The 112,679-nt window shown below is 64.0% G+C and carries 106 protein-coding genes, 2 tRNA genes and 2 riboswitches (1 of these 110 running past the window's edge); of the genes, 55 read left to right on the forward strand and 53 right to left on the reverse strand.

The genetic code is table 11. The annotated features are described in order from the left end of the window. Positions 1–303 precede the first annotated feature (303 nt). Positions 304–379 (forward strand) — tRNA-Lys (locus NDO48_RS08670). 210 nt (positions 380–589) lie between these two features. Here the strand turns inward: NDO48_RS08670 and NDO48_RS08675 are convergent. Beyond that, positions 590–931: a hypothetical protein gene (locus tag NDO48_RS08675; protein WP_267321334.1), complete on the reverse strand. Its 342-nt coding sequence runs from the start codon at positions 929–931 to the stop codon at positions 590–592. A gap of 268 nt (positions 932–1,199) precedes the next feature. Between NDO48_RS08675 and NDO48_RS08680 the strand changes: the two genes are divergently transcribed. The 4 genes from NDO48_RS08680 to NDO48_RS08695 all read left to right on the forward strand — a co-directional run bounded on the left by NDO48_RS08680 (position 1,200) and on the right by NDO48_RS08695 (position 3,657). Then, positions 1,200–1,697 (forward strand): cytochrome b, encoded by a 498-nt coding sequence (locus NDO48_RS08680; protein ID WP_267321335.1) that lies wholly within the window; start codon positions 1,200–1,202, stop codon positions 1,695–1,697. A 184-nt stretch (positions 1,698–1,881) separates the two neighbouring features. Then, entirely contained in the window at positions 1,882–2,151 is a 270-nt protein-coding gene (locus NDO48_RS08685) for a glycine zipper domain-containing protein (RefSeq protein WP_018428486.1), read from the forward strand. A gap of 304 nt (positions 2,152–2,455) precedes the next feature. Further along, on the forward strand, positions 2,456–2,608 hold the full coding sequence (locus NDO48_RS08690) for a hypothetical protein (protein WP_267321336.1): 153 nt from the start codon (positions 2,456–2,458) through the stop codon (positions 2,606–2,608). A gap of 131 nt (positions 2,609–2,739) precedes the next feature. Then, on the forward strand, positions 2,740–3,657 hold the full coding sequence (locus tag NDO48_RS08695) for an LLM class flavin-dependent oxidoreductase (protein ID WP_267321337.1): 918 nt from the start codon (positions 2,740–2,742) through the stop codon (positions 3,655–3,657). Positions 3,658–3,674: 17 nt separating this feature from the next. Here NDO48_RS08695 and NDO48_RS08700 read toward each other — a convergent pair whose 3' ends face one another. From NDO48_RS08700 to cobA, 8 genes are all read right to left on the reverse strand, one after another. Next, positions 3,675–6,770 (reverse strand): efflux RND transporter permease subunit, encoded by a 3,096-nt coding sequence (locus NDO48_RS08700; protein WP_267321338.1) that lies wholly within the window; start codon positions 6,768–6,770, stop codon positions 3,675–3,677. Then, positions 6,767–7,939 carry an efflux RND transporter periplasmic adaptor subunit gene (locus NDO48_RS08705; RefSeq protein ID WP_267321339.1) on the reverse strand — a complete coding sequence of 391 codons (1,173 nt, stop codon included), beginning with the start codon at positions 7,937–7,939 and terminating at the stop codon, positions 6,767–6,769. The genes NDO48_RS08700 and NDO48_RS08705 overlap by 4 nt, the downstream gene beginning before the upstream one ends. 344 nt (positions 7,940–8,283) lie before the next feature. Beyond that, complete coding sequence (locus NDO48_RS08710; protein WP_018428481.1) at positions 8,284–8,733, reverse strand: RrF2 family transcriptional regulator; 450 nt, start codon at positions 8,731–8,733, stop codon at positions 8,284–8,286. 256 nt (positions 8,734–8,989) lie between these two features. Continuing rightward, positions 8,990–9,976 carry a sulfate ABC transporter substrate-binding protein gene (locus NDO48_RS08715; protein WP_267321340.1) on the reverse strand — a complete coding sequence of 329 codons (987 nt, stop codon included), beginning with the start codon at positions 9,974–9,976 and terminating at the stop codon, positions 8,990–8,992. Positions 9,977–10,165: 189 nt separating this feature from the next. Next, on the reverse strand, positions 10,166–11,176 hold the full coding sequence (gene cobT / locus NDO48_RS08720) for a nicotinate-nucleotide--dimethylbenzimidazole phosphoribosyltransferase (protein ID WP_267321341.1): 1,011 nt from the start codon (positions 11,174–11,176) through the stop codon (positions 10,166–10,168). A 24-nt stretch (positions 11,177–11,200) separates the two neighbouring features. Continuing rightward, positions 11,201–11,959 (reverse strand): adenosylcobinamide-GDP ribazoletransferase, encoded by a 759-nt coding sequence (locus NDO48_RS08725; RefSeq protein ID WP_267321342.1) that lies wholly within the window; start codon positions 11,957–11,959, stop codon positions 11,201–11,203. Continuing rightward, complete coding sequence (locus NDO48_RS08730; protein WP_018428477.1) at positions 11,959–13,272, reverse strand: cobyrinate a,c-diamide synthase; 1,314 nt, start codon at positions 13,270–13,272, stop codon at positions 11,959–11,961. Before NDO48_RS08730 ends, NDO48_RS08725 begins: the two co-directional genes overlap by 1 nt. Next, on the reverse strand, positions 13,269–14,054 hold the full coding sequence (gene cobA, locus NDO48_RS08735) for a uroporphyrinogen-III C-methyltransferase (protein ID WP_267321343.1): 786 nt from the start codon (positions 14,052–14,054) through the stop codon (positions 13,269–13,271). Before cobA ends, NDO48_RS08730 begins: the two co-directional genes overlap by 4 nt. 53 nt (positions 14,055–14,107) lie before the next feature. Here cobA and NDO48_RS08740 point away from each other — a divergent pair, with 53 nt between their 5' ends. Further along, positions 14,108–15,223, forward strand: a complete 1,116-nt coding sequence (locus NDO48_RS08740; protein WP_267321344.1) for a cobalt-precorrin-5B (C(1))-methyltransferase — start codon at positions 14,108–14,110, stop codon at positions 15,221–15,223. Here NDO48_RS08740 and cobM read toward each other — a convergent pair. Genes cobM through cbiE form a run of 3 tightly spaced genes read right to left on the reverse strand, consistent with a single transcriptional unit; the run spans position 15,190 to position 17,566 of the window. Further along, positions 15,190–15,954, reverse strand: coding sequence for a precorrin-4 C(11)-methyltransferase (cobM, locus tag NDO48_RS08745; protein WP_267321345.1), 765 nt, complete (start codon positions 15,952–15,954; stop codon positions 15,190–15,192). The two genes, NDO48_RS08740 and cobM, sit on opposite strands and share 34 nt — an antisense overlap. After that, positions 15,951–16,337, reverse strand: coding sequence for a cobalamin biosynthesis protein (locus NDO48_RS08750; protein ID WP_018428473.1), 387 nt, complete (start codon positions 16,335–16,337; stop codon positions 15,951–15,953). The genes cobM and NDO48_RS08750 overlap by 4 nt, the downstream gene beginning before the upstream one ends. Further along, positions 16,334–17,566, reverse strand: coding sequence for a precorrin-6y C5,15-methyltransferase (decarboxylating) subunit CbiE (cbiE, locus tag NDO48_RS08755; protein ID WP_267321346.1), 1,233 nt, complete (start codon positions 17,564–17,566; stop codon positions 16,334–16,336). Before cbiE ends, NDO48_RS08750 begins: the two co-directional genes overlap by 4 nt. Position 17,567: 1 nt before the next feature. Between cbiE and NDO48_RS08760 the strand changes: the two genes are divergently transcribed. Beyond that, on the forward strand, positions 17,568–18,335 hold the full coding sequence (locus NDO48_RS08760; RefSeq protein ID WP_267321347.1) for a cobalt-precorrin-6A reductase: 768 nt from the start codon (positions 17,568–17,570) through the stop codon (positions 18,333–18,335). On the opposite strand, the gene NDO48_RS08765 is transcribed toward NDO48_RS08760, so the two are convergent. Genes NDO48_RS08765 through NDO48_RS08795 form a run of 7 tightly spaced genes read right to left on the reverse strand, consistent with a single transcriptional unit; the run spans position 18,299 to position 27,064 of the window. Then, entirely contained in the window at positions 18,299–19,063 is a 765-nt protein-coding gene (locus tag NDO48_RS08765; RefSeq protein ID WP_267321348.1) for a precorrin-3B C(17)-methyltransferase, read from the reverse strand. The two genes, NDO48_RS08760 and NDO48_RS08765, sit on opposite strands and share 37 nt — an antisense overlap. Further along, positions 19,060–19,812, reverse strand: a complete 753-nt coding sequence (locus tag NDO48_RS08770; RefSeq protein ID WP_267321349.1) for a precorrin-2 C(20)-methyltransferase — start codon at positions 19,810–19,812, stop codon at positions 19,060–19,062. The genes NDO48_RS08765 and NDO48_RS08770 overlap by 4 nt, the downstream gene beginning before the upstream one ends. Beyond that, positions 19,809–20,441, reverse strand: coding sequence for a precorrin-8X methylmutase (locus NDO48_RS08775; protein ID WP_267321350.1), 633 nt, complete (start codon positions 20,439–20,441; stop codon positions 19,809–19,811). Before NDO48_RS08775 ends, NDO48_RS08770 begins: the two co-directional genes overlap by 4 nt. Positions 20,442–20,443: 2 nt before the next feature. Continuing rightward, entirely contained in the window at positions 20,444–21,973 is a 1,530-nt protein-coding gene (cobG, locus tag NDO48_RS08780) for a precorrin-3B synthase (protein ID WP_416377188.1), read from the reverse strand. Then, positions 21,970–25,581, reverse strand: coding sequence for a cobaltochelatase subunit CobN (locus tag NDO48_RS08785; protein WP_267321351.1), 3,612 nt, complete (start codon positions 25,579–25,581; stop codon positions 21,970–21,972). Before NDO48_RS08785 ends, cobG begins: the two co-directional genes overlap by 4 nt. A 14-nt stretch (positions 25,582–25,595) precedes the next feature. Continuing rightward, positions 25,596–26,633, reverse strand: a complete 1,038-nt coding sequence (gene cobW, locus NDO48_RS08790; RefSeq protein WP_267321352.1) for a cobalamin biosynthesis protein CobW — start codon at positions 26,631–26,633, stop codon at positions 25,596–25,598. Continuing rightward, entirely contained in the window at positions 26,630–27,064 is a 435-nt protein-coding gene (locus NDO48_RS08795) for a DUF1636 family protein (RefSeq protein WP_018428464.1), read from the reverse strand. The genes cobW and NDO48_RS08795 overlap by 4 nt, the downstream gene beginning before the upstream one ends. A 37-nt stretch (positions 27,065–27,101) precedes the next feature. Then, a riboswitch (cobalamin riboswitch) is annotated at positions 27,102–27,308 on the reverse strand. 115 nt (positions 27,309–27,423) lie between these two features. Here NDO48_RS08795 and NDO48_RS08800 point away from each other — a divergent pair. Continuing rightward, entirely contained in the window at positions 27,424–27,972 is a 549-nt protein-coding gene (locus NDO48_RS08800; RefSeq protein WP_267321353.1) for an NADAR family protein, read from the forward strand. Between the two features lie 21 nt (positions 27,973–27,993). On the opposite strand, the gene NDO48_RS08805 is transcribed toward NDO48_RS08800, so the two are convergent. Beyond that, positions 27,994–29,184, reverse strand: a complete 1,191-nt coding sequence (locus tag NDO48_RS08805) for a winged helix-turn-helix domain-containing protein (protein WP_267321354.1) — start codon at positions 29,182–29,184, stop codon at positions 27,994–27,996. A gap of 343 nt (positions 29,185–29,527) precedes the next feature. On the opposite strand from NDO48_RS08805, the gene NDO48_RS08810 reads away from it, so the two are divergent. The 23 genes from NDO48_RS08810 to NDO48_RS08920 all read left to right on the forward strand — a co-directional run bounded on the left by NDO48_RS08810 (position 29,528) and on the right by NDO48_RS08920 (position 53,853). Continuing rightward, positions 29,528–29,893 carry an NADH-quinone oxidoreductase subunit A gene (locus NDO48_RS08810; protein ID WP_018428461.1) on the forward strand — a complete coding sequence of 122 codons (366 nt, stop codon included), beginning with the start codon at positions 29,528–29,530 and terminating at the stop codon, positions 29,891–29,893. Beyond that, entirely contained in the window at positions 29,884–30,465 is a 582-nt protein-coding gene (locus NDO48_RS08815) for a NuoB/complex I 20 kDa subunit family protein (RefSeq protein WP_018428460.1), read from the forward strand. The genes NDO48_RS08810 and NDO48_RS08815 overlap by 10 nt, the downstream gene beginning before the upstream one ends. Before the next feature lie 6 nt (positions 30,466–30,471). Further along, positions 30,472–31,077, forward strand: a complete 606-nt coding sequence (locus tag NDO48_RS08820) for an NADH-quinone oxidoreductase subunit C (RefSeq protein ID WP_267321355.1) — start codon at positions 30,472–30,474, stop codon at positions 31,075–31,077. Between the two features lie 9 nt (positions 31,078–31,086). Then, positions 31,087–32,277, forward strand: coding sequence for an NADH-quinone oxidoreductase subunit D (locus tag NDO48_RS08825; protein ID WP_018428458.1), 1,191 nt, complete (start codon positions 31,087–31,089; stop codon positions 32,275–32,277). Next, positions 32,278–33,357: an NADH-quinone oxidoreductase subunit NuoE gene (nuoE, locus tag NDO48_RS08830; protein WP_267321356.1), complete on the forward strand. Its 1,080-nt coding sequence runs from the start codon at positions 32,278–32,280 to the stop codon at positions 33,355–33,357. Between the two features lie 11 nt (positions 33,358–33,368). Then, complete coding sequence (gene nuoF, locus NDO48_RS08835) at positions 33,369–34,673, forward strand: NADH-quinone oxidoreductase subunit NuoF (RefSeq protein WP_018428456.1); 1,305 nt, start codon at positions 33,369–33,371, stop codon at positions 34,671–34,673. 91 nt (positions 34,674–34,764) lie between these two features. After that, on the forward strand, positions 34,765–35,454 hold the full coding sequence (locus NDO48_RS08840; RefSeq protein WP_267321357.1) for an NADH-ubiquinone dehydrogenase: 690 nt from the start codon (positions 34,765–34,767) through the stop codon (positions 35,452–35,454). An 86-nt stretch (positions 35,455–35,540) separates the two neighbouring features. Next, the gene (gene nuoG / locus NDO48_RS08845) at positions 35,541–37,622 is read left to right on the forward strand and encodes an NADH-quinone oxidoreductase subunit NuoG (protein ID WP_267321358.1); all 2,082 of its coding nucleotides are present in this window, start codon (positions 35,541–35,543) and stop codon (positions 37,620–37,622) included. An 8-nt stretch (positions 37,623–37,630) separates the two neighbouring features. Continuing rightward, positions 37,631–38,674 (forward strand): NADH-quinone oxidoreductase subunit NuoH, encoded by a 1,044-nt coding sequence (gene nuoH, locus NDO48_RS08850; RefSeq protein ID WP_018428453.1) that lies wholly within the window; start codon positions 37,631–37,633, stop codon positions 38,672–38,674. After that, entirely contained in the window at positions 38,674–39,165 is a 492-nt protein-coding gene (gene nuoI / locus NDO48_RS08855) for an NADH-quinone oxidoreductase subunit NuoI (RefSeq protein ID WP_018428452.1), read from the forward strand. Before nuoH ends, nuoI begins: the two co-directional genes overlap by 1 nt. A gap of 128 nt (positions 39,166–39,293) precedes the next feature. Next, entirely contained in the window at positions 39,294–39,914 is a 621-nt protein-coding gene (locus NDO48_RS08860) for an NADH-quinone oxidoreductase subunit J (RefSeq protein WP_018428451.1), read from the forward strand. A 2-nt stretch (positions 39,915–39,916) separates the two neighbouring features. Continuing rightward, entirely contained in the window at positions 39,917–40,225 is a 309-nt protein-coding gene (gene nuoK, locus NDO48_RS08865; RefSeq protein ID WP_018428450.1) for an NADH-quinone oxidoreductase subunit NuoK, read from the forward strand. Between the two features lie 10 nt (positions 40,226–40,235). Further along, a complete protein-coding gene (gene nuoL, locus NDO48_RS08870) occupies positions 40,236–42,221 on the forward strand; it encodes an NADH-quinone oxidoreductase subunit L (RefSeq protein WP_267321359.1) in 1,986 nt (661 codons plus the stop codon). Continuing rightward, a complete protein-coding gene (locus tag NDO48_RS08875; RefSeq protein ID WP_018428448.1) occupies positions 42,221–43,726 on the forward strand; it encodes an NADH-quinone oxidoreductase subunit M in 1,506 nt (501 codons plus the stop codon). Before nuoL ends, NDO48_RS08875 begins: the two co-directional genes overlap by 1 nt. A gap of 17 nt (positions 43,727–43,743) precedes the next feature. Beyond that, positions 43,744–45,180, forward strand: coding sequence for an NADH-quinone oxidoreductase subunit NuoN (nuoN, locus tag NDO48_RS08880; RefSeq protein ID WP_018428447.1), 1,437 nt, complete (start codon positions 43,744–43,746; stop codon positions 45,178–45,180). Positions 45,181–45,184: 4 nt separating this feature from the next. Then, positions 45,185–46,012, forward strand: coding sequence for a biotin--[acetyl-CoA-carboxylase] ligase (locus NDO48_RS08885; RefSeq protein ID WP_018428446.1), 828 nt, complete (start codon positions 45,185–45,187; stop codon positions 46,010–46,012). A gap of 22 nt (positions 46,013–46,034) precedes the next feature. Next, positions 46,035–47,705 (forward strand): ribonuclease J, encoded by a 1,671-nt coding sequence (locus NDO48_RS08890; protein ID WP_018428445.1) that lies wholly within the window; start codon positions 46,035–46,037, stop codon positions 47,703–47,705. A gap of 107 nt (positions 47,706–47,812) precedes the next feature. Next, on the forward strand, positions 47,813–48,217 hold the full coding sequence (gene mce / locus NDO48_RS08895) for a methylmalonyl-CoA epimerase (protein ID WP_267321360.1): 405 nt from the start codon (positions 47,813–47,815) through the stop codon (positions 48,215–48,217). Then, on the forward strand, positions 48,214–48,483 hold the full coding sequence (locus NDO48_RS08900) for a DUF1467 family protein (RefSeq protein ID WP_018428443.1): 270 nt from the start codon (positions 48,214–48,216) through the stop codon (positions 48,481–48,483). The genes mce and NDO48_RS08900 overlap by 4 nt, the downstream gene beginning before the upstream one ends. A 477-nt stretch (positions 48,484–48,960) precedes the next feature. Then, complete coding sequence (proS, locus tag NDO48_RS08905) at positions 48,961–50,289, forward strand: proline--tRNA ligase (RefSeq protein ID WP_267321361.1); 1,329 nt, start codon at positions 48,961–48,963, stop codon at positions 50,287–50,289. Continuing rightward, positions 50,286–51,575 carry a lipoprotein-releasing ABC transporter permease subunit gene (locus tag NDO48_RS08910; RefSeq protein ID WP_267321362.1) on the forward strand — a complete coding sequence of 430 codons (1,290 nt, stop codon included), beginning with the start codon at positions 50,286–50,288 and terminating at the stop codon, positions 51,573–51,575. The genes proS and NDO48_RS08910 overlap by 4 nt, the downstream gene beginning before the upstream one ends. Next, positions 51,575–52,258: an ABC transporter ATP-binding protein gene (locus NDO48_RS08915; protein WP_018428440.1), complete on the forward strand. Its 684-nt coding sequence runs from the start codon at positions 51,575–51,577 to the stop codon at positions 52,256–52,258. The genes NDO48_RS08910 and NDO48_RS08915 overlap by 1 nt, the downstream gene beginning before the upstream one ends. A gap of 308 nt (positions 52,259–52,566) precedes the next feature. Continuing rightward, positions 52,567–53,853 (forward strand): lipoprotein-releasing ABC transporter permease subunit, encoded by a 1,287-nt coding sequence (locus tag NDO48_RS08920; RefSeq protein ID WP_267321363.1) that lies wholly within the window; start codon positions 52,567–52,569, stop codon positions 53,851–53,853. Positions 53,854–54,600: 747 nt separating this feature from the next. Here NDO48_RS08920 and lipB read toward each other — a convergent pair. Further along, positions 54,601–55,341 (reverse strand): lipoyl(octanoyl) transferase LipB, encoded by a 741-nt coding sequence (lipB, locus tag NDO48_RS08925; RefSeq protein WP_267321364.1) that lies wholly within the window; start codon positions 55,339–55,341, stop codon positions 54,601–54,603. Positions 55,342–55,550: 209 nt separating this feature from the next. Between lipB and NDO48_RS08930 the strand changes: the two genes are divergently transcribed. Beyond that, a tRNA-Leu gene (locus tag NDO48_RS08930) sits at positions 55,551–55,635 on the forward strand. Between the two features lie 251 nt (positions 55,636–55,886). On the opposite strand, the gene NDO48_RS08935 is transcribed toward NDO48_RS08930, so the two are convergent. Continuing rightward, positions 55,887–58,214: a heavy metal translocating P-type ATPase gene (locus NDO48_RS08935; protein ID WP_267321365.1), complete on the reverse strand. Its 2,328-nt coding sequence runs from the start codon at positions 58,212–58,214 to the stop codon at positions 55,887–55,889. Between the two features lie 73 nt (positions 58,215–58,287). Between NDO48_RS08935 and NDO48_RS08940 the strand changes: the two genes are divergently transcribed. The 3 genes from NDO48_RS08940 to NDO48_RS08950 all read left to right on the forward strand — a co-directional run bounded on the left by NDO48_RS08940 (position 58,288) and on the right by NDO48_RS08950 (position 60,814). Beyond that, on the forward strand, positions 58,288–58,710 hold the full coding sequence (locus NDO48_RS08940; RefSeq protein ID WP_026227288.1) for a MerR family transcriptional regulator: 423 nt from the start codon (positions 58,288–58,290) through the stop codon (positions 58,708–58,710). Between the two features lie 127 nt (positions 58,711–58,837). Beyond that, positions 58,838–60,265, forward strand: coding sequence for a magnesium transporter (gene mgtE, locus NDO48_RS08945; protein ID WP_267321366.1), 1,428 nt, complete (start codon positions 58,838–58,840; stop codon positions 60,263–60,265). A gap of 162 nt (positions 60,266–60,427) precedes the next feature. Beyond that, positions 60,428–60,814, forward strand: coding sequence for a MerR family transcriptional regulator (locus NDO48_RS08950; protein WP_018428434.1), 387 nt, complete (start codon positions 60,428–60,430; stop codon positions 60,812–60,814). Positions 60,815–60,910: 96 nt separating this feature from the next. On the opposite strand, the gene NDO48_RS08955 is transcribed toward NDO48_RS08950, so the two are convergent. Next, complete coding sequence (locus NDO48_RS08955) at positions 60,911–61,387, reverse strand: methyltransferase family protein (RefSeq protein ID WP_267321367.1); 477 nt, start codon at positions 61,385–61,387, stop codon at positions 60,911–60,913. Next, positions 61,384–62,382, reverse strand: a complete 999-nt coding sequence (locus NDO48_RS08960; RefSeq protein ID WP_267321368.1) for a DUF1624 domain-containing protein — start codon at positions 62,380–62,382, stop codon at positions 61,384–61,386. The genes NDO48_RS08955 and NDO48_RS08960 overlap by 4 nt, the downstream gene beginning before the upstream one ends. Positions 62,383–62,495: 113 nt before the next feature. On the opposite strand from NDO48_RS08960, the gene NDO48_RS08965 reads away from it, so the two are divergent. From NDO48_RS08965 to cobO, 5 genes are all read left to right on the forward strand, one after another. After that, positions 62,496–63,185 (forward strand): gamma-glutamylcyclotransferase, encoded by a 690-nt coding sequence (locus NDO48_RS08965; RefSeq protein WP_018428431.1) that lies wholly within the window; start codon positions 62,496–62,498, stop codon positions 63,183–63,185. A gap of 68 nt (positions 63,186–63,253) precedes the next feature. Further along, positions 63,254–63,450, forward strand: a riboswitch (cobalamin riboswitch). Between the two features lie 35 nt (positions 63,451–63,485). Continuing rightward, entirely contained in the window at positions 63,486–63,665 is a 180-nt protein-coding gene (locus NDO48_RS08970; RefSeq protein ID WP_018428430.1) for a CbtB domain-containing protein, read from the forward strand. A gap of 16 nt (positions 63,666–63,681) precedes the next feature. Then, positions 63,682–64,461, forward strand: coding sequence for a CbtA family protein (locus NDO48_RS08975; RefSeq protein WP_267321369.1), 780 nt, complete (start codon positions 63,682–63,684; stop codon positions 64,459–64,461). Beyond that, positions 64,454–64,963 carry a bifunctional adenosylcobinamide kinase/adenosylcobinamide-phosphate guanylyltransferase gene (gene cobU, locus NDO48_RS08980; RefSeq protein ID WP_018428428.1) on the forward strand — a complete coding sequence of 170 codons (510 nt, stop codon included), beginning with the start codon at positions 64,454–64,456 and terminating at the stop codon, positions 64,961–64,963. Before NDO48_RS08975 ends, cobU begins: the two co-directional genes overlap by 8 nt. After that, on the forward strand, positions 64,963–65,580 hold the full coding sequence (cobO, locus tag NDO48_RS08985; protein WP_267321428.1) for a cob(I)yrinic acid a,c-diamide adenosyltransferase: 618 nt from the start codon (positions 64,963–64,965) through the stop codon (positions 65,578–65,580). Before cobU ends, cobO begins: the two co-directional genes overlap by 1 nt. 11 nt (positions 65,581–65,591) lie before the next feature. Here the strand turns inward: cobO and cbiB are convergent, their stop codons facing one another. After that, positions 65,592–66,557 (reverse strand): adenosylcobinamide-phosphate synthase CbiB, encoded by a 966-nt coding sequence (gene cbiB, locus NDO48_RS08990; RefSeq protein ID WP_267321370.1) that lies wholly within the window; start codon positions 66,555–66,557, stop codon positions 65,592–65,594. Here cbiB and cobD point away from each other — a divergent pair. Both cobD and NDO48_RS09000 read left to right on the forward strand, forming a co-directional pair. Then, a complete protein-coding gene (gene cobD / locus NDO48_RS08995) occupies positions 66,556–67,614 on the forward strand; it encodes a threonine-phosphate decarboxylase CobD (RefSeq protein WP_267321371.1) in 1,059 nt (352 codons plus the stop codon). The genes cbiB and cobD overlap by 2 nt on opposite strands. Further along, positions 67,611–68,114 carry a tyrosine phosphatase family protein gene (locus NDO48_RS09000; protein ID WP_018428424.1) on the forward strand — a complete coding sequence of 168 codons (504 nt, stop codon included), beginning with the start codon at positions 67,611–67,613 and terminating at the stop codon, positions 68,112–68,114. Before cobD ends, NDO48_RS09000 begins: the two co-directional genes overlap by 4 nt. Positions 68,115–68,232: 118 nt before the next feature. Here NDO48_RS09000 and NDO48_RS09005 read toward each other — a convergent pair whose 3' ends face one another. The 6 genes from NDO48_RS09005 to NDO48_RS09030 all read right to left on the reverse strand — a co-directional run bounded on the left by NDO48_RS09005 (position 68,233) and on the right by NDO48_RS09030 (position 76,482). Beyond that, a complete protein-coding gene (locus NDO48_RS09005; RefSeq protein WP_267321372.1) occupies positions 68,233–69,036 on the reverse strand; it encodes a creatininase family protein in 804 nt (267 codons plus the stop codon). A 69-nt stretch (positions 69,037–69,105) separates the two neighbouring features. Beyond that, on the reverse strand, positions 69,106–71,550 hold the full coding sequence (locus NDO48_RS09010; protein ID WP_267321373.1) for a GcvT family protein: 2,445 nt from the start codon (positions 71,548–71,550) through the stop codon (positions 69,106–69,108). Beyond that, positions 71,547–72,728, reverse strand: a complete 1,182-nt coding sequence (locus NDO48_RS09015) for a pyridoxal phosphate-dependent aminotransferase (protein ID WP_018428420.1) — start codon at positions 72,726–72,728, stop codon at positions 71,547–71,549. The genes NDO48_RS09010 and NDO48_RS09015 overlap by 4 nt, the downstream gene beginning before the upstream one ends. A gap of 1 nt (position 72,729) precedes the next feature. Then, a complete protein-coding gene (locus NDO48_RS09020) occupies positions 72,730–73,419 on the reverse strand; it encodes an HAD-IA family hydrolase (RefSeq protein ID WP_416377192.1) in 690 nt (229 codons plus the stop codon). Then, positions 73,416–75,869, reverse strand: a complete 2,454-nt coding sequence (locus NDO48_RS09025; protein ID WP_267321374.1) for a GcvT family protein — start codon at positions 75,867–75,869, stop codon at positions 73,416–73,418. Before NDO48_RS09025 ends, NDO48_RS09020 begins: the two co-directional genes overlap by 4 nt. A 22-nt stretch (positions 75,870–75,891) precedes the next feature. Continuing rightward, on the reverse strand, positions 75,892–76,482 hold the full coding sequence (locus NDO48_RS09030) for a helix-turn-helix domain-containing protein (RefSeq protein WP_018428417.1): 591 nt from the start codon (positions 76,480–76,482) through the stop codon (positions 75,892–75,894). Between the two features lie 176 nt (positions 76,483–76,658). Between NDO48_RS09030 and NDO48_RS09035 the strand changes: the two genes are divergently transcribed. Further along, a complete protein-coding gene (locus tag NDO48_RS09035) occupies positions 76,659–77,369 on the forward strand; it encodes a nitroreductase (RefSeq protein WP_018428415.1) in 711 nt (236 codons plus the stop codon). 1 nt (position 77,370) lies between these two features. Here NDO48_RS09035 and NDO48_RS09040 read toward each other — a convergent pair whose 3' ends face one another. Then, positions 77,371–77,763, reverse strand: a complete 393-nt coding sequence (locus tag NDO48_RS09040; RefSeq protein WP_018428414.1) for a RidA family protein — start codon at positions 77,761–77,763, stop codon at positions 77,371–77,373. Between the two features lie 46 nt (positions 77,764–77,809). Then, on the reverse strand, positions 77,810–78,346 hold the full coding sequence (locus NDO48_RS09045; protein ID WP_245262178.1) for an SRPBCC family protein: 537 nt from the start codon (positions 78,344–78,346) through the stop codon (positions 77,810–77,812). A gap of 66 nt (positions 78,347–78,412) precedes the next feature. Here NDO48_RS09045 and NDO48_RS09050 point away from each other — a divergent pair, with 66 nt between their 5' ends. Then, positions 78,413–78,835 carry a VOC family protein gene (locus tag NDO48_RS09050; protein WP_018428412.1) on the forward strand — a complete coding sequence of 141 codons (423 nt, stop codon included), beginning with the start codon at positions 78,413–78,415 and terminating at the stop codon, positions 78,833–78,835. Here the strand turns inward: NDO48_RS09050 and soxG are convergent. From soxG to NDO48_RS09070, 4 genes are read right to left on the reverse strand one after another with little or no spacing between them, the layout of a single operon-like run. Beyond that, positions 78,820–79,407, reverse strand: a complete 588-nt coding sequence (gene soxG, locus NDO48_RS09055; protein WP_018428411.1) for a sarcosine oxidase subunit gamma family protein — start codon at positions 79,405–79,407, stop codon at positions 78,820–78,822. The two genes, NDO48_RS09050 and soxG, sit on opposite strands and share 16 nt — an antisense overlap. Next, the gene (locus NDO48_RS09060; protein WP_018428410.1) at positions 79,400–82,396 is read right to left on the reverse strand and encodes a sarcosine oxidase subunit alpha family protein; all 2,997 of its coding nucleotides are present in this window, start codon (positions 82,394–82,396) and stop codon (positions 79,400–79,402) included. The genes soxG and NDO48_RS09060 overlap by 8 nt, the downstream gene beginning before the upstream one ends. Further along, on the reverse strand, positions 82,393–82,692 hold the full coding sequence (locus tag NDO48_RS09065) for a sarcosine oxidase subunit delta (RefSeq protein WP_018428409.1): 300 nt from the start codon (positions 82,690–82,692) through the stop codon (positions 82,393–82,395). The genes NDO48_RS09060 and NDO48_RS09065 overlap by 4 nt, the downstream gene beginning before the upstream one ends. Before the next feature lie 9 nt (positions 82,693–82,701). Beyond that, positions 82,702–83,961 (reverse strand): sarcosine oxidase subunit beta family protein, encoded by a 1,260-nt coding sequence (locus NDO48_RS09070; RefSeq protein ID WP_018428408.1) that lies wholly within the window; start codon positions 83,959–83,961, stop codon positions 82,702–82,704. A gap of 196 nt (positions 83,962–84,157) precedes the next feature. Here NDO48_RS09070 and NDO48_RS09075 point away from each other — a divergent pair, with 196 nt between their 5' ends. The 7 genes from NDO48_RS09075 (at position 84,158) to NDO48_RS09105 (ending at position 93,052) form a co-directional block, all read left to right on the forward strand. Next, positions 84,158–86,635, forward strand: coding sequence for a mechanosensitive ion channel family protein (locus tag NDO48_RS09075; protein ID WP_018428407.1), 2,478 nt, complete (start codon positions 84,158–84,160; stop codon positions 86,633–86,635). A gap of 140 nt (positions 86,636–86,775) precedes the next feature. Then, entirely contained in the window at positions 86,776–87,042 is a 267-nt protein-coding gene (locus NDO48_RS09080; RefSeq protein WP_018428406.1) for a hypothetical protein, read from the forward strand. A 215-nt stretch (positions 87,043–87,257) separates the two neighbouring features. After that, complete coding sequence (locus NDO48_RS09085; protein ID WP_026227284.1) at positions 87,258–88,697, forward strand: UbiA family prenyltransferase; 1,440 nt, start codon at positions 87,258–87,260, stop codon at positions 88,695–88,697. Beyond that, positions 88,694–90,040: an FAD-binding oxidoreductase gene (locus NDO48_RS09090; RefSeq protein ID WP_416377189.1), complete on the forward strand. Its 1,347-nt coding sequence runs from the start codon at positions 88,694–88,696 to the stop codon at positions 90,038–90,040. The genes NDO48_RS09085 and NDO48_RS09090 overlap by 4 nt, the downstream gene beginning before the upstream one ends. A gap of 95 nt (positions 90,041–90,135) precedes the next feature. Further along, positions 90,136–90,567, forward strand: a complete 432-nt coding sequence (locus NDO48_RS09095; protein ID WP_018428403.1) for an EamA family transporter — start codon at positions 90,136–90,138, stop codon at positions 90,565–90,567. Then, positions 90,564–91,568 carry an NAD-dependent epimerase/dehydratase family protein gene (locus tag NDO48_RS09100; protein ID WP_018428402.1) on the forward strand — a complete coding sequence of 335 codons (1,005 nt, stop codon included), beginning with the start codon at positions 90,564–90,566 and terminating at the stop codon, positions 91,566–91,568. The genes NDO48_RS09095 and NDO48_RS09100 overlap by 4 nt, the downstream gene beginning before the upstream one ends. Positions 91,569–91,639: 71 nt before the next feature. Beyond that, positions 91,640–93,052: an aspartate aminotransferase family protein gene (locus tag NDO48_RS09105; protein ID WP_245262325.1), complete on the forward strand. Its 1,413-nt coding sequence runs from the start codon at positions 91,640–91,642 to the stop codon at positions 93,050–93,052. Between the two features lie 64 nt (positions 93,053–93,116). Here the strand turns inward: NDO48_RS09105 and NDO48_RS09110 are convergent, their stop codons facing one another. The 3 genes from NDO48_RS09110 to NDO48_RS09120 form a co-directional block, all read right to left on the reverse strand. Further along, positions 93,117–94,859 (reverse strand): hypothetical protein, encoded by a 1,743-nt coding sequence (locus NDO48_RS09110; protein ID WP_026227281.1) that lies wholly within the window; start codon positions 94,857–94,859, stop codon positions 93,117–93,119. 86 nt (positions 94,860–94,945) lie between these two features. Beyond that, positions 94,946–95,830 carry a hypothetical protein gene (locus NDO48_RS09115; protein WP_018428399.1) on the reverse strand — a complete coding sequence of 295 codons (885 nt, stop codon included), beginning with the start codon at positions 95,828–95,830 and terminating at the stop codon, positions 94,946–94,948. A gap of 19 nt (positions 95,831–95,849) precedes the next feature. Further along, entirely contained in the window at positions 95,850–96,968 is a 1,119-nt protein-coding gene (locus tag NDO48_RS09120; protein ID WP_157632741.1) for a GNAT family N-acetyltransferase, read from the reverse strand. 210 nt (positions 96,969–97,178) lie between these two features. On the opposite strand from NDO48_RS09120, the gene NDO48_RS09125 reads away from it, so the two are divergent. Together NDO48_RS09125 and NDO48_RS09130 are read left to right on the forward strand one after the other, a co-directional pair. Next, the gene (locus tag NDO48_RS09125; protein ID WP_018428397.1) at positions 97,179–99,740 is read left to right on the forward strand and encodes a GcvT family protein; all 2,562 of its coding nucleotides are present in this window, start codon (positions 97,179–97,181) and stop codon (positions 99,738–99,740) included. A gap of 109 nt (positions 99,741–99,849) precedes the next feature. Continuing rightward, positions 99,850–100,710 (forward strand): DUF1194 domain-containing protein, encoded by an 861-nt coding sequence (locus tag NDO48_RS09130; RefSeq protein WP_018428396.1) that lies wholly within the window; start codon positions 99,850–99,852, stop codon positions 100,708–100,710. Positions 100,711–100,735: 25 nt separating this feature from the next. Here NDO48_RS09130 and NDO48_RS09135 read toward each other — a convergent pair whose 3' ends face one another. From NDO48_RS09135 to NDO48_RS09145, 3 genes are all read right to left on the reverse strand, one after another. Beyond that, a complete protein-coding gene (locus NDO48_RS09135) occupies positions 100,736–101,674 on the reverse strand; it encodes a GlxA family transcriptional regulator (RefSeq protein WP_416377193.1) in 939 nt (312 codons plus the stop codon). 331 nt (positions 101,675–102,005) lie between these two features. Beyond that, complete coding sequence (locus NDO48_RS09140; RefSeq protein WP_018428394.1) at positions 102,006–102,146, reverse strand: hypothetical protein; 141 nt, start codon at positions 102,144–102,146, stop codon at positions 102,006–102,008. Positions 102,147–102,346: 200 nt separating this feature from the next. Next, the gene (locus tag NDO48_RS09145) at positions 102,347–102,526 is read right to left on the reverse strand and encodes a hypothetical protein (RefSeq protein ID WP_018428393.1); all 180 of its coding nucleotides are present in this window, start codon (positions 102,524–102,526) and stop codon (positions 102,347–102,349) included. Positions 102,527–102,763: 237 nt separating this feature from the next. On the opposite strand from NDO48_RS09145, the gene NDO48_RS09150 reads away from it, so the two are divergent. Next, positions 102,764–103,663, forward strand: coding sequence for a LysR substrate-binding domain-containing protein (locus tag NDO48_RS09150; RefSeq protein WP_018428392.1), 900 nt, complete (start codon positions 102,764–102,766; stop codon positions 103,661–103,663). 117 nt (positions 103,664–103,780) lie between these two features. Further along, complete coding sequence (locus tag NDO48_RS09155) at positions 103,781–104,107, forward strand: Dabb family protein (RefSeq protein ID WP_018428391.1); 327 nt, start codon at positions 103,781–103,783, stop codon at positions 104,105–104,107. 6 nt (positions 104,108–104,113) lie between these two features. On the opposite strand, the gene NDO48_RS09160 is transcribed toward NDO48_RS09155, so the two are convergent. The 10 genes from NDO48_RS09160 to NDO48_RS09205 all read right to left on the reverse strand — a co-directional run. Continuing rightward, positions 104,114–104,296, reverse strand: coding sequence for a hypothetical protein (locus NDO48_RS09160; protein WP_018428390.1), 183 nt, complete (start codon positions 104,294–104,296; stop codon positions 104,114–104,116). A gap of 155 nt (positions 104,297–104,451) precedes the next feature. Further along, positions 104,452–104,754: a hypothetical protein gene (locus NDO48_RS09165; RefSeq protein WP_157632740.1), complete on the reverse strand. Its 303-nt coding sequence runs from the start codon at positions 104,752–104,754 to the stop codon at positions 104,452–104,454. 574 nt (positions 104,755–105,328) lie between these two features. Continuing rightward, complete coding sequence (locus NDO48_RS09170; protein WP_026227279.1) at positions 105,329–107,434, reverse strand: ASKHA domain-containing protein; 2,106 nt, start codon at positions 107,432–107,434, stop codon at positions 105,329–105,331. Positions 107,435–107,608: 174 nt separating this feature from the next. Beyond that, positions 107,609–108,577 (reverse strand): methyltetrahydrofolate cobalamin methyltransferase, encoded by a 969-nt coding sequence (locus tag NDO48_RS09175; protein WP_018428386.1) that lies wholly within the window; start codon positions 108,575–108,577, stop codon positions 107,609–107,611. 75 nt (positions 108,578–108,652) lie between these two features. Beyond that, on the reverse strand, positions 108,653–109,753 hold the full coding sequence (locus NDO48_RS09180; RefSeq protein ID WP_018428385.1) for a methylenetetrahydrofolate reductase: 1,101 nt from the start codon (positions 109,751–109,753) through the stop codon (positions 108,653–108,655). Continuing rightward, complete coding sequence (locus NDO48_RS09185; protein ID WP_018428384.1) at positions 109,750–110,358, reverse strand: methylenetetrahydrofolate reductase C-terminal domain-containing protein; 609 nt, start codon at positions 110,356–110,358, stop codon at positions 109,750–109,752. The genes NDO48_RS09180 and NDO48_RS09185 overlap by 4 nt, the downstream gene beginning before the upstream one ends. After that, the gene (locus tag NDO48_RS09190; protein WP_018428383.1) at positions 110,351–110,653 is read right to left on the reverse strand and encodes a virulence factor; all 303 of its coding nucleotides are present in this window, start codon (positions 110,651–110,653) and stop codon (positions 110,351–110,353) included. The genes NDO48_RS09185 and NDO48_RS09190 overlap by 8 nt, the downstream gene beginning before the upstream one ends. Before the next feature lie 134 nt (positions 110,654–110,787). After that, the gene (locus NDO48_RS09195; protein ID WP_018428382.1) at positions 110,788–111,555 is read right to left on the reverse strand and encodes a formyl transferase; all 768 of its coding nucleotides are present in this window, start codon (positions 111,553–111,555) and stop codon (positions 110,788–110,790) included. A gap of 5 nt (positions 111,556–111,560) precedes the next feature. Beyond that, on the reverse strand, positions 111,561–112,208 hold the full coding sequence (locus NDO48_RS09200) for an exopolysaccharide biosynthesis protein (protein ID WP_040456767.1): 648 nt from the start codon (positions 112,206–112,208) through the stop codon (positions 111,561–111,563). 153 nt (positions 112,209–112,361) lie between these two features. Then, positions 112,362–112,679, reverse strand: partial view of a DUF4893 domain-containing protein gene (locus NDO48_RS09205; RefSeq protein WP_018428380.1) — the 3' portion only. It continues 258 nt past the right edge of the window; the window shows 318 of its 576 coding nt (coding positions 259–576); its start codon lies beyond the right edge, outside the window; it ends in the stop codon at positions 112,362–112,364.

Consider the following 112,679-nt stretch of genomic DNA (forward strand, 5'->3'; position numbering starts at 1 on the left):
GTAGCTCAGTTGGTAGAGCAGCTGACTCTTAATCAGCGGGTCACAGGTTCGATCCCTGTCGCACCCACCACTTCTTCTCCAAACAATCAAATACTTCCGCTGATCTTTCGGCTCCGGTCATCCGGAGCGCGGAATGCGGTTTTCAGGCATTGTGCCTCATGTCGGCGATGCTGAGCCTGCGTATCCAGGCCGTGGCATCGATGATGCCGCCCCAGCCGAGCAGAGGCCTTGCCGGCATTTGAGGGGTGGACAGGCGAAAGTGTGTTGGCTATATGCCGGCCACGGTCGCTGAAACGACGGTGTGGGTGCGTAGCTCAGTTGGTAGAGCAGCTGACTCTTAATCAGCGGGTCACAGGTTCGATCCCTGTCGCACCCACCACTTCTTCCCCAAATAAATCAAATATTTCTGCTGATCTTCTGGTTCTTCATCTGCAGAACGCGAAGTGCGGTTTTCGTGCCTTAGGCACTATGTGAGGCGACGCGGACTTTGCGGAGCCGCGCAACCAGGCGGCGTCATCGACGCCGGCCGGCAGAGCGGGGGCTTTGCGGTTCGATCAGCCGCGCGTCTTTTGGCTTGCTGAGAGAGCTCCTACCGGCACTGGCGCCTTCTGGCCGCGTCGATTGCCGCCTGCTGCTGGCGAAGGCGCTCGATCCGCGCGCTCTGGCGTTCCTCGATGAGCCCAACGGCCTTGGCGCCGCCGGGCGCCCAGACGGGCACGTTCCAATGGGCGACCTTGCCCCTGCTGATGGCGGTTGTCGAAATACCCTTTGCGGCATCGCCCATCGCCACATTGAGATCGGCGCAGGACATCGTGTCGTATCGGGACGCATCGATCCGGGTGGAAGAGCCTGCCTGCGACGCGCAGCCCGCCGCCGAAAGCAGAACAAGGGACAGGATGGTTCCGAGGAAGCCTTGTGCCATCGCCTTCATGGCCCAAGCCTAACAAGGCTGGGCGGCAATTGGAACCGCCCGGCGGATTGGCACCTGCACCGCAACTGCCAGCGTGCCCGATGGTCGCGGATTTGGCGCTGCAGCGACGCTTGACCTGGATCAAGGATGCTGTGCCTTGATCGGTCATCCTATCATTGTCGCATGTGGCATGCTTACAGTTCGGGCCAGCCTGAATTTTTGCGATCAGGATTGAACCATTCGCCTCGTGGCAGGTTTCGGGGAACCGTCAGTGAAATTGGAGAACGATATGGTCGACGCCCCCAGTGCCTTCAGCCTGCCGCAGCGCTTCATTCATTGGGGCATGGTCCTGCTCATCGGCTTCAACCTCCTGTTTGCTGACGGCATGAGCAGGTGGGGGCACCTGGTGCGGCGAGGGGAGACGCCGACAGCCGATCAGGTGGCGTCGGCGAACATCCACGCCTATGTCGGCATCGCTATCCTCGGGCTTGCCGCGCTGCGACTGATGTTGCGGCTGGTCCAGGGGGCGCCTGAGGAGCCGCCGGGCGAGCCGCCACTGCTCAAGCTTGCCTCAAAAGTCAGCCATGTCGCGTTCTACGCGTTGTTCTTCGCCATGCCGCTGTCGGGCATCGCCGCCTATTACTTCGGCGCGCAAGCGGTCGGGTCCATTCACTCAGGGCCGCTGAAGATGCTGATGTGGGTGCTGATCGGCATTCACGTTGCCGCGGCATTGCTGCACCAGTTCTACTGGCGGACCGACGTCATGAAGCGGATGACCACCGGGTGACCCGACAGATCAGGCCAGGGCCCGATTGCAGTCGCATGGCTGCCTGATTCATGCCGGATTGCCGATGCATGAAGTCAGTCGAAGGGACTCAACGATTCCACGTATTTAGGATGCGATGGATCGTTTTTGCCTGCCGCGCATTTTTACTCCGGTGGGCAATTCAATCTGTTTCGGAGTGACGGTGATGAAGAAATTGGTTTTGAGTCTTGCTCTTCTGGTGCCGCTTGCCGCCTGTTCCCAGACCGAGCAGGGGGCCGCCATCGGTGGCCTCGGCGGCGCTGCGATCGGCAGTGCTGTTGCTGCACCTGGTAACCGCGCCGAAGGCGCACTTGTCGGCGGTGCCGTGGGCGCCGTTGCCGGCGCGCTGATCGGCCGTGCCAACGAGCCAAACCAGTGCCGCTATCGCGATCGTTATGGCCAGATCTACCTTGCGGCGTGCCCGCGCGGCTATTGATCCCAGAGCAATCCGCTATCTGAACGTGTCCCGAAGGTGCCGATGCATCTTCGGGATTTTTTTGTCTCCCAGGTGCGAGATGAAAAGCGGCTGATTTATCTCTCTGTTTTTGAACGGTTTTGTAGTTCTGGTGAAGCTCCGGAGCGTGGTCGGCCCTGCCCACTGCGCCGGTTTTCCATAGCGGGTCGAGGGACAATTTGCTCATGGCAGCGCACCGGTGAGCAAGGCGTTTCACAATTTTGCCAAAATTAGCAATCGACAAAGTCTATTAATTTTATAGACTAACGGCATGATGGAGATTGCGATGGCACAGACCCAGTATCTCTCGAGCGGCCGTTCCGCCCAGGTGGCGGTCGCCGCCGGCAAGCCGGTCAGCCTTGCACGGCTCGCTTCCTATCTCGTTTTCACGGTGTCGTTCTGCTTCACCGTGGCAATCGTGGTCGGCCTGGTCCACTAGAGCGGCCGTCATTTGCGCCCGCAGGTGGGTGCCAATGCTCTCAACCCAACCGATGAAGGCTTTTTTCGAGTAACGCGTGAACCGGCGCGGGCGGCGCCTCAACGATTCCAGACAAGATGAAGGAGTTTGCGATGCAGATCGACTTCACCCATTGCCCGGGCGGCGTTGCCGACAGCGAAGAACTTCACCCATCCTTCTTTTCGGACACAGCACTTGCGGTGCAGCGCCTCCGGCAGATCGAGGACGCCGGTTTCAGCCGCGTCCTGGTCGACGACATGGCTGGGTTGCTGGCCAACATGGATCTGGCGCTGCTCGCCTTGCGCGCCACTGGCTCGCTCGGGGTGCTGGTTTCGCACTGGCCGGGCATCGTAGCCCCGGTCGTTGCTGCCCGGCAGTTCGCCGCACTCGAACAATTGGGAGCGGGGAGGCTGTCGTTGCGCGTGCCCTCGCACCGCAACTGGCGTGAGGTACACGAGGACGACGATCTCGTCGGCAATCTCGGCCGCACCGACGAATATCTCACGCTGCTCAAGCGGCTGTGGGCCAATGCAGCCCCATTCGATCATGAGGGCGCATTCTATCGCGTGCATGCCGGCTTCGTGCCGCTCAAGCCGGTTTCTGGCATTGAACTGCCGCTCCAGCTAGGCGGGCTGTCGGGCATCGCGCTCAAGGTCGCCGGCAGGCATGCAGACCGGTTCGAGCTTCCGGCGGACAGCCTGCAAGAGACCGTCCGCCTGATCGGTCGCGTGAAGGTCGCGGCGGAACCTTTTGGCCGCGCCGGCCGGATCCGTTTCTCGCTGCCTGTCCAGGCCGACGAGGGACGTGACGACTGGCATCTCGGACGATCGCCGGAAGCCTGGATTGGACGGCTAGCCGCCTTCGTAGAGGCGGGAGTGACGGATTTCATCGTCCACGGCCTCGACGACGCCGATGCCATCGGCGCCTTCGGTCGCAAGGTCATCCCGCAGCTGCGCAAGACCTTCAAGCGGCACGAGCACCGCCCACCGGCCTATCGCGGCCACCCGGTGCAGCTGCGCCGGGTCGTCTAGGCCGCGGGGGCGGCCGGTCATGATGAAACGTGATCCCGGGCCGCATCAGCGGGCACCGCACCTTCGGCCTTGTCCGCTTCGGTCACCGATGTCAGCCGCTTGAGGCAGCGGCCGGCCCAGCTGTTGAAGTCGTCCATGAAGGTGAACACCACCGGCACCACCACCAGGCTGAGCAGGGTCGAGGTGATCAGCCCGCCGATGACGGCGACAGCCATCGGCGCGCGGAAGCCGGCATCGGCACCGAAACCGATGGCCGCGGGCATCATGCCCGCGACCATGGCGATGGTCGTCATGACGATCGGCCGGGCGCGGGTGGCGCCCGCCTTGATCAGCGCTGCATGACGATCCAGCCCCTCGGCCTGGTTGTCGATGACGTTGTCGACGATCAGGATCGAGTTCTTGCAGACGATGCCCATCAGCATCAGGATGCCGATGGTCGACGACAGGTCGATTGCCGCGCCATAGAGCATCAGCGCGATCGCCGCGCCGCCCAGCGACAGCGGCAGGGCGACCAGAATGGTGACGGGCTGTAGGAAATTCCGGAACAGCAGGACGAGCACCGCTATCACCATGGCGATGCCGGCCAGCAGCGCCATGGCGAAGCCCCTGAACATCTCGTACATTTCCTGGGAGGCGCCATATTTGACGTTGGTGACCGAGATCGGAAGGTTCTTCAGGGCCGGCAGGTTCTGGACCGCCGCCATGGCATCGCCGAGCGTGACGCCGTTGAGATTGGCCTCGACCGACAGCAGGCGCTTGCCGTTGAGGCGCTCGACATTGCCTTCCTCCGCACCGAAATGGATGTCAGCAACGGCCACGAGCGGAATGGTCTTGCCGCCAGTGGTCGCAATCGGCAATTGGCGCAGCACATCGAGATCGCCGCGCGCCGACCTGTCCAGCCGGACCCGGATCGGCACCAGCCGGTCGCCCAGATTGAACTGGGCCGAGTTGGCATCGGTCTCACCGAGCGTGGCGATACGCGCCACGGTGCCGACCGAACTCACCGACACGCCAAGACGCGCCGCCTCCTCGGTACGCGGCTGGATCAGGAGTTCGGGCGCCATGGGCGCGCGGTTGGTCATGACATTTGCCAGCTGCGGCAGGCCACGCATTTCGGTTTCCAGCCGGCCGGCGGCACGATCGAGCTCTTCGGGGTTGTTGCCGGCGAGATTGATGGAGACCTCCTTGCCGCCCTGGTCCGAACTGAAGACGTACTGGATGTCGGGGATTGCCGCGAATATCGGCAGGGTGGCGAGTTCGAACGACTTGCGGTCGAGTTCGCGCTCGGCGCGCGGCTTCAGCTTGATGAACAGCGACACCTTGTTGACGTCGTCGGTCACCACCAGCACGTTTTCGACGTCGGGGCGCTGCATCAGCCGCTTGACGATGCCGTCGGAAACGCGCGCCGTCTCGTCGAGCTTCGAGCCGGGCGGCAGCGTGACCTGGGCCGTCGAGACGTTGCCGTCGGAGGCGGGCAGGAAGCCGGTCGGCAATTGCGTCAGCAGCAGGACCGATCCGGCGAAGAACAGCCCGGCAAGCGCGACCGTGGTCTTGCGGTGACCGAGCGTCCATTCGAGCAGGCTGAGATAGCCGCGCGACATGCGCGACAGTTCGACGGCGTGGCCGCCGCCGGATTTGGGCTGTAGCAGATATGCCGCCATCAAAGGGGTCAGCAGGCGGGCGACAAGCAGCGAAAACATCACCGCAATCGCAACCGTCACGCCGAACTGGCGGAAGTACTGGCCGACGGCGCCGCCGATGAAACTGACGGGCGCAAACACCGCCACGATCGTCAGGGTCGTCGCCACCACGGCAAGGCCGATGGCGTCGGCAGCCTCGATCGAGGCGACGTAGGGCCGCCGGCCCATGTCGATATGGCGCTCGATGTTTTCGATCTCGACGATGGCGTCGTCGACAAGGATGCCGATGACGAGGGTCAACGCCAGCAGGCTGACGCTGTTCAGGGTGAAACCCAGAAGGTCCATCACCGCGAAGGTGGGCAGGATCGACAGCGGCATGGCAACGGCGGCGATCAGGGTCGCGCGCCAGTTGCGCAGGAACAGGAAGACGACCAGGACCGTCAGGAGCGCGCCTTCGACAAGGGCGGTCACTGCCGCGTCATAGCTCGCCACCGTGTATTCGACATTGTTGATGACGAGATCGAAGGTCACATCGGGATTGGCCTTGCGGATCTCCTGCAGGCGGGCCTCGACGGCTGCGGCGACGACAGTGTCGCTGTGGCCCTTCGCGCGCGTGATCGAGAAGCCGACCACCGCGTCGCCATTGAAGCGGGCAAAGCCGCGCGCCTCAGCCGGGCCGTCCTCGATGGTGGCGATGTCGCGCAGCTGGACCCAGCGATAGCCGGGCAGGGCGATCGACAGGGCGGCAAGCTGTTCGAGGGAACGCACGCTGCCCAAAGTCCGGATCGACTGCTCGCGGTCGCCGATCTCGCCGCGGCCGCTGGGCACATTGATGTTTGCTTCGCGCAGGGCCGTGTTGATCTGGTCGACAGGGACGCCATAGGCTTGCAGCTTGACGGGATCGAGCGAGACCGAGATTTTGCGGTTGATGCCACCGAAGCGCGCTGCCTTCTGCACGCCCGGCAGGGTCAGGAGCTCGCGATTGACGGTGTCCTCGACGAACCAGGAGAGGTCGAGGTTCGACATTCCAGGCGAACGCGCGACGTAATAGAGGATCGCGCCGCCTTCGACGTCGACGCGCGAGACGATCGGCTCCTGGATCGATTGCGGCAGGTCGCCCCGGACTTGCCCCACCGCCTCGCGCACATCGCTGGCGGCCCGGTCGGAATCGGTGCCGATCCTGAACTCGACGGTTGTGGTCGACACACCGTCCTTGATCGTCGAGCGCATGTTCTGCACGCCGGCAAGGCCCGATACCGCGGCCTCGATGCGGCGGGTGACCTGGTTTTCCATTTCCGCCGGCGCAGCGCTCGGCTGGGTTACCGCGACGGTGACGATCGGAAACGACAGGCTCGGATTGGCATTGACCGGCAGGCGCAGGTAAGACGCCATGCCAAGCAAGGTCAGCACGATGAAAAGGACGACAACAGGTACCGGCTTGCGGATCGCCCAGGCGGAGATGTTCTTGGTCACGGGCGGATGTTTCCGGTGGTGTTGTTGATTTCGACCGGGGCGACGGCGTCGCCCTCGCGCAGGGTCGGGCCTGCCTTGGCGACAACGACATCGCCTTCCTCGAGGCCGCCGACGATCTCAACGCGGCTGCTGTCGGCCAGGCCGGTTTCGACCGGCTGCAGCGCCACCTTGCCGTCCTCGACCACGAACACGGCCTTGTCCTTGCCACGACCCTGGTAGAGCAGGGCGGAATGGTCGACGACGATCGCCTGGCGCTTGGCGACGACGATCCTGACATGGCCGAACGCGCCGGCAAAAAGCCTGGCATTGCCGTCGATGGCGATGCGCGCCACGCCGAGGCGGCTGTCGCGGTCGATCTTCGGCATGACCACCCTGACCTTACCGGTCAGGGCGTCGCTCGTGCCGGCGAGCTCGATGCTGGCGGGCTGGCCCACGGCCAGAAGCGGCAACTGGCGCTCGGGTATGTCGGCTGCCATCTCGATGGCCCCGCCGCGGATGAGGCGGAGCAACGGTTCCGATCCCGTCAATGCGCCGGCGTTGGCCTGGCGCTCCGAGACGATGCCGTCGACCGGCGCCACGATGACGTTGCGGTCGCGCTGGCGGCGCGATTCCGCGAGCTGCGCCTCGGCCTGGCTGACCTCGGCACGCGCCAGTGTCACGCCCTCGCGCTCGACCGCCTCGTTGGAGAGCTTTTCAGCATATGCCTGGCTGGAGATAATGCCTGCCGATTTCAAAGGTTCGGAGCGCTTCAGCGCCGCCGTCGCCTGCTCCGCCTTGGCCTTTTGCTGCGCCAGCGCTGCCGCCGCTCGCGCCAGGCGCCCTTCGGCCTCGCGCAACTGGTTGTCACGCATTTCCGGGTCGAGCCGGACCAGAACCTGGCCGGCGGTCACGCGGTCGCCGACCTCGACTTCAACCTCGGCGATACGCTGTTCGCCTGCCGGTGCACCGACGGCGACCTCTTCGCGGGCGACAAGCACACCGCTGAATGTCTGGGTCCATTCGGTCATGGCGCGCGATACGGTCAAGGTCGACACGGTGCGCTTCGCTGCGTCCGAGCTTGCTGCAATCGAACCGGCGGCTTCGTTGCCGTGCGTCTTGCCGGGGCCGGCCATCAGGGCGAATGCGAGGCCGGCGGCAAGGCAGGCCGTGTAACGGAGGGGGCGGGTCATGCTTGCCTTTCCAAGGTCACGTGTCTCACTGGAAACTGCAGTGGCGTCCTGTCTTCCCCCCGGCAGGTTGCCGCGCAATCGCTCCATGGCCGTCATGCGGCCGATTGCGAGCCACATCGCAGGTGTCCATTGCAGGAGTCTGGCGGATTCGTTTGCCGGGCACGCTTTGCCGCCGATAGTGGGGCTTGTGCCATCAAGAGGCTCGAGCCGGATGGCTGCGACCTCATCACCCGCGTGGGAGCGGATAAGCAGTCAACGGCACGCTGCCGCCGAGCTTCAAGATCGGGAGGAGGTGTCAGGCCCGGCGCGCGTTTTGACGGAGAGGGACAGCCAGACCAGGCAGATCAGGCGTGGTGCATGGCCTCTGCAACGACGTCGTCATTGGCGGCGTCGCGAACCTGAGCCAGGCTGCGGTTGTCCAGCACTCCGGCGATGGCCTGGCGGACCTCGAGCATCATGTGTCTGATCTGGCAGGTGGCCTCGTCGCAATCGTCGCAAGGCTGGTACTGGGTGCGGCTGGCGCAGGGTATGGGTGCCAGCGGCCCGTCGAGCACGCGCACGACATGGCCGATCTTGATCTCGGCGGCAGGCTTGGCGAGGCGGTAGCCGCCGTCCTTGCCTTTGCGGCTCTGCACGAAGCCGGCATTGCGCAGCTCGCCCAGGATCGCGTCGAGGAATTTCTTCGGGATGTTGTTGGCGGTGGCGATGTCGCCGACGAAAGCCAACTGGCCGGCAGGCAGTTGCGACAGATGCACGAGGGCCTTGAGGCCGTATTTGCCTTTTTTAGTCAGCATTGCCTGAACGCGTCATCGACTTCGGCTGCCAGTCGCAGCGAGTTGCACAGGGCCAAGGATGACGATTCGTCCCCATCGCATTCCGGCTTCCACCAGAGATAAATTCCACGGACTTGATATACAAGCCGAAAGGCGTTGAAACTCCGTAAGTTTTGCGGCTTTGGCGGGCAATCTGGCCCGGATTTGGCTTCAGGCACCGCTCAATGAGAAAAAGCCGGCGCTGGGCCGGCTTTTCCAGATGTCAGACAGGCAGATCTCAGCGCGAGCCGTAGATCTGCTCCAGCACTCCGCCCTTGGCGAAATGCTCCTTCTGCACTTTGTCCCAGCCGCCGAAAACGTCCTCGACGGTGACCAGGCGAACCTCGGGGAACTGGTCCTTGAACTCGGCAGCGACAGCAGCATCATGGACGCGGTTGCCGTGCTGGGCGGCGATGCGCTGGCCTTCCGTGGTGTAGAGGAAGTCGAGATAGGACTTTGCGAGGTCGCGCGAGCCGCGGTCATCAACCACCTTGTCGACGATGGCGACCGGGAATTCGGCCAGCAGGCTGACGGAGGGGATGACGCTCTGGAACTTGTCGGTGCCGTATTCCTTGGCGATGCCGCGGGTCTCGGCCTCGAAGGTGATCAAGACGTCGCCGATTTCACGCTCGACGAAGGTGGTGGTGGCGGCGCGGCCGCCGGTGTCGAACACCGGCACGTTGTCGAACAGCTTGGTCACGAATTCCTTGATCTTGGCTTCGTCGCCCTTGAACGCCTCCTTGGCGTAGGCGGTGGCGGCCAGATAGGTGTAGCGCGCATTGCCCGAGGTTCTGGGGTTCGGGAAGATGACCTTCACGTCGTCGCGGACGAGATCGGACCAGTCCTTGATGTTCTTGGGGTTGCCGGCACGGACGAGGAAGGACGGCAGCGAATAGAAGGGCGAGGCCTGGTTTGGGAAATCCTTCTGCCAGTCTTTCGACACCAGTCCATTCTGCACCAGGAAGTCGACGTCGATGACCTGGTTGAAGGTGACGACGTCGGCCTGAAGACCCTCAACGATCGAGCGCGCCTGCTTGGAGGTGCCGGCATGCGACTGGTCGATGGTAACGCCAGGATGAGCGGCGACGAAGGCCTTGTTCTCATCGGCGAAGAGTTCACGCGCAACGTCATAGGAGGCGTTGAGGATCTTGTCGGCGGCCTGTGCGTGCAGCGGGCCACTGAGCATGGCGGCAATGGCCGCACCGACGAGCAGAAGGCGTTTCATGGGGCAATCTCCTGAGACTTTGCGCAACTTCTAGAGTTGGCGGCAAAGTATCCGGGAGTGCTTGAGGCGGGGAGGCAGAGGCCGGTTGCCTCCGCCAAGCTATGTGGAATGCAATTCCAATTCTTTGGTCTCGGCAGAAATCAAGTTCTGCGAGGATGTAAATCGGGCAGCCTGGGCAGAAGTCGCCGACTATTTGTCGGTTACGCCTGCCTCAGCGAAGCTTGCCATGCGGGTGTGGCATTCCAGCGCCGAGCGTACCAGATTGACGGCGAGGCAGGCCCCGGAACCTTCACCCAGCCGCATGCCCATGTCGAGCAGCGGTGCGAGCTGCAAAGCTTCCAGCAATTGGCGATGGCCGGCCTCTGCGGACACATGAGCCGAGAGCGTGTGGGCGAGTCCATCGGCGTGAAGTTTTGCAAGTGGTGCTGCCGCCGCGGTGACGACAAAGCCATCGAGCAGCACGGGCACGTTGTGGTGGCGCGCGGCGAGCGTGGCGCCGAGGATGGCGGCGAGCTCGCGGCCGCCGAGATTGGCTGCGACGGCCAGCGGGTCGGCAAGGGATGCCGCGTGACGGGCGAGACCCGCATCGATGGCGGCGAACTTGCGGGAGAGGCCCTGGTCATCGACACCGGTGCCGCGGCCGGCCCAGTCGCGGCCGGTGCCGCCGAACAGGCCGGCGGCGATGGCTGCGGCCGGGGTGGTGTTGCCGATGCCCATCTCGCCGAAGCACACGAGGTCGAGATCGGGTGTCACCGCATCATAGCCGGTCGAGACGGCGCCAAGGAAATCGGCCTCGTTCATTGCCGATGTCTGGGTGAAGTCGCCGGTGGGGCGCTCGAGCTCGAGCGGGATGACAGCGAGCTCGGCTCCGGCGAGACGGGCAAGCTGGTTGATGGCAGCACCGCCGGCGGCGAAATTGGCGACCATCTGCACCGTCACTTCGGAGGGGTAAGCCGACACGCCCTGTGCGGTTACGCCATGATTGCCGGCGAAGACGACGACCTTGACCTTGTCGAGCCTCGGCATCTCGCGGCCCTGCCAACGGCCGAGCCAGCCGGCGATCTCCTCCAGCTTGCCAAGGCTGCCGCGCGGCTTGGTCAGCGTGTCCTGGCGGCGGGCGACGGCGTCTGCGGCGGCATCGTTGCCTGCAGGCAGGTCGAGGCAGGCTGCGCGCAATTCATCGAGCGATTTGAAGGCCATGGCAGTGATTACTCCAAAACTGAATCAGGCGAGGATGGCGGATGCGGCGAAAAGCAAGGCGATCTCGGCCAACTGCTGCAGAGCGCCGATGGTGTCGCCGCTCTGGCCGCCGATCTGGGCGAGGCAGAGTTTTCTGAAGGCGAAGAAAAGGATGGCGAGGCACAAAGCTGCGACGACCGCGCCCTTGAGCCCGAGGAACAACAGGCCGACTGCGCCGAGGGCGAGTGCGGCAATGACGGCCCCGTCTGCAACCGCGCCGACGCCGGCGGCAAGGCCGTCAACGCGCGCCTGCGGCAGATGGCGCATGAAGGCGGGGATCAGCGCACGCGAGCCGACATGGGCGGCGACGAGGGCCACAAAGACCGGTGCCGGATCTTCGATTTCAACGATCGCGCTCCAGCGCGCCAGGACGGAAAGCATGAGTGCTGCCGCGCCATAGCTGCCGATGCGGCTGTCGCGCATGATCTCGAGCTTGCGTTCGCGCGTGCGCCCGCCGCCGAAACCGTCTGCGGTATCCGACAGGCCGTCCTCGTGCAGGCAGCCGGTGACAAGCATGGCGGCGGCGATTGCGAGTGCCGCGGCCGGTCCTTCGGCGAGGCCAAGGCCATGGCCTGCGGCGAAGACGAGCCAGGCCAGGAGCGCCACAACGAAGCCGACGAGCGGCGCCGTCCAGATGGCGTCGGCGAGCGAGCGATCCCTGACTTCGAAATGCGGCAGCGGCAGGCGCGTGAAAAAGACGAGGCCAAGGCGGATGTCGTCGAAGATCGTCGCCGGTGTCATCATCAGCCTCGCGCGATCGCGTGGAAGAAGGTGCCGGTGACATGGCCGCGCCGCCCGCCGAAGCCGCCGAGCGGATTGCCCTGGCCGTCGGCCAGTTGCCCGAGCGGCGTGTCGTCGCCACGCTCGACTGTCTGGGCGTAGTGAAACTCGTGCCCCCTGACGACGCTGCCTGTGTCCCCGAGCGGACAGGGGGCGGAGAGGGTGGCCTGGCGGTAGCCGAGATTCATCTTGCGCCTGGCGAAGCTGGTGGCGTGACCGAGCAACCCCAGCATTGCGTGGGTGATGCCGTCGGCATCCTCGATGGAGCGGCCGAGCACCATGAAGCCGCCGCACTCGCCATGGACGGGCTTTTTCTCCGCGAAGCGGCGTGTGCCTGACAGGAAGTTGCCGGCGGCGGCGAGGCGGCCGGCATGGAGCTCGGGATAGCCGCCTGGCAGCCAGCAGACGTCGCAGGAGGTGTCGGGCGCCTGGTCGGCCAGCGGGGAGAACGGCACCAGCTCCGCGCCCATGGCGCGCCAATGGGCGGCGAGATGCGGGTAGAGGAAGGTGAAGGCAGCGTCCTGGGCGAGCGCTATGCGCTGGCCGGGCGGCGGCAGGGCGAAGGATTGGTCGCCTGCGGCGGGCACAAGCGGCGTCGCCAGTGCGATGATCGCGTCGAGATCGAGCGAGCGCTCGACCATGTCGGCAAGCTTTTCGATGTGGGCGAAGAGGTCGGCATGCTCTTCGGCCTGGACGAGGCCGAGATGGCGTTCCGGTATCGACAAGGTCGGGTCGCGCAGGATCGCGCCGACGACGGGCAGGCCGAGCGCTTCGATGGCGTCGCCGGCAAGCTTGCGGTGACGGTCGCTGCCGAGCCTGTTGAGCACCACGCCTGCGATGCGGACGTCGGGATCGTAAGTGGCAAAACCCTTGGCGATGGCGGCGGAGGTTTGCGACTGGCCTGAGACGTCGAGCACGAGCAGCACCGGCAGGCCATAGAGCCGGGCGAGGTCGGCGGCCGCACCCGAGCGGCCCTTCTCAGAGGGGATGCCGTCGAACAGGCCCATGGCGCTTTCGAGGATCACCATTTCCGCGTCCGACGATGCATCTGCGGCGAGCGCGTTGAGCAGCGACGGCGCCATGGCCCAGCTGTCGAGATTGACGCCGGGCAAGCCGGTGGCAGCCGCGTGGAAGCCGGGATCGATGTAGTCGGGGCCGGATTTTGCGCCGCGGACCTTGATGCCGCGGCGGGCAAGCGCCCGTAACAGCCCGATGGTGACGCTGGTCTTGCCCGAACCCGAGCGCGGCGCGCCGATGATGAGCCCGCGCGCCGTCATTTCTGCCCGATCAGCTCGGCGCGCAGCGAGACGATGCCGCCGACGACGATCAGGGAAGGCGAGACGACCTTTTCGCGCTCGGCGGTGGCAACCAAGGTGCCGAGTGTGGCGGTGACCGTGCGCTCCTCAGGCGTCGAGGCGTTCTCGACAAAGGCTGCGGGCGTGTCGACCGAAAGGCCGCCGCGCATAAGCTCGCTCACCGTCTCGGCCATGTGGGTCAGGCCCATATAGATGACGATGGGCTGTCCGGTGCGGGCAAGGGCTGCCCAGTCGGGCCGGTCGTCGCTGACCGCCGCAAAGCCGGTGGCGAGGATGATGGCGCCGTTGACGCCGCGCATGGTGGCGGGGATACCGGCCGAGGACAGGCCGCCAAAGGCCGAGGTTATGCCCGACAGCACGCGCCAGGGGATGTTTTCGCGAGTCAGCACCAGCGCTTCCTCGGCGCCGCGGCCGAACACGAAGGGATGGCCGCCCTTGAGCCGCACGACCTTGCGGCCTTCGCGCGCCAGCTTGACCAGCAGCGCGTTGATGTCGCCCTGCGGGATCGACAACCTGCCGCCGCGCTTGCCGACGAAGAATTTTTCCGCCTGCTCGGCAACCGCGACGATTTCGGGCGCCACGAGCGCGTCATGCACCAGCGCATCGGCCTGGGCGAGGGCCGACAGAACGTCGAGCGTGAGCAGGCCGGGATCGCCGGGGCCTGCGCCGGCAAGCCAGACATGGCCGGGTTCGAGCACCTGCTGCCTGTAGTTCAAACGCGCGATAGCGTTTTCAAGTGTCATGCGTGTCGCTTTCGCCGATGACGCGCCGATCCGGCAAGCCTATAGATCGCGTCATGAATGAAGAAGATCGTCCGCTCAAGCGCGGCTGGACCACCGGCGCCTGCGCCACCGCCGCCACCAAGGCGGCGTGCCTGGCGTTGAAGACGGGTGCGTTTCCCGACCCGGTGGAGATCGTGCTGCCGGGCGGCCAGAACGTGGCCTTTGCGCTGGCCAGGAATGAGCGCGGCGACGGCTGGGCCATGGCCGGTATCGTCAAGGACGCCGGCGACGATCCCGATGTCACGCATGGCGCGCTTGTCATGAGCACGGTGCGACCCGGGCAGCCGGGCAGCGGTGTTGTGTTCAAAGCCGGCAAGGGTGTCGGCACGGTGACGCGGCCGGGCCTGCCGATTTCGCCGGGCGAAGCCTCGATCAACCCGGTGCCGCGAAAGATGATTGCGGGTGTCGTGGCCGAGGTCTTTGGCGAAGGCGCCGATGTCGAGGTTACGATTTCCGTCGCCGGCGGCGAGGAGATGGCGCTCAAGACGCTCAATCCGCGCTTGGGCATTTTGGGCGGCATCTCGATCCTGGGAACGACGGGCATCGTCATTCCCTATTCCTGTTCGGCGTGGATCCACTCCATCCATCGCGGCGTCGACGTGGCGCGCGCCATGGGATTTGACCATGTCGCCGGCTCGACCGGCAACGCTTCCGAGATGGCGGTGCAGAAATTCCACGGTTTGCACGAGGTGCAGCTGATAGACATGGGCGACTTCGTCGGCGGCATGGCGAAATACATCCGCGCCCATCCGGTGTCCAAGGTGACGATTGCCGGCGGCGTTGCCAAGATGACCAAGCTGTCGCAAGGCCTGCTCGACGTGCATTCGAACCGCGGTTCGGCCGATCTCGACGGCCTGGCGGCGGTGGCTGTCGAGGCCGGGGCGGATGCCGCGCTCGAAGCGCGCATCAAGGGCGCCAACACGGTCGCCGAAGCCTTCATCGAGGCACGCAAGGCTGGCATTGCTATCGGCGACGCGGTTGCGGCTGCGGCCTGGCGCACGGCGGCCGGCGCGCTCAACAATCCCGATATCGCGCTCGAAATCCTCGTCTTCAACCGTGACGGCGAGCTGATGGGGCATGCGCCCTTCGCCGCCTCTCATAGCCCGTCGCGGCCCCTGAATCGACGCTGATAATAGGCGTCGTAGAGCGAGCTTTCGCGGAAATCCTCCGCCGCCAGTGACTGGCCAACGAAGATGATGGCCGTGCGCTCGATCGGGTCTTTTGCCAGTTCAGCCGCAATCGTCGACAGCGTGGCCCTGACGATGCGCTCGTCCGGCCAGGAAGCGCGGAAGATCACCGCGACGGGGCAATCCGGGCCGTAATGCGGGCTAAGCTCGGCCACGACCTGATCGATGGCGTGGATCGAGAGATGCACGGCGAGCGTCGCACCCGTGCGGCCGAAGCCGGCAAGCGTTTCGCCTGGCGGCATCTTGGAGGCGCGGCCGGAGGTTCGGGTCAGCACCAGGCTCTGGGCGACCTCGGGGATGGTGAGTTCGCGCTTCAGCGCTGCTGCCGCTGCCGCAAAGGACGGCACGCCCGGCGTCAGCGTGTAGGGGATGCCGTTCTTTTCCAGCCTCCTGATCTGCTCGGCGACCGCACTCCAGACCGAGAGATCGCCCGAATGAAGGCGCGCGACATCGTGGCCGGCCTTATGGGCGGCGACATACTCGGCCTCGATCTCGTCGAGCGACATGGGCGCGGTGTCGACCAGCCGCGCGCCATCAGGGCAATAGGTCAGAAGCTCCGGCGAGACGATGGAACCGGCATAGAGGCAGACCGAACAAGCGCCGAGCAGGCGGCTGCCGCGCACGGTGATGAGGTCTGCCGCGCCCGGGCCGGCGCCGATGAAATGAACGGTCAAGCTGTGGCTCCAGAGGTGGCGATGGCACAGGTGGCGGGGCCGACTGATATGCGGGGGCCAAGCAGTGCTGCATCCGCGCCGGCGGCGGCGAGGGCGGCGGCCTCCGATACGGACGGCGTGCCGGCGGCCTCCAGCGAGGCTTGCGACTGGCTGAGCGTGCGGGATGCGGCGGCGGCGAGTGCCGCGTCGTCCATGACGAGCAGCGGCAGGTCGAGCCGGCGTGCGGCAGCAAGAATACCGGGCTCGTCACGTTTCAGGCTGGCGGTGGCCAGCGCCGAAAGTGCTGTGACGACAAGGCCGTGCGCTTCGAGCGCGGTTTCGATTGCCGAGAGAATATCTTCGTGTGCCGCGCCTTTGCGGCAGCCTATGCCTGCGATCATCATGGCTTCACCCAGCTCCACTGCGTGACCGGCATTGCCGGCCGCCAGCCGGTCATCGAGCCAACGGGGGCGGCGCGGGAGATTTGCAGGCGCAGCAGGTCGCCGCCGTGGGAGGCGTGGCGGGCGAGCAGCAGCGCTTCCATTTCGAGGGTGACGGCGTTGGCGACGAGGCGGCCGCCGGGACGAAGTGCTGATATGGCCGCATCGAAGACACCATCCTCCGAGCCGCCGCCGCCGATGAAGATCACGTCGGGGGTGGGCAGATCGGCGAGCGCCTCGGGTGCCGCTCCCCTGACGACCTTCAGGCCCGGCACGCCGCAATTGGTCGCGTTGCGCGCGATGCGGTCGGCGCGGTCGGCATTGTGTTCGATGGCGATGGCGCGCAGCGAGGAGTGACAGAGCAGCCATTCGATGGAGATCGAGCCGGAACCGCCGCCGATGTCCCACAGAAGTTCGCCACGACGCGGGGCGAGGGCGGACAGCGTCACCGCGCGGATCTCGCGCTTGGTGATCTGGCCGTCATGCTCGAACAGGTCGTCGGGCAAGCCCGAGGCCAAGGGCAGGATGCGCGCTTGCGGCGTCGATTCAAGCTCAAGCGCCAGCACGTTGAGCGGATTGATGTTTTCGAGATCGAAGGACGCCGCGACGGTGGTGCGGATCCGCTCATTCTCGCCCCCCAGCGCTTCGAGCACGGTCAGCCGCGACAAGCCGAAGCCGCTGTCGGCGAGCAGCGCTGCGATCTTGGTTGGCGCATCGCCATCCGAGGTGAGCGCGACGATGCGCGCGCCCTGATGCAGATGCGGACGGATCAGGTCGATGGCGTGGCCATGCAGCGATATCGTCTCGACGTCCTGCAGCGCCCAACCGAGCCTGGATGCCGCCAGCGAGAAGGCGGAAGGGGCCGGTAGGACATGCATTTCGGCCAAAGCAACGGCACGGGCCAAGGTGACGCCGACGCCATGAAGGAAGGGATCGCCGGACGCCAGCACGCAGACGTTTTCGCCGCGCAGGCCTATCACGTCGCCCATTTCGCTGTCGAAAGGCATCGGCCAGGGCCGCGACTGGCCGCGGATCAGTTCGGCGGCCAATGCCAGATGGCGTTTGCCGCCGAAGACGTGGCTTGCGGCAGAAATCGCGCGCTTGGCGTCGTCACCGAGACCCGCTACACCGTCTTCGCCGATGCCGACGACTGTCAGCCATTTTTGCGTCGGTGCGTTGAATTCAGCAGGCATGATGACCCACCGTATCCTGATCCTGGGCGGCACCACCGAAGCGCGACAGCTGGCGGCGAAGCTGGCCGCGCGGGGAGATCTCGACCTCACCCTGTCGATGGCGGGCCGGACCGAAAACCCGGTCGCGCAACCGGTGCCGGTACGAACAGGCGGCTTCGGCGGTGCACAGGGGCTGGCCGACTGGCTGGCGGAGCATGGCACCGACCTGTTGATCGACGCGACGCATCCCTATGCGGGGCGTATTTCGGCCAATGCTGCCGAGGCGGCGCGGATATCGGGCGTACCGATCCTCGCCTTGCGTCGTCCGGGCTGGGAGCAGGTCGACGGCGACCGCTGGACGCTGGTCGAAGACGGTGAACAGGCCGTCGCAGCGCTCGGCGAGACGCCCCGCCGCGTGTTCCTGGCGCTCGGCCGGCAGGAAGTGGCGGCGTTCGAGACCGCGCCGCAGCATGCCTATGTCATTCGCAGCGTCGACCCGATCGAGCCGCCGCTCGGTGTGCCCGATGCGACCTACATCCTTGCGCGCGGGCCGTTTGCCGAAACCGACGAACGGGCGCTGCTCGAGGCGCAAAGGATTGACGTCATCGTCGGCAAAAACAGCGGCGGGCAGGCGACCTACGGCAAGATCGCGGCGGCCAGGCAGCTCGGCGTCGAGGTGATCCTGTTCCGCCGGCCGCCTCTGCCCGAGGTGTTGTCGGCTCCAAGTGTCTCCGCGATGGCCGAGATGGTCGATCATTTCGTAGGCCCTGCGGAAAAGCGCGGAGTGTAGACCAGCGGTGGCTTGCCGACGCGTTCGATCAGGCGCGTTTCGCGCGAGCCGATGACGACGCAGGTCGCCATGTCGGCCTTTTCCGCTGCTGCTTCGCCAAGCGTGACGATCTCGATGCGCTCGTCGGGCCGGCCGGCGGCGCGGCCGAAGATGATGGGGGTCGTGGCGGGCAGGTGGCTGCGCAGCGTTTCGAACGCGCTGCCGAGCTGCCATGGGCGGGCCTTGCTGATCGGGTTGTAGAGCGAAATGACGAAACCTGCCTCGGCGACCGCGATCAGGCGGCGCTCGATCAGCTCCCATGGCTTCAGGTTGTCGGACAGGTTGATGGCACAGAAATCGTGGCCGAGCGGCGCGCCGACACGAGCGGCAACGGCCAGCATGGCGGTGACGCCGGGCACGACCGACAGCTCGATGTCGCGCCATTCTTTCGGGCCGGCTTCGATCGCTTCGCAGACTGCTGCGGCCATGGCGAAGACGCCGGGATCACCGCCGGAGACGACGGCGACGTTGTGGCCGGCCGCTGCCATCTCAAGTGCGGCATTGGAGCGCGAGATCTCCTCGCGGTTGTCGGAGGCGACGCGGGTCTGGTCGGGGCGCAGGTCGAGGCGGTCGAGATAGGGTTTGTAGCCGAAGAAATGGCTGGCTTCCACCACGGCCCGGCTGGCTTCCGGCGTGACCTGGTCCGGATTGCCGGGGCCGAGGCCGATGACGACGAGGCCGCCGCTCACAATTCCGCTCCCGGCTTGCCGGCCCAGCCGGGTACCAGGACGATGGCGAAATAGGGCGCCTTGTCGTCCGATTTGTCGACCAGCCGCATGTGCTGCGTGTTGGGCATGGTGCCGCGCTCGACATAAAGCGCGCGGCCGAGCTTGCCTGTCGCTTCCAGCGCCTTGCGGATTTTGGGCAGATTGCGGCCGACTTTCATGATGACAGCGGCGTCGGTATCGGCGAGGCGTCGGGTGAGTTCGAACTCGTTCATGGTACCCGGCAGCACCGACAGCACGTCGTCGCCCTGGACGATCGGCACGCTGGTCTGCGACCAGCAGCCTGACATGGCGGTGACGCCGGGGATGACCTCGGTCGGGTAGAGATGCGCCAGCCGCACATGCAGGTGCATGTAGGAGCCGTAGAACAGCGGGTCGCCCTCGGACAGGATGGCGACGGTGCGGCCCTGGTCGAGATGGGCGGCCACCGCTTGCGCCGAGTCCTCGTAGAAGCCTGATATGGCAGCACGATAGTCGTCGTGATCCTTGTCGATTTCCGTCGTCACGGGATAGACCAGCGGCAGCTCGATCACGCCGTCGCGGAAATGCGCATCGGTGATGGTGCGGGCATTGCCATTGGCGCCGCGCTTGGAAAAATGCGCGATCACGTCGGCCTCGGCCAGCGCGCGCACGGCCTTCACCGTCATCAGCTCGGGATCGCCGGGGCCGGTGCCGACGCCGATCAGGCGGCCCTTTGCAGCGGACACGCTCATACGCCGGGCCTCGCCAGCGAGTTGAGGGCAGCTGCCGTCATGGCGCTGCCGCCGAGGCGGCCGCGGACGATGGCATAGGGCACGCCATAGGAATTTTCGGCCAGCGCGTCCTTGGATTCGGCAGCGCCAACGAAGCCGACCGGCATGCCGATGATGGCGGCAGGCTTGGGAGCGCCGTCGCGAAGCTTTTCGAGCAGGTAGAAGAGAGCGGTCGGCGCGTTGCCGATGGCAACGACGGAGCCGGCAAGCCTGTCGATCCAGAGATCGATCGCTGCAGCCGAGCGGGTGTTGCCGATCGCCTTGGCGATCTCTGATGTACGCGCATCGCGCAGGGTACAAATGACCTCGTTGTCGGCGGGCAGGCGGGCGCGGGTGACGCCGCGCGCCACCATCTCGGCGTCGCAGAAGATCGGTGCACCGGCCTGCAGTGCTGCGCGCGCGGCCGAGACGAAGTTCTCCGAGAAGACGAAATGCTGGGCCGCTTCGACCAGGCCGCAGGCATGGATCATGCGCACCGCGACGTCCGACTCGTCTTCGGAGAAGCGTGCGAGATCGGCCTCCGCGCGGATGATGGCGAAGGAGCGTTCGTAGATGGCCGTGCCATCATGGATGTAATCGTAGGCGGCCATGTTCATTCCTGTGCCAGAGCTTGCGCGAGGCGCTTTGCGCCCAGCCTTGCGAGGCAGGCGGCGGCATTTTCGTCCGGCTTGCGCTCCTGGGCGAGCAATTTCGTGAGGCGGCCCATGCCGCGCGCGGCTTCATATCCTGCGGTGTAGGCGGCCGGAAGGCCCTTCGCCGTTCCGCCGACGACAAATACAGCACCCTTTTCGTCACCGACGATGGTGAGCGTCGCCGGTCCTGGATGGGCGCAGCCCTTGGCACAGCCGGAGACGTGCAAGGACAGCGTCGGATCGAGGTCTTCGCCGAGGTCGGCAGCGATATCGGCGGCAACGTCACGCGCTGATATCATGCCCGACGCGCAGGCCGGTGCGCCCGGGCAGGCGGCGATGCGGATGCGGGGGTCAGAGCGGGTGGTGACGAGGCCAATCGAGCTGGCCGTTGCGGCGAGGGCGTCGGCGGAGGGGCGGTCGAGGTCCATGACGAGCAGGGTTCGGCCGGGCGCTGGACGGATGCCGGTGGCGCCGGCGGCCGTTGCCGTTCGGCAGAAGGTGATCAGCGTCGAGGCGTCGATGCTGCCGAAGGGCAGGGCGATGCCGACAGCGATTCGGGAATCGGAGAGCGGGAGGATTCCGATGGGAGATGAATCGGTTGCGGCGGAGTGTTCAGGTGTCGAGCCATCTGAATCGGCGGAGAGGTCGTGATCCTTCGCACCCCTCTCTGTCCTGCCGGACATCTCCCTCCCAAGGGGGGAGATTGGCAGCTTCGGCGTTTCCGCTCGTCCTGCCATGTCCATTTTGAGCGCCGGCGTCGATGCAGGCCTGATCTCCCCCTTCGAGGGGGAGATGTCCGACAGGACAGAGGGGGGCGCGAAGGAATGAGAGGTCTCAAATCCTGCGATGGAAGCACGGATGACGCTCAGGTCGAGGTCACGGGCGCGTCCTTCGCGTCCGAGTACTGCGATCGCGTGGAGAATATCGAGCGTGGCTGTAAATGCATCGTCTGCATCGAATTCTCCGACGAACGTAGCAGCCTTCTCATCGCCCGCCACCGACAGGCGCCAACGCCCGGCACCCACCGCGACCAGCCTGACATCGCCCATGATCGCGCCAAGCCCGATCTCGCCGTGCCCATCGACCACGACCGATACCTTCGGCCCGAGTCGTGGCGCCAGCCCCGCCTGCTCGATCGCAGTGCGGATCGCGGCCGCTAGTGGCACGGGATCGGCAATCTCCGCCGGATCCATGCCGGCGAGCGGGCTGGTGTCGACGGGCACGCCGGTGCGCACCGCGATGCCGAGCGTGTCGACTTCCTCAGCCAGCAGACACGCACTCTCCGCCGTCAGCCCCCTGATCTGGATGCTGCCGCGCGCCGTGACCTCGACAATGCCGTTGCCATGGCGTGCAGCGGATTCGGCGAGTCCGATCAATATGTTGGGGGCGATTTCTCCAGCGAGCGGGTTGATCCGCACCAGGAGGCCGTCGCCTGTCGGCATCGGTGCTGAAAGTGCTGGACAGGCGCCACGGCGGGAGAAACTGGTCATGCCGCGACCCCGCGCGCCTCGGCCTCGGCGATGAGGCTGGCGAGGTCGTCGTCGATGGAGTTGCGCAGTGGGTGCCACAGGCCGCGCCGGCGGGCAGCGGCGAAACGCTCGGCAATGAACTTCGCTGCCGCCGGGTTCTCGCGCAGCATGAAGTCGCGCACCGCCTCATTGCCGACATAGGCGTCGTGAACGGCCTCGATCAGCGCGCCCGGAATGGCGTTTGTCGTTTCGGCAAAGCCGATCAGCCGGTCGACCGTCTCGGCGAATTCGGAGGCGCCGCGCGGGCCATGGCGCATCTGGCCGGCGATGAAGCGGGCGTTGGTGGCGCGCGCCCTGACGACGCGGCCGACGGCCTCGGTGACCGAACGCGGCCTCGGCTTTTGTGGATCGGAGGTGTCGAGCACGATGACGTCGGCGTTCTTGCCCAATGCTGCGACCGCTGCTGCAAATCCGCCGATGAAGGCGACGTCGGCCGAGCCTTCGAGGATGTCGCGGCCGGGGTCGTCGCCGGTATGTACCAACAGGTCTGCCCCGGCGATGCGGCCGGCAAAGGCGCCGGGCGCGGAAAAGCCTTCGCCTTCGTTGCCGCCATAGGCGTGGGAGGCAGCATCGAGATAGGCGCGGCCGAGCTCTTCGCGCGCCTGCCAATCGCCCGATGACAGAAGGTCCTCGAGGCCGGCGCCATAGGTGCCGGGGGAGGAGCCGAAGATGCGCGGCTCGACCTTGCCCGCGGCGCGGGTGCTGGCGGCGAGCGGGTTGTCGTGGTCGTCCTCGTCGCGGGTGGCGACGGCGCGGGCGGCGACGTCGATGAGAGCGATCTGGGTCGGGAACATGTCGCGGAACAGACCCGAGATGCGCCAGGTGACGTCGACGCGCGGGCGGCCGAGCGTCGCCGGTGGCAGCACCTCGATGCCGGTAACGCGGCCGGTGGCGGCGTCCCATTGCGGCCGGCAACCCATCAGCGCCAGCCCTTGCGCGATTTCCTCGCCGCCGGTGCGCAGCGAGGCGCTGCCCCAGAGGTCGATGACCAGCGCGCGCGGCCACTCGCCATGGCTCTGCAGGTAGCTGCGCATGATCTCGTCGCTGGCTGACTTGCCGAGGTCAAAGGCCGTGGGCGTCGGCATGGTGCGCGGATCTGAAGTGAACAGGTTGCGCCCGGTGGGCAGGACGTCGGTGCGGCCGCGCGCCGGGGCGCCTGAGGGGCCGGCCTTGACGTGGCGGCCGTCGAGGGCGGCGATGAGGTTTTGTCGCTCGGCTTCAGCACTGGCGCGGCGAGCTGCGTCGGGTTCATCGGCTTCAGCACGGCCATAGACATGCAGGCCGTCCTTGATGGCGAAATCCTTGAGGTCGCACAGCCAGGCGTCGATGCGGCGCAAAGCTTCGTCGGGCGCGTCCGTATTGGCAACGCCCGCTTCGGCCGCAAGGCCGGTCTGCGACGCCGTCTCGACGATGAGCTTGGCCAGCCGATCGCGGCGGCGGCGGTCGAGGCCATCGGCCTGGGCATATTCGTCGACCAGGCGTTCGAGTTTTTGCTGATGCTCGTCCAGGCCAGCCGACGCGAGTGGCGGCGGCAGGTGACCGAGCGTGACCGCGGCAATGCGGCGTTTGGCCTGGGCCGCTTCGCCGGGGTTGGAGACGATGAAGGGATAGACCACCGGCAGCGAGCCGGTGACGATCTCGGGGAAACAATCCCGGCTCAGCGCCACCGCCTTGCCCGGCAGCCATTCGAGCGTGCCGTGGGCGCCGACATGGATGATGGCGTGGATTGCGAGCGACTTCTGCAGCCAGAGGCCGAACGCGAGCAGCGCGTGGCGCGGGGGCAACGAAGGGTCGTGATAGTCGGCGCGGCGATCGGCCGATCGGCCGCGATCGGGAGCGAGGGCGACCGTGATGTTGCCGAAGGTGGCGGCGCGGAAGGGAAAGTGGCGCGTGCGGGTGGAAGCAGATGCGGTGCGCTCCACGTTGCCCCCCTCTGTCTTGCCGGACATCTCCCCAACACGGGGGGAGATTGGCAGCTTCGGCGTCGCCGATCGTTCTGCGAGTTCTGCTGGACGGACGTGACCTTCTGCCGGCGCCGGCGATTGGGCTGTACGCTGCTGACTGCTGATCTCCCCCCTCGTGGGGGAGATGTCCGGCAGGACAGAGGAGGGCAATGTCGAGCGTTGTCCTGTCCTGTCGATCGTATCAGCCTCTGCCTTGCCCCAGGCAGCGTCGACTGCGTTTCTTGCCTCCGCAGGCAGATCCTCGGCAAGCGCGAGATAGTCTTCGAGCGCCAAGCCGTGCCCGCCGGCCTCGATCAGATCGAGCAGAGCACGTGGCGATTCGGGAATCGATTCAACCGCATACCCCGCGTCCTTGAGGTCGTGCAGCATGGCGAGCACGCTCGATGGCACGTCGAGGCCGACGGCATAGCCGGTGCGGCCGGGGGCGCTGGGGTAGTCGGGGATGAGGATCGCGAGCTTGCGCTTTTCGGGCCGCGTCTCACGCAGCCTGAGGTGCGATGCGATGCGGCGGGCGACCTGGTCGACGCGGTCGGGTTCAGGCCGGTTGGCGAAGGCGCGGAAGCCGAGGGACGGGTCGACCTCGCTTTCGGCCTTGAAGGAGATGGCACCGGCGAGGATGCGGCCGTCGAGTTCGGGCATCACCACATGCATGGCGAGATCGGCCGGTGCCAGGCCGCGCGGGCTGCCTTCCCAGGCTTCGCGGCGGGTGGTGGCGACGATGACCTGGAACACCGGCACGCCGGCCCGGTCGAACAGCGTTTCCGCGCCCGGCTCGGCGCCGGCGGCGAAGGCGGTCGCGGTGATGATTGCGGCGGGGTGGAGTTCGGCCAAGGCCTGCTCGACGAAGGCGAGGGAAGCCTTGTCCTTGAGGCTGGAGACGAAGATGGGTGCGGGACGCAGGCCCTCTGCTCTCAAAGCTTCGACCAGTGCGTCGATGGGTGCGACGTCGGCGGCGAGCAGCATAGAGCGGTAGAAGAGGATGGGGATGAGAGGGATGGGCGAAGGATCGCTTTCATTGCCAGCCGAAAAGCCTTCGATGTCACTGAGGATGCCTCTCGCCGGATCATAAAACCCGGCCTTGGGTACAGAAACCGGCGCATCGGCTTTGGTTTCCGTGCCTGCCAGCCCGGCCAGCCTTGCGACCAGCGCCTTCATGTTCTCAGGTCCGCCCTCGCGGAAATAACCGAGCAGGGCGTCGAGTTCGGTCCGCGGCAGCGTCGACGCTTCGATCAGCCTGAGATCCTCGTCGTGGCTTTCGCCGGGCAGCAGCGCCAGCGCGATGCCTTTTGCGCGGGCAAGAGCCGCGAGCTGGTCGCAGCCGTAGCGCCACCAGTCGTGGCCGCCGAGGATGCGAACGAGGATGACCTTGGCGTGGCCAGCCACGCTGTCGATCCAGAGGTCCACCGACATCGGATGGCGGAGGTCACGCAGGCTGGCGAGCCGCATCGACGGCAGGTTTTCAGCATCCGCCTTCCAGGCGTTTGCCAGGCCGGCCAGGTCGCTGTCGGTGAAGGACAACGCCACCACATCCGCAGGCTTCTGCCTGAGGTCCACTGGCTCGATCAAATCGTCGAGCGAGGCGGATGTGGTGGTGAGGATGTGCATCCAGGCTGTCCGGTTCAGCCGACCAGGATGCGCTCGATGGCCGGGCGGTCGAGGCCCTTGAGGCCGATCACGACCAGGCGCGAGCGGCGGTCGTCCTCAGCGCTCCAGGCGCGGTCATAGTAGTGGTTGACGCGTGGGCCGACGGCCTGGACGAGCAGGCGCATCGGCTTGCCGCCGACATCGACGAAGCCCTTCACGCGCAGCACGTTCTCTTCTTCGGCGGCGGTGGCGACGCGCTTGGCCAGTTCGTCGGGGTTGGCGATCGAGGGGATCTCGATGACGAAGGTGTCGAAATCGTCGTGCTCGTGGTCGAAGGCGCCGTCGTGATGGGTCTTGCGGTTCTCGATGTCGTCCTCGACGGCGAGGCCGAGGCCGAGCAGCACCGACGGGTCGACCTTGCCATGCGCCGACGGCACGATCTTGACGGCGCGGGCGAGATGCTCGCCGACGATGGCGCTGGCGCGAGCGTGGCCGGCTTCGTCGAGCAGGTCGCTCTTGGACAGGATGATGAGGTCGGCGCAGGCGACCTGGTCCTCGAACACTTCCTCGACCGGGTCGTCATGGTCGAGCGAATCATCGGCAACGCGCTGGGCGGCGAGGGCCTCCATGTCGGAGGCGACCTTGCCTTCGGCGAGAGCCGGGCCGTCGACAACGGCGATGACGCCATCGACGGTGACGCGGCTCTTCACCGATGGCCACTGGAAGGCCTGGACCAGGGGCTTCGGCAGAGCGAGGCCCGAGGTCTCGATCAGGATGTGGTCGACCTTCGGCGTGCGCGACAGAATCTGGTCGAGGGCTGGGACAAAATCGTCGGCGACGGTGCAGCAGATGCAGCCATTGGCCAGTTCGACGATGTTTTCTTCGGGGCAGGCGTCGACGCCGCAGCCTTTCAGAATCTCGCCGTCGATGCCGACATCGCCGAACTCGTTGACGATGATGGCGAGGCGCTTGCCCTTGGAGTTCTCGAGGATGTTGCGCAAAAGCGTGGTCTTGCCGGCGCCGAGAAAGCCGGTGACGACGGTGCAGGGAACGCGTTCGACGGAGGCGGTCATGTGTCTTCCTTGATGAGAGCAAGTGGTGGGATGCGCGCGACGAGGCCGCGCTTGAGGCTGTCGGGACGGCCGCGCCATGGGATCAGGCCGTCGGTCGAGGTGGCGAAGAGCCTTGCGCCGGTGACGAGGTCTTCGCCCGACGTTGTTGCGAGATCGCCGAAGACATAGCTCCATGAACCGTCGCGGATCAGCGCCGCGCTGAGGCGGCGCTTGCAGTTGCCCAGGCACTCGACGGTACGGACGGCGATGGCGCCCTCGGCAGCGAGGCGGGCGTGTTCGGCAAGTTTGGCGCCGGCGCGCGGATGCGCGTCCGAGCCGGTTTCATCGCGACAGGAGGAGCAGACGAGAATCGTCACCTCGGAAACGCGCGTGTCGGCGTCACCGCCGGATGCGTCTCCAATTTCGACCGAGGAATTGTCGTCGAGTTTCAAATTCCAGGCTCCTTGCCTGGGACACCCGCCAGGCGATCGGATCAATGTTGCAGACGGCAGGTCTCCTGGCTCGCGAGTCGTCGCCTTCGCACCGCCTTCCCGGGAAAACATCCCAGTGGTTACCGGCCTTGGCTCGTCGCTTACAGTTGCGGGGACAGCCGCGGATTTGACGCCAGAGCGCCGCACCGCATTCCCTCTTAGCCTTCGCCTTTGCGGGTGAAGGACCGTCTGGAGGCGATTTAGGCGGTGGCGAGGGGTGGAGTCAACGCGGCAGAGCGACAGCTGCCGTCGCAGGTGTTCTCTTGCAGGCCTATGGGTGCAGCGATTGACAAGCGCGGGCTGCATTTTCAAATACGTGCATGTATCGAAATCGCGCTCAGGTTGAAGAGGCATATCTCGCTCAGGCGAATATGCAGTTCCTGTTTTTCTGGGGACACCAGCCGTCAAAGGACGGGACGATTACCTCGTCTTGCCTCAGTCAATGGTGGGCAGCCTCGTTTCTCGTCGATGGCGTCGGCTATCCAACTGCCGAACATTGGATGATGGCTGAAAAGGCGCGCCTGTTTGGAGATCATGAAATCGCGTCCAGGATACTGGGTGCTGGAAGTCCAAAACAGGTCAAGCAGTTCGGCAGAGAGGTGCGGGGGTTCGACGCCACTCTCTGGGACCGTGAGAAAGGTCGCATCGTAGCGGCAGGCAACAAGCACAAGTTCGGACAGAACCCGGCATTGCGCGACTTCCTGCTCTCGACCGGAGACGCCATTCTGGTCGAGGCAAGCCCTGTCGATGCCGTATGGGGCATTGGTCTTGCCGCCGACGACGAGCGTGCAGGCGATCCGCTCCGGTGGCGCGGAGAAAATCTCCTGGGGTTTGCACTCATGGAGGTGCGCGACGGACTGCGCGGCTGAGTTGCCGGCGCGCTCAAAGCGTCAGATTGATATTGCCGCCAATGCCGGTCCGAGGTCGCCGGCAGGCGTCACCTCGATGCGTTCGAGGCCGAGCCAGCCACGCATCTGCTTCAGCTCTTCGTGGAGTTCGGCTGCGGTTTCGGGCGGAGCGCAAGGCTCGCCATAGGCCGCATGGACGCGGAGAATGCCGGCCGGGCGGTCGGCCTTGAGGTCGATGCGGGCGACGATGCGTTCGCCGAGCAGGAAGGGCAGCACGTAGTAGCCGTACTGGCGCTTTTCGGCCGGCGTGTAGATCTCGATGCGATAGCGGAAATCGAACAGCTGTTCGGCGCGCGTGCGTTCGAACACCAGCGGATCGAAAGGCGCGAGCAATGCGCGTGCCTGCACCTTTCGCGGGATTCGGGCATCGGCATGCAGATAGGCCTGCCGGTCCCAGCCGTCGACGCGCACGGGAATCAGTTCGCCCGCCTCGACCAGTTCCTCGAGACGGCCTTTCATGTCGGCAGGGGACAGGCGGAAATAGTCGCGTAGGCAGATGGCCGTGGCGACGCCATGGGCGCGGGCCGAGATTCGCAGCAACTCGCGATGCGCATCCGATGCGTGCGGGGCAGGGCGGCTGTAGATGTCTGCGGGCAGGACGCGTTCGGGCAGGTCGTAGAGGCGCTCGAAGCCGCGGCGCGAATGGGTGGTGATGCGGCCGGCCCAGAACAGCCATTCGAAGGCGTGCTTTTCACGGCTCCAGCCCCACCAGCCGCCGGAGCCTTTTGCGCCTTCTATGTCGGAGGCGGCGATGGGGCCGCGATCGACCACCGTTCGGAATATCTCTTCGATATAGGTTTTGTTCTCGCGGCCGAATTTTGCCAGGCCGCCATACATGCCGTCCTCGGCCCGCGCCATGCGCCAGCGCATCAGCGGAAAGGTCTCCAGCGGCAGCAGCGAAGCCTCATGGGCCCAATATTCGAAGAGCATGCGCTTCCTGGGCTGCATTGCGTCGTCGAGCACGGCCATCGGGTAGGGGCCGAGTCGCGAATAGAGCGGCATGTAGTGGGCGCGGACCACCGCGCTGACCGAGTCGATCTGCAGCAGGCCGGTGCGGTCGAGAACGCGCTGGAGATGACGTCGGGTGATCGCGCCAGTGGGGCGCGGATCGGCAAAACCCTGGGCTGCCAGAGCGATGCGACGGGCGGTGGCGAGGGAGAGTTTCTCTTTCATTGCGGCAAGCTATCGCAGTCTCGGAACGGGTGACGCAAGGGCAGTGGAATCAGTTCTTGCTGCAGATGCTAGCAGGGCTGCGGGTTCGGACTTGTCAGGAGAGTAAAGTGGAGTAAAAGACGAAGGAAATCAAACAGGAGCCACATCGGCAGGATTTTGGTCCAGCGGTGGGCTTTGCCCCGTTTTGGACAAGGTTGGGCTTGCTTCGCCGAACCGCCTGCGCTAACCGTCGCCGCATTGCAGCACGACCGTTTCGTCAGGGCAGACGAGAATCCGTCGCGCTTCCGGAAACGGACCCCGTGCTGTAAGTCTGGGTGGATTGGCCACCAACGGAATTCGCAGCATGAACGCTCTCCTGAGTTCGTATCTGCCCATCGTCATCTTCATCGGTGTGGCGCTCGTAGTCGGCATAGCCCTTATTGTGGCGCCTTTCCTTGTCGCCTACCGCAGTCCCGATCCGGAGAAGCTGTCGGCCTACGAGTGCGGCTTCAACTCCTTCGACGATGCGCGCATGAAATTCGACATCCGGTTCTACCTGGTGTCCATCCTCTTCATCATCTTCGATCTCGAAGTGGCGTTCCTGTTCCCGTGGGCTGTGTCCTTCGGGCAGATCGGCATGCTCGGCTTCTGGTCGATGATGATCTTCCTGGCCGTGCTGACCATCGGCTTCATTTATGAGTGGAAAAAGGGAGCGCTGGAATGGGATTGAACGACGCCTCCGGCACCCTGATCGCGCCGAAGCCGAAAGGCATCATCGATCCGAACACCGGCAAGCTCATCGGCTCCGACGACGCCTTCTTCGGCGATCTCAACAACGAGCTGTCCGACAAGGGGTTCCTCGTCACCTCGTCCGAGGCGCTGATCACCTGGGCGCGCACCGGCTCGCTGATGTGGATGACCTTCGGCCTGGCCTGCTGTGCCGTCGAGATGATGCATATCTCGATGCCGCGCTATGACGCCGAGCGTTTCGGCATTGCGCCGCGCGCTTCTCCGCGCCAGTCGGACGTGATGATCGTCGCCGGCACGCTGACCAACAAGATGGCGCCCGCGCTCCGCAAGGTCTATGACCAGATGCCGGAGCCGCGTTACGTCATCTCGATGGGTTCGTGCGCCAATGGCGGCGGCTACTATCACTATTCCTATTCGGTGGTGCGCGGCTGCGATCGCGTCGTGCCTGTCGACATCTATGTGCCCGGCTGTCCTCCGACCGCCGAAGCGCTTCTCTACGGCATCCTTCTTCTCCAGAAGAAGATCCGCCGCACCGGCACCATCGAGCGGTGATCCCAAATGAGTGAAGCCCTCAAGGACCTTGCCGCCTATATCGCGGAAAAGCTCGATGCGGACATCGAGGAAAGCGTGCTCGCCTATGGCGAGCTGACGCTGACGGTGAAGGCCGCCGACATTGTCGACGTGATGACCTTCCTGCGCAACGACGTGCAGTGCCAGTTCGTCTCGTTCATCGATGCGGCCGGTGTCGACTATCCGCAGCGCCGCAAGCGCTTCGACGTCGTCTACCACCTGCTGTCGCCGCGCCAGAACCTGCGCATCCGCGTCAAGCTCAGCACGGACGAGGACACGCCTGTGCCGTCGATCACCGCGGTCTATCCGGGTGCCGACTGGTTCGAGCGCGAGGCCTACGACATGTATGGCATCCTGTTTTCGGGCCATCCCGACCTGCGCCGCCTTCTGACCGACTACGGCTTCGAAGGGCACCCGCTGCGCAAGGACTTCCCGCTAACCGGCTTCGTCGAAGTGCGTTACGACGACGAGCAGAAGCGCGTCGTCTACGAGCCGGTCGAGCTCAAGCAGGAATTCCGCAATTTCGACTTTTTGTCTCCCTGGGAAGGCACAGAATACGTGCTGCCGGGCGACGAAAAAGCCAAGACGAATTGAGGCGCCGAAATGGCTGAAACCTCCGTCCGCAATTTCAACATCAACTTCGGCCCGCAGCATCCGGCCGCGCACGGCGTTCTGCGCCTGGTGCTCGAGCTCGATGGCGAAGTCGTCGACCGCGTCGATCCGCATATCGGCCTTTTGCACCGCGGCACCGAAAAGCTGATCGAGCAGAAGACCTACCTGCAGGCCGTGCCTTATTTCGATCGTCTCGACTATGTCGCGCCGATGAACCAGGAGCATGCCTTTGCTCTCGCGGTCGAGCGCCTGCTCGGCATCGAGGTGCCGAAGCGCGGCCAGATCATCCGCGTGCTCTATTCTGAGATCGGCCGCATCCTGTCGCACCTGCTCAACGTCACGACGCAGGCGATGGACGTGGGCGCGCTGACCCCGCCGCTGTGGGGCTTCGAAGAGCGCGAGAAGCTGATGGTGTTTTATGAGCGTGCCTGCGGCGCGCGCATGCACGCAGCCTATTTCCGGCCTGGCGGCGTCCACCAGGACCTGCCGCAGAAGCTGGTCGAGGACATCGGCAAGTGGATCGATCCGTTCCTGCAGACGGTGCAGAACCTTGACGACCTGCTCACCCCCAACCGCATCTTCAAGCAGCGCAACGTCGACATCGGCGTGGTGTCGCTCGACGATGCCTGGGCCTGGGGTTTCTCGGGCGTGATGGTGCGCGGTTCGGGCGCTGCCTGGGACCTGCGCAAGAGCCAGCCCTACGAATGCTACCCGGAGATGGAATTCGACATCCCCGTGGGCAAGAACGGCGACTGCTACGACCGCTATCTCATCCGCATGGAAGAGATGCGCCAGTCGGCCAGGATCATGCGCCAGTGCGTCGATCTTTTGCTCGGCAAGGAGAGCACGGGCCCTGTGTCGAACATCGACGGCAAGGTTGTGCCGCCGAAGCGCCAGGCCATGAAGCGGTCGATGGAATCGCTGATCCATCACTTCAAGCTCTACACCGAAGGCTACCGCGTGCCTGCCGGCGAGGTTTATGCAGCCGTCGAGGCGCCGAAGGGCGAGTTCGGCGTCTTCCTGGTCTCCGACGGCACCAACAAGCCTTACCGCTGCAAGCTGCGCGCGCCGGGTTTCGCCCATCTCCAGGCGATGGACTTCCTGTGCCGCGGCCACATGCTTGCGGATATCTCGGCCGTTCTCGGCTCCCTCGACATCGTGTTTGGTGAGGTCGACCGCTAAATGTCAGTCCGCCGTCTCGCAGAAGCCAGCGTCCAGCCCGCGTCCTTCGCCTTCAACAAGGCGTTCACGTCGCAGGCCAAGACCTGGATCAAGAAGTACCCCAAGGGCCGCGAACAGTCGGCCGTCATTCCGCTGCTCATGCTCGCGCAGGAGCAGGACGGTTGGGTGACCAAGGCTGCCATCGAGCACGTCGCCGACATGCTCGGCATGCCCTATATCCGTGCGCTTGAAGTCGCGACCTTCTACACGCAGTTCCAGCTCAAGCCGGTGGGCACGCGCGCCCATATCCAGGTGTGCGGCACCACGCCCTGCATGCTGCGCGGCTCGGAAGAGCTGATGGATGTGTGCCGCTCGAAGATCCACCACGACCAGTTCCACACCAACGAGGCGGGCACGCTGTCGTGGGAAGAGGTCGAGTGCCTGGGCGCCTGCGTGAACGCGCCGATGGTCATGATCTTCAAGGACACCTATGAGGATCTGACGCCGGAGCGTCTGGCCGAGATCATCGACCTGTTCGAGGCCGGCAAGGGCGACAAGGTAGCCCCTGGGCCGCAGACGGGGCGCTTCCTGTCGGCGCCGCTGACCGGGTTCACCGCGCTCAAGGACGAGAAGTCGGTCCTCAAGACGACCCGCGACAAGGAAGCCAAGGCTTCTGCAAAGGCCGCCAAGGCTGCCGCAGCTGGCCCGGCAGCGACTGCACCTGCCGCAGCACCGCAGCCCGCACCTGTTGCCGCCGTCGCCGAGAAGCCCAAGGCAGCACCGGCCAAGAAGGCCGATGCCCCGGCAAAGCCGTCGCTCGAGGACAAGAACCGTCCCGCCGGCATCGCCAGGCCTGCAGCTGTCGACGACCTCAAGCTGATCTCGGGCGTCGGCCCGAAGATCGAGGGCACGTTGCACGAACTCGGCATCTTCACTTTCGCCCAGGTGGCGTCGTGGAAGAAGGCCGAGCGCGAGTGGGTCGACGGTTATCTGAGTTTTCATGGTCGCATCGAGCGTGACGACTGGGTCAAGCAGGCCAAGGCGCTCGCCAAGGGTGGTGTGGCCGAATACATCCGCGTCTTCGGCAAGAAGCCGGTCTGAGGAGCACAAATATGCTTGAGGACAAGGACCGCATTTTCACCAACATCTACGGCCGCTTCGACAAGACGCTGGCCGGCGCGATGTCGCGTGGCGCCTGGGACGGCACGGCCGGCATCATCGAGAAGGGTCGTGACTGGATCATCAACGAGATGAAGGCGTCGGGCCTGCGCGGTCGCGGCGGCGCCGGCTTCCCGACCGGTCTCAAGTGGTCGTTCATGCCCAAGGCCAGCGACGGCCGTCCGTCCTACCTGGTCGTCAATGCCGACGAATCCGAGCCGGGCACCTGCAAGGACCGCGACATCCTGCGTAACGATCCGCACACGCTGGTCGAAGGCTGCCTGCTGGCGGGCTTCGCCATGGGTGCGGTCGCTGCCTACATCTACGTCCGTGGCGAGTTCATCCGCGAGCGCGAAGCGCTGCAGCGGGCGATCGACGAGGCTTATGAAGCCAAGCTGATCGGCAAGAACAACAAGAACGGCTACGACTTCGAGATCTACGTCCATCACGGCGCCGGCGCCTATATCTGCGGCGAAGAGACGGCACTGCTCGAAAGCCTCGAGGGCAAGAAGGGCCAGCCGCGACTCAAGCCGCCGTTCCCTGCAAATGTCGGTCTCTATGGCTGCCCGACAACGGTCAACAACGTCGAATCGATTGCCGTTGCGCCGACCATCCTGCGTCGCGGCGCGGCCTGGTTCTCCGGCATCGGCCGTCCGAACAATGTCGGCACCAAGCTGTTCATGCTGGTCGGCCACGTCAACACGCCCTGCACGGTCGAAGAGGCCATGGGCATCACCTTCCGCGAGCTGGTCGAAAAGCACGGCGGCGGCATCCGCGGCGGCTGGGACAACCTTCTGGCGGTGATCCCCGGCGGCGCCTCGTGCCCGGTGGTGAAGGCCGAGGACATCATCGACTGCCCGATGGACTTTGATGGCCTGCGCGAAAAGAAGTCGTCCTTCGGTACGGCTGCCGTGATTGTCATGGACAAGTCGACCGACATCGTTAAGGCGATCGCGCGTCTGAGCTACTTCTTCAAGCACGAGAGCTGCGGCCAGTGCACGCCGTGCCGCGAAGGCACCGGCTGGATGTGGCGCGTGATGGAGCGTCTGGTGCGCGGCGAAGCGCACAAGCGCGAAATCGACATGCTGCTCGACGTCACCAAGCAGGTGGAAGGTCACACGATCTGCGCGCTCGGCGACGCGGCCGCATGGCCGATCCAGGGCCTGATCCGCAACTTCCGCCCGGAGATCGAGCGGCGCATCGACGAGTTCTCGCGCAATTCGCACCGCAGCGAGCCGGTGCTGGTGGCGGCCGAGTAACGGAAAATCAGAAAGTGCGGGCCTAAGGCCCGAGGCGAAACAGGAAACGACGAGGCAGAGGCGAACGGCGAAGGCGACAAGGAGCTTACCAATGTCGACATTTCCCATTCCCGAAGTTGCAGTGCCTGAGATGGAACGTTTGGAGCAGATGAACAGGGACTTCGTGGCGATGCTGCCGAAGGAGTTCGCCGGCACGGCGAATCTTTTGGTGCATCCTGCTGCGGGCGTCGCTGCTGCCTCTGCTCTTGGTGTCGGTTTGGCCAGCCATGCGCTCGGCGTGTGGATGGGGGCCATATCGGGCGCTTCCGAAGCCGCGCAGCGCATGTTCTCGCCGGATTTTGGCGATTTCGCCGGTGCTTCGCATGGTTCGGTGCGCGAGACGGCGGCGAAGAAGGCGGAGGCAACGACTGCCTCGCTGATTGCAGAAGTGAAGACGCTGGCCCTGAAGCTTGAAAAGGCCGGGCCGGCGAATGCCGAAACGCAAGCGGCGAATGCCGCTGATGTTGCGGTTGTCGAGGTGCCTGTTGCTCTGCAGCCTGAAGACTTCAGGCGGCCGGCGTCTATCGAACGGCCGGAGGCGCCTGACGATCTGAAGGCGATTGCCGGCATCGGGCCCAAGCTCGAGCAGGTGCTCAACGACCTCGGCGTCTGGACCTATGCCCAGGTTGCGGCCTGGACGGCGGAAGAGGTGGCCTGGACCGACGACTATCTCGGCTTCAAGGGCCGGATCGGCCGGGACGACTGGATAGGGCAGGCGGCAATGCTTGCGGGCGGCAAATAGGCTGCTTGAATTTTGGAATTCGGGGCGCAGCGCTTGCCGCGCCCCCAGCAGGACGAATGCGGATCATCCGCGGGATTTGAGGCGCTATGGCAAAGCTTAAGGTCGACGGGAAAGAGATTTCGGTACCCGACCACTATACGCTGCTGCAGGCGGCGGAAGAGGCGGGCGCGGAAGTGCCGCGCTTCTGCTTCCATGAGCGGCTGTCGATCGCCGGCAACTGCCGCATGTGCCTGGTCGAGGTGAAGGGCGGACCGCCCAAGCCGGCGGCATCCTGCGCCATGGGCGTGCGTGACCTGCGCCCCGGCCCGAATGGCGAGGCGCCGGAAATCTTCACCAACACGCCGATGGTCAAGAAGGCCCGCGAAGGCGTGATGGAGTTCCTGCTCATCAACCATCCGCTCGACTGCCCGATCTGCGATCAGGGCGGCGAGTGCGACCTGCAGGACCAGGCGATGGCCTTCGGCCTCGACGGTTCGCGCTACAAGGAAAACAAGCGCGCGGTCGAGGACAAGTATATCGGCCCGCTGGTCAAGACGATCATGACGCGCTGCATCCACTGCACGCGCTGCGTCCGTTTCACCACCGAGGTCGCCGGCATCTCCGAGCTCGGCCTGATCGGTCGCGGCGAGGACGCCGAGATCACCACCTATCTCGAACAGGCGATGACCTCCGAGCTGCAGGGCAACGTCATCGACCTGTGCCCGGTCGGCGCGCTGACCTCCAAGCCTTATGCTTTCCAGGCACGTCCGTGGGAGCTGACCAAGACCGAATCCATCGACGTGATGGACGCTGTCGGTTCGGCGATCCGCGTCGACAGCCGTGGCCGCGAAGTCATGCGCATCATGCCGCGCATCAACGAGGCGGTGAACGAGGAGTGGATCTCCGACAAGACCCGCTTCATCTGGGACGGTCTGCGCACCCAGCGCCTCGACCGCCCTTATGTGCGCCACAATGGCCGCCTTGCTCCGGCAACCTGGGCTGAAGCCTTCGCCGCCATCAAGGACGCCGTTTCGAAGACGTCGGCCGACCGCATCGGCGCCATCGCCGGCGATCTCGCCACCGTCGAAGAGATGTATGCGCTGAAGCAGCTGATCGCTTCGCTCGGCTCGAAGAACATCGACTGCCGCCAGGACGGTGCCGCGCTCGATCCGTCGCTCGGCCGCGCCAGCTACATCTTCAACCCGACCATCGAAGGCATCGAACAGGCCGACGCCATCCTGATCATCGGCTCCAACCCGCGCTTTGAGGCTTCGGTGCTCAATGCCCGCATCCGCAAGCGCTGGCGCGGCGGCGATGTGCCGGTTGCCGTGATCGGCGAGATCGGCGACACGCGCTATGCCTACGAACAGCTGGGCTCGGGCCCGGAGACGCTGAAGGATCTGGCCGACGGCAATGGCAAGTTCTTCTCGACGCTGAAAAAGGCCTCGCATCCGCTGATCATCATCGGCCAGGGCGCGCTCGCTCGCTCCGACGGTGCGGCCGTGCTCGGCCAGGCCGCCAAGCTGGCAGGCGCCGTCAAGGCTAGTCGGCCGGACTGGAACGGCTTTGCCGTTCTGCACACCGCCGCCGCCCGCGTCGGCGGCCTCGACGTCGGCTTCGTGCCGGGCGAGGGCGGCAAGAATGTTGCCGGCATGCTGGGCGAGACGGACGTGCTGTTCCTGCTCGGCGCCGACGAGATCGACATGTCCAAGGCGGGCGATGCCTTCGTGGTTTATGTCGGCACGCATGGCGATGCCGGCGCACACCGCGCCAACGTCATCCTGCCGGCTGCCGCCTACACGGAGAAGTCGGGCACCTATGTGAACACCGAAGGTCGTGTCCAGATGACCGGCCGCGCCGGTTTCGCGCCGGGCGAGGCCAAGGAAGATTGGGCGATCCTGCGCGCGCTGTCCGACGTGCTCGGCCACAAGCTGCCGTTCGATTCGCTGCAGCAGCTGCGCGCCAGGCTCTATCAGGAGCTCCCGCATCTGGCCCGCATCGACGAGATCGATGCCGGCGACAATGACGACATTGCCAGGGTCGCCAAGCTCGGCGGCCGGCTGAACAAGGGCGCCTTCACCTCAGCGGTGAAGGACTTCTATCTCACCAACCCGATCGCGCGCGCGTCGGCGGTGATGGCCGAATGTTCGGCATTGGCCAAAAACGGCTTCAAGCAGGCGGCGGAGTAAGGGCTGTCATGGATACCTTCTTCTCCTTCTACGTCCTGCCGGCGTTGATCATTCTCCTGAAGTCGGTCGTGCTGATCGTCGTTCTGCTGATCTTCGTCGCCTATATTCTCTACGCCGATCGCAAGATCTGGGCGGCGGTGCAGCTGCGCCGCGGTCCGAACGTCGTCGGCCCCTGGGGCCTGCTGCAGGCTTTCGCCGACCTTCTGAAGTTCGTCTTCAAGGAGCCGGTGATCCCGTCAGGCGCCAACAAGGGCGTGTTCCTGCTGGCGCCGGTGGTTTCGGCGGTGCTGGCAATCGCCGCCTGGGCAGTGATCCCGGTCAGCGAAGGCTGGGCCATCGCCAACATCAATGTCGGCATCCTCTATGTCTTCGCCATCTCCTCGCTCGAGGTCTATGGCGTGATCATGGGCGGCTGGGCCTCGAACTCGAAATATCCGTTCCTCGGCGCACTGCGCTCGGCGGCCCAGATGGTGTCTTACGAAGTCTCGATCGGCTTCGTCATCGTCTGCGTGCTGCTGACCGTCGGCTCGCTGAACCTGACCGACATCGTGCTGTCGCAGGGTGACGGCATCGGCACGCGCCTCGGCCTGCCGAACACCTTCCTCGACTGGAACTGGCTCGTGCTGTTCCCGATGTTCGTGATCTTCTTCATCTCGGCGCTTGCCGAGACGAACCGCCCGCCCTTCGACCTGGTCGAGGCCGAGTCGGAACTCGTCGCCGGTCACATGATCGAATATTCGTCGACGCCGTTCCTGCTGTTCTTCCTCGGCGAGTACGTGGCCATCGTCTTGATGTGCGCGCTGACGACGATCCTGTTCCTCGGCGGCTGGCTGCCACCCTTCGATTTCGCGCCCTTCACCTGGGTTCCCGGCGTGATCTGGTTCGTGCTCAAGGTCTGCATGGTGTTCTTCATGTTCGCCATGGTGAAGGCTTTCGTGCCGCGCTACCGGTACGACCAGTTGATGCGCCTGGGCTGGAAGGTGTTCCTGCCGATCTCGCTGGCGATGGTCGTGATCACCGCCGCCGTCCTCAAGCTTACCGGAGCCGCCTGATGTCAGCGCTCGCCCAAGCCGCCAAGTCGCTGCTCCTGAAGGAGTTCGTCGGCGCGTTCTTCCTGTCGATGCGCCAGTTCTTCGCGCCGAAGCCGACGCTGAACTACCCGCATGAGAAGGGTCCGGTCAGCCCGCGCTTCCGCGGCGAGCACGCTCTTCGCCGTTATCCCAACGGCGAAGAACGCTGCATCGCCTGCAAGCTGTGCGAGGCGATCTGCCCGGCGCAGGCCATCACCATCGAGGCCGGCCCGCGCCGCAACGACGGCACCCGCCGCACGGTGCGCTACGACATCGACATGGTGAAGTGCATCTATTGCGGCTTCTGCCAGGAAGCCTGCCCGGTCGACGCCATCGTCGAGGGGCCGAACTTCGAATTCGCGACGGAGACGCGCGAGGAGCTGTATTACGACAAGGACAAGCTGCTTGCGAACGGCGACCGGTGGGAGCGCGAGATCGCGCGCAACATCGCTATGGATTCGCCGTACCGCTAAGGCTTGAACAATGGACGGGCTCCGAAGGCTCGTCTAAGGAACGCGCGGCCAGCTCCGGAGGCGGAGCACGGACGTGAACAAGGGCAGGGCGCATGGCGCTGAGCCCGAAAGGAAACCCGGGGGAACCCATGCTCAACGGACTTGAAGCGGTATTTTTCTACCTCTTCGCCTTCATCGCGGTGGCGTCGGCCTTCATGGTCATCTCCGCCCGCAACCCGGTTCACTCGGTGCTCTACCTGATCCTGACGTTCTTCAACGCGGCGGGGCTGTTCCTTTTGACGGGTGCAGAGTTCCTGGCGATGATCCTGCTCGTCGTTTATGTCGGTGCGGTGGCGGTGCTGTTCCTGTTCGTCGTCATGATGCTCGACGTCGATTTTGCCGAGCTCAAGTCGGGCGCGCTGCAATATGCGCCGATCGGCGCGCTGGTCGGCCTGATCCTGGCTGCCGAGCTGATCGTGGTCACCGGCGGTTACGCGCTTGCGCCGAAGCTCGCGACTTCGGTCGCCCAGCCGACGCCCGACATCGCCACGCGCCACAACACGGCAGCGCTCGGCGACATCCTGTACACGGACTACATCTACTTCTTCCAGATCGCCGGCCTGGTGCTGCTGGTCGCGATGATCGGCGCGATCGTGCTGACGCTGCGCCACAAGCCGAACGTCAAGCGCCAGAGCATTCCGGCTCAGGTCGCCCGCACGCCGGCCACCGCGATCGAGGTCAAGAAGGTCGAGACGGGCAAGGGAATCTGACCATGGTTGTCGGTATCGCGCATTATCTGACGCTTTCGGCGGTCCTGTTCACGCTCGGCGTGTTCGGCATCTTCCTGAACCGCAAGAACGTCATCGTCATCCTGATGTCGGTCGAGCTCATCCTGCTTGCGGTCAATATCAACTTCGTGGCGTTCTCGGCCCATCTCGGCGACCTCGTCGGGCAGGTGTTTGCGCTCTTCGTGCTTACGGTTGCTGCTGCCGAGGCGGCGATCGGTCTTGCCATTCTGGTCGTATTCTTCCGCAACCGCGGCTCCATCGCGGTCGAAGACGTGAACATGATGAAGGGCTGACGGGACAAAAATGTATCAGGCAATCGTCTTCCTTCCGCTTCTCGGCTTCCTGATCGCCGGCCTGTTCGGCCGTTCGATCGGAGCGAAGGCATCCGAGTACATCACATCGGGCTTCCTGGTGGTGTCGGCCGTCCTGTCCTGGGTGGCCTTCATCACGGTCGGCCTCGGCGACGCCGAGCCGTTCACGGTTCCGGTTCTGCGCTTCCTCGACGTGGGTGCGCTGCAGGCCGACTGGGCATTGCGCATCGACACGCTGACCGTCGTCATGCTGGTGGTGGTCAATACCGTCTCGGCGCTGGTCCACATCTACTCGATCGGCTACATGCATCACGACCCGCATCGGCCTCGCTTCTTTGCCTATCTGTCGCTGTTCACCTTCGCCATGCTGATGCTGGTGACGTCGGACAATCTCGTCCAGATGTTCTTCGGCTGGGAAGGCGTGGGCCTGGCGTCCTATCTGCTGATCGGTTTCTGGTACAAGAAGCCGTCCGCCAATGCCGCCGCCATCAAGGCCTTCGTGGTCAACCGCGTCGGCGACTTCGGTTTCCTGCTCGGCATCTTCGGCATCTTCGTGCTGTTCGGCTCGGTCAATTTCAGCACCATCTTCGCCAATGCCGCATCCTACCTTCCGGCTGAAGGCGCCGAACAGGGCGCGGCCGTGCTCAACTTCCTCGGCTACTCGCTCGACAAGCACGGCGCACTGACGGTTGTCTGCCTGCTGCTGTTCATGGGCGCCATGGGCAAGTCGGCGCAGGTGCCGCTGCACACCTGGCTGCCGGACGCCATGGAAGGCCCGACGCCGGTGTCGGCCCTGATCCATGCCGCGACCATGGTCACCGCCGGCGTGTTCATGCTGGCCCGCCTGTCGCCTGTGTTCGAGCTGTCGCATTCGGCGCTGACTGTCGTCACCTTCATCGGTGCACTGACCGCCTTCTTCGCGGCAACCGTCGGCCTGGTGCAGAACGACATCAAGCGCGTCATCGCTTATTCGACCTGCTCGCAGCTGGGCTACATGTTCGTGGCTCTCGGCATGGGCTTCTACTCTGCCGCCATCTTCCACCTGTTCACGCACGCCTTCTTCAAGGCGCTGCTGTTCCTGGGATCCGGCTCGGTAATCCATGCGGTCTCCGACGAGCAGGACATGCGCAAGATGGGCGGCCTGCGCAAGCTGATCCCGACCACCTACTGGATGATGGTCATCGGCACGCTGGCGCTGACCGGCGTCGGCATTCCGGCGACGATCATCGGTACGGCCGGCTTCTTCTCCAAGGACGCCATCATCGAAGGTGCGTTCGTCGGCCACAATGCGGTCGCCGGCTTTGCCTTCGCCGCTCTGGTCGTCGCTGCCTGCTTCACCAGCTTCTACTCCTGGCGCCTGATTTTCATGACCTTCCACGGTCAGCCGCGCGCCACCGCCGACGTCATGCACCATGTGCATGAATCGCCGCCCGTCATGCTGGTGCCGCTGTTCATCCTGGCTGTCGGTGCGCTGCTCGCAGGCGTCGTCTTCCACGACTACTTCATCGGCGAGGCCTATGCCGAGTTCTGGAAGGGCGCGATCTTCACGCTCGACACCAACCACATCCTGCACGACTTCCACGGCGTGCCGATGTGGGTGAAGCTCGCACCGTTCGCGGCGATGATCGGCGGGTTCGCCATGGCCTACCTGTTCTACATCCGCTCGCCGGAGATGCCGAAGACGCTGGCCCAGCGTCATCGTGGGCTCTACGCCTTCCTGTTGAACAAGTGGTACTTCGACGAGCTGTACGACTTCCTCTTCGTGCGTCCCGCCAAGTGGCTCGGCCGCTTCCTGTGGAAGAAGGGTGACGGCTGGCTGATCGACGGCTTCGGTGCCGATGGCGTGTCGGCCCGCGTGGTCGACATCACCAACCGCGTCGTCAAGCTGCAGACCGGTTACCTCTACCATTACGCGTTCGCCATGCTGATCGGCGTGGCCGCGCTCGTGACCTGGATGATGCTCGGGAGCTCCTTCTAATGTCCGGTGTTCCCATTCTTTCGCTGGTCACCTTTCTGCCGCTGGTCGGTGCGTTCTTCATCCTTCTGATCAGGGATGACGGCGAGGCTGCACGCCGCAACATTCGCAACGTCGCGCTCTGGACGACGGTGTTCACCTTTGCGGTGTCGCTGCTGATCTGGATCAACTTCGACGCCACGGAAGCCGGCTTCCAGTTCGTCGAGAAGTTTGCCTGGCTCGACTCCGGCATTTCCTATCATATGGGCGTCGACGGCATTTCGATGCTGTTCGTCATCCTGACGACGTTCCTGATGCCGCTCTGCATCCTGGCCAGCTGGGAGTCTGTGGAGAAGCGCGTCAAGGAATACATGATCGCGTTCCTGATCCTGGAAACGCTGATGATCGGCGTGTTCTGCGCGCTTGATATCGTGCTGTTCTACGTCTTCTTCGAAGCCGGCCTGATCCCGATGTTCATCATCATCGGCGTCTGGGGCGGCAAGCGCCGCGTCTATGCCAGCTTCAAGTTCTTCCTCTACACGCTGCTCGGCTCGGTGCTGATGCTGCTCGCCATAATGGCGATGTTCTGGCAGGCTGGCACGACCGACATCCCGACGCTGTTGACGCACGAGTTCCCGGCCAACATGCAGACATGGCTATGGCTGGCCTTCTTCGCCTCGTTTGCGGTGAAGATGCCGATGTGGCCTGTGCATACCTGGTTGCCCGACGCGCACGTCGAGGCGCCGACGGCAGGCTCGGTCATCCTGGCAGGCATCCTCTTGAAGATGGGCGGTTACGGCTTCCTGCGCTTCTCGCTGCCGATGTTCCCGCTGGCGTCCGAGTTCTTCGCACCGCTGGTCTTTGCGCTGTCGGTCGTCGCCATCGTCTACACCTCCCTGGTGGCGCTGATGCAGGAGGACATGAAGAAGCTGATCGCCTATTCGTCGGTCGCCCATATGGGTTACGTGACCATGGGCATCTTTGCCATGAACGAGACCGGCGTGCAGGGCGCGATCTTCCAGATGCTCAGCCACGGCCTGGTTTCGGGCGCGCTGTTCCTCTGCGTCGGCGTGGTCTACGACCGCATGCATACCCGCGAGATCGCGGCTTATGGCGGCCTGGTCAACAACATGCCGAAATATGCCGTAGCCTTCCTGATCTTCACCATGGCCAATGTCGGTCTGCCCGGCACCTCCGGCTTCATCGGCGAGTTCCTGACGCTGTTCGGCATCTTCCAGGTCAACACCTGGGTGGCGCTGATCGCGGCGACCGGCGTGATCCTGTCGGCTGCCTACGCGCTTTGGCTCTATCGCCGTGTCGTGTTCGGCGCGCTGACCAAGGAAAGCCTCAAGGGCCTGTTCGACCTGTCAGGTCGTGAGAAGGCCGTGATCTATCCGTTGATCGTGCTGGTGATCTTCTATGGCGTGTACCCGACGCCGGTCTTCAATGTGACGACCGCATCGGTGAAGGCGCTGATCAACAACGTAACCGTATCGATCGACGCCGCGCAGACCGCGGCGGCGAACTGACAGGGGTTTTGCGAACCATGACGCCCGAACTCCTTTCGAGCCTTTCCCTGGTCATGCCGGAGCTGGTCGTGGCCGTCGGCGCGCTTGCGCTGCTGATGGTCGGTGTCTTCTCCGGAGAACGGGCCAACTCGACCGTGACCGGCCTGGCGGTTGCCCTGCTGATCGCCGCCGGCGCCTGGATGTTCGTGTTCGGTCACGACGGCCAGGGCTTCGGCACGGCCTTCGTGTCAGATCCGTTCGCCCGCTTCATGAAGCTTCTGACGCTGCTCGGCTCGGTCGTGACGCTGATCATGTCGGTCGGCTTTGCCAAGGCCGAGAAGTTCGACAAGTTCGAATATCCGGTGCTCGTCATGCTGGCGACGCTCGGCATGCTCTTGATGATCTCGGCCAACGACATGCTGGCGCTTTATCTCGGCCTCGAGCTGCAGTCGCTGGCGCTCTATGTCATCGCCGCGATCAATCGCGAAAACGTGCGCTCGACCGAAGCCGGCCTCAAGTACTTCGTGCTCGGCGCGCTGTCCTCGGGCATGCTGCTCTACGGCATCAGCCTGGTCTACGGCTACACCGGCCACACTTCGTTCGAGGCCATCGCCTCGGCGCTTTCGGGTGGCGAGCGCCAGCTCGGCCTCGTGTTCGGTCTGGTCTTCGTGCTGGCCGGCCTGTGTTTCAAGATTTCGGCCGTGCCGTTCCACATGTGGACGCCCGACGTCTATGAAGGCGCACCGACGCCGGTGACGGCGTTCTTCGCCGCTGCCCCCAAGATGGCGGCCATGGCGCTGATCGTCCGCGTCACCATGGGTGCTTTCGAGCCGATCGGTCTCGACTGGCAGCAGATTATCGTCTTCATCTCGATTGCCTCGATGGTGCTGGGCGCCTTCGCCGCGATCGGGCAGAAGAACATCAAGCGCCTGATGGCCTATTCGTCGATCGGCCACATGGGCTACGCGCTGGTCGGCCTTGCCGCCAACAGCGAAGCCGGCGTGCGCGGCGTGGTCATATACATGCTGATCTATCTGGTGATGACGCTCGGCACCTTCGCCTTCATCCTGGCCATGCGCCGCAAGGACGGCAATGTCGAACAGATCTCCGATCTCGCCGGCCTGTCCAACACAAACCCGATGATGGCAACCGTCCTCACCATCCTGATGTTCTCGCTGGCCGGCATTCCGCCGCTCGCGGGGTTCTGGGGAAAGTGGTACGTCTTCCTCGCTGCCATCAACGCCAATCTCTACGCGCTCGCCGTGATCGGCGTGCTGGCTTCCGTGGTCGGCGCCTACTACTACCTGCGCATCATCAAGATCATGTGGTTCGATGAGCCGGTCGGCGGCTTCCAGCCGATGGCAGGCGAGCTGCGCCTCGTGCTCGGTCTTTCCGGCGTGTTCGTGCTGTTCTACGTGCTGATCGGCGGCCCCGTGGGTGAGATGGCGTCGGCTGCGGCGAAGACCTTCTTCTGACGGCATGGGATTCCAGCTCGCACCGACAGCCACCGCCGACGGTTTCCGCCTCGAAGCCCATGAGACAGTGGGCTCGACAAATGCCTTGGCGCTGGAGCGGGCACTTGCCGGTGACCCGGGCAAGCTCTGGGTCGTCTCGAAGAAGCAGGAAAGCGGGCGTGGCCGCCGTGGCCGCGCCTGGTCGACGCCGGAAGGAAACCTGGCGGCGACGCTGCTCAAGGTTCTCGACCGCGACCTCCATCATGCCGCTACGCTCGGCTTCGTCGCCGGCCTTGCCCTTGCGGACGCGCTCGATGCCGTTGCACCCAATGCGCGCTTTTCCGTAGGGGTCGACGGCGGCAACGGCAAGGGCGTCAAGCGCTTCGAGCTGAAATGGCCTAACGACGTGCTGGCCGCTGGCGCCAAGATGGCCGGCATCCTGCTCGAATCGACGCTGTTGTCGCCGGGTCGCCTTGCGATCGCCATAGGCATCGGCGTCAATGTCGTGGCCCATCCTGATGACGTGCCTTATCCGGCAACCTCGCTGGCCAATCTTGGCGCCGACGCCGACGCCGAGACGTTGTTTCTGGCGCTGTCGGACGCATGGAGCGAGAACGAGCGCCTGTGGGCCGGCGGCCGCGGCCTGGCGGCCATCCGGGAAAAATGGCTGACACGTGCAGCCGGATTGGGCAGCGAAGTGGCTGTACGGGTCGAGGGAAATGTCGTGCGCGGCACTTTCGAGACCATCGACGAGGATTGCCGCTTCGTCATTCGTGACGCTAATGGTGAAACGGTGAAGATCGCCGCCGGCGACGTGCATTTCGGCGCGGTCGCTTCGGCTGGCTCGGCCTGACGGGCCCGAAAGGAAATCTGGTATGGCGAAAGCGGGAAACGCTGAACTCGTATTCGTGCCGCTCGGCGGTGTCGGCGAGATCGGCATGAACTTCGCTCTCTATGGCTTCGGACCGGCCGACGCGCGCGAGTGGATCGTGATCGATGTCGGCGTGACATTTCCCGATGCCAGCCTGCCGGGTGTGGATCTGGTGCTGCCCGACTCCCGCTTCATCGAGGAGGAGCTCAAGAACCTCCGCGGCATCGTCATCACGCATGCGCACGAAGACCACTATGGCGCGCTGCACGACATCTGGCCGCGCCTGAAGGCACCGGTGTGGATGACGCCGTTTGCCGCCGGCCTGCTGGAGGCCAAGCGTCAGTCGGAGCAGGGCGCGCCGAAAATCCCCGTCACCGTCTATCGCGGCGGCGAGAAATTCACCATCGGGCCGTTCGAGATCGAAGCGATTCCGGTCACCCACTCGATTCCCGAGCCGATGTCGCTGGCGATCACCACGCCCGCCGGCACCGTGATCCATACCGGCGACTGGAAGATCGATCCCGCGCCCGAGATCGGTCCGATGACCGACGAGGCACGCTTCCGCGCCTATGGCGACAAGGGCGTTCTGGCACTCGTCTGCGATTCGACCAATGCAATGCGCGAGGGCGATTCTCCGTCCGAGCAGCAGGTCGGGCAGGGGCTGCGGGAAGTGATCGAGCAGGCCAAGGGCCGCGTTGCGGTCACCACCTTCTCGTCCAATGTCGGACGTATCCGTTCGATCGCCGAGGCTGCGCGCGACGCCGGCCGCCAGGTGCTGGTCATGGGCCGTTCTCTGAAGCGCGTCATCGATGTGTCGACGGAACTCGGCTACATGGACGGGCTGCCTGACTTCGTCTCCGAAGACGACTACGGCTACATTCCGCGTGAAAATCTCGTGGTCATCTGCACCGGCAGCCAGGGCGAGCCGCGCGCCGCACTCGCCAAGCTTGCCCGCGACGAGATGAAAACGGTTGCACTTTCGCCAGGCGACACCGTCGTGTTCTCTTCGCGCACCATTCCCGGCAACGAGAAGGCGATCCTGGAGATCAAGAACCTGCTCATCGACCAGGGCATGAAGATCATCGAAGACGGCGATGCGCTGGTCCACGTCTCCGGCCACCCGCGCCGCAGCGAACTCAAGCGCATGTATGAGTGGGTGCGCCCGCGCATCGGCGTGCCTGTTCATGGCGAGGCGGCGCATCTGGTGGCGCAGGGGTCGCTGATGTCGATGTCGGGCATTCCCGAGGTGGCGCAGATTCGCGACGGCGACATGCTGAGGCTGTGGCCGGGCGCTGCCGAGATCATCGACCAGGTGCCGTTCGGCCGCGTCTTCAAGGATGGCAAGCTCGTCGGCTCCGACGAAGCCATGGGCATCCGCGAGCGCCGCAAGCTGTCCTTTGCCGGCCATGTCGCGGTCAATGTCGTTCTCGACGACAAATACGAGCTTTCGGGCGACCCCGACCTGGTGGCCATCGGCGTTGCCGAGGCTGATGCCAGCGGAGAAGCACTCGATGAATTGATGCTCGATGCGGCAATAGGCGCCGTGGACTCCATACCCCGTGCGCGCCGAAAAGACCTGGACCTGGTTCAGGAGGCGGTGCGTCGCGCGGTGCGTGGTGCTGCCAACGAAGCCTGGGGCAAGAAACCGCTGGTGACCGTGTTCGTCACCAGATGAGCGAATGGGAAGTCGCGAATAGCGAGTAGCGAATAGAGCGATTTTAGGATCGTCTCTTTCGGCGCTCTATTCGCTACCCACTATTCGCTATTGGCTAGGAAGAACAAATGCTCGGACGTCTCAATCACGTCGCCATCGCGGTGCCGGACCTGGCTGCGGCGAGTGCGGTCTATCGCGATACGCTCGGCGCCACGGTGACCGAGCCGCAGGCGCTGCCCGAGCATGGCGTGACCGTCGTCTTCATCGACGTCGGCAACACCAAGATCGAGCTGCTCGAGCCGTTGGGCGAGGGCTCGCCGATCGCGGCCTTCCTCGAGAAGAACGCATCGGGCGGCATGCACCATGTCTGCTACGAGGTCGACGACATCCTGGCTGCGCGCGACCATCTCAAGGCGTCGGGCGCCCGTGTGCTCGGCGACGGCAATCCGAAGATCGGTGCCCATGGCAAGCCGGTGCTGTTCCTGCATCCCAAGGACTTCCAGGGCACGCTCGTGGAGCTCGAACAGGCATGACCTGGATTTCAATCATTGCCATGTATTTCGTCTTCTGGTGGCTGACCTTGTTTGCCATCCTGCCTTTCGGCGTGAAGACGCAGGACGATGACAACAACGTCGTGCCGGGCACAGAGGCGAGTGCGCCGCGTGGCCCGCACATGCTGCGCGCGATGTTCTGGACGACGATCGTCACGGCCGTGCTGATGGGCGCCTTCTATGGCGTAACCCGTGGCCTCGGCTACAGCATCAACGACATTCCGCTGATGCTGCCGAAGATCGACTGATCTGAAGGGCCAGAGCTTCTCATCCGTTGGGTGAGAAGCCGATCAAAACACATTGATCGCGTGTGATTTTGAGTGAGCTTGGGCCAAAAAAAATGCAAGGCACGAAGCCTTGCAATTAAACGCGTCCGATCTGCTTTCCGTCATCCGGCGGCAGCGAGTTATCGCGCCTAGATCGCATCCTCCCAAGACTTTGACCGCGTAGGAGAGCGGATTTGTGCTCCGCCCTCTCGGTTATCAAGGCACATTAGACTAAGCCGAAATGAATTGTCACGCGGAATTTTGCTTCCAGATGAGCAATCCTGTGCTGCATTGCACAAAACATGGGCAGTCGTTGCTAGTCTAACAATCAGGGCATTCTGACGCTGCCGCCAAACAAGCGCGCGGGTTTCCAATTGGCCATGAAATGGCTATGAAGCGCGTTCAAGCAAGCCTCATCAATTTGCCGATTCCGGCATCATCGTTTTCATGGAACATTCGATGCGTCTGTCGCGCTATTTTCTGCCCATCCTGAAAGAAAATCCCCGCGAGGCGGAAATCGTTTCGCATCGGCTCATGCTGCGGGCCGGAATGATCAGGCAGCAGGGGCAGGGCAGCTTCTCGTGGCTGCCGCTGGGCAAGCGCGTGCTGGACAAGATCTGCCGCATCGTACGTGAAGAGCAGGACCGGGCAGGCGCGCTGGAAATCCTGATGCCGACCATTCAGTCGGCCGATCTGTGGCGAGAAAGCGGTCGCTATGACGACTACGGCAAGGAGATGCTGCGCATCAAGGACCGCAACGAGCGCGATATGCTGTTCGGCCCGACCAACGAAGAGATGGTGACGGAAATCTTCCGCTCCTACGTCAAGTCCTACAAGGACCTGCCCCTCAACCTCTACCATATCCAGTGGAAGTTCCGCGACGAGATGCGTCCGCGCTTCGGCGTCATGCGCAGCCGCGAATTCCTGATGAAGGACGCCTATTCGTTCGACCTCGACTACGAGGGCGCGAAGGCCGCCTACAACCGCATGTTCGTGTCGTATCTGCGCACCTTCACGCGCATGGGCCTGCAGGCGATCCCGATGCGCGCCGACACCGGTCCCATCGGCGGCGATCTCAGCCACGAATTCATTATCCTGGCTGAAACCGGCGAAAGCCAGGTGTTCTGCCATCGCGACTTCCTCGAACTGCCGGTGCCGGGCGCCGATACCGATTTCGGCAATGACGGCGAGATCGGCGGCATCGTCCAGCAGTGGACGACGCCATACGCTGCGACCGAAGAGATGCACGACGAGGCGGCCTGGGCCGCCGTGCCGGAAGCAGACAAGGTGTCGGCGCGCGGCATCGAGGTCGGCCATATCTTCCACTTCGGCGAAAAGTACTCCAAGCCGATGAACGCCAAGGTGACCGGTCCCGACGGCAAGGAGCATTTCGTGTCGATGGGCTCCTACGGCATCGGCCCGAGCCGCCTGATCGCTGCGATCATCGAGGCGAGCCATGACGAGAACGGCATCATCTGGCCGGAGGCGGTGGCGCCGTTCGACATCGGCCTGATTAACATGAAGGTCGGCGACGCCGATTGCGACCGCATCTGTGGCGAGCTCTACGCGGCCTTCGAGGCTGCCGGCAAGGACGTGCTTTACGACGACACCGACCAGCGCGCCGGCGGCAAGTTCGCCACCGCCGACCTGATCGGCCTGCCGTGGCAGGTGATCGTCGGTCCGCGCGGTGCTGCGGCGGGCGAAGTCGAGATCAAGAACCGCAAGACCGGCGAGCGCGTGACGCTGCCGGTGGCGGAGGCTCTGGCCAAACTGGGCTCCAAGGCATGAACCAAACGGCGGCGGCGGCAAAACCGGCCGGAGCAGGGCCGTTCTCCGTCTTCGAACGCATGGTGGCCTGGCGCTACCTGCGGGCGAAGCGCAAGGAAACGGTGATCTCGGTCATCGCCTCGATCTCCTTCCTCGGCATCATGCTGGGGGTTGCGACCCTGATCGTGGTCATGGCCGTGATGAACGGTTTCCGTGCCGAGCTTCTGACCCGCATTCTCGGCGTCAACGGCCATCTGATCGTGACGCCGATCGACACGCCGCTCGAGGACTATGCCGCCGTCGCCGACCGCATCAACGGCGTTGCCGGCGTCAAATATGCAATCCCGCTGGTCGAGGGCCAGGTGCTCGCGCAGGGCAATATCGGCTCGGGTACCGGTGCGCTGGTGCGCGGCATCAGGGGCAGCGATCTCGGCAAGGTCACGCTTGTCGCCAACAACATCAAGCAGGGCTCCATCGTCAATTTCGACACCACCGACGGCGTCGTCATCGGCCGGCGCATGGCCGAAAACATGGGGCTGGTTCTGGGCGACAGCATCCGGCTGATCTCACCTGACGGCGATGTCACGCCGATGGGCACGACGCCGCGGGCCAAAGCCTATCCGATCACCGGCATCTTCGAGGTCGGCATGTCGGAGTATGACAGCTCGATCGTGTTCATGCCGCTCAACGAGGCGCAGCTCTATTTCAATTCCGAGGGCAAGGTCGGCTCGATTGAGATCTATGTCGACAACCCTGACAATGTCGATGCGCTCAAGACCAAGGTGGAGGAGGCGGCGCAGCGGCCGATCTTCCTGACCGACTGGCGTCAGCGTAACCAGACCTTCTTCTCGGCCCTGCAGGTCGAGCGCAACGTCATGTTCATGATCCTGACGCTGATCGTGCTGGTGGCGGCCCTCAACATCATCTCCGGCCTGATCATGCTGGTGAAGGACAAGGGCCATGACATCGCGATCCTAAGGACCATGGGCGCGACACGCGGCGCCGTCATGCGCATCTTCCTGATGACGGGTGCCGCCATCGGCATGACCGGCACGCTGGCGGGTGTGCTGCTCGGCGTGGTGATCTGCCTCAATGTCGAGCGCATAAGGCAGTTCTTCTCGTGGCTGTCGGGTACGGTGCTGTTCAATCCCGAGCTCTATTTCCTCAGCCAGCTGCCGGCCAAGATGGACATGGGCGAGACGATATCGGTGGTGGCGATGGCGCTCGTGCTGTCGTTCCTGGCGACCCTGTTTCCAGCCTGGCGCGCTGCCAAGCTCGATCCGGTCGAAGCGTTGAGGTACGAGTGATGGCCACCGCCGTTATCGAGCTCAAGGGCGTCGAACGCCATTACGAGCAGGGATCGCGCAAGCTGACGATCCTCAACGACGCCAACTTTTCGCTGCAGGCAGGCGAGATGGTGGCACTGGTTGCGCCGTCGGGCACAGGCAAGTCCACCCTGCTGCACACGGCCGGCCTGCTGGAACGGCCTGATGTCGGCGAGGTCATCATCACCGGGCGCGCCTGCGGCCGCCTGTCGGACGACCAGCGCACGGCCATCCGCCGCAACGACATCGGCTTCGTTTACCAGTTCCACCACCTGCTGCCGGAGTTCTCGGCGCTGGAGAACGTGATGATGCCGCAGCTGGTGAAGGGGCTCAAACCTTCCGACGCCAGCGAGCGGGCCGGTCAGTTGCTCGACTACATGAAAATCGGCAAGCGGGCCCAGCACCGGCCTTCTGAACTGTCCGGCGGCGAACAGCAGCGCGTGGCAATCGCCCGGGCTGTCGCCAACGGACCGGCATTGCTGCTGGCCGACGAGCCGACAGGCAATCTCGACCCGGTCACGGCGGGCTATGTGTTCGACGCGCTGTCGGCGCTTGTACGGCAGTCGGGACTGGCGGCGCTGATTGCCACCCACAATCACGAACTGGCCTCGCGCATGGACCGTCGCGTGACCCTGTCTGACGGCAAGGTCGTGCCGCTGCGTTGATCTCTTATTGCGGGGGAGCGGTGCTGCATCGCGTCTCCTGCAATCCATCGCAGGGCACTGTCTGCAGCCCTTCGCACCGGGCGAGGGAACACGAGCTGCGGGTTAGCTGGGCAACCCTACGGGTCAGCGGCGCTTGCTCGGCCGCGCGGTTTCCATTCCGCCATGAAATGGCTATGAAGCCATTGGATTGAAGCCTGCTGTGCGCTGATTCCGGCGCAGCCTTCCTCATCTGTGGACCGGCCCATGCGTTTGTCGCGCTACTTCATGGTGTCGCTGGCCAGCGCCTTCGGGCGCCTGGGGGGCGCCGCATGAGCCGGACCAGCGCAGACAGGCAGGCAGGCGCCGGGCCGTTTTCGGGTTTCGAGCGCATGGTGGCGTGGCGCTATCTGCGTTCGAAGCGCAAGGAAACGGTGATCTCGGTCATCGCTTCGATCTCCTTCCTCGGCATCATGCTGGGCGTCGCTACGCTGATCGTCGTGATGGCGGTGATGAACGGTTTCCGAGCGGAGCTGCTGTCGCGGATACTTGGCATCAACGGCCATCTCATCGTCACGCCGACCGACATGCCGCTGGAGGACTATGCCGAGCTTGCCCGGCGGATCGATGGCGTTCCCGGCGTCAAATACGCAATTCCGCTGATCGAAGGCCAGGCCCTTGCGCAGGGCAATGTCGGTTCCGGCAAGGGTGCTCTCGTGCGTGGCATTCGCGGCGAGGATCTTGGCAAGATCGCGCTCGTTGCCAACAACATCAAGCAGGGTTCCCTTGACGGGTTCGACATGGCTGGCGGCGTCGCAATCGGCCGCCGCATGGCCGACAATCTCGGCATGGTGCTGGGTGACACCATCTCGCTGACATCGCCCGACGGCGACGTCACCTCGCTTGGCACGACGCCGCGCCAGCAAGGTTATCCGGTGACGGCGATCTTCGATGTCGGCATGTCCGAATACGACAGCTCGTTCATCTACATGCCGTTGTCTGAAGCGCAGACCTACTTCAATTCGGAAGGCAGGGCGCAGAGCCTCGAGGTCTATCTCGACAATCCCGACGATGTCGAAGCGATCAAGCCAAAGGTGGACGAGGCAGCGCAGAGGCCAATCTTCCTGATCGACTGGCGCGAGCGCAACCAGAGCTTCTTCTCGGCGCTGCAGGTTCAGCGCAACGTCATGTTCATGATCGTGACGCTGATCGTGCTCGTTGCCGCGCTCAACATCATCTCCGGGCTCATCATGCTGGTGAAGGACAAGGGGCACGACATCGCGATCCTGCGGACGATGGGCGCGACGCGCGGGGCGGTCATGCGAATCTTCCTGATGACGGGCGCTGCGATCGGCACTGCCGGTACTATCGCGGGTGTCCTGCTCGGCGTCGTCATCTGCCTCAATGTCGAGCACATCAGGCAGTTCTTCTCGTGGCTTTCGGGTACAGTTCTGTTCAATCCCGAGCTCTATTTCCTCAACCAGCTGCCTGCGAGGATGGACATGGGCGAGACCATTTCGGTGGCGGTGATGGCGCTGGTGCTGTCGTTCCTGGCGACACTGTTCCCGGCATGGCGGGCCGCCAATCTCGATCCGGTCGAAGCGTTGAGGTACGAGTGACGGGGCGAGCGGCAGCGCTTGGCCTGGTGCACCGGTCGGACTTGCGGGCCTGATCGCTATCGACAACCACGAGCTCGTCGCGCGTATAGAGCGGCTCGTCACGCTGGCCGACGGCAGAGGGGCATGCGCGCTGCGCCGATCCTTTTGCCTTCCGGGTGGTGGTCCGGTGTCGGCAATCGTCCGACACCGCGTTGGGTGCGGGCAGGGCCGCTCTCCCTTGGCCTTGCATCCTGGCCGTCTCATGCCTGACCGGAATGTATGGCTGGTAGCGCGCCTGCTGTTGAGTGATGCGTCGCTGTCGCGCCAATGCCCTTGATTCAACTCGGCATGTGGATCTGTGCCCCGGCGATACCAGCCGCGTGTTCGTTAACGAACGGACCGGGCCGTCAATCCTTCATTTACCGTCGATTCGCTTGCCGCCCCAACCGCCGGCCAGAGCGCAACCGGGCGCGTTGACATTTGAACAAAATTAGAACAAATTGAGAACATATTAAAAACAGGAGCGAGTTATGACCGATCTGATCCAGGATGTCGTCTCGATGGTGTGCATGAGCGCCTTCCTCGTCACCATGGCCATGTGGATCGGCGCGCTCTGAGGAGGCGTCGTTCCGGGCGGTCGATTGCCGCTCTCCAGTTTGCCGTTGAGGGTGTCGGGCCATGGCCCGGTACCGAAATGAAAGTGCCGGCACAAGCCGGTTGGGCCCGGACAGATAGAGCCGGGCAATCAGCTGACAATCAGACCTGAGATCAGGCTGTCTTGCGAACGGCGTCGGCGTCAGCTTCCGACGGACCGAAGATGTTCTCGAAAGCCGCTTTGAGCGCCACGTCGACGTCGGCCATGGTGACGGGCAGGCCGAGGTCGACCAGGCTGGTCACGCCATGGTCGGTGACGCCGCATGGGACGATGCCCGAGAAATGCCCGAGCTCCGGCTCGACGTTGATGGCGATGCCGTGGAAGCTGACCCAGCGCCGCAGCCTGATGCCGATGGCTGCGATCTTGTCCTCGGCGGGCGAGCCGTCGGGCAGGGGCGGGCGGTCCGGCCTGACGACCCAGACGCCGACGCGGTCCTCGCGGCGTTCGCCCTTGACGTTGAAGGCGGCGAGCGCCTCGATGATCCAGGCCTCGAGGGCTGCGACGAAGGCACGGACGTCTTCCCGGCGGCGCTTGAGGTCGAGCATGACATAGGCCACACGCTGACCTGGCCCATGATAGGTGTATTCGCCGCCGCGGCCCGTCTTGAACACCGGAAAACGATTCGGCTCGACCAGGTCTTCTTCCTGCGCGCTGGTGCCTGCCGTGTAGACCGGCGGATGTTCGACCAGCCAGACAATCTCACCTGCAGTGCCCAGGCGAATTGCGTCCGCGCGCTGTTCCATGAAGGCGAGCGCCTCATCGTAGGGCGTCAGGCCGGGTTCGATTCGCCATTCGACGGGCGTGGAGCCCGGCAGGGGAAGAAACGACGTGGCGATCAGGCTGCGTTCGGTCATTTTCGGGGTCCGATTCTCAGTCTGATATGGCTGTTCAGGCTGCTTGCGTCCAGTGCAAAGGACTTTCCGCGCCGCACGACACAGGCAGACGCCTTGGTTCCCCTGGGGCATGCAAGAATGATTGCAGAATATCGCTTGGGGCGCTTGTTTCCCCGGAAACGATTTGCTACATGCCGCGAGCCGGTTCGGACCGGCCCCTGTCGTGACGTGCGGTCGTGGCGGAATTGGTAGACGCGCAGCGTTGAGGTCGCTGTGGGGCAACCCGTGGAAGTTCGAGTCTTCTCGACCGCACCAACGAACTTGGTTCAAAAAGGCGCTGTAAGTATCCAATACTTCAGCGCCTTTTTTGTTGCCTGATTTTCCGTTCACCTCTCATATCGGCTGCGGATTGCTGGTTGCCTGGTCGGCCGGATCTGCATGCATGACGTCATGGCGCTCATAGATCTCCGACGCTGTTCGACGCCGAGAGTGCCCCGGGCCAAAATCAAAAAAGCCCGGAGCGATGGCTGTCGCTCCGGGCTTTTTGTTATCGGCTGACGTCAGCTTCAGCGCCCGCGCCAGGCAAGCAGCCTCATTGCATTGGCCGTGACAAGCACGGTTGCGCCGGTGTCGGCGAGGATTGCCGGCCACAGGCCGGTGATGCCGGCGATGGTCGTGACCAGGAACACCGCCTTCAGGCCGAGCGCGATGGTGATGTTCTGGGTGATGTTGCCCATCACCGACTTGGAGAGAGCGATCATGTCGGGGATGTCGCCGACACGGCCATGGAGGATGGCTGCATCTGCGGTCTCCAGCGCGACATCGGTGCCGCCGCCCATGGCGACGCCGAAATCGGCGGCGGCAAGTGCGGGCGCGTCGTTGATGCCGTCGCCGACCTTGGCAACGATCTGTCCCTGCTGCTGCAGTTCACGCACGATGCGCTGCTTGTCGTCGGGCAGCAGGCCGGCGCGTACCGAAATGCCCAAGCCTTTGCCGATGGCGCGTGCCGTGGCCTCGTTGTCTCCAGTCAACATCACCGTTGCGATGCCTTCTTCCTTGAGCCGGGCGAGGGCGGCGATTGCGTCGGGGCGCGGCTCGTCGCGCATGGCGAGCAGTCCGATCGTCCTGCCGTCGGCGAGCAGCACCGAGACCGTCTTGCCCTCGGCGTTGAAGGCAGCGATCTGGTCCTTGAGCTCGCCGGACAGAGTGGCCATCTCGTCAGCGGCCTTGGGGGAGGCCAGGAAGACTTCTTCGCCGCCGACCTTGCCGGTCACACCCTTGCCGGCGACTGCCTTGGCAGCTGCCGCAGGTGGGATCGGCACGCCATCGGCCTTGGCGCGGCCGAGAATGGCGAGTGCGAGGGGGTGGCTGGAGCCGGTCTCGAGCGCCGCCGCCAGCGACAGCACCTTGGCTTCAGGACGGCCTACTGCGACGATATCGGTCACCTTGGGCTTACCTTCGGTCAGCGTGCCGGTCTTGTCGAGCGCTACCGAGGTCACCCGGCGCATGCCTTCGAGCACAGCACCTCCCTTGAGCAGCAAGCCGCGGCGGGCGCCGGCGGACAGGCCGGCGGCGATTGCCGCGGGCGTCGAGATGACCAGAGCGCAGGGGCAACCGATCAGAAGGATGGCGAGGCCCTTGTAGATCCATTCCTGCCAGTCGCCGCCAGCAAACAGCGGCGGCATCACCGCTACCAGGGCGCCGACGACGAGCACTGCGGGAGTGTAGTAGCGCGAGAAGCGGTCGATGAAGCGCTCGGTCGGCGCCTTGCTCTCCTGGGCCTCCTCGACCAGCTGGATGACGCGGGCGATGGTGTTGTCGGCCGAGGTCGCGGTGACACGCACCTTGAGCACGGCATCGGTGTTGATGGTGCCAGCAAAGACCTGATCGCCGACGCTCTTCAGCTTGGGAACGCTTTCGCCCGTCACCGGCGCTTCGTCCAGCGTGCTCGATCCCTCGACCACGGTGCCGTCGGCGGCGACGCGATCGCCGGGGCGGATCAGGATCACCGAACCGAGCGCAAGCGATTCAGCCGGGACCTCGCGCGTCGTGCCGCCGTCCTCGACCAGCGCGGTCTTTGGGACCAGGTCGGCGAGGCCGCGGATGCTGGCGCGGGCGCGGCGAGCGGCGACACCTTCGAGCAGCTCGCCGATGAGGAACAGCAGCACCACCATGGCCGCTTCCTCGGTGGCGCCGATGAAGACCGCACCCACCGCGGCAATCGTCATCAGCGTCTCGATGGAAAACGGCGTGCCGGTGATGGCGCCTGCATAGGCGCGCCGGGCGACGGGAATCAAGCCGACGGCCAGCGCCACCAGAAACGCCCAATGGCCGAGCTGCGGCATCAACTGGCCGATGGCATAGGCAGCGATCAGTGCCGCGCCGCAGGCAATGGTCATCCTTGCCTTGCGGGTTTTCCACCAGGGGCCGTCGTCGAGGTCGAAATGGTTGTGGCCTGTGTCCGCCGACTCGGCCGCCGCAGGACCGTGATCGTGGCCTGAGTGGTCGTGTCCGGCGTGGTCGTCATGATCGTGCTTATGATCATGGCCGGCATGGTCGTCGTGAGCATGTCCGGAATGATCGTGCCCCGAATGATCGTGGTCGTGGCTGCAGTTCGGACCGTGTTCGTGTGCCTTTGCCTTTGCCTTGGGCTCGGCGGTTCGTGCCGCGCCGAGCGAGGCGACGGAATAGCCGAGCGCCTTGACCTGCCTGGAGATTTCGGCCGACGGTGCCGGGCCGCGGTGGGACACGGTCATGGTGCCTGCCGAGACAGAGATGCCGACCTCGGTGATCCCGGGAAGGCGGGTAACTGCGTTCTCGATCTTGGTGGCGCAGGAGGCGCAGTCCATGCCGCCGACGCGAAAACGCGTCTTGCCGATGCTGGCATCGTTCATTTCAGGTCCTTTCAATCCTATGTGTGCTGATGCTAGAATCTCTAGCCGCTAGAGGATCAAGAGGTTTTTCGAGATGAACATTCCGATTGGCGAATTGGCTCGACGCACCGGGGTAAAAGTGCCGACGATCCGCTTCTATGAGCAGATCGGGCTGATCGCAGAGCCGCCGCGGACCGAGGGCAACCAGCGCCGCTACGGCAAGACGGAGATCGACCGGCTGAACTTCATTCGCCATGCCCGCGAGCTGGGGTTCGAGGTTGACCACATCCGCGAATTGCTGGCCATGTCGCAGGAGCCCCAGGCCTCGTGCCACCAGGCCGACAGCATCGCCCAGTCCCATCTGCTGGAGGTCGACCGGCGCATCGAGAAGCTGAAGCGGCTGCGCGGCGAGCTTGCCCGCATGATCGACGAATGCGGCCATGGCCGCATCTGCGACTGCCGCATCATCGAGGTTCTGGCCGACCATGGCCACTGCGCAACCGAGCATGTGGCCTGATTGAGACAGGCGAAAAATGCCTGTGCCGCATGTTCGCCCCGGGGCGCATTTCATTTGATGTTTCGGCAGTTTGCGGGCTAGGGGTAAGGCGTTTCGAATCCCGAAAATCCGCTCGCGGGAAGCGCCGATGGAAGCCCAGCAAGATCATATGCACGGCGCCGCCGCCGCAGATGCCTCCGCCGAAATCTACGGCGAGGACGGGGTTATCCTTGCCTCGTTCCTGGCGCATATCGGCGCGGCGATCGCCGACCGTGACACGCTCACGCTGAAGCGTGACGTCGCCGGGCTTCACCAGTCCGAACTCGGCGACCTGCTCGAAGCCTTGCTGCCCGAACAGCGCCTGGCGCTGGTCGAGCTCATGGGGTCGGACTTCGACTTCTCGGCGCTGACCGAAGTCGACGAGGCGATCCGCCTCGACATCGTCGACAACCTGCCCAACGAGCAGATCGCCCAGGCGGTGCAGGAACTGGATTCCGACGACGCCGTCTACATTCTGGAAGATCTCGACGCCGAGGATCAGAACGAGATCCTGGCGCAACTGCCCTTCACCGAGCGCATCAGGCTTCGGCGCTCGCTGGATTACCCGGAAGAATCGGCCGGCCGGCGCATGCAGACGGAATTCGTCGCGGTGCCGCCGTTCTGGACCATCGGCCAGACCATCGACTATCTGCGCGACGACAAGGACCTGCCGGAGCGTTTCAGCCAGGTTTTCGTCATCGATCCGACCTTCAAGCTGCTTGGGGCGGTCGACCTGGACCAGATCCTGCGCACCAAGCGGGCGGTAAAGATCGACGAGATCATGCACGAGACCCGCCACGCGATCCCGGCGACAATGGACCAGGAGGAGGCGGCGCGCGAGTTCGAGCAGTACGATCTTCTGTCCGCCGCCGTCGTCGATGAGAACGAGCGATTGGTGGGCGTGCTGACCATCGACGACGTGGTCGACGTCATTCAGCAGGAGGCCGAAGAAGATCTTCTGCGCATGGGCGGCGTCGGCGACGAAGAGCTGTCGGACACGGTCGCATCCATTTCGAAGTCGCGCGTGCCGTGGCTGTTCGTCAATTTGTGCACGGCCTTCATTTCGGCTTCCGTCATCAGCATGTTCGGCGCGACGATCGAAGAGATGGTGGCGCTGGCGGCGCTGATGCCGATCGTCGCCTCGCTCGGCGGCAACGCCGGCACCCAGACGATGACGGTGACCGTGCGGGCGCTGGCGACGCGCGATCTCGACATCTACAATGCCGGCCGCGTCATTCGCCGCGAGGTCATGGTCGGACTGCTCAACGGCACCATCATCGCCACGCTTCTGGGGCTGGTCGCCGGCTTCTGGTTCCACAATCCCGACCTTGGCTTCGTCATCGCTGCTGCGATGATCGTCAACATGCTGGCGGCCGCGCTCGGCGGCATCCTGATCCCGCTGCTGCTTGACAAGCTCGGTGCCGACCCGGCGATCTCGTCGTCGATCTTCACGACGATGATCACCGACGTGATCGGCTTCCTTGCCTTCCTGAGCTTTGCCACATGGTGGCTACATCTTGGTGCAGGCGCCGGCTAAAGGCCGTTCCGAATTGACTTTTACGTAAGTCGCGTGCGAGACTCCTTGCGGACTTGTAGCAATTTCGGCTGCGCGGCCGCCTGGTCGCCCGGCATTACCGGCATGGCCGAAGCCCGGCAGTCCTTGAGGCGGCGCGACATCGCCCCGTCGGGTGGAGCACAGATGCGGGAATATTACTCGATCACCGAACTGACCCGCGAATTCGACATCTCGACGCGGACTTTGCGCTTTTACGAAGACGAGGGGCTGATCCAGCCGGTGAGGCGTGGCCGGACGCGCCTGTTCAAGCCGTCGGACCGGCACCTCATTCGCCAGATCATGCGTGGCAAGCGGCTCGGTTTTTCCATCAACGAGATCCGAGAGATCATCCAGATGTACCGGGAGCCCCCGGGGGAGGTCGGTCAGCTGAAGCTTATGATCAAGCGCATCGAGGAGAAGCGCGAGGACCTGCGCCAGAAGCGCCGCGATCTCGAGGAGACGCTGGCCGAACTGGACCAGGCAGAGGAGTCCTGCGTCGAGCGCCTGGTGGAACTCGGCGTCACGACCTGAGTCAGGATCGCCAATCGCCCTCTGCTCGCAAGCTGAATCTGAGTTCAGCCGTAATCCATTGCCTGCTCTTGCTTTTTGGAAAGCCGGCCGGCCTTGCTATATCCAGCGGCGAACGCGTTTGGTGTAGTCGATGTATTTCTTGCCGAAGCGGGACTGGAGGTGCTTCTCCTCGCGCTCGATGGCCAGTTTTTGCGTAGCGAAAGCGGCTATCAGCGCCAGGGCGATGAACCACAGGCTGCCGCTGACCATGCCGATGCCGATCAACAGCAACGTGTTGCCAAAGTAGATCGGGTTGCGGGTGAAGGAGAACGGGCCATCCATCACCAGGTGGTCCGAAGCCTTGTCCGGCCTGATGGTGGTGTTGCCGCGCCTCAAGGCGCGTATTGCCGAAACCTCGATGGCGACGACGCCCAGTATCACCAGCCAGCCGGCGGCGAAGAGCAGGTCCGAGATCGGCTCGGTGATCCAGGGCAAGGGATAGAGCAGGGTGAGCACGATGGCGATGGCAATCGCCAGCAGGTAGATGATCGGCGGCCACGGCACTCGGCTAGGGGCTGCCTTGATGTCGGTCATTGCGCTCCTCCCACGGGTGTCTGGCTGTCCGTACTGGCGGAGCACATGGCGGCGGTGTCGCCGACATGCGCCTTCAGTTCGGGGCTCTTGTCCGATGCATAGAGGCGATCGAGCGAATCGTCCTTCTGCAACTCGTCGAGCATGCACACACAGTAGCGCGAGCAGAATTCGGTGTCGCGGCTCTGTTGGCAAGAGACCTGACACGACTTGAGGAAGCCGACTTCGCGGGTTTCGACAGGGGCGGGGAAGAACTGCGCCCAGGCCCAGACCAGCGAGATCAGCACCGGCTGGTGGATGAGGTAGAAGGCAAGGCTGTGGCGGCCGAAGAAGCCGAGCGGCTTCGACCAGATGCCGGGCTTGAGCCGCGCCAGCCTTTCGAACAGGCCTGCTTTCAACGCCAGTCCAGCCAGGCCCATGCCTGCCAGCACCGCGCCAAACCATGGGAAGACAGGCACGAAGTCGTTGGAGCGGGGAGCGACGGTGTTGAGGCCGACCCAAAGCAGGGCAGGATGGTTGAAGACGTCGTTGCGCAGATAGCTGGGGGCAACGATCACCAAGGCTGCGGCGACGAGCGTCAGCAGCGGCGGCAGGCGTAGGAAAACAAGGCCGACGACGCTGGCAAAGGCGATCTGGTGCAGGATGCCGAAAAAGATGAAGGTATCCGGCATGGCATACCATGTCGCGCCGGTGATGACGGCGGCGGCGGCAACCACCATCGCAAGCCGTTTCCAGAAGCCGCGCCAGCGGATGCCCTTGGCGTGGGCGAGCACCAGGCTTACGCCAACGAGGAAGAGGAAGCTCGAGGCGATCGAGCGGGCGAACAGCTTCCAGCCGCCGAAGGCGGTCATGCCGGGATCGGCATAGCCGAAGAACTCGAGATCCCAGGCGAAATGGTAGATGGCCATGGCGATGAGCGCTGCACCACGGGCGATGTCGATCACCTGGACGCGTGGCGTTTGGGCTTGAACTTGGTCGGTGGTCGGTTGCATCGTCATGGCCATTCGCTTCGGCTTTCGGGTGTTTCGCCGCCCATGCAGCACTATCATGGTTGAAGCGCGGCAACAGAGGGACTAGCCAACGTCATGCACAGGGTTCGGGGATGTCGGCAATGAACGGTCGCGTGATGTCGTTGACCGAGGAGCTGGTGGCGCGCTGCCACCGCGAGGTGGCGGATGCCGGTCCCGATCCCGACGCCCAGCATCTCGACGACGCCGATTATGCGCGAATGATCGACGAGACGCTGGCGGCCAATCCCGAGGAGGGGCCGCTGTGGCTGTTCGCCTATGGCTCGCTGATCTGGAAACCCGAGGTCGAGCATGCCGAGGAGAGGGTGGCGCTGGCGCGTGGCTGGCATCGTTCGTTCTGCATCAACATGACCCGCTGGCGCGCGACAAAAGCCGAGCCCGGGCTGATGATGGGCATGGATCGCGGCGGCCAGTGCAAGGGTGTGGCGCTGCGGCTGATGGATGGCGACCGGCGCGAGCAACTCGACAAGCTCTTCCGTCGCGAGATGACGCTGAAACCCTCGACCTACAAGCCGCGCTGGCTGACGCTGGCCACCGATCAAGGTCCGCTGACCGCACTTGCCTTCGTCATCAACCGCGAAGGCCATGCCTATGCCGGGGCGCTCGGCGAAGACGAGGTTGTGAATCGGCTGGCCACGACGTGCGGTCATTGGGGCTCGGCGGCCGACTATCTCTACAATGTGGTCAAGAACCTGGAACAGCGTTCGATCCACGACCGGCATCTGTGGCGGCTGCAGCATCTGGTGGCGGAACGAATCGCTGCGCGTGCCTGATCGCAGGAACGCCGCATTCGAGCGCTGCGGCGTCGGAATTTGGTTTGCCGCCCCATGCTTTTGTTTCTATAGTCGCAGCCGTCGTCGGTTCCAGTTTTTGGAATCAAGAGGGAATGCGGTGAGGGAGTTTTTGCCCAAAGCCGCGGCTGCCCCCGCAACTGTGTGCGGTTAGCTCTCCCCAAAGGCCACTGAAGCTTGCTTCGGGAAGGCGGGGAAGGGTGTCGATCCGCAAGCCAGGAGACCTGCCGGCGACGAAGACTTTATTCTATGCCCTCGGGTGGAGGGTGAAAGGACATTGAAATGAACACGGTTACTTCCGCACTCGGCACTGGCGTTTCCTCCCAGTCGCGCGCAATGCAGCTGGCGATGGCCGCGCTGCTTGGCATCTTCGTTGTTGGCTTCCTCGGGTTCTCGCATATGGAAGTGGTGCACAACGCTGCCCACGACTATCGCCACTCGATGGCCTTCCCCTGCCACTAACGAAGGCAATCCAACCATGTCTGTCTTTCGCAACGTCGTGTTCATCGCGGCGATCAGCGGCCTATTGGCCGGCGTGATCCTGGCCGCGCTCCAGACCTATTCAACCGACCCGCTGATCTTCAAGGCGGAGACCTATGAGAACGCTGGCGGCCACGATCATGCCGCTACACCCGCTCAAGGCACCGAGGCGACAGCGCCTGCCACTACCGCGCAGTCGACTGCGCCTGCTGTCGTCGCACAGGCCCCGGCCGAGGAAGAAGCGTGGGCGCCTGCCGACGGCTTCGAGCGCTTTGCCTATTCGGCACTCGCCAACATCATCAGCGGTATCGCCTTCGGCCTGATCCTGGTCGCCGTTTCAGAGTTCGCCGGTGGCATCGCCAACTGGCGCCAGGGTGTCTTCTGGGGTTTTGCCGGCTTTGCCGTGTTCACCCTGGCACCCGGCCTCGGCCTGCCGCCAGAACTGCCGGCGATGCCCGCAGCCGATCTTGTCTCGCGCCAGATCTGGTGGATTTCCACGGTCGTCGCCACCGCTGCAGGCCTTGCACTGATCGCCTTCAGGAAATCGTTGCCGCTGGCGATCCTCGGCGTGGCGCTGATCGTTGCACCGCACGTCATCGGCGCACCGCAGCCCGAAAGCCACGACTCGCCGATCCCGGCCGATCTGCACCACAGCTTCGTCGTCGCCGTCACCATCTCCAACCTGGTGTTCTGGGTGGTTCTGGGCGCTGTCGCCGGCTTCGTGCGCAGCCGTTTCATGGGCGAGCAGCCGCAGGCGCTGAACGGTCGCCTTGCCTGAGACGCTGACATTCCTGCTCGGCGGCGCGCGCTCCGGCAAGAGCGCGCATGCCGAGCGGCTCATCACGCAGTTTCCTGCGCCGTGGACGTATATCGCCACGGCGCAGGCCTATGATGACGAGATGCGCGAGCGCATCTCCATTCATGTGGGGCGCCGTGGTGACGGCTGGCAAACGATCGACGCGCCGCTCGATCTGGTGGGCGCACTCGCCGGTCTGCCTGACGGCGCGCCTGTGCTCGTCGACTGCCTGACACTCTGGCTCACCAATCACATGCTGGCGGAGCACGATGTCGCTACCGAATGCGCGGCGCTTATCGAAACGTTGTCGCGTCCGCGCGGGCCGTGGTTTGTGGTGTCGAACGAGGTCGGGCTCGGCATCGTGCCCGACAATGCGCTGGCCCGCCGTTTCCGCGACGATGCCGGCAGGCTCAATCAGAAGGTGGCGGCTGTTGCCGACGAGGTGCTGTTTTTGGTCGCCGGCCTGCCGATGAAGGTGAAATGATGAAGACGATCGACGAGCAGGAAGCCGAGCGCCACAAGGCCAAGATGGCCAAGCGCAAAGCCGTGCAGGATGCCGAGGTCGCCGCCAAGACCATCGTCGAGAAGGGGCTGTTGATCGTCAACACCGGTCCCGGCAAGGGCAAGTCGACCGCCGCCTTCGGGCTGGCGCTGCGCATGTTGGGCTATGGCCACCGCGTCGGTGTGGTTCAGTTCATCAAGGGCGCCTGGCATTCGGGCGAGCAGGACGCGTTTGCCGCCTTCGGCGACCGCGTCGTCTGGCACACGATGGGTGAGGGCTTCACCTGGGAGACGCAGGACATCAAGCGCGACATTGCCGCCGCCGAAGCCGCCTGGGTGAAGGCGCAGGAGCTTTTGGCCGATCCAAGCATTTCGCTTGTCGTGCTCGACGAACTCAACATCGCGCTGCGCTACGATTATCTCGATCTGGAAACGGTTGTCGCGACTCTCAAGAACCGGCGCGAAGGCCTGCATGTGGTCGTGACTGGCCGTAACGCTAAGCCTGCGCTGGTCGAGGCTGCCGATCTCGTCACCGAGATGGGGGCGACCAAGCACCACTTCGCGGCCGGCGTGAAGGCGCAGAAGGGGATCGAGTTCTAGCTTTCGCCGCGTCAGAGCCAGATGGCGAAGCCGACCAGGCCGATGGTGCCGACGAGGATGGAATCAGCCGTCCAGTAGACGCGCAGCGCCGAGCGGATATCCTGGGCATTGGCCTCGCGACGACCGCCTGATCCCATGAAGGCGTCCTCGACCATCACGCCGCCATAGGCGCGCGGGCCGGCCAGCGCCAGGCCGAGCGCACCGGCCATGGCGGCCTCGGGCCAGCCGGCATTGGGCGAGCGATGTTTGTTTGCGTCGCGCCAGACGGCGTCCCATGCGGCCCTCGGATCGGCGCCCGGCACGAAGTAAGCGGCGAGCACGATGGCGAGCGCGGTGAGGCGTGAGGCTGGCAGGTTGATGAGGTCGTCGAAACGCGCCGCCGCCCAGCCGAAGGCCTCGTGGCGCTTGGTGCGGTGGCCGATCATCGAATCGGCGGTGTTGGCGGCCTTGTAGGCAGCGCCACCGGCGAAACCGCCGATGGCGAGCCAGAAGGCGGGTGCGGTGATGCCGTCGGAGAAATTTTCGGCGAGGCTCTCGATGGCCGCGCGGCTGACGCCGGCTTCGTCGAGGCGCTCGGGATCGCGGCCGACGATCTGCGACACGGCCTTGCGGCCGGCAACGATGCCGCCGCTGTCGAGTGCGTCGGCAACCGCCTTCACGTGGCTGCCGAGACTGCGCTGGGCGACGAGGCTGGAGGCGGCGATGGCCGTGAGTAGGATGCCTAGAGGTAACAGGCCGAACAGGCGTTCGAGCGCGAAAGCGATCGTGGCGGGCACGACGACAATGACGAAGAGGGCGACCACGCCCCAGATGCGGCGCACGGCGTCGGTATCGGTGGCTCGGTTGAGGCTAATGTCGAGAAAGGATATCAGCTTGCCGATCCAGATCACCGGATGGCCGATCTTGCGGACAAGCCGGTCCGGATAGCCCAGACCGAGTTCAACCAGAAGCGACAGGAAGGCGAGCGGAAAAGACATGACGCTTCTTGCAGGACGTAGGACAGGGACTGTGGACCACGGCGGCAGCCTGGAACGGGCGAGGGCGCTGTTTCCGGGAGCGCCCGAGCCGTTCGTCGACCTGTCGACCGGGATCAATCCGAACTCCTATCCGCTTTTCGAGCTGCCTGCCACCGCCTTGTCGCGGCTGCCCGAGCCGGGCCGGGCGCGCGACCTCGCAGTGGTCGCCGCCACCGCCTATGGCGCACCGTCGGCGGCCAATGTGGTTCCGGCGCCGGGCACGCAGATTCTTCTGCCGCGCATCGCTTCACTGGTGCGTCCGGGGCGCGCCTTCGTGCTCGGGCCGACCTATCAGGAACATGCGCGCGCCGCGGCTATCGCGGGACATCAAGTGGCCGAGGTCAAGGATTTCAGCCAGCTTTTCGACGCCGATCTCGCTGTGGTGGTCAATCCGAACAATCCGGACGGTCGAGTCGTCCAGCGCAAGGAGTTGCTGGAGCTGGCGGCCAGTCTGCGCGCCCGCGGCGGGCTTCTGGTCGTCGACGAGGCGTTCATGGATGTCGGCCCGCAGGCGCAGAGTCTCGCCGGCGACATCGATCTGGGCGGCCTCGTCGTGCTGCGCTCCTTCGGCAAATTCTACGGACTTGCAGGGGTTCGTCTTGGCTTTGCGCTGACGCATCCAGACATTGCCGGGCGACTGGAGGAGGAACTGGGACCGTGGTCGGTGGCGGTGCCGTCGCTCGAATATGGAATCAAGGCGCTTTCGGACATAGACTGGCAACGCGAGATGCGGACGACGCTGGCGCATGCCTCCCATCGCCTCGACCAGGTTTTCGCTCGCGCCGGCGTGATCGTCACCGGCGGCACGTCGTTGTTCCGTCATGTCGATATTCCCAACGCCGCAGGCCTGTTCACGGCGCTGGGCCGCGAGGGCATTCTGGTGCGCAGCTTTGCCGACAGGCCGACGCAATTGCGCTGCGGTTTGCCGGGCCATGAGGTCGAATGGCGCAGGCTTGACGTCGCGCTGGGCGACTGGGCGCAGGAGCGGGGCGAGGCGAAGAAGGAGGCGGCGCGTTGATTTATGTCTGCCCGCTGTCGAAGGTTGATGACACGGTCACCCGCATAGGTGCGGAGCGGCTGATCTCACTGCTGTCGGCCGGGACGGAGATGATCCGGCCAGTGTCGATCCGCGCTGAAAACCACCTGCTGATGAACATGCACGACATTGCGACCGAGCAGGACGGCATGACGCTGCCCGGCGAGGTCCACGTGCGGCAGTTGCTGGCCTTCGCCCGCGCCTGGGACCGCTCGCGCCCGCTGGCGATCAACTGCTGGGCCGGCGTCAGCCGCTCGACGGCTTCGGCCTACATCATCGCGGCGGCGTTCGATCCCAGCCGCGACGAGGCGGAGCTTGCTGCGCTGTTGCGGCAGCTTTCGCCGACGGCGACGCCCAATCCGCGCCTGATCGCGGTGGCAGACCAGATTTTGGGGCGCAACGGGCGAATGGTGTCAGCAATCGCCGCGATTGGGCGTGGCGCCGATTGTTTCGAGGGCGTGCCGTTCGGGTTGGAGGTCTAAGCCATCAAACCCCAAAGCCTATGGTGAGCCTGTCGAACCGCAGGTGCTGGGGCATGCTGAACTGGGCGCCCTCGTGCTTCGACAAGTTCACCATGTGAGGGCAACCGCGTGGCAGCCCTCAGGCGATCCACTCCGCCAGCTTTGCCTTGCGGATGTCCTGCAGCAGTTTGACGAAGCCAGCAGCCTGATGCGCGGCCGTCAGCCGGCCTTTTTCGGCAGTCGCAGCGAGCGCGTTGCCGACCACGCCATGCGGGTTGAGGTCGCTCGCAATCCACGAGAAGCCATGAGGTCCGTGTGAGCGCAGCAGGTCGAACGTGCCTTCGGCGCGCTCGAAGCTCGAGGCAAAGTCCTGGGCCTTGGCCATGTCGACCAGTTCTGGACGGAAATGCAGCATCAGCGAGGTCTCGACGTCGCCGCCATGGATGCCGAGCTGAATCTCGCGAGCCGGGTAGAGGCTGTCGGGGTGTCCGAACCTGCTCCAGCTCGAGCGCACCGAAAGTGCTGCGAAACGCAGGCGCAGCTCGCGCGAGACGATGCCCATCACCTCCTCGTTGCCGCCATGCGAGGTGACGAACACGAATTTGCGGATGCCCGTGCGGGCGACCGAGGCGCCGAGTTCGGTCCAGGCTTCGACCAGCATGTTGGCCGGCAGGCTGAGCGTTCCGGGCGCGTGGATGTGCTCATCGGATTTGCCGACCGCCTGGATAGGCAGGAAGCGGACGTCGAGGTCGTCGGGCAGATAGGCAAAGGTCTCGGCCAGCATGCCTTCCATGATGGACAGGTCGGTGGAGACGGGCAGATGTGGGCCATGCTGTTCGATGGCAGCGACGGGGATGACGGCGATCGTCGCCTCTGGGTCGAGACCGGTGAAATCGGCCGCCTTGAAGTCGCCCCACCAGACGCGTCGCTGCTTTTTCGTCACTGCCCGGCCTCGCCGCATGAATTCGCCTCCGCCTGAATATGTCAGCGCGGGCGATTTTGTAAGGGGCGGCTACATGCGCACGCGTTCGGCCTTGGGATCGTACATCGGCTTCAGCGATGTCTCGGCAGCAAAGCGCTCGCCGGCGATCTCGATCTCGTAGCGGGAACCAAGCACATCTGCCTCGGTCTCGCTGGCCGAGGGGACGTAGCCGAGCCCGATGGCGCCGCCGAGATGGTGGCCGTAATTGCCCGAGGTGATGGTGCCGACGATCCTGCCGTCGCGGACGATGGCCTCGTTGTGGAACAGCAGCGGTTCCGGGTTCGTCAGCCGGAACTGGACCAGCCGGCGGGCAAGGCCTGCCTCTTTCTTGCGCAGCACCGCGTCACGACCGATGAAGTCGCCCTTGCCGGTCTTCACAGCAAAGCCGAGCCCGGCTTCGAGCACATGGTCCTCGTCGGTGATATCGTGGCCGAAATGGCGAAATGCCTTTTCAATGCGGCAGGAATCGAGGGTGTGCAGGCCGCAGAGCTTGAGGCCCAGATCGACGCCGGCGTCCTCGATCGCCTCGAACACATGCGCTGCCTGGTCGGTCGAGACATAGAGCTCCCAGCCAAGTTCGCCGACATAGGTGACGCGATGGGCACGGGCGAGACCCATGCCGATCTCGATCTCCTGCCAGGTGCCGAACGGGTTCTTGTCATTGGAGAAGTCGTTGGGGCTGATTTTCTGGATCAGTTCGCGCGCCTTCGGCCCCATCAGGCAGAGGACGGACTCTGCGGCGGTAACATCGGTGACGACGACGAACTCGTCGCCCAAGTGCCTGCGCAACCAGGCGAGGTCGCGCTGGAGCGTGGCGCCGGGGACGACGGCGAGGAAGGCCGTCGGCGAAAGGCGCGTGACCGTCAGGTCGCTCTCGATGCCGCCGCGCTGGTTGAGCATCTGGGTGTAGACGATCTTGCCCGGTTCGACGTCCATGTCGTTGGCGCAGAGGCGTTGCAGATAGGCCAGCGCGTCACGGCCTTCGATCCTGATCTTGCCGAACGAGGTCATGTCGAACAGGCCGACGCCATTGCGAACGGCCAGGTGCTCCTCGCGCTGGTTGTCGAACCAGTTCTGACGCTTCCATGAGTATTTGTACTCGCGCTCCTGGCCTTCACGGGCAAACCAGTTGGCACGCTCCCAGCCGGCGACTTCGCCGAACACGGCACCGCGCGCCTTCAGGTGCTCGTGCAGGGGCGAGCGTCTGATGTTCCGCGAGGTCGCCATCTGGCGATAGGGGAAATGGTCGGCATAAAGCAGGCCGAGCGTCTCGGAGACGCGCTCCCTAAGATAGCGCCGGTTCTTCTGGAACGGCTGGGCGCGGCGGATGTCGACCTCCCAGAGATCGAAGGGGGCCTCGCCGTCGTGGATCCATTGCGCCAACGCCATGCCGGCTCCACCCGAGGAGACGATGCCGATGGAGTTGTAGCCGGCGGCGACCCAATAGCCGCCGAGTTCGGGCGCTTCGCCGAGATAATAGCGGTCGTCGGGGGTGAAGCTTTCAGGGCCGTTGAAGAAGGTATGGATGCCGGCCGTTTCCAGCATCGGCATGCGGTTGACGCCCATTTCGAGGATCGGCGCGAAATGGTCCATGTCTTCGGGCAACTGGTCGAAGCAGAAATCCTCGCGGATGCCGTCCATGCCCCAGGGTTTCGCGACCGGCTCGAAAGCCCCGAGCATCATCTTGCCGGCGTCTTCCTTGTAGTAGGCGCATTCGTCGGGCACGCGCAGCACCGGCAGGCGGCCAAGGCCTGTGATGGCTTCGGTGACGAGGTAGAAGTGCTCGCAGGCATGCAGCGGGATGGTGACGCCGTTCTGGGCGCCAAGCTCGCGCGCCCACATGCCGGCGCAGTTGACGACGATGTCGGTCTCGATGGTGCCCTGTTCGCCACCTTGAGCCCAGGACACGCCGGAGACGCGGCCGTCCTTGGTGTGGACCTTCGACACCTTGACGTTCTCGATGATTTTCGCCCCGCGCTGTCTGGCACCTTTTGCGAGCGCCATGGCGATGTTGGCTGGGTCGCACTGGCCGTCGAGCGGCAGATGCACGGCGCCGACAACGTCGGCGACATTGAGATGCGGGTACATCTCCTTGACTTCGTTGGGGGAAATCTCGCGCACGTCGACATTGAAGGCACGGGCGAGCGAGGCCTGGCGATAGATCTCGTGCTTGCGCTCCTCGGTCAGCGCCACCGTGATGGAGCCGACCTGGCGCATGCCGGTGGCGACGCCGGTTTCCTCCTCCAGCTTGACGTAGAGGTCGGCGGAATATTTCGCCAGCCGGGTCATGTTCTGCGAGGCGCGCAGCTGCCCGATCAACCCCGCCGCGTGCCATGTCGTGCCTGATGTGAGCTGCTTGCGCTCCAGAAGCACGATGTCGGTCCAGCCGAGCTTCGCCAGATGATAGGCGACGGAGCAGCCGGACACGCCGCCGCCGATGATGACGGCGCGGGCACGGGCGGGGATTTCGGTCATGCGGCTGATCTCTCATAGCTGTTGGCGAAGCGCCTCAGGCGGCCGGCGGCCTCCCTCAGCACGTCGTCGGGCTGGCACAGACTGATGCGGATGTGGCCCGAGGCGGCGTCGCCGAAGCTCTTGCCCGGCATGACGGCGAGTTTTTCGGCTTCGAGCAGATCCCAGGCGAATTTCTCGCAGTCAGGCTCGATGGCGCTGACGTCGAGCATGACATACATGCCGCCTTCCGAACCGCGCACGGTGACGTTGTTCAGGCCGCGCATCTGGTCGACGAACAGGGTGCGACGGCCGGCATAAGTGGCGGCGATCTGCTCGACGCCGAAGTCGTTCTCCAATGCCTCGATCGCCGCACGGCTGACGAAGTCGGTCAGGCCGTAGGTGGTGACGAGGTTGAGGTTGATGACCAGCGACACCAGATCGGCGGGTGCGGTGAGCCAGCCGATGCGCCAGCCGGTCATGCCGTGGCTCTTGGACATCGAGTTGATGACCAGCGTACGCTCGGCCATGCCGGGCAGGGCGCGCGGCGACACGTGCTCGCCGCCGCCGAGCGTCCAGTAGACCTCGTCCGACAAAAGCCAGAGGTCGCGGCGGGTGCAGAGCTCGGCGATGTCCTCCAGGCACTTCCTGCTATAGACGGCGCCGGTCGGATTGTTCGGCGTGTTGATCAGGATCGAGCGCGTGTTTGGCTTCAGCGCCTTCTCGATCTCATCCGCACGCGGCTGGAAGCCATCTGATGCGTGGGCCTCGACCACGGTGTAGCTGGCGCCGGCGGCGCGGAAGGTGCCGGGGTAGGTGGCGTAATAGGGAGCCACGACCACGGCGTGGTCGCCCGGATCATGCGTCGCCTGCACGGCGGCGTAGAGCGCGGCCTGACCGCCTGGCGTGGCGATGATTTCGGACAGTGCGGTATCGACGCCGGTGCAGCGGGTGGAGATTCTGGCCATGGCGGCGCGCAGGCGCGGCAGGCCGGGCAGCTGTGTGTAGTGGTGGTAGCCTGATCGTACCGCGTCGACGCAGGCTTCGACCGTCTCCGACGGCGTGTCGAAGTCATGGTCGCCGACCGACAGCATGATGATGTCCTCGCCGGCCTGCTTGCGCGTCATGGCGGCGAAATGCACTTCCCAGCCGTCCTTGCCTGACGGGACGATGCCGGAGATGCGGGAGGATGGTTTCGGCATGTCAGGCCTCCGCTTCCTGCAACGCCGCCAGGCGGGCGAGCGTCAGCCTGCTGGCGCTGTCGAGGCGGGGCGTAAGCGCGCCGTAGCCAGGAACCGAAGGATGCGGCGTGCCGCCGGCATGATTGTGTGTGGCGGTGATGACGAGCACCTGGGCGCCTGCGGCCTCCGCTGCACGAATGCCGGCCGGCGCGTCCTCGAACACCAGGCAATCCTCCGGCTTGTGGCCAAGCCGCTGAGCGCCGAGCAGGAAGCAGTCGGGAGCAGGCTTGCCGTTGGCGACGTCCTCGCCGGTGACCATGATCGGCGGGACAGGCAGGCGGGCGGCCTCGAGCCTGCGCAGCGCCAGCCGGCGCGGCGCCGACGTCACGATCGCCCAGCGGTCGACAGGCAGGGCGTTGAGAAAATGCGCTGCGCCATGGATCGATTCGATGCCGTCGACGTCGTCGAATTCCGCCTGCGTCAGCGCCTCGATCTCGGTCATCAGGTCGATGCCGGGCAGGTTCAGCCTGCTGATGGTCTCATAGGCGCGAACACCGTGAATGGTCGGCAGGAAGGTTTCGACATCGAGGCCATGTTTGACCGCCCATGCGCTCCAGACGCGTTCGGTGGAGGCGATCGAGCTCAGGATGGTGCCGTCCATGTCGAACATGAAGGCGCCGAAGGCGCGACCGGAATGGGGAAGGGACATTATGAGCGTAGCCTTTCGTTTTCGGGATCCCACAAGGGCTTGTCCTCCTGGACCGTGGCGCTGAAGCGCTCCCCGAAAATCTCGACTTCGATGGTAACGCCAGGCACGGCCAGATCGGCACGCAGCATGCCCAGCGCGATCGATTTGTCCACCCTGTGCCCCCAACCTCCTGACGTGGTCTCACCGACAATCGCGCCATTGTGCCAGAGCGTCGACATGTAGGGCGCGTCGCACTCGCCTGGCGTGTCGATGACAAGCGTGACGAAGCGCTTCTTCACGCCCTGCTGCTTCTCGCTGAGCAGCGCCGCCTTGCCGCGGAAGTCGGGCTTGTCCCATTTGACGAAGCGTTCGAGCCCGCCCTGCAGGATGGTGTAGTCGGTCGACAGATCAGCCTTCCAGGCGCGGTAGCCCTTTTCCAGGCGGAGCGCATCGAGCGCGAACATGCCGAACGGTTTTAGTCCGTGCTTCTGGCCGGCAGCCCACACAGCATCGAAGACATCGGCCGTATCGGCAACCTTGGTGTGGATTTCCCAGCCGAGTTCGCCGGCGAAGGAGACGCGCACCAGTTTGGCCCAACGCCCGGCTATGGTCGTCTCCTGATGCGTCAGCCAAGGTTTGGACAGGTCGGCCTCGCAGACTCCGACCAGGATTTTTCGCGAGTTCGGGCCAGCGAGGATCTGGGTCGAATATTCCTCGGTGCGGTCGATGAGCTTGAAGGGGGCGTCGGCAGGCATATGCGACTTCAGCCATTCGAAGTCGTGCCACTGCGCCACGGCAGCCGTGATCAGCGTCATCAGGTCCTCGGAATGCCTGACCACCGACATCTCGGTGACGATGCGGCCGTGATCGTCGGTGAAATAGCACAGCCCGATGCGGCCGACCTTGGGAACAGTGCCGGTGACCTGCGTCTCAAGCCATGCAGCCGCACCCGGGCCGTCGAGATTGAAGCGGCTGAAGCCGGGCAGGTCGAGGATGCCGGCGGCATCGCGCACGGCAAGGCACTCTTCGCGGATGCGTTTCTCCCAGGAGCCGGAGCGGGCGAAGGTCTGGGTCGATGCTTCCGAGGTGTCGTCCTCAGGCTTTGCGTACCAGGTGGCGCGTTCCCACCCATTGTAGGCGTTGAACTGCGCGCCAAGCGCCGCGATGCGGTCGTGGATGGGCGAGAGCTTGCGGTTACGCGCCGCCGGCCAGGCGTGGCGCGGGAAGTGGATGGCGTATTCGTGACCATACACTTCCATGCCCTTGGCGACCGCGTAGTCGGGTGCTGCGGCAAAAGAAGTGAAGCGGCGCGGGTCGCAGGACCACATGTCCCATTCGGTCTCGCCCCGGGTGACCCACTCGGCCAGCACTTTGCCGGCGCCACCCGCCTGGGCGATGCCGAAGGTGAAGACGCAGGCCTCGAAGGCGTTGGGCACGCCGGGCATGGGGCCGATCAGCGGGTTGCCGTCTGGCGCGTAGGGGATCGGTCCGTTGATGACCTTGGAGAGGCCGGCCGTGCCCAGGATCGGCACGCGGCGGACAGCGTCATCAAGATACCATTCCAGCCGCTCGAGATCGTCGGGGTAGAGCTGGAAGGAGAAATCCGCGGGCATCTGGTCGTCTGATGTTGCCCAATGGGCGCGGCAGTTGCGCTCATAGGGACCGAGATTCATTCCGTTCTTCTCCTGGCGGAGGTAGTAGGAGGTGTCGACGTCGCGCAGCAGCGGCAGCTTCTGGCCTGCCTCCCGCGACCATGCGGCGATTTCGGGGATCTCGTCGAACAGGATGTACTGGTGGCTCATCACCATCATCGGCACGTCGCGGCCGAACATTTTTCCCACTTCGGCGGCGCGATAACCGGCAGCATTCACCACCTTTTCGCAGCGGATCTCGCCCTTTTCCGTCGAAACGACCCATTCATCCTTATCGCGGCGCACTGAAATGACAGGGCAGAAGCGAATGATCTTCGCGCCCATGTCGCGCGCGCCCTTGGCCAGCGCCTGCGTCAGCTGGGCCGGGTCGATGTCGCCGTCGCTGGGATCATAAAGTGCACCCTCGAGGTCATGCGTCTCCAGGAAGGGATAGCGGCGCTTGATTTCGTCGAGGCCGATGACGTCGATGTCCATGCCCTGATAGCGGCCCATGCCCTTGGCGCGCTGGAATTCCTGCATGCGCTCCTTGCTGTGGGCGAGGCGGATCGAGCCGGTGACATGATAGTTCATCGGGTAGTCGACCTCGGCCGCCAGGCCGCGATAGAGCTCGGTCGAATAGCGCTGCATGTTCATCAGCGACCACGATGACGAGAAGGTCGGCACGTTGCCGGCGGCATGCCAGGTGGAGCCTGATGTCAGCTCGTTCTTTTCGAGGAGCACGCAATCGGTCCAGCCTGACTTGGCCAGGTGATAGAGCGAGGAGACGCCGACCGCGCCTCCGCCGATGATCACCACGCGCGCCGTGCTCGGCAACTCAGCCATGTCTTCCTCCCCAAAAGCGCAATCAATAGACCGGTGGCGATACGACCCAGATGACGACAGCCGGCGCGGAGCCCGGATTTCGCCACCGGAACGGCTTGTGGTCGAAGCGGAAACTGTCGCCTTCGCCCAAGCTGTGCCATGTGCCATCGATCTCGATGTCGAAGCCGCCGGAGACGACGTAGCCAGCCTCTTCGGTGGGGCGCGTCACCGGCTTGGCCATGCCGGCGCCCGGCGCAAAGATCGAGCGCAGCATCTCGAAGCTGCCGCCGAGGTCGGGTGACAGAAGTTCTTCGACCAGCCCCGATTCGCTGCTGCCCAGCGAGCGCCGTCGACCTGAACGGACAACGACGCCGCGCTCGATCTCGTTGGTGGCTTCGTGGGCGAAGAACAGGCTGATTGGCACGCCGAACAATTCTGCAAAGGCGCGGAGGTCGCCGATCGACGGCGTCGACAAGCCGCGCTCCACCTGGCTGACCCAGCCGACCGAACGGCCAAGTTTGAGCGCGATCTCGGCCAGCGTCAGCCCGCGCGACTTGCGCAACGCGCGCAGGTCGTTGGCGAGCAGGTCGCTCGCGACATCACCTTCCTTGCGTGCAGTGCCTGCCGGACCCACGGAAACCTCGTGAAAAAATACATTTGAATTTCATGAGACGTCATTGATGTGAAATTTTCAAGTGCTTTTTCATGGCTCAGCAAGTTTCGCTTGCGGGACTCTTGCCGACGGTGCAAAGGCTGGCCTCACGGGAGGCGGGGGCCGTTTCGACCATTTTCGAAGCCAAGGGACCGTAAATGCTGGCACCTGAGCAAAAGCCGCTCGAACTGACTGACACCGAAATCGTCGACGAAGCGATCGTCTCGCGGCGTTCGGTGCGCGCTTTCCTGCCGACGCCTGTCGAGGACGGCGTCATCAAGGACATTCTCGACGTTGCCGCGCGTGCGCCTTCGGGCACCAACATGCAGCCGTGGAAGGTCTATGTGACCTCCGGCGGCACCCTGCAGCGCATCGGCGAAGCCATCCTCAATTCGGGAGTGCGCGCTGAAAAGGCTGTCTGGGACGAATACAAATATTATCCCGACCAGTTCTTCGAACCCTATCTCGGCCGTCGTCGCGCCAACGGGTTCGGGCTTTACAGCGCGCTCGGCATCGGCCGGCGCGACGTCGACCGGATGCGGGCGCAGCACGACCGCAACTTCGTCTTCTTCGATGCGCCCGTCGGCATGATCTTCACCATCGACCGCCGGCTCAACCAGGGTTCGTGGATCGACTACGGCATGTTCCTGCAGAACATCATGATCGCGGCACGGGCGAGGGGACTGCACACCTGCCCGCAGGCGGCATTCGCGCCCTATCACCGCCAGATCCGGCCGGTGCTCGGCATTCCCGACGAGGAAGTGGTGGTTTGCGGCATGGCGCTGGGGCATGAAGACACCAGCAAGCCGGAAAGCACCTTCCGCACCGACCGCGCGCCGCAGGAAGAGTGGGTTCAGTTCCTGAAATAGCTCAGGGCTTTCGATTGCCTACATAGGCACAGCATTCCAGCTCGACCTGCGCGCCCAGCGCCAGGCCGTTAGCGCCGAATGCCGAGCGTGCCGGCAGGCGGTCCGGGTCGAAGTAGCCGACATAGACCTTGTTGAACTCCGGCCATCTCGACATGTCGGCCAGCATGACCGTGCATTTGAAGATGTCGGCCATGCCAAGGCCATTCTCCTCGAGCACCGCCTTGATGTTCTCCATCGTCTGCCGAGCCTCGGCCTCCATACCGCCGGGCACGAGTTCGAGCGTGCCTGGACGATTGCCCAAGGCACCGGAGAGATAAAGCACGTCGCCGACGCGAACGGCCTGGCTGAACGGCAGCTTGAGTGCCTTTGCTTTGGCTGAGTTGATGAATTCCATGGCTTCCCCCTCAAGGCGGCATATTGCCCGCAACGTGATCGGCTCGCTAGCCGGCTGAAGCGTGGCGGGCGGCAAGGAAGCGGCGCAGGCCGGCCTCGCCGCGCGGCGTGGTCCAGCGATGGTTCCAGGCGAAGGCCGGCCGCAGCAGCGGCGACAGCAAGCGCAGAATGGGGCGCTCGACCAGTACCTGCCAGGTGAGCGCGACATGCGTGCCTTGGCCGGATGGCGTCAGCACTGCCCGCCAGTGGCCGTCGAAGTCGCCTGATGTCTTTACCGCCACGACCCGTCCGGGCTTCAGTTCGACGGCTTCGAGGATGAAGTTCAATTCATAGGGCAGGAACCCACGGGCGCGTGCGCGTACCTTGCCGCCAATTGTCGGCTTGTCGAAGTCGGTGAGCTTTTCGACGTTCTTGTAGACATCGCCCCACCAGAGCGGCAGCAACGTCGCATCCGCGAGCACGTCCCAGACTTCCTGTGGCGGGGCCTCGGGGATTTCCCAGGCTTCGTCGAAGCGGAATGAATTGCTGGCCATGCCCGGCACCTTCTGGACACCGAGAGCGCCCGCCATTCGGGCAGACGCCATGTTAGTTCATCCGGGCGTTGCACGCCATCGCATCTGTTGGTTAGGCTCGGCGCTCTGGAGGCGTTCATGAAACAGCATGTCGTCCTGCGTGTTGCCCGACCGACCAACGACCTCGAGGCAATCGTCCGTTTCTATCGCGATGGCCTCGGCCTTGATGTGCTGGCGCGCTTCGAAAACCACGACGGTTTCGATGGCGTCATGCTCGGTAAGCGCGGCGAGGCGCATCATTTCGAGTTCACCCATGCGCATGGCCATGATGCGGGCAGGGCGCCCACGCCTGACAATCTGGTCGTCTTCTACCTGCCCGATCTGAGCGACTGGCAAGCGGCCGTCGAGCGGATGAAGGCGCATGGCTACCAGCCCGTGCCTTCCTTCAACCCCTACTGGGACCGGCGAGGCGTGACCTTCGAAGACACTGACGGCTATCGCGTCGTGCTGCAGAACGCTGCCTGGGGCGCGATCGAGGCCGCCGGTCAGGCGACCTCGTAGCCGACCTCGTCGGCGGCGTGGCAGAGCATCTTCCAGAACGAGCGGGCGAAGGAGCGGAAGACGTAGAGGTCGAAACGCTCCGCTCCGCTGCGCTGGATCTGGGTGAAGATGTCGTGGTGGGCAGTCGCGATGCCTGATCCGACCGGGAACGATGCCGGCTCGAAGTCGATGGCAAAGAGCTTGCCCAGCACCCACTCGGCCTTGGGCCCGTCGATGCGGATGGCGGTACGCCCATGGGACAGATCGGTGACCGTGCCGATGTCGATGCCGATCTTGGCCGAAAGTGCCGCCACCAATCCTTCATATGTATCGGTGACGAGGAACTTGCCCGGCGCGAAGCCGAAGACGGCGTGGCGCTCGGACACGGCACCGGTGCCTGCGCCATCGGCCAGCTTCAGGCCGGTGACCGTGGCAAGTGCGGTCATCACCTTCTTCTGCTCGCCCGGCCATGCGGCGACCTGGACGATCGAGCCCGGCGCAATTTCCGACAAGGTCACGCCTGTGCCATTGGCGAAGTTGCCATGGGAGCCGGGGCGAAAGGCCTGTCCGAGTGGTGAAAGCTGCTCAACCATGCATGCGCTTCCCTTCGGGGTCGAAGAAGTGGTTGCTGACGATCTCGACCGGGCCGAAGCGATTGCGCAGCGGGTCGGAGACCTGCGCGCGCTTGCCGTGCAGCGTCTTGCCGCCGGAGACAAGAGCCAGCGCGATATACTTGCCCAGCGCCGGCGAGAAGCAGGCGGCGGTGATGTGGCCGAGCGAACCGTGCGGGTTTTCCGGATCGGCTTCCATGACGATGTGGGCGCCGCCGTTGAGCGGGCGGTGGTCCAGCGAGATCAGCCCCACCAGTTCGAGGCGGTCTGATGCAATCAGGCCCTCGCGCTCCATCATCGCCGAACCGATGAACGGCTTCTTCTTGGACAGCATCCAACCGAGATGCAGGTCGCGCGCGGTGGTGCGGCCGTCGATCTCGGCGCCGGTGACATGGCCCTTCTCGATACGCATGGTGCCGAGCGCCTCGAGCCCGTAGGGCACCATGCCATGGGGCTTGCCGGCCTCGATCAAGGCCTCCCAGACGTGTATGCCGTGACCGGCGCCCGAATAGACTTCGAAAGCCATCTCGCCGGAGAAGGACAGGCGGCAGATCATGACAGGTGCACCTGCGATCTCGCCATGGACGATGCCCATGAAGGGCAGGGCCTCGTTGTCGACCTTGGTGCCGATGACGCAGGAGGCAAGGATTTCCCTGGCCTTCGGCCCGCCGATGGCAGCCCCTGCCCACTGGTCGGTGACCGAGGTCAGGTGCACCTTGAGGTCGGGCCAGACGACGTCGAGAAAATATTCGAGATGCTGCATGACCTTGCCGGCATTGGCGGTGGTCGTGGTCATCAGGAAGTCGTTTTCACCGAGCCGCCAGGTCGTGCCGTCGTCGAAGGCGATGCCGTCCTCGCGCAGCATCAGGCCATAGCGCGCTTTGCCGACCGGCAGCGTGGAGAAGATGTTGGTGTAGACGCGGTCGAGGAATTCGGCTGCGTCAGGCCCCTGCACGGCGATCTTGCCGAGCGTCGAGACGTCGACGATGCCGGCGGTCTCGCGCGTCGTGCCGGCCTCGCGGACATAGGCCTGCTCGACCGTCTCGCCAGGAGCGCCATAGATCATCGGACGGAACCACAGGCCGGCCGAATACATGGTCGCGTCGTTTTCGAGATGCCAGTCGTGCATCGGCGTCAGCCGTTCGGGCTTGAGGTCGCCGAAGCGTTCGGCGGCCAATGCGCCGACAGACACCGGCGCGAAGGGCGGACGGAAGCGCGTGGTGCCGACCTCGGGAATCGGCTTGCCCACCGCCTCGGCCATGATGGCGAGGCCCGGCACGTTGGAGCCCTTGCCCTGGTCGGTCGCCATGCCCAATGTGGTGTAGCGCTTGAGGTGCTCGACCGAAACGAAGCCTTCGAGATGGGCGAGACGCACGTCGTCTGAGGTGACGTCGTGCTGGAAATCGACGAAGGATTTTCCCTTGGCTCTGATCTCGAACACGGGCGCGGGGCGAGGATCGAGCGCTTCAGGTTCGACCTGTGGCAGCGTGCCGATCTCTATGGTCGGCAGATCGGCGGCCACCCGGCCTGCGGCAAAACCATCGGCGATGGCTTCCGCGGTCGAGAAGGCGCCGTTGAAAGCGCCGGCGCCGACCCAGCCCTTGCCGGCTTCGGGCGGCAGGAAGGCCTGCAGGTCGGCATCCCAGACGGGCCGCGCGCCTGCCTGGCTGGCGAGATGGATGGTCGGCGACCAACCGCCAGACATCAGCAGGCAATCGGCCTCGACATTGCGGCCGCCACCGGGCAATGCTCCCGCAGCCGCAGTGAACGGAGCAATCTTGATGCCGGTCAGCTTCTTGCCGCCTTCGGTGCCGACGACCGCGTGGCCAACCAGAAGCTCTGCGCCGCATTGGCGGGCGAGTGTGCGGCAATCCTCCGAGATGTCAGGGCGAACATCGACAATGGCGGCGATCGATGCGCCGGCCTTGCTGAGGGCTGCAGCCGCCCGATAGGCGCTGTCGTTGTTGGCGAAGACAGCGATCTTGTCGCCTGGTAGCACACCATACTGGTTGGCGTAGCGCTGAGCTGCGCTCGCCATCATCACGCCCGGCCTATCATTGCCGGGGAAAACCAGCGGCCGCTCGAAGGCGCCGGTGGCGAGCACTATCTTGCCGGCCCGGATCGTCCAGTTGCGGTGGCGCGGAGCGCCCTTGGCGGCCGAAGCCTTGTGGTCGGAAACACGCTCGAGAGCGGCAACAGTGTTGCCGTCATAATAGCCCCAGACGGTGGTGCGCTTGAGCAGGCGGACGTTCCTGTGTCCCTTTAGCTCGCCTATGATGTCGCCTGCCCAGGCCGAGGCCGGTTCGCCATCGATCGCCTCGCCCGACCAGTTGGTCGAGCCGCCGAACAAGGCGTCGAGTTCGGCAAGGATGACGCGATGGCCCGATGCCGCGGCCTCGCGGGCGGCCGCAAGACCCGCCGGCCCGGAACCGACCACAAGCACGTCGCAGAAGGCGTTCATCTTCTCATAGCGGGCGGTGTCAGGCTCGCGGCCGGCACGGCCGAGGCCGGCGGCACGACGAATGACGTGTTCGCACATCATCCAGAAGCGCGTGCCCTTGAGCGGGCCGACCACCGGGCCCATGAAGGTCTTGTAGTAGAAGCCGGCCGAGAGGAACTTGCCGCCGAGCTGGTTGATTGCGCTCACGTCATAGGCGAGCGAAGGGAAGCGGTTCTGGCTGACCGCAACGAGCCCGTCGTAAATCTCGACCATGGTTGCGGGCAGATTCGGCTCGCGTACCTCGCCGCGCAGCACCGTCACCAGTGCGTTGGGCTCGTCGATGCCTGCCGTGAGCACGCCGCGCGGACGGTGATATTTGAAAGAGCGGGCAAACAGCGAAACGCCATTGGCAAGCAGCGCCGAGGCGAGCGTGTCGCCCTGATGGCCGGTGTAGGCTATGCCGTCGAAGGTGAAGCGAATGGTGCGCAGCCGGTCGATGCGGCCGCCCGATGGTGTGCGGCGCGGGCTCATGCTTTGGCTCCCGGCTTGCGGCGTCCGTGCGGTGCGGCACCGTGCTCGCGGGCGAAGCGCACGCTTGCGATTTCGTGGGTGAGCGTATCGCGGACCACGGCCAGATGCGCCCGGCAGCCGCCGGCATGCAGCCAGATCTCGTTATGCGCTCCGGCCGGGTTCGGCCGTTCGTAGACATAGGCGTGCCATGCCTCGCTGTCGGTCGAGGCCGGGTCGGGTCGGGTGCGGTTGCCGTCGCCCTGGTAGGCGAATTCGGAGACATCGCGCGGGCCGCAATAAGGGCAGGTGATCAGCATGCGTTTGCTCTAGTGCATCCGTGGCGTCGGACCCTGGCCCTTGTCGTCGATGACAGTGCCACGGCTGAACCGGTCGAGCGTGAAGGGCGCGTTGAACTCGTGCGGCGCGTCCTTGGCGATGGTGTGGGCAAAACAGAAACCCGAAGCCGGCGTCGCCTTGAAGCCGCCGTAGCACCAGCCGCAATTGAGATACATGCCGGGCAGGGGGCCCGTCGTGATGATCGGCGAGCCGTCCATCGACATGTCGCAGACGCCGCCCCAGGAGCGCAGTACCCGCACAGTCGCGAGCGACGGAAACAGCGCCAGCATCTCGCTCATCACCTCCTCGACGATGGGCAGGCTGCCGCGCTGGGCGTAGCTGTTGTAGCCGTCGAGATCGCCGCCGTAGATCAGGCCGCCCTTGTCGGACTGGCCGACATAGAAGTGGCCCATGCCGAAGGTGACGACCGTGTCGAGGAAGGGTTTCAGCGATTCCGAAACGAAGGCCTGGAGCACGAAGCTCTCGATGGGCATGCGCTCGATGCCGGCCAGCTGCATGACCCGCCCGGTGCTGCCGGCGACCGCGACCGCCACCTTTTTTGCGCGAATCTCGCCGCGGTTGGTGGTGACGCCGACGATCCGGTCGCCGTCGCGCAGGAAGCCGGTCACCTCGCAATTCTCGACAATGTCGACGCCGCGCCGATCGGCGCCGCGGGCATAGCCCCAGGCGACCGCATCGTGACGGGCCGTGCCGGCGCTCTCCTGCATCAGGCCGCCCAGGATCGGAAAACGCGCCTGTTGCGACATGTCGAGGCCGGGCACGCGGCGGCCGATCTCTGACGGCGTCATCAGAACGGCATCGACGCCGAGATGGCGCATGGCGTTGCCGCGACGGGCATAATCGTCGAGCTGGGCCGGCGTGTGGGCGAGGTTCAGCACGCCGCGCTGGGAGAACATGACATTGTAGTTGAGTTCATGGGAGAGGTTCTCCCACATCTTCATCGAATGCTCGTAGAAGCGCGTGTTCTGCGGCAAAAGGTAGTTGGAGCGCACGGCGGTCGTGTTGCGGCCGACATTGCCCGAGCCGAGATAACCCTTTTCAAGCACCGCGACATTGGTGATGCCGTGCTCCTTGGCGAGATAGTAGGCGGTGGAAAGGCCATGTCCGCCGCCGCCGATGACGATCACGTCATAGGACGGCTTGGGATTGGGCTTGCGCCAGGCGGGCTTCCAGTCCTGATTTCCGGAGAGCGCATTCCTGAGCAGCGAAAAGACCGAATATTCCGCCATATAACATGTCATCCCTGGGGCTATGGGCAGACACTATTATCTGGTTCGATTGTTGAAGGCCAATATTCCGCCATCGCCTTTCGCTAGGCCGACTTTCCCACCCCAGCATTGAGGTCGGCTTGCCCGTCTGGATGCTCGTCTTTATCAATGGCGCGCCTTCGCGCAACGCATCCAGACCGTGAGTCGCAGACAAATCATGTTTCTACAGGCCTTCAGGCGTTTTGCCGTTTCGATATTCCTGATCGCTGCCGCGTCGCTGACGCAGGCTTCGGCGCAGGACGTTGGCAAAGCCTCGGCCGGCGTGATTGCCGATCAGCAGGAGGTCATCGCCAGCCTGACCACCAAGATCGACGCCCTGCAAAAGAAGATGGAGCAGAACTCCGAGGACGATGCAGGCCTTGTCGACATCCGCGTCCAGCTGGAGCAGCTGTCGCGCGATCTGCTGCAGAGCGGTGTCGCGTTCCGTCCGCGGCTGACCGAGATCAATGCGCGGCTGGAGCAACTGGGCAAGCCGCCGGCCGACGGCCAGGCACCGGAACCGCAGATCGTCACCAGCGAGCGCGAGAGCCTTGCGGCTGAAAAGGCCGAGATCAACGCCGTGCTCGGCGTGGCCGAGAACCTTTCTATCCGGATCAACAAGCTGGTCGCCCAGATCACCGAAATCAGGCGCGACCTGTTCCAGAACCTTCTGACCAAGCGCTACGACATCAATTTCGCCCTGGCCTCCGAGGTCATCAGCGCCTTCGAGACGGAGATGGGAGACTTCTTCCACACGATCTCGTCGTGGCTGCGCTTCGTGTCCAGCTTCAAGCTCAAATCGATTCTGGCAGCGACCTTCCTTGCGCTGGCGGCGGCGGCCGTGATGATGGTCGGCGGCCGACGCATGTTCGGCCGTATGTTCGTGCCGGACCCCCGGGTCACCGAGCCGTCCTATCTGAGCCGCATCTCGGTGGCCTTCTGGTCGACGCTGATGCAGACCATGGCGGTCGTCGTCTTCCTGGGCGTGACCTATTATCTGTACCAGTATTTCGAGGTGCTGCGCGGCGACATCGGCACGATGCTCGGCTCGCTGTTCTATGTCATCGCGATCGTGTTCTTCGTCTCTCGGCTGGCGACGGCGGCACTTTCGCCCTCGCTGCCCAACTGGCGCCTGATCCCGGTCGAAAGCGGCGCGGCCCGCTGGCTCGTGCTGCTCATCATCGCGACAGCCGTCTTCACCGGCATCGACTACTTCCTCAGCGCCGTCTACCAGGTGCTCGGCTCGCCGCTGGCCCTGACCGTCGGCGAAGCGCTCGTTTCGACCGTCATCATCGGCATGCTGGTCGTGCTGATCGCGCTGGTCAAACCTTTCATCGACGAGAATGGCAGGCCGAAACCGTGGCCGCCGGTGCTGCGCTACATCCTGTTCGCTCTCGGCGGGGTCACAATCGCGGCGGCGTTGCTCGGCTTTATCGGGCTCGCGCGCTTCGTATCGCAGCAGATCGTCGTCACCGGCGCGATCCTCACCACCATGTATATCGGCTTCCTGTCGTCGCGAGCGATCAACGAGGACGACGCCTTCGCCAAGACGACAGTGGGTCGGCGCCTGCAACGCAGGCTCAAGCTTGACGACACGACGCTCGACCAGCTGGGGCTCCTGACCAGCATCGTCATCAACCTTCTGGTGCTTGTCGTCGGTGTGCCGCTGATCCTGTTCCAGTGGGGCTTCCAGCCGGGCGACATGACGACCTGGCTCTACAAGATCGCTGCCGGCTTTAAGATCGGCAGCTTTACCTTCTCGCCGGCAGGCATCCTGTCTGGCGTTCTGGTGTTCTTCGTCGGTTATTTCCTGACCCGCTGGTTCCAGGGCTGGCTTGACGGATCGGTGATGGCACGCGGCAAGGTCGATGCCGGCGTGCGTAACTCGATCCGCCTTGCCGTCGGCTATGCCGGCATTGCGCTTGCGGCGCTGATTGCGGTTTCGGCCGCCGGCATCGATCTCTCCAACCTCGCCCTTGTCGCCGGTGCGCTGTCCCTCGGTATCGGTTTCGGCCTCCAGAACGTGGTGTCCAACTTCGTCTCCGGCCTGATCCTGCTCGCCGAGCGGCCGTTCAAGGTCGGCGACTGGATCGTGGCGGGGGCGACGTCCGGCACCGTCAAGAAGATCAGCGTGCGCGCCACCGAGATCGAGACGTTCCAGCGCCAGTCGGTGATCCTGCCCAACTCGGAACTGATCAACAGCGCCGTTGGCAACTGGACCCATCGCAACAAGCTTGGGCGCGTCGACATCAGGGTCAACGTCGCCTACGATTCCGACGGCAGGCGCGCGCATGAATTGATGCTCGATGTCGTTCGGTCGCATCCGCTGGTGCTGAAGAACCCGGAGCCGTTTGTGCTCTTTGCCAATTTCGGCACGGCCGCGCTTGAGTTCGAAATCCGCTGCTTCCTGGCCGATGTGACCAACAGCAACACGGTCCAGAACGATATCCGCTTCGCGATCCTCGAAGTGTTCGAACGCGAGCACATCCATATTCCCTCGACACCGCGTGCACAGGACGTCAAGCCTGCCGAGAAGTGGCCCGTCGATGACGAGCAGGCCGAGGCTCAGGTCGCTGAGGAAGAAGAGGCCCGCAGCAAACGGGCGGCCGAGGCGGAGCGCAGGCCGGGACGGCGCAGGAAACCCGACCCCGAGTAAGTCTGAAGTGGCGGCAGAGCAGATTGTGGCATGAACATGGCATTCAGTTGCCGTTCAGCTTCGAACTCATATAAGGTCCACGCAAAGGGCGAGAATGCCTTGCCGATGTGAACAGAGGCGGTGGAAACACCGATGATGAAATGAACAGGTTTCTTGTCGCTGCAGGCGCGCTCTTCCTGGCCATGTCGGGCGCGGCGCATGCCGCGAGCGCGGTAAACCTTGATACTGAGCCGCGGACGCTGATCGTGACCGAAGGTGGCTCGAAGTCTGAACTGGCTCTCGCCGCCGGCGAGACGGTCGAGTTCTGCTCGAACGGCTGCTTCGTCACCATGCCGAATGGCGACCGTGAAGCGCTGACAGGCAGCGAGACGGTCGAAATCTCGGGCGGCGTCGCCCGCATCAAGTAAGTTTGGCGTGCAGCACGCCTGACAATTGGCAAAGGCCGGACTTCTGTCCGGCCTTTTTTGCATCACGATAATATCCGCTTAAGCATGACTTTCAAAATGCTTTGCGCTGGCATGCCAAGCTGCCGCCAATTTAACCAGGTGGAATGCTCCTGTTCGTTATAGCGGCGCTTGGGTCCGGAGGTCTTGCCCTCCGACAAGGGCAGGGCAGCAGTCAGATGGACGTACGATCGGAAAACAGGGCGATACCGCTTGCGGTGGATCTCGACGGTACGCTGATTGCTACGGACCTTCTGTGGGAAGGCCTTTTTGCGCTTCTCAAGAAGAACCCTCTGAACATCTTCCTGATACCCATCTGGCTTCTCAAGGGCCCGGCATATCTCAAGCAGGCCATCGCCAAGACTGTCGACATCGATCCTGCGACACTGCCTTATCGTCCCGAAATGCTGAAGCTGCTGCGCAAGGAGCAGGGGGAGGGCCGGCAGTTGGTGCTGGCCACCGGGACGCCGCGCAAGTTTGCCGAGGAGATCGCCCGTCATCTCGACCTGTTCGATGCCGTATTGGCCACGGATGGCGAGGAAAACCTGACGGCGGAGCGCAAGCGCAAGGCGTTGGTCGACGCCTATGGCGATGGCGGCTTCGACTATGCCGGCAACAGCCGCCACGACCTGAAGGTGTTCGATGCCGCGCGTCAGGCAATTGTCGTCGCGCCCGACCGGGCTGCACGGCGCTGGCAGTCGCAGCACGCCTGCGAACTCATTCCCGCCCAGGATCCCGACCTCCGCAGCATCATCAAGATGCTCCGGGTCCACCAATGGCTGAAGAACTCGCTGATTGCCGTACCAGTCGTGCTGGCACACAAATATTTCAACCTGGAGATGCTCATCCAGACCCTGCTGGCCTTCATCTCGTTCAGCGCAGCGGCATCGGCGATCTACATCATCAACGACTTCTTCGACCTGGCACAGGACCGGGCACATCCCACCAAGCGCCTGCGACCCTTCGCGAGCGGCAGGCTTTCGGTGCCCTTCGGGCTGGTCGCGACCACGATGTTGCTCGTCGTCAGCCTTTCAGTCGCTGTATGCACATCGATCGAATTCGTGGGCGTGCTTCTGGTCTACCTCGTCGCAACCACCGCCTACTCGCTGTCGATCAAGCGCATGCTGCTGATGGACGTGCTGGTGCTGGCAGGGCTCTACACGCTGCGTATCCTCGGTGGGGCGGCGGCAACCGGCGTCGATGTCTCGTTCTGGCTGCTGGCGTTTTCGATCTTCTTCTTCCTGTCGCTGGCACTGGTGAAGCGTTATGTCGAACTGCGCACCTCGTCGCTGAATGTCGGCGAGAACATCGCAGGCCGCGCCTACCGCTCGGAAGACCAGGAGATGATCGCCCAGGCCGGTATGGCTTCCGCCTTCGCGGCGGCGCTGGTTCTGGCGCTGTACATCGACAGCAGCGCTGTGCGCGAACTTTATCCCCACCCTTGGCTGGTCTGGCCGCTGGCGCCGATCGTGCTCTATCTGACCATGCGCATCTGGCTTTTGGCACGCCGCGACGAGCTGCATGAAGACCCTGTGGTCTTCATCATCCGGGATTGGCGCAGCCAGATCATGGTGTTCGTCGGTGCTGTCTTGCTGGTGGGCGCGGGTCTGGTCCAATGAATTCACCGAGCTATCAGAGCTTCGGGCGAACCGTACCGGCTACCAGGGAGGTGTACGAGCTCGCCGCCGCGACACGGATGCTGATGAGCGGTTCGGCGGGGCCGGGGGCTTTGCTTGCCTATGGCAATGGCCGGAGCTACGGCGACAGCTGCCAGAACCGCGCTGGCGCAATCGTCGACATGCGCCCGCGCAACAAGATCCTGTCGTTCAATGCCGAAACGGGGCTACTCGAGGCTGAGGCGGGAGCGCTTCTGGCCGACATCATCGCCTTTGCGGCGCCGCATGGCTTCTTTCCGGCTGTCGTTCCCGGAACGCAATTCGTCACGCTTGGCGGCGCTGTCGCCAATGACGTGCACGGCAAGAACCATCATCGCCGCGGCAGCTTCGGCTGCCATGTCGAACGGCTGACGCTGTTGCGCTCCGCCGGCCGAACCCATGTCTGCTCTCCATCTGAAAATGCGTCTCTATTCAGGGCTACCGTTGGCGGCATGGGACTGACAGGCATTATCCTGACGGTGACGATGAGGCTGATGCGGGTTGCCTCCCTCGACATCACCGAAACCGTGCGGCCCTTCGCCAATCTCCAGGAGTATTTCGACCTGGCTGAAGCCACTGACCGCGACAATGAATATGCAGTGGCCTGGATCGACCAGCTGGCCGGCGGCAAAAATGCCGGACGAGGGCTGCTGCTCGCCGGCAACCACGCTCAGTTCGGCGCCCGCACCGCCGACCGCGCGCCGGCAAAGCTGTCGGTGCCGTTCCAGCCGCCGGTGACGGTTCTGAACCGGCCGTTTCTCAGGCTGTTCAACAGCGCCTATCGCTGGCGGCGCGGCCGCGCTGGCGAAAGCCTGTCCAGTTATCGGACGTTCTTTTTTCCGCTGGACGGCGTCCGCGACTGGAACCGGCTTTATGGTCCGAACGGGCTTTATCAGCACCAGAGCGTCCTCCCGGAAGAGGCGGCCCACAAGGCCGTGCCTGAATTGCTCGAGGCTGCGCGGCGATCGGGGCAGGGCTCTTTCCTGACAGTGCTGAAGCGATTTGGCGGGCAACGCTCGCCGGGGCTGATGTCGTTCGCCCGCAAGGGCTACACGCTGACGCTGGATTTTCCCAATCGCGGTGCAGCAACGCTTGCTCTGCTGGCCGAACTGGACCGGATCACGATCGGGGCAGGCGGCGCGGTCAATCCCTACAAGGATGCCCGGATGTCGGAAGTGACCTTCGCCGCCTCCTTTCCTGATTGGGCGCAGCTGGAATCGATGCGCGACCCCGCCTTCATGTCGGACTTCTGGATGCGGACGGTGGGTCGATTGAAGTCAGGACGGATGGCCCAGGCGGCAGAGTAACGGTGCTGCGGCCAAGTGAAAGCTAAAATTTTCGGGAAGATTTCACTGAATATAAGTGGCTTGCCGCTAGGTTCTCGAAAAGGACGGACAAATAAATGAAATATCTGCCATTTATCCTTTTCACGGTCATGACCAATGCTGCTGCCCAGCTTATGCTCAAGCAGGGCATGATGGTGCTTGGCCCGATTTCGTTCGAGGGCGCGAATCCGCTGGTTCGCTTGCTCCAGATCGTTTTCAGCCCCTGGGTGTTCGCCGGCTTGCTGACCTTCGTCATCTCGATGGCCTCGCATCTCTATGTGCTGTCGAAGGTCGAACTCAGCTTTGCCTATCCGTTCCTCAGCCTGGCCTATGTCGCGGTTGCGGTGTTTGCCTACTTCGTCTTCCGCGAAGACCTGAACGCCTGGCGCATCGCCGGCATCGCCTTCATCTGCGTCGGCACGGTGCTGATTGCGCAGAGCGGGCGGGAGCATGGCGAACAGGTCACGGCGGCTGCCGAAACCACAAAGACAAGCGAGTTGGTGCGATGAGACACGTCATTTTCGGAGGCGACGGCTTCGTCGGTCGTCATCTTGCCCCCAAGCTTGTTGCCGATGGCGACGAGGTGATCGTCGCCGACATCGTCAAGAGCGACCTGCCGCATTACCGCAACGCGCGTTTCGTCCAGTGTGACGTGACCGATCCTGCGGCCATCGCTGCGGTCGGCATCGCGCCCGACGACATGATCTACAATCTGTCGGCCAAGATGCTGTCGCCGATCCAGGTCAGGGCCAAGCGGCACGACTTCTTCTTCCCGGTCAATTACTTCGGTACCGAGAACATCATCAAGGCTATGGACCAGGCCGGTGCGTCGAAGCTGGTGCATTTCACCACCGACATGATCTACGGCCATACGGTGACCTATCCGATGACCGAGGATCATCCGGTGTCGCCGCTCGGCGAATACGGCCTGTCCAAGTGGAAGACGGAAGAACTGTCGGCAGTGTGGCGCGAGCGCGGCATGCGCATTTCGCTGTTTCGCCCGCGCCTGATCATCGGGCCCGGTCGTCTCGGCATCCTGTCCAAGCTGTTCAAGCTCATCGACATGAATTTGCCTGTGCCGATGATCGGCTCGGGCAAGAACCCCTACCAGTTCATCTCGGTGTTCGACTGCGCCGAGGCTGCGCGTCTCGCCTGGAAGGCAGGCGTGCCGAACGAAGCCTACAATCTCGGTTCGCTCAACCCGCCGCCGGTGCGCAAGCTTCTCGGAGATCTCATCAAGTCGGCCGGGTCGAAATCCATCCTCATCCCGACGCCGGGATGGGCGGTCAAGCGTACGCTCGACCTGCTCGACCTGATGAACATGCCGATCATGGATCCCGAGCAGTATCTCATCGCCGACGAAGAGTGCGTTCTCGATGTCACCAAGGGCGAGCGCCAGCTCGGCTGGGTGCCGAAATATCGCGACGAGGACATGCTGATCGCCGCCTACAAGGAATATCGCGCCAAGATGGACGGCGTCGTCGCTCCGCAGCCCGCCCCGGCCGAATAGGGAAAGATGTCATGACGCTCAACACCACGCCGGATACAGCCCATTCCCATGCCGTGGCAGTGGCTCCGGCCATGCCGATAGCCGCGCTCGCCAAGCCGAAGCTGATGACGGTCGAGGACGCCAAGGCGCTCGACGTCGTCAAGATGACGGACCTGTTCAAGGCGCATCTGAACCCGGGCCAGTTGCATTTCATGAAGCTGCTCGGCTTCCACAAGATCAAGATCGAGCGTGCCGAAGGCATGCACTATGTCGACCAGAACGGCCGCAAGATCCTCGACTTCTTCGGCGGTTTCGGCTCGCTTGCGCTCGGTCACAACCATCCGCGCGTCATCGAGGCGCGCAAGCGCTTCCAGGACGAGAAGCGCCACGAGATCGGCATCGCCTTCATGTCGCAATATGCCTCGGCGCTGGCCTACAATCTGGCGCAGATTTCGCCGGGCGATCTCGACATGGTGTTTTTCGGCTCATCCGGTTCGGAGGCGATGGAGGCAGCGGTCAAGCTGGCCGAGCGCGCGGCCGGGCCGGCACGTCCGAAGATCGTCTATGCCGAGAATTCCTTCCACGGAAAGACCAAGGGCGTGCTGACGATCACGGACGGCGCACTCTATCGCGGCGAATTCAAGCTGACCGACAACACCGCGCGCGTGCCGTTCGGCGATATCGATGCGGTCGAGCGCCTGTTCCGCTCGGATCCGGCAATCGGCGCGATCGTGCTGGAGACCATCCAGGGCGGCGGCGGCATCAACCAGGCTCCATCAGAATATTGGCAGAAGCTTCGCGCGCTGTGCGACAAGTACAGCGTGATCTGGGTCGCCGACGAGGTGCAGTGCGGCGTCGGTCGTTCGGGGCGCTTCTATGCCTTCGAGCATTATGGTGTCGTGCCCGACATCACTGCGGTCGCCAAGTCGCTCGGCGGCGGCAAGGCGGCGATGGCGGCGATGATCGCCCGCCGGGACGTCTACATGAAGGCCTATGGCACGCCCAAGACGGCGATGATCCATGCCATGGCGACCTTCGGCGGAATCGGCGAAGGCTGCATCACGGCCATCGAAACCCTGAATGTGCTCTATGACGAGCATCTGATCGAGAATTCGGCGAGCACCGGCGACTACCTGCTGGCGCGCCTGCAGGAGCTTCAGGCGAAGTATCCCAAGATCATCAAGGACGTACGCGGCAAGGGCCTGATGGTCGGGCTCGAGTTCCACGACTTCTCGCAGACGCTGCCGATGGTTCTGCGTCCTGTCGTGAGCATGCTCGATGACAAGCTCAAGGGCTCGCTGTCGGGCTTTGTCGGTGCGCTTTTGCTGCGCGATTACGACGTGCTGGTGGCCTTCACCGAATACAATCGCAATGTCGTGCGCCTGCTGCCGCCACTGGTGTGCAGCCCCGCCGACGTCGACGTGCTGATTGCCGCGCTCGACGACCTGCTCGGCCGCGGCATCGTTTCGATCGTCAAGGATTTCGTGAAGAGCCAGGTCAAGTGACCCGAGCCAGATGACGACAGCCGAAAGCCGGGGCTCACACCCCGGCTTTCTTGTTTTCGGGGCCTTACTTGTCGAGAGCGCCGAGGAATTTGGGATTGACGAAGGCGTCGTAGCAATCGTCGAGCCGGATGCGGCGATGCTGGGTCAGCGCATCCTTGTAATGATCGTAAAGCATGGCGTTGGCCGTGGTCGGCGGGCAGGTCGGCAAGAGCACGAGGTCTGTCTCGGACACAGCCTTGGTTTCATCCAGCGTCAGATCAGGTACGGCGCGCATCGGGTCGGCGCCGATGGCGATCTGCAAGGGTGCCGAGCGGTTCATCAGCCATGGGAAGGGATTGACGAAGTTCAGCGACATCAGCGTTTCGAAATGGACGCCCTTGTCGCTTTCGAGCTCGCGGATCGCATCGATGGCGTCGTCGACCGAGATCAGATAGCCGATCTGGAAGTCGTAGTCGGAATAGAGCATCGGCGTCGCGAGTTCGTCGGCCGCCGTCAGGTCTTCGTAGAGCGAGCGGTGTGCCGGATAGAAGCGCTGCATGTGGTCGACGCGAACCGCGACCTCGCTGCGCATGTTGACAGCACCAAGCGGGCCGAGATTGCGCTGCTTCAATCGCTCGTTCTTGACCGCGCCGATGTAGGCCCGCGCGGCTCTTTCCGTGACGCCGAGCACGGCTGGCACAATGGTGGCCGCAGCCAGCACGACGATGCCAAGGCGGAGCGGCGAGCCTGCGCCTGGCCGGATGCGTGCCGCCAGTGCCGCGAGCACGGCAGGCCAGAGGAAGATGAAGGCCTGGCTGCCGGTATTCTGGGTCTCGAACAGGATGCCTGCAAACAGCACCGCCAGCAGCCAGAAGCCATGATGATCGAGCAGGTCCGATAGCGCGCTGATGGTCGAGGTCTCGCGCTGGGCCGCGAACTGGGCGGCGATTTCGCGACGATCCGACCACAGCAGCAGCAATGCCAGCGATGTGGTGGCAAGGACCGCGCCGAAGTTGATGGAGGCTGCCTGCAGGAAGCGGGGCAGCAGCGTACCGGCGTTCTTGTCCACCAGGCGCAGGATGTCGGCCAGATAGGTGCCAACGATGCCATTGTAGAGTTGCAGGGCGCCGATGACTGCAAGGAACGCCAAGGCCGAAGCAACCGCATGCCTGAACTGCACCCGTCCAGCCAGAAAGGCGTAGAGGGCAATGACGCCGCCGGCGGCAAAGCCGGTGATCTTGAGGAAGAACAGGGCCGTCATCGACAAGGTTATGAGGATGACGAGCAGCTGCCTGTTGCACACGAACACGAGTGCCGCGACCAGCACATACAGAACCTGGCAGACCTGCCTGTTGTAGATGCCGAAGGCGTCGGATCCCGGGAAGGGGTAAAACTCGCGCGTGTTGAACGGCAGCAGCGCAAAGACCAGGAATGGTACGAGCAGGGCAAAGCCCAGGCCGCGCGAGCGCTTGCCGACATCCCACAGCACCAGCGCCATCAAAGGTGCTGTGGCGGCAAGCAGCGACCAGTGCGCGATCAGCGTCGGCTGGGCGTTCGGAAAGAGCCACAGCCAACCGGCAAAGAGGTAGTAGCCAAGCGGCCCGACCGGCGTGAAGAAGTCGTTGGCAGGCACCTGGCCGTCGAAGATGCGGTTGGCCGCGTCGTAATAGATGAAGACATCCCAGTACATCGGGCCGATGGGGGCGGCCAGCGGCAGCGCCAGCAACACGCAGACAGCAACAAGCGCCAGCCCTAGCAGGAACAGCGGGCTTTTGATGGCCGCGGCGAAGCCGCCCTGCCTGGATGCCTCGGATGCGGAAAATGTCATGTTCATCTGCTGCCTGTGCCGCAGGAAGGCCAATTGCCTAGCAAATAGCAGGCAATTGGCGAGGAAAGCGTTAAGTGGCCGCTGTCCTAGATGGCCTCGGCGAGGGTGAAGGCGAGGGCGGCCGACATGCCGACGGCCAGGGGCAACCAGTTCTTCGAACGCTCGATGCCGTCGATGGTGAAGAAATTGAGCGGAAAGAGGTGGTGGTGCGCCGTGGTCTGGACCGACTGCCGCGGTGCCTCCATGAAGCACTCCTCGTCGAACCAGGCCCAATCGTCGGCCCAGGTCCAGCACTTGTGCTTGCGGTAGACGTTGGCGACCTGCTCGGCATAGGCCTTGTTGGTGGGCAACCTGATGTAGGGGCCGGGGGCCGCAGCGAAATGGCGCATCGCCAGCGGCAAGGCGCGCTCCGTGCAATAGTTCGACATCCACAGCTTGAAGCCGATCTTGTCGCGCAAAAGGCTCAACGCCCGGAACACCTGGATATGCTCTTCGTGACCATACTCGCCCCAGGGATTGTGGGTGAAGACGTTCATATCGGGCCTGAGGCGCGGTTCCAGGCGCTCGCACAGCAGCCTGAAGTTGGCCTCGTAGGCGGCCGCGACGCTGGCGGTGGCGACGCGCTGGAGCTTGACGGCCGGGAGCGCGCCGACCGACTTGCGCGCCAGCCGCGTCATCTCGCGGCGATTGGCTTCGAGGCTGAAGCCGATGCCGTAGTCGGTCAGGACGGGGGCGGCCCAGTTGGCGCAGCCATAGGCGCCCGACTCGTCGATGTCGAGGCAGGTGACGTTGGCGTGCGGGAACTCGGCGATTGCAGCACTGCGGGCGGTGCCGAGCCCGGGCTGGGCCCAGAACTCGCGGTAGACGATGACGACCTCGTCTACATCCTTGAGGATCGAGTTGAACCACAGCAACTCGTCGTCGGGATGCGCGCCGACAATCATCGAATTCTCAAGAAAATCCTGCTGCATAAGTCCCCCCAATACCCTGCTATTCTGAAGTATCCGGAGCGTCGCTGCGGTCGCGCCAGGCGCGGATGCGTTCGCGCAGGGCAAAACCCGACGCCGCCAGCCTGCCGCGCCAGGTGGCGTTCGCGGTCACCGTCCACATTTCGGTCGGGCGCGTGCCAAACTGCCTTTTGAACGGTTCATCGCCGATGGTGAAATCGTAGATTTTCCCGCCCCTTGCGATCCAGTCCTCGATCATCTGGTCATAGAGGATCAAACCAGGCGAATTCCGTCCCTGGCCGGCATAGTCGCAGCCGATGAGCAGGTAGTTGAAACGCCCCGCATGGGCGATGCCGAAGGCATAGCCGAAGCCGCCGTCGTCGGTCGCGATCTCATAGAGGCTGGCGTAGCGGTCGGCCAGCCCAGCGGCCGCGACCTCGGTGTAGAAGGCTTCGACTTCCGCCGTCTGGATCATGTCGCCGGCGAAGCGTCCGCTACGCAGGCGGGCAAGCTGGGTCATGGCGTTGCGGACGGCGTCCGGCTCGTCGAGGCGCCTCACCTTGGCGCCGGGCTGTTTCAGGAAGCGCCTCTTCTTGCGGTCGAGCATGCGGCGAAAGCTGTCGTCGAGCGCATTCTCCCGCCAGACGGTGAAACTCGGACCCAGTTCTGCGGCGTGCGCGGAAAAGCCGAGTGGCTGCGCCTGCCCGCCAAGCAGGGACGTCCATTGTCCGACATGTTCCTGGCGGATCGGACGTATCCGCATCAGGTCGAAGGCGGGAAGTGCGGCTGCGATCGCCGGCTTCAGCGAAACGTAGGCCATCAATGCAGACGTCGCCACCGGTGCAGCGTAGTCGCTGACGCCAAGGTCGCAGCTTTCGAGCAGGACGACGCCCGAGTGACGCCTGCGGATCAGAGGCAGGACAAGGAGCAGCGCACCGGTCGCAGCCGAGCGTGCCGTGACCACGATCTTCTCGGCGCCGCGATACGGACAAAGCCTGCCGTAGAAGGCGTCCAGCCAGGTCGGGTGCTGGAACGCCGTCGTGCCGGACGACGCAAACAGGTTTGCATATTCGGCCGCGCCGAAGTCGAAACTGGGCTCCTGGCCGACGACAATTTCGCGCAGCCTGTCCTTTATCGGCCCAACATTGTGGGCTTCAGCCACGTTCTGCAATTCACACCCCGCCCCCTTGTGCGCGTTTGTTAGCAAATGCACTACAAACGTGCAGTTAACGGCGCGGACACGTTTTTCAGGAAGTTGCGCGTCGGCAATTTATTCGAGGTCGCGCGGCCTTGTGGCAATGTCGCAAACAGGCTGCACTCGCCCTGATGCGCACTATAGTGTGCGCGCAATATCATCTCGGAGTCGTGGGAAATGGCAGAGTTTCCGAACAAGGCGAAGGTCGTCATCATCGGGCTTGGCGGTATCGTGGGCGCTTCCATCGCCCATCATCTGATCGAGCGTGGCTGGGACGACATCGTCGGCATCGACAAGTCGGGCGTGCCCACCGATATCGGCTCGACGGCGCATGCGTCGGACTTCTGCTACACGACCAGCCACGATTATCTCAGCGTCTGGACGACCCAGTATTCCATCGATTTCTACGAGAAGATGGGTCACTACGCCCGCATCGGCGGCCTCGAGGTCGCGCGCACCGGCGACGATACCTGGATGGAGGAGATCAAGCGCAAGCTTTCTTCCGCCAAGGCGTTCGGTACGCGTGCGCATTATGTCTCGCCCTCCGAGATCAAGGAAATGTTCCCGCTGATCGAGGAAGATCAGGTCATGGGCGGTATGTTCGATCCCGACGCCGGCCTCGTCATCCCGCGCTCGCAGACGGTTGCGGGCAAGCTTGTCGATGCCGCCGAAAAGTCCGGCAAGCTCAAGGTCTTCGGCAACACGCCGGCGACGTCGCTCATCGTCGAGAAGGGGCGCATCAAGGGCGTCGTCACCCATCGCGGCACCATCATGGCGGACCATGTCATCGTCTGCGCCGGCATCTGGGGCCGCCTGATCGCCGAAATGGTCGGCGAGGACCTGCCGGTCATGCCTGTCGACCATCCGCTCACCTTCTTCGGCCCGTACAACGAGTTCGAAGGCACCGGCAAGGAGATCGGCTTCCCGCTGCTGCGCGACCAGGGCAATTCCGCCTATATGCGCGACACCGGCGACCCCAAGACGACGGAGGGTGGCCAGATCGAGTGGGGCTACTACGAGACCACCAATCCGCGCCTCTGCCACCCGCGCGACATCCTCGAAAAGCACGAGGCGCGCCTGTCGCCGTCGCAACGCGACCTCGACATGGAACAGATCATGGAGCCGCTCGAGCGCGCCATGGAGCTGACGCCGATCCTCGGCGAGATCGGCTACAACGAAAGCCACTCCTTCAACGGCCTGCTTCAGGTTTCTGCCGCCGGCGGTCCCTCCTGCGGCGAGAGCCAGAAGGTGCGCGGTCTCTGGTACTGCGTCGCCATCTGGGTCAAGGACGGCCCCGGCTACGGCAAGCTGATCGCCGACTGGATGACCGACGGCCGCACCGAGATCGACCACAACTCGATCGACTATGCGCGCTTCTACCCACATCAGCTGGAAGAGAAGTTCATCGAAGGCCGCACCTTCGAGGCGGCCCAGAAGATCTACTTCCCGGCCGTGCACACTCGCGAACCCTATGCCACCGGCCGCAACGTCAAGCGTTCGCCGTTCCATGAGCGCGAAAAGGAACTTGGCGGCTATTTCATGGAGCTCGGCGGCTGGGAGCGTGCGCATGGCTACAAGGCCAATGAGCACCTGCTGGAAAAGTACGGCAACCGCGTGCCGGTTCGTGAAAACGAGTGGGACTCCAGGCATTTCTGGCGCGTTTCCAACGCCGAGCATCTGGCGATGAGCGAGGATTGCGGCATCGTCAATCTCAGCCATTTCCACATGGTCGACATCGAAGGCCCTGACCATGTCGAGCTCTTGGAATGGCTCTGCGCCGCCAAGATCGGCGGCGACGGCAATGTCGGCAAGGGCGTATACACCCACTTCCTCGATGACGAGGGCATGGTGCGCGCCGACTTCACCGTCTTCCGCATGGCCGATCGCTGTCGCCTGGTGAATGGTGCCGACGCCGGCCCGCGCGACTTCCACTACATGAAGCGCGTTGCCGAGGATCGTGGCCTTGACGTCACCATTACCGACACCTCGGAAAAGTTCATCACCATCGGCATCTGGGGCCCGAATGCCCGCGAGACGCTGAAGAAGGTGGTTGCCGATCCTGCCGGTCTCGACCAGGAAAACTTCGCCTTCGCCGCGATCAAGCAGATCGAGATCGCCGGCAAGCCGGTCACTGCCTTCCGCATCTCCTATGTCGGCGAGCAGGGCTGGGAACTTCACATGAAGTACGAGGACGGCCTGGCCGTCTGGGACGCATTGCGCTCGACTGGCGTCATGGCCTTCGGCGTCGAGACCTACGCCAATTCGCGGCGCATGGAAAAGAGCCTGCGTTTGCAGAACGCCGACCTTCTCACCCAGTACAACCTGATCGAAGCCGACCTTGCCCGTCCAAAGGTCAAGGACGCCGATTTCCGCGGCAAGGCCAAGCACCTGGAGTATAAGACCAGGCCCCACCAGCCCGCCATGCTGTGCACGCTGGTCATGACCGAAAACACCGACAAATCAGGCATCAAGCGCTATCCTGTCGGCACGTTGCCGGTCATGGACCCGGAGACGGGTGCCGTGCTCATCGACGAACTCGGCCGTCGCTCCTACACGACCTCGATCGCTTTCGGCCCGACCATCGGCAAGAACATCGCGCTGGCCTACCTGCCGCACGCCTACGCCCAGGAGGGCCGCAAGCTCAATGTCGAGTATTTCGGCGAGACCTATCCGGTCGAGGTCGCAGGCGTCGGCTACAAGCCGCTCTACGACCCGGAGAACCTCAAGCCGCGCAGCTAATGGCGTGGCCAAGTAGAACGATCGAACTTCGCAAAAATGTGAATGAAGAGCCCGGCTTTTTTGCCGGGCTTTTCTTTTGGCACGGGCGATTCTCGCTTACGCTCCGGTAATGTCTGCTGCGGCCAAAGCTCTTCTTGCAGGCGGCGCCACCTTGGCGCTGATGCTTGGGCTGGTGCCTCAATCCCGCGTGGCAGATCAGGCCCGCGCGGCAGACCAGGTCGATGTCGAGCTCGTGCTTGCCGTCGACGTTTCGCTTTCCATGTCGCCCGACGAACTCGAGATCCAGCGCCATGGCTATGCTGCCGCGCTGACGCACAAGCATGTGCTGGACGCCATTGCCGAGGGCGCCTACGGCAAGATTGCGGTGACCTATGTCGAATGGGCGGGCACCACCTCGCAGGTGGTTGTCGTGCCGTGGACGATCATCGCCAATCGCGCCGATGCCGAACGGGTGGTGCAGCAACTCACTGCGAACCCGCCGAACAGCGCCCGTCGCACGTCTATTTCGGCGGCGCTCGAATTCGGCGGCGACCTGTTTGCCGAGAGCGGCTATCGCGGCATGAAGCGGGTGATCGACATCTCCGGCGACGGCCCCAACAACCAGGGCGCACCCGTCGAGTTGATCCGCGACGGCCTGGTGGCGCAGGGCATCGTCATCAACGGGCTGCCGCTGATGACCAACAGCAGCTTCGGCAGCGCCTACGATGTTGCCGAACTCGACCGCTATTATGCCGACTGCGTCATCGGCGGGCCGGGTGCGTTCATGATCCCGGTCAACGACTGGTCGCAATTCCCGGAGGCGATCCGTCGCAAGCTGGTGATGGAGCTGGCCGGACCTGCGTCGTCGTTGAGAGCCGCGGAAGAGGCTGCCCATCCACCTGTCGTGCTTGCCCAGGCAAAGCCCAAATTCGACTGCCTGGTGGGCGAGAAGCTGTGGCGAGACCGCTCGTGGATGTGGCAGGATCGCTGATCGATCCTGCCACTGGTAACGTCACTCAGGCAGCGATCAGCTGCTTGCGGTCGACACGTTCCTGCTGCGGCGAGCGGGCATAAAGCTCGCGATAGCACTTGGAGAAGTGCGACGCCGAGACGAAACCGCAGGCGACTGCCACCTCGACCACCGGCATCGACGACTGGATCAGCAGGTGCCGGGCGCGGTCGAGCCTGATCTCGAGATAATAGCGGGCAGGGGAGCGGCCCATCTCGGTGCGGAACAGGCGCTCGATCTGGCGCCGGGACAGGCCGACATGGTCGGCGATCTCGATCAGCGACAGCGGCTCGGAAAGGTTGGCCTCCATCAATTCGATGATGGTCAAAACCTTGGAGTTCTGCACGCCGAGACGTGCCCTGAGCGGCAGGCGCTGGCGGTCGGTGGGACTGCGGACCCGGTCGGTCAGCACCTGCTCGCAGATGCGGTTGACGAGGTTGTCGTCGAAATCGTCGCCGATGAGCTTGAGCATCATGTCGAGGGCGGCGGTGCCGCCGGCGCAGGTGTAGACGTTCTGGTCGACCTCGAAGAGATCGGCATAGACATTGGCCTTGGGGAAGGCTTCCGAGAAGCCCGGCAGGTTTTCCCAATGGATGGCGCAACGCTTGTTGGAGAGCAGGCCGGCATTGGCCAGCACATAGGCGCCGGTGCAGAGGCCGCCGACGGCGACGCCGCGATTGTATTCCTCCCGCAGCCAGGCAAAGACCGACTTGTTGGAATAGGTTTCGACGTTGATGCCGGTGCAGACGATGACCATGGACGGGCGCTCAGGCCCTGCCATCTTCTTGCGCTCGTCCTCGAGCGAGGTGTTGACGGCGCATTCGACGCCGTTGGAAGCAGGCACGGCCTTGCCGTCGAGGCTGGCCAGCCGCCACTTGTAGGCCTCGTAGCCGAGCATGCGATTGGCGATGCGCAGCGGGTCTAGGGCTGTCGCAAAGGCGACCATGGTAAAATCGGGAACAAGGAAGAACACAAGCGATCTTTTGATCGGATGTCTGATGGCGTTCAAGGAACCCTCACGCTAGCCAGGAAGCTACACGACCATGTCGCGAATAGCATAGCGTCAACAGCAAATTCCCTTGCTGTCAATGGGGTTGAAGCTGTCGCTAAAATTTTGTCTGCGACATGGCTGCCGTCAGGGCAGTCGGTGGGCGTGTCGCCACGGTGCCCGAAGTTGCGAGGGCACTGCGGTCGCGCCTTCACGTAGCGGAAGGCGCGGCCACCTCAGATCATGTCCTGTGCGCGTCGCCGGACGGCTACGCCCAGCGCGAACCGGCTCAGCCGACGAGCATGCCAAGCCGGTTGGCGGCGATGGCTGCGGTCTGGCCAGGCATGGTCCTGGCGAGGCGCTGGCGCTCCATGGCGGTCGACAGCGAGGCGTCGCGGCGGATGCGGAACAGGCGGGCGAAAAGCTTCATGACACGTCTCCATGCACCAGGGTTACACGGGTGCCTTCGCGCGCTGGAGTGGGGCATCTCGGTTTGGTGAGGCGGATATAGTGATTGTATCGCGCGCGGTATGGCGGGAAAGCGAAGCGGTGCGCCGTAAATGCGACACCGCTTGCGACATCTTCAAGGAACCTGATCTTTCGTTGGCCGGCAGATCAGGCGTACCTTGTTCAGATGGCTTCGCCGGCGTGGCCAACGCGGTAGCCGGTCTTCGATTCATAGGTTTCCGGCCAGCCGATGTCCTTCTGGAGTTCGAAGGGCAAGGAGCGAATCTGGCGTTCGGTGTGGTAGCGGGTGCGGGCCGCATTGAACTCGGTGGCGATGCGGCCGATCGTCGAAAGAATAGACATTGCGGTTTCCTTTCCTGCCGAGCCGGTTCAAGGCCGGCCTGAGGTGCTCGCCCGGTGGGCACCGCGTGGTTTCTGCCGTTTGCGCGGATCGCGCATTCTTTGCCGGGCATTGTCGTTGCGGACCGTTGGGTGGGCCAATGGCCGTCGCTTCGATGGTGTTGACTATCGCTGACGGATCATGTTCAATCAAACGAAATGAAATGATGTCTTCGATCAGAAATATTGAAGGACCATCTAATGAACGCGCCACTCAACCATCCGCTGCCGCTGCTCGATCTCGACGTGCTGCGCACCTTCGTGGCGATTGCCGAAACTGGCAGCTTCACCACCGCCGCGAACGCGGTGTACCGGACCCCGTCGGCCGTCTCTATGCAGATCAAGAAGCTCGAGGACATTCTCGGCCGCTCGGTCTTCCTGCGCGACGCGCGCTCGGTGGCGCTGACCACTGACGGTGAGATGCTGCTCGGTTATGCCCGGCGCATGCTGGCCATCAATCGCGAGGCAGTGTCGAAATTCATCATTCCCGACATCGTCGGCGTCGTCCGCCTGGGCTCGCCTGACGATTTCGGCGAGCGCGTGCTGCCGCATGTGCTGAAGCGCTTTGCCGAGACCCACCCGTCGATCGCTGTCGACGTGATCATCGACCAGAGCGTCAACCTGCGCCGCCGCATGGACGACCGGGCGCTCGACATCACGCTTCTCACCAATTCCTGCAAGGCGGTTGCAGCAGGCGCGGAAGTGCTGCTGACCGAGCCGATCGTCTGGGCCGGCGCCAAGGGTGGTTGTGCCCATATGCGCGAGCCGCTGCCGGTGTCGATCTGGGAAGAGGGCTGCGCCTGGCGGGCAGGGGCGCTCGAGGCGCTGGGGCGTGAGGGCCGCAACTATCGCGTTGCCTATATGAGCGCGCATACGGCCGGCCAGCGCGCGGCCATCCTCGCCGACCTTGCGGTCGCACCGCTGCCAAAGTCGTTCCTCGGGCACGAGATGGTGGAACTCGGATCCAAGGACGGCATGCCGGAGATCGGCAACTACAGCCTGGCGATGATCGTGGCGCCGGAGGCGAGCGCACCGGTCAAGGCTGCAGCCGAGCATATCCGTGCTGCATTCGAGACGTTCAATCTCACCGGCAAATTCTGAGGCCGCAAGCTTCTCGGCTCGGCACCTTGCCGGGCAAGGTGCGATATTTTCGCGCCGTCCTTCGTACCGCTCGCCGCCGCCGCAAGGTGCCCTATACCTATAGTTGAGAGGGCAGCGATGGTCGGTGGCGAGATGATCAGGCATTGCGTGTTCGTCAAATTCCAGCCGGCGGTGCCGCAGGCCGAACGGGATTCGATCTATGCGGCGTTGCGCGGCCTGCAGGTGAAGATCGACGGTCTCGAGAGCGCTGCGTTTGGTGCCAACGTCAATGCCGAACGCCTGGCCTGGGGGTTCGACGAAGGCTTCATTCTCGATTTTCGCGATGCCAAGGCCCAGGACGCCTACACCAGGCACCCCGAGCATCCGCCGATCATCGAGCGGTTGCTGGCCGCTGTCGATGGCGGGCTCGATGGCGTGTTCTGCTTCGACATGAAGATCGAGTGAGGCAGTTCAGCGGCGCATGGCCCCCGTCATCCAGTGAAACACCTTGGCCATCACCGATGGCGGTGGGTTCCAATCGAGGTCGCGTTGGATTTCCGGTGGCAGCGCATTCATGATGCGCACCGTGCGGCGTGCGCTTCGCGCCCGCCTGTAGCGAGCGCCAAGGCGGTTGAAGTCGTCGAAAAGAGGCATCGTGCCTTCCAGTTTGATGGCGCCGACGCTTTAGCGGGGGGATCAGCGTGACTGAGGTGAAGTCTTGAGCAGGCTGAGCAGTCGCCGGTCGGCCAGGGCAGACCGGCCGGCGCTGCTTCGACGGAAGTCAAGCATGCGGACCTTTGCGGCGAAGGTCATGCGCAGCGCAGTTTCCGCCGGTCGAAGGAAATGACGTTGTTCATCGAGGCGAGCGGACCCACGGGCCAGCCCAGCTCGATCTGGATGTCGAGCGGCAGCTTGTTCATCAACAGCGCCACGCGCCCGTATTTGTGCAGCTGTCCGGCCGTGCCCGTTCCGTGTGGATTGGGACCGTCGATCCAGCCGAGTTCGACCTGCAACTCATGCGGCAGGCCGTCCATCATCCTTTCGACATGGCTGTCGCGGCCGACGTTGCGAAGCACGGCTCCGAACTGATGGAACTCACCGATGATCGACATGAACGCCTCCTGGGAATGATGGGCCGGCAACGCTACGCGAGACTGGATACGCTGCCGGCCGATGCAATCTTACATTCGGTTTTGTTTCAGTTTGATATCGTCAAGGCGCGTTTCTGTTTCAAAATGGGTGTTTCTCTGAAACACGCGCCCGTTGGCCAAGGCTCTGTCAGTGCCCTGGGAAGATGCTCGAACGGAGCTTTCTCGACCTGATATCCTGTTCGACAGGCCAGCCGATGTCCTTCTGAATCTCTGGCGGGAGGCTGTTGAGATCGCGGACCGACCTGGCATCGCGTCGCGCCTTCCGGATGACCGCACCATAGCGGCCGATCGAACTCATGATCGACATGGTGTCTTCCTTTCATCCTCATGCCGATGTGAAGACAGGCTCCGCATCAGGCGGTTCGACGCGTGGAAGCTATTTCGATCTTGTTTCGTATCGATTTCGTTCGGACGGCAACCGCAAGTCGAAAGGTTACCTTGCGGAAACACGCCCGAAACGCGTCATCCTAGCACAAAATGGCTGCCCAGGTGAGGCAGGGTGCCTCACCTGGCGATGCAAGGATGGGGTGGCATGTCAGTCTCGTGTGCGGCGGGCGGCGCGCTCCTCGCGCGAGCGGCGGCGCGGAGTGGCCGCGTCCGCATCGCCTTCGACGATCGCCTTGCGTGGCGGCAGCTTGACCTGCTCGGACAGCTTGGGGAACGGATCGACCTTGTTGGGCAGCGCCATGGCGTTGATGAAGAGCTGCTGAAAGTGCGGTTCCAGCGCGGTCTCGATCTTTTCGATGCGGCCGACTTCCTGCTCGATCTCGCGGCGATGGTTGCGGTTGAGCAGGGCCATCAGCGCGCCGGTGCCGGCGGCGTTGCCGACGGCCTTGACCTCCGACAGGTCGCAGTCGGGGATCAGGCCGAGCACCATGGCGTATTTCGGGTCGATGAAGGAGCCGAAGGCGCCGGCGAAGCGAATGGTGTCCACCGTCTCGACGCCCTGCTTCTCCATCAGGAGCTTCACGCCGGCATAAAGTGCTGCCTTGGCGAGCTGGATGGCGCGCACGTCGTTCTGGGTGACGGTGATGCGCGGCTCACCTTGGCGGCCTTCGCGCAGCAGGTAGGAGAAGGTGCGGCCGTTGGCGATGATGCGCGGGCTCTTGGCGGCGAGCGCGCCGTCGATGACGCCGTCTTCCGAAATGATCCCGGTGAGATACATTTCGGCCACGACCTCGATGATCGCCGAACCGCAGATACCTGTGACGCCGGTCTTCCAGGAGGCTTCGTCGAAACCTTCCTCGTCCGACCACTGCTCGGTGCCGATCACGTGGTAGCGCGGCTCCAGCGTTTCCGGGTCGATGCGGACGCGTTCGATGGCGCCGGGGGCAGCACGTTGGCCGGAGGAAATCTCCGCACCCTCGAAGGCAGGACCGGTCGGCGACGAGGCAGCAACGACGCGCTTGTTGTTGCCCAATACGATCTCGGCATTGGTGCCGACATCGACGAGCAGCATCATCTTGTCCTGGCGATACGGGCCTTCCGACAAGGTGGCGCCGGCGGCGTCGGCGCCGACATGGCCGGCGATGCAGGGCAGCGTGTAGAGGCGCGCGCCCTGAGATACCTCGATGCCGATCTCATGCGCCCAGAACTGCAGGGCACCCGACACGGCGAGTGCGAAGGGCGCCTGGCCGAGTTCCGTCGGGTCGATGCCGAGGAACAAATGATGCATGATCGGGTTGGCGACGAAGACGCAGTCGAAAATGTCGTGACGATCGACATTGCCTTCCTCGCAGACCTTGCCGATCAGCGAGTTGACCGCCTCGCGAACGGCCTTGGTCATGGCCTCGCGTCCGTCCGGGTTCATCATCACGTAGGAGACACGGCTCATCAGGTCTTCGCCGAAGCGGATCTGCGGGTTCGACGTGCCCGAGGACGCAGCGATGCGCCCAGACAGCAGCGACACCAGATGCATGGCGATGGTGGTCGAGCCGATGTCGCAGGCGATGCCGTAGGCCTCGTTCTTGAGGCCGGGGTAGAGGCCGATGATGAAGGGCCGCGACGAATCCATGTCGCGGTGGACGACGGCGGTGACGCCCCATTTGCCGGGGCTGACTTCCGGCTGATCGGGCAGCTTGGTGCGCAGGATCTTCTGGACCTGGGGGATGAGATGGGGGGCAACCAGCAGGTCTTTCCAGCCCCAGTCCTTTTCCAGCGCGACCTTCAGCCGGTCGAGATCGCCGAGCGGCTTGTGCATGTCCGGCTCTTCCAGCTCGACATAGCAGAGCTGGACAGCGGCGTTGCGCTCGATGACGCGGTCGGTGGCAGCTTTGCGCACCACCTGGGCATTGATGACGGTGTCCTGGGGCACGTCGATGACGAGGTCGCCCATGATCATGGCCGAGCATGACAGACGGCGTCCTTCGGGCAGGCCGCGGACGCGTTCGTAGCGCTCCTCCTTGGGACCCTTGGGCGAGATATGGTCGTTGGACGAGACGATCTTATGCTTGGCGAAATTGCCTTCCTGCACCTCGATCTGGCAGCGCCCGCAGGTCGCACGTCCGCCGCAGACGCTCTCGACATAGACGCCAAGCTGGCGCGCCGCGTCGAGAACCGGCGTTCCCACCGGGAACCGTCCGCGCTTGCCCGAGGGCATGAAGAGAACCAGCGGATCGGTGATGTTGGCGGGCGAATTCATGGCAATGCTCCAGTCTGCACCGGCCATGCGATCGGGCTGTCCACGATCCGCAATCCGGCACCTTCTCCCCGGAACCGGGGAGAAGGAAAATTCCGAGACGCCGCGTCCTGTGGCTCCCCTGCAGCGGGAGCGCGACCAGGATTATGCGCGGCGTTCCTGTTCACGATAGGCTGGTTATCCCCTTGCCATGCGAGCTTCGCGGCCACCGCGGCGGCGACCGCCGGCGGCAGCGCCGTCAGCCGGCGAGGTGACGGCAACGGGGGCCGGCGCTGTGTGTTCGCCCGGCTTGTAGTCCTTGTAGGTCTTGATCCAGTTGGTGCAGTGCTCGTCGGTGCCGTTGAGCACGTTGGCACCGCGCACCGCTTCCATTTCCTGGGGGCGAACCGGGTTCATGATCGCCGAGGTCATGCCAGCGCCGATGACCATCGGGATGAAGGCGGCGTTGATGCCGTGGCGGTGCGGCAGGCCGAAGGAGATGTTGGACAGGCCGCAGGTGGTATTGACCTTGAGCTCCTCACGCAGGCGGCGCAGCAGGGCAAAAACCTGGCGACCGGCGTCGCCAAGCGCGCCGATCGGCATGACCAGCGGGTCGACGACGACGTCATGGGCGGGAATGCCGAAATCGGCGCAACGCTCGACGATCTTCTTGGCGACGGCGAAACGGACGTCAGGGTCCATCGAAATGCCGGTCTCGTCGTTGGAGATGGCAACCACGGGCACGTTGTACTTCTTGACCAGCGGCAGGATGGCCTCGAGCTTTTCTTCCTCGCCGGTGACGGAGTTGACCAACGGACGGCCCTTGGCGACCTTGAGCGCGGCTTCGATGGCGGCAGACACCGAGCTGTCGATCGCCAGTGGCAGGTCGACGAGATTCTGGACGATCTCCAGCGTCTGCACCAGCAGCGCCGGTTCAGTGGCGTTCGGGTCGACCGCCGTCACGCCGGCATTGATGTCGAGCATCGTTGCGCCGCAGGCGGCCTGTTCGAGCGCGTCCTTGATGACCGTCTCGAAATTGCCGGCGACCATTTCCGCGGCCAGCTTCTTGCGGCCGGTCGGGTTGATGCGTTCGCCGATGACGCAGAAGGGCTGGTCGAAACCGATGACGATTTCGCGGGTCGCCGAAGCAACGATAGTGCGGGTCATAAATCCTCCGTGGGATATAAAGATTTCTTTATATCGTTATCTGGTCTCGTTCAAGCGCCGGTCAGGCACCCTTGTTCAGTGTGCAGTCTTGACCATGTCGACCTGGGATTCGGTGACATCGTCATGCAGTATGTGTTCGAGCCTGTCGGCGACGAGCCGGTCGTCGGCGCGGGGCTCGCGGACCCATGGGCGGCGGCCCTTGAGCACGCCTGATTCATCGACGATCTCGGCGACATATTCCTCCTGGCGATAGGCCATCACATGGATGCCCGATACGCCCGAGATTTCCTTCACCTCGTTGATGATGTCGATGCAGATCTGCTTGCCTTCTTTCTTCTGGTCCTGAGCGCCTTCGAGCCGCGTGATGATGGAATCGGGAATGTGGATTCCCGGTACGTTGGAGCGGATCCACTTGGCCGTCTTGGCGGAAGCCAGGGGGCCGACGCCGCAGAGGATGAAGACCTTTTCGGTGTGGCCGAGGTCGCGTGCCCGCTCCATGAAGGTGCGGAACATCGGCACGTCGAAGCAATATTGTGTCTGCACGAACTGTGCGCCGGCGGCGATCTTCTTGCCCAAATGGATCGGGCGGAAATCGAAAGGCGGAGCGAAGGGATTGACGGCAGCGCCCAGGAAGACCTGTGGCGGCGTGGTGAGCTTGCGGCCGGAGAGGAACTTGCCGTTGTCGCGCATGATGCGAACGGTTTCGAGCAGCGACATCGAATCGAGGTCGAATACGGGCTTGGCGCCCGGCTGGTCGCCGGCCTGCACGCCGTCGCCGGTGAGGCACAGGATGTTGGCCACGCCCATGGCGGCGGCACCCAGCACGTCGCCCTGGATGGCGATGCGGTTCTTGTCGCGGCAGGCGATCTGCATGATCGGTGCGTAGCCCATGCGGGTCAGAAGAGCACAGATGCCGACCGACGACATGTGGCAGTTTGCACCAGAGGCATCGACAGCGTTGATGCCATCGACCCAGCCGTCGAAAATCCTGGCGCGGTTGTAGACGTCCTCGGGGTCGGCGCTGTCGGGCGGGTTGAGCTCGGTCGTCACCGCGAACTCGCCGCGGCGGAGCACGCGCTCCAGGCGTCCGCGCGAGGAATGGCCGGGCAGGGCGTCCAGCGGCAGGTCGATGCCATCGGGATGCTCGTCGATCTGGCGTGGGCGCGGCGGGGTCATGCGACTTCCTTGCTTGCGGTTTCGCGTGCGGCCGCTGCCTGCGCCGTCACTCTGAGCCAGGCCGAGGTTTCGCGCAGCGATTGGTCGACCGGCTTCTGGACGTTGAGGATGGCGTCGCCCTTGGCCATGTTGCGCGAGCCTTCCCAGGCCTTGACCCAGACGCAGGGCATGTCGGGCTCGACCTCGCAATTGCCGTTGGCGCGCACGCCGCCGCAAGGGCCGTTGCGCAGCTGCTTGGGGCAGTTCATCGGACACGACATGCCAGTCGAGGACAGCACGCACTGACCGCACATGCGGCAGTCGAACATGAAGCCTTTGACGTGCTTTTCGACGAACTTGACCGGCGCTTCGACGCGGCCGTAGCCGATCTTCTTCCACAGCGGGTGAAGCGTCAGGAATGCATCGGCGAAACGGCTGTAGAACCACTCCAGCATGCGCGAATGGCGGATCGACCATAGGCGCACTGCAAATGTGCGCTGTACGCGGCGCTGCGGCGACACGTCGGCCGGCTTGTAGTCGCTCTTGGGCGCGGCTTTCTTGACCAGCGTCGCCTGGGTGGCGCCGGAATGAGGTGTCGCGCTCGATGTCGGCTGGGTATCAACCATCTTCCTTGCCGCCTGCCTTGACGAGAGCGACCAGCCGCTCCCTGGTGAATTTTGCGTCGATGTCGGCCATTGCCCTGTCTGCCTCGGCTTCGAGGTCGTCGCCGACGGGAATCGGATCCGCCTTGCGCCATTCGGCCAGATAGGCGTCGGTGTCGCCGGCGCCTGTCCGCATCGCGCACATGTCGATTGCTTCGGTGAAGCGCAGCGGCAGTTCGCGCTTGGCGTTCTGCCGACCCTTCTTGACGATCACCTGTGCAGGGATGTCGCGCCAGTAGACGATGATCAGATCGGCCATTTCGGTCTCGCTTTCAGTGTGTCGAGCATTGCCGCAACCGGTGGGGTGCCGCTTGTTATGGGACGACGCGCGCGCCTTCAAAAGCGACGCGGCGAGGTGTCGCAAAGAGATATGCAGGGGACGTTGCTGCGGCGCTACCAGACACCGCGACGAATGCCGGTCCAAAGGTACTGCCAGATGGTCGGATGGTACCATTGCCGGGACGGCAATCCGGTCTCGACCGGGTTCAATCTGCCTGACAGCGCATCGTCGATGGCGCTGGCGCAAATGGCGCGCGAGAACGCCGCCTGGCGCAGGGGATAGGTTGAGATCGTGTCGCCTTTTTCAGGCTTTCCCCGAGCGTGATAGAGCACGCCGCCCGTGTCGACGCCCGCGTCGACAAGGTGGACGGTCGAGCCGAAATTTCCAGCGTCGCCCGAAGCAAGCGCCCAATAGCCGCCGTTCATGCCGCGATATTTGGGATTGATGCCGGCGTGGTAGTTGAGAACCGGGCAGGGGATGGCGGCCAGGGTCGTCTCCGACAGCAACCGGCATCCGGCGAGAAACACCACTGAGGGCTTCAGCCTGTCGACGATTTCAAGAACTTCCGGGCTGTTGGCCGAGGCGACGTCGATGATTTCCTGGCCGGGCCGCGGCTCTGGTTGTAGGCCCTCCGCCTCGACGATGTGCCGGATGCTGCCCCCAAACAGGCTCTTACCCAGGCGGACCAGCACCATGGTGCCCAATTGGCCAGCGACGTTCATCCAGCCGAGTTTCCTGGCCCGGCGCATGAGCAGGTCGCGTTTGGAGTAGGGTGTTTCCTGGATGACGGTGATGGGGCCGAAACGGTCGACGAGGCTGTTGGCGATCGCCCAAATATGTGGGCCGCCTTCGGTGACGAAGACGATCGGTCCGCGGCTCATTCAGGCTACCCCAGCCAGGCGAGAAATGCGTGGGTGGCAAAGCCGGCACCGCCGACGACCGCACCGACCACCACCAGCGAAGCGACGCCCACGACGCTGCCGACGGCAAAAAGGATGCCGTCGCGCTCTGAAAGTGCGAGCCCCAGAAGGGCGGTGGCAAAGGCCGGCAGCCAGTTGCCCAACGGTATGGGCAGCGTGATCGAGACCGACAGGATAAGGGCGATGATGCCGATGACGCGGTCGCCACGCCTGCGCCAGAACGGCCAGTAGCGCGGGCGCACCACCTCTTCGAGGCGGATCAGACGCGGAATGACCCAGTCGGTAACGTTGCGAAACTGTTCGGCCGACAGCGAGCGTTTGGTGATGAAGGCAGGCAGCCAGGCTTGATTGCTGCCGAAGGCCATCTGGGCGGCGACGATGAGCAAGGGCAGTCCGAGGATGGCCGAAGCGCCCGGCGGCAGGGGGAGAAGATTGAAAGCGGCAAACAGGACAAGAAGCGGCGCGAAGCTGCGTTTGCCGAGCGTATCCCTGATGTCGCCGATGGAGATGTCGCCTTTTGCGTTGTGGGCGAGTTCGGCGAAGATCGAGGACAGTCGGCGGCCACGACGGCGCCTTGGGGCGGTTTCGCCTCCTTGACCTTGCTCCCCGTTCAAGCCCTGCTCCATAAGTCCTTTTGCCTGTCTGCGACGTTGTTTGCCGGCACGTCGTCCCCGGTCGCAGTGTGCGACGGCGAGGTTAATCCTTGATGACGCCGGAAGGTTGCCTTGAACGCTGCAATGTGATGTCGGCTTGCGCCGATTGCAACGTCAGCGGCGGAATTCGAGAATATCCAGCTTGGATTCGTAATACGGGGCAGGGAGCTCCAGGCGCCATTCAGCCGGGCCGGTGCGGAAGGCGTAGCCGACCTGGTCGGTTTTCTGTCCGCGGCCATAGGCCTTGGGCTTTTCCCCCGACACATAACCCGAACCGAGATAGATCAGCCGCGTATCACTGTCGGTGTAGAAGCGCCCCCTGGTACGCTGCGAGCCCGAAATCTTCTCGAGCATCCAGCCCGATCCGTCGTCGGTGACCTTGCACTTGAACCAGTCGTAGACGACGAGCGGACCGATGCCCCCGGCCTTGAT

It is taken from the genome of Aminobacter sp. MET-1, from assembly GCF_026521175.1.
Lineage (GTDB): Bacteria > Pseudomonadota > Alphaproteobacteria > Rhizobiales > Rhizobiaceae > Aminobacter.

Bases quoted from the DNA above. Each gene is read 5' to 3' on its own strand.
- NDO48_RS08675 (WP_267321334.1), bottom strand. From the start codon at position 931: ATGAAGGCGATGGCACAAGGCTTCCTCGGAACCATCCTGTCCCTTGTT.
- NDO48_RS08680 (WP_267321335.1), top strand. From the start codon at position 1,200: ATGGTCGACGCCCCCAGTGCCTTCAGCCTGCCGCAGCGCTTCATTCAT.
- NDO48_RS08685 (WP_018428486.1), top strand. From the start codon at position 1,882: ATGAAGAAATTGGTTTTGAGTCTTGCTCTTCTGGTGCCGCTTGCCGCC.
- NDO48_RS08690 (WP_267321336.1), top strand. From the start codon at position 2,456: ATGGCACAGACCCAGTATCTCTCGAGCGGCCGTTCCGCCCAGGTGGCG.
- NDO48_RS08695 (WP_267321337.1), top strand. From the start codon at position 2,740: ATGCAGATCGACTTCACCCATTGCCCGGGCGGCGTTGCCGACAGCGAA.
- NDO48_RS08705 (WP_267321339.1), bottom strand. From the start codon at position 7,939: ATGACCCGCCCCCTCCGTTACACGGCCTGCCTTGCCGCCGGCCTCGCA.
- NDO48_RS08710 (WP_018428481.1), bottom strand. From the start codon at position 8,733: ATGCTGACTAAAAAAGGCAAATACGGCCTCAAGGCCCTCGTGCATCTG.
- NDO48_RS08715 (WP_267321340.1), bottom strand. From the start codon at position 9,976: ATGAAACGCCTTCTGCTCGTCGGTGCGGCCATTGCCGCCATGCTCAGT.
- cobT (WP_267321341.1), bottom strand. From the start codon at position 11,176: ATGGCCTTCAAATCGCTCGATGAATTGCGCGCAGCCTGCCTCGACCTG.
- NDO48_RS08725 (WP_267321342.1), bottom strand. From the start codon at position 11,959: ATGATGACACCGGCGACGATCTTCGACGACATCCGCCTTGGCCTCGTC.
- NDO48_RS08730 (WP_018428477.1), bottom strand. From the start codon at position 13,272: ATGACGGCGCGCGGGCTCATCATCGGCGCGCCGCGCTCGGGTTCGGGC.
- cobA (WP_267321343.1), bottom strand. From the start codon at position 14,054: ATGACACTTGAAAACGCTATCGCGCGTTTGAACTACAGGCAGCAGGTG.
- NDO48_RS08740 (WP_267321344.1), top strand. From the start codon at position 14,108: ATGAATGAAGAAGATCGTCCGCTCAAGCGCGGCTGGACCACCGGCGCC.
- NDO48_RS08750 (WP_018428473.1), bottom strand. From the start codon at position 16,337: ATGATGATCGCAGGCATAGGCTGCCGCAAAGGCGCGGCACACGAAGAT.
- cbiE (WP_267321346.1), bottom strand. From the start codon at position 17,566: ATGCCTGCTGAATTCAACGCACCGACGCAAAAATGGCTGACAGTCGTC.
- NDO48_RS08760 (WP_267321347.1), top strand. From the start codon at position 17,568: ATGACCCACCGTATCCTGATCCTGGGCGGCACCACCGAAGCGCGACAG.
- NDO48_RS08770 (WP_267321349.1), bottom strand. From the start codon at position 19,812: ATGAGCGTGTCCGCTGCAAAGGGCCGCCTGATCGGCGTCGGCACCGGC.
- NDO48_RS08775 (WP_267321350.1), bottom strand. From the start codon at position 20,441: ATGGCCGCCTACGATTACATCCATGATGGCACGGCCATCTACGAACGC.
- cobG (WP_416377188.1), bottom strand. From the start codon at position 21,973: ATGACCAGTTTCTCCCGCCGTGGCGCCTGTCCAGCACTTTCAGCACCG.
- NDO48_RS08785 (WP_267321351.1), bottom strand. From the start codon at position 25,581: ATGCACATCCTCACCACCACATCCGCCTCGCTCGACGATTTGATCGAG.
- cobW (WP_267321352.1), bottom strand. From the start codon at position 26,633: ATGACCGCCTCCGTCGAACGCGTTCCCTGCACCGTCGTCACCGGCTTT.
- NDO48_RS08800 (WP_267321353.1), top strand. From the start codon at position 27,424: ATGTATCGAAATCGCGCTCAGGTTGAAGAGGCATATCTCGCTCAGGCG.
- NDO48_RS08805 (WP_267321354.1), bottom strand. From the start codon at position 29,184: ATGAAAGAGAAACTCTCCCTCGCCACCGCCCGTCGCATCGCTCTGGCA.
- NDO48_RS08810 (WP_018428461.1), top strand. From the start codon at position 29,528: ATGAACGCTCTCCTGAGTTCGTATCTGCCCATCGTCATCTTCATCGGT.
- NDO48_RS08815 (WP_018428460.1), top strand. From the start codon at position 29,884: ATGGGATTGAACGACGCCTCCGGCACCCTGATCGCGCCGAAGCCGAAA.
- NDO48_RS08820 (WP_267321355.1), top strand. From the start codon at position 30,472: ATGAGTGAAGCCCTCAAGGACCTTGCCGCCTATATCGCGGAAAAGCTC.
- NDO48_RS08825 (WP_018428458.1), top strand. From the start codon at position 31,087: ATGGCTGAAACCTCCGTCCGCAATTTCAACATCAACTTCGGCCCGCAG.
- nuoE (WP_267321356.1), top strand. From the start codon at position 32,278: ATGTCAGTCCGCCGTCTCGCAGAAGCCAGCGTCCAGCCCGCGTCCTTC.
- nuoF (WP_018428456.1), top strand. From the start codon at position 33,369: ATGCTTGAGGACAAGGACCGCATTTTCACCAACATCTACGGCCGCTTC.
- NDO48_RS08840 (WP_267321357.1), top strand. From the start codon at position 34,765: ATGTCGACATTTCCCATTCCCGAAGTTGCAGTGCCTGAGATGGAACGT.
- nuoG (WP_267321358.1), top strand. From the start codon at position 35,541: ATGGCAAAGCTTAAGGTCGACGGGAAAGAGATTTCGGTACCCGACCAC.
- nuoH (WP_018428453.1), top strand. From the start codon at position 37,631: ATGGATACCTTCTTCTCCTTCTACGTCCTGCCGGCGTTGATCATTCTC.
- nuoI (WP_018428452.1), top strand. From the start codon at position 38,674: ATGTCAGCGCTCGCCCAAGCCGCCAAGTCGCTGCTCCTGAAGGAGTTC.
- NDO48_RS08860 (WP_018428451.1), top strand. From the start codon at position 39,294: ATGCTCAACGGACTTGAAGCGGTATTTTTCTACCTCTTCGCCTTCATC.
- nuoK (WP_018428450.1), top strand. From the start codon at position 39,917: ATGGTTGTCGGTATCGCGCATTATCTGACGCTTTCGGCGGTCCTGTTC.
- nuoL (WP_267321359.1), top strand. From the start codon at position 40,236: ATGTATCAGGCAATCGTCTTCCTTCCGCTTCTCGGCTTCCTGATCGCC.
- NDO48_RS08875 (WP_018428448.1), top strand. From the start codon at position 42,221: ATGTCCGGTGTTCCCATTCTTTCGCTGGTCACCTTTCTGCCGCTGGTC.
- nuoN (WP_018428447.1), top strand. From the start codon at position 43,744: ATGACGCCCGAACTCCTTTCGAGCCTTTCCCTGGTCATGCCGGAGCTG.
- NDO48_RS08885 (WP_018428446.1), top strand. From the start codon at position 45,185: ATGGGATTCCAGCTCGCACCGACAGCCACCGCCGACGGTTTCCGCCTC.
- NDO48_RS08890 (WP_018428445.1), top strand. From the start codon at position 46,035: ATGGCGAAAGCGGGAAACGCTGAACTCGTATTCGTGCCGCTCGGCGGT.
- mce (WP_267321360.1), top strand. From the start codon at position 47,813: ATGCTCGGACGTCTCAATCACGTCGCCATCGCGGTGCCGGACCTGGCT.
- NDO48_RS08900 (WP_018428443.1), top strand. From the start codon at position 48,214: ATGACCTGGATTTCAATCATTGCCATGTATTTCGTCTTCTGGTGGCTG.
- proS (WP_267321361.1), top strand. From the start codon at position 48,961: ATGCGTCTGTCGCGCTATTTTCTGCCCATCCTGAAAGAAAATCCCCGC.
- NDO48_RS08910 (WP_267321362.1), top strand. From the start codon at position 50,286: ATGAACCAAACGGCGGCGGCGGCAAAACCGGCCGGAGCAGGGCCGTTC.
- NDO48_RS08915 (WP_018428440.1), top strand. From the start codon at position 51,575: ATGGCCACCGCCGTTATCGAGCTCAAGGGCGTCGAACGCCATTACGAG.
- NDO48_RS08920 (WP_267321363.1), top strand. From the start codon at position 52,567: ATGAGCCGGACCAGCGCAGACAGGCAGGCAGGCGCCGGGCCGTTTTCG.
- lipB (WP_267321364.1), bottom strand. From the start codon at position 55,341: ATGACCGAACGCAGCCTGATCGCCACGTCGTTTCTTCCCCTGCCGGGC.
- NDO48_RS08935 (WP_267321365.1), bottom strand. From the start codon at position 58,214: ATGAACGATGCCAGCATCGGCAAGACGCGTTTTCGCGTCGGCGGCATG.
- NDO48_RS08940 (WP_026227288.1), top strand. From the start codon at position 58,288: ATGAACATTCCGATTGGCGAATTGGCTCGACGCACCGGGGTAAAAGTG.
- mgtE (WP_267321366.1), top strand. From the start codon at position 58,838: ATGGAAGCCCAGCAAGATCATATGCACGGCGCCGCCGCCGCAGATGCC.
- NDO48_RS08950 (WP_018428434.1), top strand. From the start codon at position 60,428: ATGCGGGAATATTACTCGATCACCGAACTGACCCGCGAATTCGACATC.
- NDO48_RS08955 (WP_267321367.1), bottom strand. From the start codon at position 61,387: ATGACCGACATCAAGGCAGCCCCTAGCCGAGTGCCGTGGCCGCCGATC.
- NDO48_RS08960 (WP_267321368.1), bottom strand. From the start codon at position 62,382: ATGACGATGCAACCGACCACCGACCAAGTTCAAGCCCAAACGCCACGC.
- NDO48_RS08965 (WP_018428431.1), top strand. From the start codon at position 62,496: ATGAACGGTCGCGTGATGTCGTTGACCGAGGAGCTGGTGGCGCGCTGC.
- NDO48_RS08970 (WP_018428430.1), top strand. From the start codon at position 63,486: ATGAACACGGTTACTTCCGCACTCGGCACTGGCGTTTCCTCCCAGTCG.
- NDO48_RS08975 (WP_267321369.1), top strand. From the start codon at position 63,682: ATGTCTGTCTTTCGCAACGTCGTGTTCATCGCGGCGATCAGCGGCCTA.
- cobO (WP_267321428.1), top strand. From the start codon at position 64,963: ATGAAGACGATCGACGAGCAGGAAGCCGAGCGCCACAAGGCCAAGATG.
- cobD (WP_267321371.1), top strand. From the start codon at position 66,556: ATGACGCTTCTTGCAGGACGTAGGACAGGGACTGTGGACCACGGCGGC.
- cbiB (WP_267321370.1), bottom strand. From the start codon at position 66,557: ATGTCTTTTCCGCTCGCCTTCCTGTCGCTTCTGGTTGAACTCGGTCTG.
- NDO48_RS09010 (WP_267321373.1), bottom strand. From the start codon at position 71,550: ATGACCGAAATCCCCGCCCGTGCCCGCGCCGTCATCATCGGCGGCGGC.
- NDO48_RS09015 (WP_018428420.1), bottom strand. From the start codon at position 72,728: ATGCCGAAACCATCCTCCCGCATCTCCGGCATCGTCCCGTCAGGCAAG.
- NDO48_RS09025 (WP_267321374.1), bottom strand. From the start codon at position 75,869: ATGGCTGAGTTGCCGAGCACGGCGCGCGTGGTGATCATCGGCGGAGGC.
- NDO48_RS09035 (WP_018428415.1), top strand. From the start codon at position 76,659: ATGCTGGCACCTGAGCAAAAGCCGCTCGAACTGACTGACACCGAAATC.
- NDO48_RS09040 (WP_018428414.1), bottom strand. From the start codon at position 77,763: ATGGAATTCATCAACTCAGCCAAAGCAAAGGCACTCAAGCTGCCGTTC.
- NDO48_RS09045 (WP_245262178.1), bottom strand. From the start codon at position 78,346: ATGGCGTCTGCCCGAATGGCGGGCGCTCTCGGTGTCCAGAAGGTGCCG.
- NDO48_RS09050 (WP_018428412.1), top strand. From the start codon at position 78,413: ATGAAACAGCATGTCGTCCTGCGTGTTGCCCGACCGACCAACGACCTC.
- soxG (WP_018428411.1), bottom strand. From the start codon at position 79,407: ATGGTTGAGCAGCTTTCACCACTCGGACAGGCCTTTCGCCCCGGCTCC.
- NDO48_RS09060 (WP_018428410.1), bottom strand. From the start codon at position 82,396: ATGAGCCCGCGCCGCACACCATCGGGCGGCCGCATCGACCGGCTGCGC.
- NDO48_RS09065 (WP_018428409.1), bottom strand. From the start codon at position 82,692: ATGCTGATCACCTGCCCTTATTGCGGCCCGCGCGATGTCTCCGAATTC.
- NDO48_RS09070 (WP_018428408.1), bottom strand. From the start codon at position 83,961: ATGGCGGAATATTCGGTCTTTTCGCTGCTCAGGAATGCGCTCTCCGGA.
- NDO48_RS09075 (WP_018428407.1), top strand. From the start codon at position 84,158: ATGTTTCTACAGGCCTTCAGGCGTTTTGCCGTTTCGATATTCCTGATC.
- NDO48_RS09080 (WP_018428406.1), top strand. From the start codon at position 86,776: ATGAACAGGTTTCTTGTCGCTGCAGGCGCGCTCTTCCTGGCCATGTCG.
- NDO48_RS09085 (WP_026227284.1), top strand. From the start codon at position 87,258: ATGGACGTACGATCGGAAAACAGGGCGATACCGCTTGCGGTGGATCTC.
- NDO48_RS09090 (WP_416377189.1), top strand. From the start codon at position 88,694: ATGAATTCACCGAGCTATCAGAGCTTCGGGCGAACCGTACCGGCTACC.
- NDO48_RS09095 (WP_018428403.1), top strand. From the start codon at position 90,136: ATGAAATATCTGCCATTTATCCTTTTCACGGTCATGACCAATGCTGCT.
- NDO48_RS09100 (WP_018428402.1), top strand. From the start codon at position 90,564: ATGAGACACGTCATTTTCGGAGGCGACGGCTTCGTCGGTCGTCATCTT.
- NDO48_RS09105 (WP_245262325.1), top strand. From the start codon at position 91,640: ATGCCGATAGCCGCGCTCGCCAAGCCGAAGCTGATGACGGTCGAGGAC.
- NDO48_RS09110 (WP_026227281.1), bottom strand. From the start codon at position 94,859: ATGACATTTTCCGCATCCGAGGCATCCAGGCAGGGCGGCTTCGCCGCG.
- NDO48_RS09115 (WP_018428399.1), bottom strand. From the start codon at position 95,830: ATGCAGCAGGATTTTCTTGAGAATTCGATGATTGTCGGCGCGCATCCC.
- NDO48_RS09125 (WP_018428397.1), top strand. From the start codon at position 97,179: ATGGCAGAGTTTCCGAACAAGGCGAAGGTCGTCATCATCGGGCTTGGC.
- NDO48_RS09130 (WP_018428396.1), top strand. From the start codon at position 99,850: ATGTCTGCTGCGGCCAAAGCTCTTCTTGCAGGCGGCGCCACCTTGGCG.
- NDO48_RS09135 (WP_416377193.1), bottom strand. From the start codon at position 101,674: ATGGTCGCCTTTGCGACAGCCCTAGACCCGCTGCGCATCGCCAATCGC.
- NDO48_RS09140 (WP_018428394.1), bottom strand. From the start codon at position 102,146: ATGAAGCTTTTCGCCCGCCTGTTCCGCATCCGCCGCGACGCCTCGCTG.
- NDO48_RS09145 (WP_018428393.1), bottom strand. From the start codon at position 102,526: ATGTCTATTCTTTCGACGATCGGCCGCATCGCCACCGAGTTCAATGCG.
- NDO48_RS09150 (WP_018428392.1), top strand. From the start codon at position 102,764: ATGAACGCGCCACTCAACCATCCGCTGCCGCTGCTCGATCTCGACGTG.
- NDO48_RS09155 (WP_018428391.1), top strand. From the start codon at position 103,781: ATGGTCGGTGGCGAGATGATCAGGCATTGCGTGTTCGTCAAATTCCAG.
- NDO48_RS09160 (WP_018428390.1), bottom strand. From the start codon at position 104,296: ATGCCTCTTTTCGACGACTTCAACCGCCTTGGCGCTCGCTACAGGCGG.
- NDO48_RS09165 (WP_157632740.1), bottom strand. From the start codon at position 104,754: ATGTCGATCATCGGTGAGTTCCATCAGTTCGGAGCCGTGCTTCGCAAC.
- NDO48_RS09170 (WP_026227279.1), bottom strand. From the start codon at position 107,434: ATGAATTCGCCCGCCAACATCACCGATCCGCTGGTTCTCTTCATGCCC.
- NDO48_RS09175 (WP_018428386.1), bottom strand. From the start codon at position 108,577: ATGACCCGCACTATCGTTGCTTCGGCGACCCGCGAAATCGTCATCGGT.
- NDO48_RS09180 (WP_018428385.1), bottom strand. From the start codon at position 109,753: ATGACCCCGCCGCGCCCACGCCAGATCGACGAGCATCCCGATGGCATC.
- NDO48_RS09185 (WP_018428384.1), bottom strand. From the start codon at position 110,358: ATGGTTGATACCCAGCCGACATCGAGCGCGACACCTCATTCCGGCGCC.
- NDO48_RS09190 (WP_018428383.1), bottom strand. From the start codon at position 110,653: ATGGCCGATCTGATCATCGTCTACTGGCGCGACATCCCTGCACAGGTG.
- NDO48_RS09195 (WP_018428382.1), bottom strand. From the start codon at position 111,555: ATGAGCCGCGGACCGATCGTCTTCGTCACCGAAGGCGGCCCACATATT.